The organism is Mesorhizobium sp. RSR380A (genome assembly GCF_054719385.1).
On record NZ_JBTTIB010000001.1, the window covers coordinates 2,715,860 to 2,826,574 of the forward strand.

Genomic DNA, 110,715 nt, shown 5'->3' on the forward strand with positions numbered 1-110,715 from the left:
GCCACGCGGCGACCAGCAGCGTGCCGAAATACAGCGCCCCGCCAGTGATGCGGTGAATGATCGACATCGTCATGGTGATCGGTGGGCGGTAAATCGTCAGGTGCGGCGAGAGCGGCCGTTCACGTCTGGCGGTTCGGGTGGCTGGTGATTTGCTCATGGCTGCCCCAGTTCGATGTCCGGAGCCGCGGTGGAAAGCGGCACTCACCGCCTCGATATATGACTTCAGACAGCCGGTTTCTAATGCTCTTTTTGCACCGCGTCAAAGCCGGAAAATCGTTTTGAAAACGTCATTTAGTCTGACAAAAGGCTGCTGTTTCGCTTCAATCGATTTGGCCGCCGTCGAAAGCCGGCGCACCGTTCGCTGCAGTGCGGCATTTCCTTTGCAATCGACGCCAGGCTATCGTTTGCAGGTCTGTGGTGTCGAGCCCCTCTTCATCACCAGCGCCTCGCGCGCGTCGATCACGATTGCGTCATGCGACGCGGCTTCCTGGTAGCGGCTGGACTGGTTGGCGGGTGATGCGGCAAACTCCTCGGTCGTGCCGTCGGGCCTGACAACACGCAACGCCGTGCCGAGGTTCTGGATGGTGATCATGCCGCCATTGCCGCATCTGTAAGTTGCCGTGCCGACAGCAGACCGCGGCGCGGTAAGATCGGTGACGATCTTGGCTGAAGGTGCGGCAGGTGCTGTCGGAGCCGTTGCGGAAGCCGGGGGCGCCACAGGTGCGGCGGACTGCTGAGCCGGCGCGGGCGCGACAGTGGGTGGTACGGTATTCACCGCCGTCGGCGCGCCGTTCTGCGGCACGCAGGCTGCGGCAGTCAGCAAAGGGATCGACAACAGCGTCACCCGAAACGTCCGGCGTAACGCCATATGCTGTCCTCCTGCGCGGCTAACTAGCCGCGATGTTCCACCAAGATCAAGCTCACCCGACGTCAGCGTAGTTGTGTGCGTCGCGGCCGATGGTGCGGGCAAGCATGGCCGAATGATGACGCCCGGGTTTTCCATCCCGTCGGATATTAACCATGTTTGGCGAGAGATCGCCGCCGGATGCGCCTGCCCTCTTAACAAAGGTTAAGAAAAGGTTAATTTCCGATTCGATCGGGTCCACAGCAGAGAGGACACCATGCTTTCGAATTCAGGAAGAGCGCGCCTTGCGGCGCTTGTGCTGGCGACAGCCAGTCTCGGCTTCGCCGCCCCGGCAATGGCCTGGTCGCGCCATCATGACCGCGTCTATGCCGATTCCCTGGGCAATCTCGTCATCGACAGCGCCGCCGGCTACAAGCGCATCATTGTCGGCCAAGGCAGGCTGGCCAAGAAATTGTCCGACTACACCAGCGCCGGGCAGCCGGAAGCGGAACCGGAAGTCCTTTATGAAGACGAGGCGGATCACATCTCCAGGCGTGGCTGCTACCAGCCGCCGGTGTTCGTGAAGGGCCGCTCCTATATGTACGGCCTCTCCGATGGCGAAATGCCCAACCTCAGCCCTTGCCGCTGATGATCCGGCACGGCCGAGAGGCCGTTTAAGCGAGACGCTAACCGACGCTGCCTGTATCCGGGACGAACACCGTTTCCGCCCGCTCATAGGACAATCGCACACTGTCGCGGCCGTTCTTCTTGGCCTTGTAGAGCGCTTCGTCGGCGCGCCGCATCAGCGGCTCCAGCCCTTCGTCGCCGGTGCGTGCCGCGACGCCGAAGCTCGCGGTCACCCTGGTGCCCGGCGGCAACCCGTCGACACTGCCGGCCGAATAGTGCGTGCGCACGGCTTCGGCAAACAGCCGCGCCGTGGCAAGATCGCTCAGCGACAGAAGCACGGCGAACTCCTCGCCGCCGATGCGGCCGGCAACCGCACGCGTGCCGGCGGCCGCGCGAAGCTTGGCGGCGAAGTCGGCGATCACCTGGTCGCCCGCGGCATGCCCGTATTTGTCGTTGAGCGCCTTGAAGTGATCGAGATCGGCCAGCACCAGCGCGACCGGCACCTTGGTAACAGCGCAATGCTGCAGCACCAGCAAGGCGCGCTCCTCGAAACCCCTGCGGTTGAGCAGGCCAGACAGCGGATCGGTGTGCGTCTCGGTCTTCAGCGCCTTCATCACGTCGAGCGCAGCTGCCGAGAACAGGCAGAGCGCGATCAGCAACGACAGCAGCGCGTGCGTCAAAAGCGCCGTCGTCCAGTAGGACGAGCCATAAAACCCGTCATAGCTGGTGAACGGCCCGTGCGAGATGACGACGAGCAGCGTGCGGCCGATGAAGTTCAGCCCGGACAGCAGCGACAGTACGAACAGGATTTTTTCCGTCGGGCCGTTCTTGCGCACGGCGCGCAGCTCGGCGGCGACCAGCAGGCTGAGGCCGCCAAAGCCGAAATTGATCGACAGGATGCGCCAAGTTAAGTCCGGCTGGACGAACAGGAACCAGCAGAATGCGACCATCCCGCCACCCGCCAGAATGCCGATCGCGATATAGGGCACGCGCCTGCCGTAGCGCGAGATGATCGCACCGACGAGGCAGCAGGCGGCGAGCGTGAAGCAGAGGTTGGAGACCAGCTTGGTCAGCACGATGCCGCCGGGCAGCGTGAAATACTGCAGCAGGAAGCCGGGCCCGGACACGCAATAGCTCGTGCCGAGCACAGCCAGATAGGGCCGGTGGCGCTGGTAGAACCACAGCACGAGGAACGCCGCGCCGAGCGCCAGCGCGATCGTCGGATTGAGCAGCGCTATGAACAGGCCGGTGTCCAAAGGACGGTGACTTCCCCGCTTGACGTCAGGGAAGACCTTAGAGCGCAAGCCCCAACAAGCGGTTAAGCCGGGACGAATATGCAAGTCGCCACTCATGAAGCTGCTGCACGGAACCGGGACCTGAGGCAGGCGTTTCGTGACAGCAATCAAGGAGAAGTTATTCATGGCCGACACGATCACGCTGACCGACCACGAAGCAATTCGCTCATGGGCCGCAGGGCGCGCCGGATTTCCGGCGATCGTCGATGTATCGCCCGAAACCGGAACGCAGCCGTTGCTGAGGCTCGTCTTCGGCCAGCACGCCTATCAGGACCAGGATCAACCTGAACGCCCGGTCAACGCAGGCGGCTACGAGCTGGTCGAATGGGACGAGTGGTTCAAGATCTTCGACGAGCGCGAACTGGCGCTGGTGGTCGCGGCCGACGAACCCGGCAGCCGGGAGGAATTTCATGAAATCATCCGGCGTGCCGGCTAGGGCATAATACCCCAAGGGTCTTAGAGCGGTGCGCTTTAAACAAAACCCCGAACGGTTTTGCCGTTCGGGGTAGATCAGGCTTGAACCAGTCTGCGCTATTTCCAGTCGCGGATGTCGACGAAATGGCCGGCGATCGCCGCCGCCGCCGCCATGGCTGGCGACACCAGATGGGTGCGGCCCTTGAAGCCCTGCCGGCCTTCGAAATTGCGGTTCGAGGTCGAGGCGCAGCGCTCATGCGGCTTCAGCCGGTCGTCGTTCATGGCCAGGCACATCGAGCAGCCCGGCTCGCGCCAGTCGAAACCGGCGGCAATGAAGATCTTGTCGAGACCCTCGGCCTCCGCCTGTTCCTTGACCAGACCGGAGCCCGGCACGATCATCGCATCGACATGCGCACTCACCGTCTTGCCTTCGACCACCTTGGCCACCGCACGCAGATCCTCGATGCGGCCATTGGTGCAGGAGCCGATGAAGACGCGGTCGAGCGTGATGTCGGTGATCTTCGTGCCCGGCGTCAGCCCCATATAGTCGAGCGCGCGGATCTTTGACGTCCGCTTGTTCTCGTCCGTGATCTCTTCCGGATTGGGAACGACGCCCTGCACCGAAACGACGTCCTCGGGCGAGGAACCCCAGGAGACGATCGGCGGCAGCTTGGCCGCGTCGAGCACGATCACCTTGTCGAAATGCGCGCCCTCGTCGGACTGCAGCGTCTTCCAGTATTCGAGCGCGGCGTCCCACGACGCGCCCTTCGGCGCGCGCGGCTTGCCCTTGACATAGGCGAAGGTGGTTTCGTCGGCCGCGATCAGGCCGGCGCGCGCGCCGCCCTCGATCGACATGTTGCAGATCGTCATGCGGCCTTCCATCGACAGCGCGCGGATCGCCTCACCGGCATATTCGATGACATAGCCGGTGCCGCCGGCGGTGCCGATCTCGCCGATGATGGCGAGGATAATGTCCTTGGCGGTGACGCCTTCCGGCAACTGGCCATCGACGCGCACCAGCATGTTCTTGGCCTTGCGTTGGATCAGCGTCTGCGTCGCCAGCACATGCTCGACCTCGGAGGTGCCGATGCCATGCGCCAATGCGCCGAAGGCGCCATGCGTCGAGGTGTGGCTGTCGCCGCAGACGATCGTCATGCCAGGCAGCGTGAAGCCCTGCTCCGGCCCGATGATGTGGACGATGCCCTGGCGGATATCGTTCTCGGAATAATATTCGACGCCGAAATCCCTAGCGTTCCTGGCCAGCGCCTCGACCTGGATGCGGCTTTCCTCGTTCTTGATGCCGAATTTGCGCTCCGGCGAGGTCGAGACATTATGATCGACCACGGCCAGCGTCTTTTCCGGATGCCGGACTTTTCTGCCGGTCATGCGCAGACCTTCGAAGGCCTGCGGGCTGGTCACTTCATGGACGAGATGGCGGTCGATGTAGAGCAGACAGGTGCCATCATCCTGGCGATCGACGACATGGTCGTCGAAAATCTTGTCGTAGAGGGTGCGCGGTGCGCTCATGTGCGTAAATCCGTCGATTTGCAAAAAGGGGAAGGGCAGACGCGCCGAAGCCTTCGGCCCGGCGAAAGCGGCTTAGCTAAGTCGGCTGGTGAGCGCGCCGGAAATGCGCGAAGAGAAACGCGACGGCAGGCGTTTTCGGTCCTGCAGCACGAAACCCTTATAGGCCGGATCGCCAAAAAGCTCTTCCATGGCGTGGCTCATACCAATGTTTTCGGTTTTCGGCAATTGCGGCGTGTTTTCGCTTCTCCCCTTGTGAGAGAAGGCGAAGAGGGCGGCGCTCAAAGCACCTCGAACACAAAAGTCTTTACCAACGCATCCGGCTCGGCGATCGCATAGCAGCGGAACCATGGGCTTTGCTCGACCGGCTGCCATTTCCCGGCCCGTTCCAGCCCGTCGAACACGTCCTGGAAGCCGCCGCTTTCGAAAACCTGGTCGCGCACGGTGAAGATGGCGTGGCCGCCTTTCCTGGTGATGCGGACAAGCTCGTGCAGGCCGGACGCCGGCGCATGGCCGATGGTGAACACGCCAGTCGAGAAGAAGGCGCGGAAATGCCCGTCCGGCCAGGGTAGCGGCCCGCCGAGCATGGCCTGCTTCAGATCGCCATAGGCATTGCGGCTGCCGGCGATCTTCAGCATGTCGTCGGAGAGGTCGAGGCCGGCAATGTCGTGATAACCCAGCGCCTTCAATGACGGGCCTGACAGGCCGGTGCCGCAGCCGGCGTCGAGCAGCGGGCCTTCACCCACCTTCACATGGCGCGCCACCCAGGCGGTGATCAGGAACGGCAGCAGATAGCCGAGCGAAGCGGTCTCGCCGTCATAGGTCGCGGCCCAGTCTGCATAGGCCTTGGCCAGCCCTTCCGGCGTATCGGCCGAATAGACGGTACCCAGCGCCGCATTGGCCTTGTCGATCGTCATCGCCTGCATCCTCCGGAATCCTGTCCTCCGCGATCGTAGCCGTGCCCGCGTCGGACTTCTATTCCTGCTGCGCCCGCCGCAGTCGTTGCTCCAGCCCCCGCAGCGCCAGCGACAGGCTGACGGTGAGGATGAGATAGATATAGGCGACGATCGAATAGGTCTCGAAGAAGCGGAACGAGCCGGCGGCGTAGATCTTGCCCATCTGCGTGATGTCGGCGACGCCGAGCACCGAGACCAGCGAGGAATCCTTGACCATGGCGACGAAGTCATTGCCGAGCGGCGGCAGGATGGTGCGGATCGCCTGTGGGAAGACGATCAGCCGGAAGCGCTGCGTGCGCGTCAGCCCGAGCGCCTTGGCAGCCTCGATCTGGCCTTTCTCGACTGACTGGATGCCGGCGCGGAAGACCTCGGAGATGAAGGCGGAATAACCGATGGTCAGCGCCATGATCGCACGCCACAACAGCGACACGTCGCGCACCAAAAGCTCGCCGAGATAGCCGGCGTTTTGCAGCGGCGCGGTCAGCGCATTCCACGCAGCCACGAAGGCCGGCGCGCCGGCGAAGGCGATCCAGAACAACAGCACCAGGATCGGCACGCCGCGGATGATCTCGACATAGAAACGAGCGATCTGCTTGAGCCAACGCGACCCCGACAACCCCATCAGCGCAATGCCGAGCCCGACGGCGGAAGCCAGCGCGAAGGCGACCACGGTGACAAGAATGGTGATGCCGATGCCTTTGGCGACGGTGGCAAAAACCTGGGCGTAGAGATCGCTGGCGGCAATGGAGAGCGCAGCGACGACGGCGAGCGCGATCGCGGCGGCAAGCCACCAGGGAAAATCGGGTTTTGAGGTTGAGGCGAGCATCAATGCCCAACGCTGGTGAACAGCTGCGCTCGCAAGATCTGCCGATCTCCCCCCTTGCGGGGGAGATGTCCGGCAGGACAGAGGGGGGTGCTGTCCCTCCAACCTGTCAAACGGTTACAGTGACAACCTTTGGCCTCTTTGGAAAAGCTCAAAACAAAAGGGAGGCGATCCTTCACACCCCCCTCTGCCCTGCCGGGCATCTCCCCCGCAAGGGGGGTCAGCGGCCGTCGCGCCAAGACGGCCTACTGCCCCATCTTGTAGTCGAGAAACCACTTCTTGTTCAGCGCCTCGATCGTGCCGTCGGCCTTCAGCGCCGCGATCGCCGCGTTGACCGGCTTCACCAGGTCCGAGCCCTTCGGGAAGATGAAGCCAAAATCCTCGGTGCCGAGCGGGCCGCCGATCAGCTTGAGCTTGCCGCCGGAGGCATCGACATAGCCTTTGCCGGCGGTGCCGTCGGTCAGGACGACATCGACGTCGCCGGATTTCAGTGCCTGCACCGAAGCGCCGAAGGTCTCGAACTGCTTGATGCGCGGGTTCTGCTCATTGCCGTCGAGCACGCTGTAGACGGCGGTGTAGAACGGCGTCGTTCCGGCCTGCGCGCCGATCAACCCGTCCTTGAAGGCGGCGAAGGTCTTGGCGTCGGTGAAGCGGCTTTCATCGGCGCGCACCAGCATGAACTGCTCCGAACGCATATAGGGGTCGGAGAAATCGACCTTCTCCTTTCGGTCGTCCTTGATGGTGATGCCGGTCATGCCAATGTTGTACTGGTTGTCGGAAACCGCCTGGATCATCGCGTCCCAGGAGGTGTTCTGGTACTCCACCTCGAAGTTCAGCCGCTTGGCGATTTCGTCCATCGCGTCATACTCCCAGCCGATCTGCTTGCCGGTCTTGGCGTCGATGAACTGCAGCGGCGGATAGGCGTTTTCCGTCACCACCACGACCTTCTTGCCGCCGAGATCGGGCAGCGCATCGGCCGCCCATGCAGCGACGGGCGCGAGGAAACAGGCCGCGAGGGCGGCCAGCAGCAGCTTCGATTTGGTCATGACACGCTCCAGGATGAGAAGCCCGCTTGCAGCCGGGCTCGCATGAAAATCCAGGCGCGACTTTAGCCGTCCGCAGACGGCTTGCAAGCCGGTCCGGTGCTCAGCGTCCGGTGAAAGCGGATTCCAATGCCTTCAACCAACGCGGTTTTAGAACGCCCCGTGGTCGGAATTTATTCCGTGATTGCGCCGCCGGCAAACCAGGCCCCTCCTGGACACGGGAACCCGTCAGATGACGGATCAGGATGGTGACGTAGCCTCACGCAGCTTGGCGACAAATCCGGTCAAGGTCCGGTGCAGCGACTTCAGCTCCTCGACTTCCAGCGGCATGGCGCAGGCAAGGCCTGCGGATACGTCCTTGATGCGGGCGCGCAGCGCCTGGCCCTTGGCAGTCGGTTCGACCAGCACGCGGCGCTCGTCGGCTGGATCGCGACGGCGGGTGACGAGACCAGCCGCTTCCATCCGCTTGAGCAGAGGCGTCAATGTCGCCGAATCCAGCCCCAGCGCCTCGCCGAGTTCGCCGACCGTGCTCGGCGCACGCTGCCACAGCGCCAGCATCGCCAGATATTGCGGATAGGTCAGGCCGAGCGGGTCAAGCAGCGGCCGATAGAGCTTGGTCATCAGCCCGCTCGCCGAATAGAGCGCGAAGCAGAGCTGCTGGTCGAGGCGCGGAACGGCGATCCTCCCGGCGGTGTCCGCCGGGACTTCGCTGGCCCTGGTTTCGGTCTTCGTCGTCATGCTGCCTTTGCCGGAAGCGCCACGGTCGAAAGCGCCACCTCGATATTGCCTTTGATCGCATTGGAATAGGGGCAAATCTGATGCGCTGCCGATACAAGCGCTTCCGCCGCCGCCTGATCAAGGCCTTTGGTCTCCGCGGCCAGTGCGACACCAAGTTTGAAGCCTTCACCATTGGGAAGCAGGCTGACGGTGGCGCTCACCGCCGCATCGTCCAGCGGCAGCTTCTGCTTGCGCGCGACGAAGCGGATGGCGCTTTCGAAGCAGGCGGCATAGCCGACCGCGAACAGCTGCTCGGGATTGGTGGCGCCACCCTGTCCGCCGAGCTCCTTCGGCAAAGCGAGGTCGACCTTCAGCAGGCCGTCGCTGGTCTCGCCGTGGCCGGCGCGGCCGCCGGTGACGCGAGCCTGTGTGGTGTAGAGTGCCATGTCAGTTCTCCATTTTATTTGTTACACTATCATTTAGTGTACAAGATAATTCGAGTCAACAGCCATGGCCAAACTCTCGGCCGGCAATCGTTCACAGTCTGGTGAAACGAAAAAAGGCGGCCGAAGCCGCCTTTTCAAAATCCTTGGACCAGGTTTATTCGGCCGGGGTCGCTTCCGCCGCCTTTGCAGCCTCGTCGGCGGCCTTGGCGGCTTCGTCGACGGCCTTCTTCTCGGCGGCTTCCTGCGCGGCCTTCTCGGCTGCCAGCGCCTGCACGGCGGCGACCTTCTCGGCCTCGATGCGGGCCTTCTCAGCGTTCAGCGCGTCGCGCTCCTCATCGTTCAGCTTGCGGGCGCGCACGCCGGTGTTTTCCGAAATACGGGCCGACTTGCCGCGACGGTCGCGCAAATAATAGAGCTTGGCGCGGCGCACCTTGCCGCGGCGCACGATCTCGACGCCTTCGACCATCGGCGAGTAGACCGGGAAAACGCGCTCGACGCCTTCGCCGTAGGAGATCTTGCGGACGGTGAAATTTTCCTGGAAGCCGGCGCCGGCGCGGGCGATGACGACGCCCTCATAGGCCTGGACGCGGGTGCGGGTGCCTTCGGTCACGCGGACCTGGACGCGCACGGTGTCGCCGGGCTGAAATTCGGGAAGCTTGCGCTTGGCTTCGATCTTGGCGGCCTGTTCGGCCTCGAGCTGACGGATGATATCCATCTCAATAGTCCACTTCTTGTTCTTCCGACAGTCAGAGCGTCCGACACTCGCCTTGCAGTTCCATTGACCGCTCGGCTATGCCCTTTGTCCCCGAGACATCTTGTCTTCGAAACATTGGGCAGGGGCGACTACACCGTCATTGTTGACGGGTCCGGGAGATTTTTCTCGCCAGTACGGGCGGGCACATACAGCTATTTCACTGACTTGTCACGCCTTGGCCCTGTCTTTTTTGGTCGCATGCCACCACGCAATCGTCCAGTGCAGGGTTGCGCCGGCCCTTCAAGCTTCCTAATCCGGGAGCAGCACACTTGTCCGGCGGCCTCACAATGTCTGTTTTCGACGCAGTCCTGCTCTTCCTCGCGGGTTTTCTGTCAGGCGCCGTCAACGCGGTTGCCGGCGGCGGCACCTTCATAACCTTCGGCGTCATGACGCTGGCCGGCCTGCCGCCGATCGTCGCCAACGCCACGTCCTCGGTAACGCAGTTTCCCGGTTACATCACCTCGACGCTGGCTTACTGGACCGACATCAAGCATTTCTGGCGCGGCGCGCTGCTGCTTTGCCTGATCTCGGCTTTGGGCGCGCTGGCTGGTGCGCTCATCCTGCTGGCGCTCTCAAATCCGTCGTTCCGCGCCCTCGTGCCGTGGCTGCTGCTGGCCGCAACCGCCTTGTTCGCCGCCGGGCCGTGGCTGAAACCAACGCCGAAGCCTGGGCATGAAGCCACGGTCGGCTCTCTGGCCGGTTCGCTGGCGCAGTTCGCTACCGCCATCTATGGCGGCTTCTTCGGCGCCGGCATGGGCGTCATGATGCTGGCGACGCTCGGCCTGACGCAATCCGGCGACTATCACCGGCTGAACGCGCTGAAGAACATGCTGGCCGTGGTCATCGCCGCCGTTGCCATACTGGTCTTCGTTTCCGGCGGCGTTGTTGCCTGGCCTCAGGCAATCGTCATGATCCCCGGCGGCGCGCTCGGCGGCTATGCCGGCGTCTGGATCGCCAAGCGCGTGCCGCAAAACGCAGTACGCGGCTTCGTCATCGCCGTCGGCCTGTTTCTCGCCGTCTACTATTTTGCCAAGGGCTGAGCGGCGAGCAAATCCGGCCGGCGCTCCCTGGTCAGCTTCTCGGACTCGGCGCGCCGCCACGCGGCGATCTTCTTGTGATTACCGGAGACCAGCACGTCGGGGATGGGGCGGCCTTCGAACTCCTGTGGCCGCGTGTAATGCGGGTGTTCGAGCAGGCCGTTCTCGAAACTTTCTTCCTCGCCCGACACCGCATTGCCCATGACGCCGGGCAACAGCCGCACAACGGCGTCGAGCAGTACGAGCGCCGCCGGCTCGCCGCCCGACAGGATGAAATCGCCGATGGAGACCTCTTCCAGTCCACGCGCCTCGATCAGCCGCTGGTCGACGCCCTCGAACCGGCCGCAAACGATGACGGCGCCTGGCCCGCCAGCCAGTTCGCGCACGTGCGCCTGCGTCAGCGGCTTTCCACGCGGGCTCATCAGCAAACGCGGCCGCGGATCGCCCGCCGGCGACGTGTGGTCGATCGCCTTGGCCAGCACATCGGCGCGCATCACCATGCCGGCGCCACCGCCGGCCGGCGTGTCGTCGACGGTGTGATGGCGATCGCTGGCGAAGTCGCGGATCTGGATAGCTTCCAGCGACCATGTCCCGACTTCGAGCGCCCGTCCGGCCAGCGACAGGCCTAGCCCGCCCGGAAACATCTCGGGATAGAGCGTCAGCACCGAAGCCTTGAACGTCACCGGTTGCCTCCGGCTTCGCGCGGCCCGCGCGGTCGGCCCTTCGCGTCGAAATCTTCTTCGCGCGGCGCGTCGCCATCCTCATCCTCGACAAGGCCGGCGGCTGCCGGGTCGACGCGGAGAAAACCTTCGGCGATCGAAACCTGAGGCACGGCGGCCTGGGTGAACGGGATCAGCACGCCTTTGCGCCCGCCGAGGGTAACGTCGAGAATGTCGCCGCCGCCGAAATTATGCACCGCCACCACCTTGCCGATGACCGCGCCCTTATCGTCGCGGACTTCAAGTCCGACGAGATCGGCGTGGTAGAATTCGTCCTCCTCGCCATCGTCGGGCAGCATCGAGCGGTCGACGAACAGCTCGGTTCCGGCCAGCGCCTCGGCGGCATTGCGATCGGCAATGCCCTTGAAGCGCACCACCACGACGGTGTTGGCGGGCCTGATGTCGATGATCTGGAAGGCGCGGCCGTCCTTGGCATAGAGCGGCCCATAATCGGCCAGCGCCATCGGCTCGCCAGTGAAAGTCTTCACCCGCAATTCGCCCTTGATGCCGTGGGCGGCGCCGATCACGGCCATTTGCACGGGGTTCTGGGGCTTCGACATGGCTGATATCCTTTGCCCTGCTCTAACGCCCTACCGGCGTCATTTCAATGATCGCCCGTGGCCATTTCAATGACAGGTTCTTCACCGCTTCCTAACCCGGCTGCCTGACAATGGCGGCATGCAGGAATTTCTCATCCCGGCAAAACCCGACCTCCAGGCAGCGCGCGAAAGCTGGCTGAAGATGCTGGCGCGCGAGCGCCGGCTGGCGCCGGCGACCGTCGAAGCCTATGAGCGCGACACGCGCCAGTTCCTGCATTTCCTCACAGGGCATTGCGGCGGCTCGCCTGGTCTTTCCGACATCGCCACTCTGCGCCCGGCCGATCTGCGCGGCTTTCTTGCCGCGCGGCGCAACGCCGGCGCCGGCGCCCGCACGCTCGGACGCGGCCTCGCCGGCATCCGCTCGCTGCTGCGCTTCCTCGAACGGCGCGGCCTCGCCAACGCCGCGGGTGCAGCAGCTTTGCGCGCGCCGCGCCAGCCGAAATCGCTGCCCAAGCCGCTGACCGCCAGCGATGCCAAACATGTCGTGTCGGTGGAAGGCCAGCTGGCTGAAGAGCCCTGGATCGCCGCCCGCAACGCCGCCGTGCTGACGCTGCTTTATGGATCGGGCCTGCGCATTTCCGAAGCGCTGGGCCTCAGCGCCGCCGACCTGGCATCGGAAGCCGACACCGTGCTGCGCGTCACCGGCAAGGGTGGCAAGACACGGCTGGTGCCGGTGCTGCCGGTGGCGCTCAGGGCAATCGCCGAATACCGAAAACTGTGTCCCTACCATCTCGATCCCAAGGGCCTGCTGTTTCGCGGCGCCCGCGGCGGGCCGCTCAACCCGGCCATCGTCCAGCGCGACATGGCCAGGCTGCGCTCGGCGTTGAACCTGCCCGACACCGCGACGCCGCACGCGTTGCGCCATTCCTTCGCCACCCATCTGCTCGGGCGCGGCGGCGACCTGCGCACCATCCAGGAACTGCTCGGCCACGCCAGCCTGTCGACGACGCAGGTCTATACCGGCGTCGACACGGCAAGGCTGCTCGAGATCTACGAATCTGCCCATCCCCGCGCGTGACACTGTATAAGTCCAGGACAATTTCCCCACGCCGGTTAACCGTTTCGCCGCTTTTCAGTCCTAGAACCGCACCATGAAACGCGCCCTTGCCATCGCCGACCGCGCCGCCCTTGTGTCGCTGAAGCTGCTCGTCGCGCTCAACGCCCTGTTTTTCCTGTCTTTCCTCATCGTGCTGCTGCTTGCCATGGGCAGGGCGCATGCCGAAGCCCCGGCCTGCGCCGGCGCCGATCTGCTGTCGGCCCTGCAGAAGGAAGACCCCGCCACCTATTCCAGGATCGAGACGGAAGCAGCAGCGACGCTGAACGGCAAGGGCCTGTTGTGGAAGCTGGAGAAATCAGGCGAAAAGCCATCCTTCCTGTTCGGCACCATGCACATGACCGACCCGCGCGTGACCACTCTGCCGCCGGCAGCCAGGAAAGCCTATGGCGCTGCCGGCACCATCATCATCGAGACCACCGACGTGCTCGACAAGCAGAAGATGATGGAGGCCATGCTCAAGGAACCCGAGCTGATGATGTTCACCGACAACACGACGTTGTCGTCGCTGTTGTCGCCGGAGGATGCGGCGGTGGTGAACAAAGGGCTCGATGCGCGCGGCATTCCGCCGGCGAGCGTCTCCAAGATGAAGCCGTGGCTGCTGTCGGCCATGGTCGCGCTGCCGGTCTGTGAGGTCGCCCGTCAGGCAGGCGGCGCACCGGTTCTCGACGTCAAGCTGGCGCAGGACGCCAAGGCTAATGGCAAGCCGGTGGAAGGGTTGGAGACCGCAGCCAGCCAGCTGCGCGCCATGGCCTCGCTGCCGCTTGCGTTCCACATCAAGGGGCTGGTCGAGACCCTGAAGCTCGGCGACAAGATAAACGACATCAACGAAACCATGATCGTGCTTTACCAGCGCGGCGACACCGGCACCTTCTGGCCGCTGTTGCGTTCGATCTCGCCCGACGAAGACGACGCAGGTTACGCCGAATTCGACCGGACGATGATCACCGGCCGCAACAAGGTCATGGCCGACCATGCCGCACCGATCCTGGCCAAGGGCAATGCCTTCATGGCCGTCGGCGCCATGCATCTTCCCGGCCCCGAAGGCCTGGTCGAGGATTTTCGCAAGGCCGGCTATACCGTCACCGCCGTCGACTGAGCAGCGCCCGTCTTGAATGCCGAATCACGTAAGCCCGGCTCTGTGCGGTGCGCAACTGATTCGCAAAGCGGAGGCGGTTGGCCCTATTTTTGGCGGAAAAGGCCAGCTAAGCTCGTTCTACCTCTTTCGTGATTGATTTTGCGGGGGAAATACAGGCCAACAAGCGGTTGCGAATCAGAATTTTCCTGCGTTCGTCAATTTGAAGGCCTAGTATGAACCCGTTCAACGGTTGCGCGTTGAGGGGTGTTGATTGATGCTTTTCATCCACGGAGGACACTTTTATGGCGAACCCTAACGATCCAGCGCCCAGGTCGGGTGGTGGCAGCGGCTGGCTGATTGCGCTGGTCGTCGTCATCCTTGCGATTGTCGCGTACTATGTTTTCGGCAGAAGCGGCGAACATCCTGCGCCCGCAGAGCCGCCGGCAGCCAGCACACCGGCGCCCGCACCTGCACCGGCTGAGCCGATGAAGCCCGCCGAACCGGCTCCCGCACCAGCCCCTGCGCCCGCACCGGCTCCTGCGCCAGCCCCGGCGCCCGCGCCTGCTCCGGCGCCGAGCCCGTAATCTGGCCAACTGATCTGGCATCTTGCTTCCAACCCAAGAACGGCCCGCTGAAAAGCGGGCCGTTTTGTTTGGGGCACCTATCGGCGAGCGTCGCGATTCTTCACCGCCCCTCTGTGCTGCCGGACATCTCTCCTCAAGGGGGAGATCGGCTGTCTCACGAACAGCCCAGGTTAGAAACGTGAGAAACTTGAAGGCTCGCGACGCGGCGGTGAAGTCCAATCTCCCCCGTTGAGGGGGAGATGGCCGGCAGGCCAGAGGGGGGGGTGCTGTCCCTCCAGCGTTTCCTTAAATATGGATCGGCTTGAAGAACGTCGCCAGCGCCGCTTCCTTGACCGCTTCCGACATCGTCGGATGCGCGTGGCAGGTGCGGGCGAGGTCTTCCGAGGAGCCGCCGAACTCCATCAGCACCGCCGCCTCATGGATCATCTCGCCGGCGCCGAAGCCGACAATGTGGACGCCGAGCACGCGGTCGCTGGCTTTGTCGGCGAGGATTTTCACGAAGCCGTCTGTGTGCAGCATGGCGCGCGCGCGGCCGTTGGCGGTGAACGGGAATTTGCCGGTTTTGTAGTCGATGCCGGCCTTCCTCAGCTCTTCCTCTGTCTTGCCGACCGAAGCGATTTCCGGGCTGGTGTAGACGACGCTCGGAATGACGTCGTAATTCACATGGCCGGCCTGGCCGGCAATGGTCTCGGCCACCGCCACGCCTTCATCCTCGGCCTTGTGCGCCAGCATCGGCCCGGCGATGACGTCGCCAATGGCGTAGATGCCGGCCACGTTGGTCCTGAGATGCCCGTCGGTCTTGACCCGGCCGCGCTCGTCGACCTCGACGCCGGCTTCTTTCAACCCGAGGCTGTCGGAATAGGCCCGGCGTCCGGTCGAGATCAGCACCGCGTCGGCCTCGATGGTCTCGGCCGCACCACCCTTGACCGGTTCGAACGCAACGGCGGCGCCCTTTTTGGCCTTGGTCACCCCTGTCACCTTGGCGCCGAGCTTGAACTCGAAACCCTGCTTGGAAAGCAGGCGCTGGAACTGCTTGGAGACCTCGCCGTCCATGCCGCCCAGGATGGTGTCGAGGAATTCGACCACGGTGACCTTGGCGCCGAGCCGTGCCCAGACCGAGCCGAGCTCCAGACCGATGACCCCACCGCCGACCACCACCAGATGTCCCGGCACTTTCTCCAGCGACAGCGCGCCGGTCGACGATACGATCACCTTCTCGTCGATGTCGACCTTGACGCCGGGAATGCCGGCGACATCGGAGCCCGTGGCAATAACGATGTTTTTCGTCTCGATCTCCTCGACCTTGCCGTCCTCAGCCGTCACCAACACCTTGCCGGCCGCAACCACCTTCCCGGTGCCACGGAAACTATCGATCTTGTTTTTCTTGAACAGGAAGGCGACGCCATTGACGTTGGCCGAAACGGTCGCGTCCTTGTGCGCCATCATCTTCTTCAGATTGAGTTTCGGCGCCGGTATCTCGACGCCCAGCGCATCGAAGGAATGGCCGGCCTCGGCGAACATCTCCGAGGCATAAAGCAGCGCCTTGGATGGGATGCAGCCGATGTTCAGGCAGGTGCCGCCGAAAGTGGCGTTCTTCTCGACCACCGCGACCTTGAGCCCGAGCTGTGCCGCCTTGATGGCACAGACATAGCCGCCCGGTCCCGACCCTATGATAACGACATCATAAGCCATGTTCGTTTCCCTTAGCTTGGGGCTCAGCGGCCGCCGCTTACATTCAGGATTGCGCCCGTCGTGTAGGACGCTTCATCCGACAAAAGATAGAGAACGGCATGCGCGACTTCATCCGCCGTGCCGGCTCGTTTCATCGGCAGCATGTCGCGGAACCGCTCGACCCGGTCCGGCTGGCCGCCCGAAGCGTGGATCTCGGTGTCGATGATGCCCGGCCGTATCGCGTTGACGCGCACGCCTTCGGTCGCGACTTCGCGCGCCAGGCCGAGCGTAAAAGTGTCGATCGCCGCCTTGGACGCTGCATAGTCGACATATTCGCCGGGCGAGCTGTGTAGCGACGCCGCGGACGAGATGTTGACGATGGCGCCGCCCTGGCCGCCATGCTTGCTCGACATGCGTTTGACCGCTTCGCGCGCGCACAGGAACGAGCCGATGACGTTGATGCGCATCATGCGCTCCAGCCGCGCCAGGCTCATCTCATCGACGCGCGCCTTGACGTCGACGACGCCGGCATTGTTGACCAGCGCGTCGAGCCGGCCATAGGCGCGATCGACGGCTTCGAACATGGCGACGATGTCGGCTTCGACGCCGACGTCGCCCTTGACGGCAAATGCCTCGCCACCCGCCGCCTCGATTTCGTCGACCAGCGCCTTGGCGGCAGCCTCGTTCGAGGCATAGTTGACCGCGACCCGGTAGCGCGCCTTTGCCGCAAGCCGGCAGGTGGCCGCGCCAATGCCACGACTGCCGCCGGTGACCAGAAGCACCTTCTTGGACGCGCTCATTCCTGGCAACCTTTCAGCAGAAACACGTCCCATGGCAGTTTTGAGAAACCGTTCGGGCCGAAGGCCGTCGACATCTGCAGCGACGGCCCGAGATCGGGGAAGATCAGGCTCTGCGGCGCGTCCGTGCCTTCCGCCGCCAGGAGCGCGATGTTGCCCTTGTCGTCGGCGCTGTAGATGACGCCATGCCAGACCGTGCAGGCGGCAAGCTCGTCACCGGTGACGTCGCCGGTCGGGCATTTGTACATCAGCGACCCTTGCGGTCGCGAAACACCGGATGTCCACATGACAATGCCGTCGAGAACGATGCCCTTGTCGAGCACCATCTTGAACGAGTTGGTGACGGTGACCGCATCCGTCGTCGGCCGGAAATCAATGCCGGCCTCGCTTTCGGCATCGCCATAGACAGCAAGCGCCAGCGGGCAGGCGGCATGCGCCTCGTAACCCGCTGCGAGAACAGCCAGCCCGGCCATAAATCCGATCATTGGCGAAGCGATGTTTGTCATGAATTGCTCGGGCTGCTCTCGCGGCCGTCGGCGTTTTCGAGCACCTCGAAATCGGTCATCAAGACCAGCGGCTCGCCGGCCGCATCCAGTCCCCAGAAGGAATAATAGTTCCCATCACCGAAGCCAGTGTCGAACATGGCTATATTAAGCGGATTTCCATCAACCGGATTATCCATGCGGAACTTGTCGAACGAGCATGCAACGTCAGCAAGATAGCTGTCGAGTTCCTCCTGCTCGGACATCAGCGTCAGAACCGACTTGTCCATGAACGAAGCAACATTGTCATCGACAATAAATCCAGACTTCCAGGACGATGTGCCGACGTCGCGGACGAAGGCAGCCAACTCCCACCGCACCGGCAAGCCAGTGCCAAACCGCAATACCGCTGCAGCAACACGGCCTTGCGCCTCAAGCAACGTGACTGGATAGCATCCCGGCCTGACCTTACGGCTAAACACAGGCCGTTCCAGCCCGGTAATCAGTGGATCGCAAGCGATGATTTCGCCGGTCGGTAGCTCAAGCTCACCGATCGCGGTGACGATGATCTTCCGCTCCGCCATTTCGGCTTCGGGAGCGAAGACACCGAGATTGCTGCTCGCCGGCGCCGAATCCCATTCAGTCGAGGTCGCCGGCGGAGAGATGGCGGCGGAAGCCGCCGGCCGGGAACGCCTCAATACGCTACCCGCTACTCGACCCAGCTTGAACCCAAACCGCGCCAGCCAGCCGCTCATGACGGATCAGCTCCGATCACAAATCAAGCACCAGCCGTTCGGGATCCTCCAGGCTATCCTTGACGCGGACCAGGAAGGTCACGGCTTCCTTGCCGTCGACGATACGGTGATCGTAGCTCAGCGCCAAGTACATCATCGGCCGGATCACGATCTGGCCGCCGACCACGACCGGCCGGTCCTGGATCTTGTGCATGCCCAAAATGCCGGACTGCGGCGCATTGAGGATCGGCGTCGACATCAGTGAGCCGTAAACGCCGCCATTGGAGATGGTGAACGTACCACCCTGCATGTCGGCGACCGACAGCTTGCCGTCCCGCGCGGCAATGCCCAGCCGGCCGATATCCTTTTCGATCTCGGCAATCGACATTTGGTCGGCATTGCGCACCACTGGCACGACGAGACCCTTTTCGGTGCCGACGGCAACGCCGATATGGGCATAGTTCTTGAAGATGATGTCGGTGCCGTCGATCTCGGCATTGACCGAGGGGATTTCCTTCAATGCGTGCGTAACCGCTTTGGTGAAGAAGCCCATGAAGCCGAGCTTCACGCCGTGCTTCTTCTCGAAGATGTCCTTGTACTTGGTCCTGAGCGCCATCACCGCCGACATGTCGACCTCGTTGAAGGTGGTCAGCATGGCGGCGGTCGACTGCGCTTCCTTGAGCCGGCGCGCAATGGTCTGGCGCAGCTTGGTCATGCGCACGCGCTCCTCGCGCGACGCATCGTCGCCCGAGGACGGCGCACGCACGGCGACCGGAGCCGGTGCGGCCTTCGGAATTTCGGCCGGCTGCGACGGCGCGCCCTTGGAAATCGCGTCGAGCACGTCGCCCTTCAGCACCTGGCCGCGCTTGCCCGAGCCAGAAACCTGGTCGACCGACAGATTGTTCTCGGCGATCAGCTTTGCGGCAGCTGGCGCCGGCGGCATTGTGCGCGGCTCGACCGGCCCGGCATCGCCGGCTATCTTGGCGGTCTCGGCCGCGGCCTGCTTGGTCGTATGTGCCGCGTCGGGGCTCGACGCCTGCGACACAGCTTGCGGCTTGGTCTCCTGCTTGGACGCCGGGGCGGCCGTGGCGACGCCTGCCGAGATCGAACCCAGCAACGCGCCGACGCCGACGGTCTCGCCTTCCTTGGCGGTGATCTCGCCCAGCGTGCCGGCGGCGGCGGCAGGCACCTCCACCGTCACCTTGTCGGTTTCGAGCTCGACCAGCGGCTCGTCGACGGCAATGGCATCGCCGACCTTCTTGAACCACTTGCCTATGGTCGCCTCGGTGACGGATTCGCCGAGAGTGGGAACGCGGATTTCGGTAGCCATTGTGCCTGTTCCGTTTCTTCTCTGTCTGTTCTATTCGCCGGGTTTGTTCTATTCGCCGAGCGCGTCTTCGAGCAGGGCGGCGAGCTGCGCCAAATGCTTCGACATCAAGCCGGTCGCCGGCGATGCCGCCGCAGGACGTCCGGTATAGCGCACCCGCTGGTGCTTGGCGTCGATATGCGCCAGCACCCATTCCAGATACGGATCGATGAACGACCAGGCGCCCATATTCTTGGGTTCCTCCTGGCACCACACCATCTCGGCATTGCGGAAGCGCGACAGTTCGGTGATCAGCGCCTTGGCCGGGAACGGATAGAGCTGTTCGACGCGCAAGAGATAGATGTCGTTGATGCCGCGCTTCTCGCGTTCCTCGTACAGGTCGTAATAGACCTTGCCCGAGCACAGCACGACGCGGCGGATTTTGGAATCCTTGGTGAGCTTGATCGCCTGGTTCTGCAACAGCTGGGCGTCGTCCCACAACAGCCGGTGGAACGAGCTTTCGCCCGAAATCTCCGGCAGCGTCGACACTGCCCGCTTGTGGCGCAGCAGCGACTTCGGCGTCATCAGGATCAGCGGCTTGCGGAAGTCGCGCTTCAGTTGCCGGCGCAATATGTGGAAGTAGTTTGCCGGCGTGGTGCAGTTGGCGACTTGCATATTGTCTTCGGCGCAGAGCTGCAGGAAACGCTCGAGCCGGGCCGAGGAATGTTCCGGCCCCTGGCCCTCATAGCCATGCGGCAGCAGGCAGACCAGGCCCGACATGCGCAGCCACTTGCGCTCGCCCGACGAGATAAACTGGTCGAACACCACCTGGGCGCCGTTGGCGAAATCGCCGAACTGCGCTTCCCAGAGCGTCAGCGCCTTAGGCTCGGCCAGGCTGTAGCCATACTCGAAGCCGAGCACCGCCTCTTCCGACAGCATCGAGTTGATGACTTCGTAGCCGGCCTGTGCGGCCGAGAGATTGTTGAGCGGGATGTAGCGGGTCTCGTCGCGCTGGTCGTAGAGCACGGAATGGCGCTGCGAGAAGGTGCCGCGTTCTGAATCCTGGCCGGAGAGCCGGATCGGATTGCCGTCGAGCAGGATGGCGCCGAAGGCCAGCGCCTCGGCCGTCGACCAGTCGATGCCTTCGCCGGAGTCGATCGCCTGGCGGCGGTTTTCGAGGAAGCGGATGATGGTCTTGTGCGCCTCGAAACCTTTCGGCACCTCGGTCAGTTTCTTGCCGATGTCCTTCAGCACCTTGACCGGCACGGCGGTCTTGCCGCGGCGCTGTTCGTCCTGGTTGTCGGCGGTGCGCAAACCAGACCAGGCGCCGTCCAGCCAGTCGGCCTTGTTGGGCTTGTAGTGCTGGCCGACTTCCCATTCGGACTCCAGATGGGCGCGCCAGTCGGCCTTCATCTTGTCGAGTTCGGCCTGGCTGATATGGCCCTCGGCGATCAGCCGGTCGCCATAGATCTGCACCGTCGTCTTGTGGTTGCGGATGTTGGCGTACATGATCGGCTGCGTGAAGGCCGGTTCGTCGCCCTCATTGTGGCCGAAGCGGCGATAGCAGAACATGTCCACCACCACCGGCTTGTGGAACTTCATGCGAAATTCGATCGCCACCTTGGTGGCATGCACCACCGCTTCCGGGTCGTCGCCATTGACGTGGAAGATCGGCGCCTCGATCATCTTGGCGACGTCGGACGGATAGGGCGACGAGCGCGAGAAGCGCGGATTGGTGGTGAAGCCGATCTGGTTGTTGATGATGAAATGCAGCGTGCCGGCGACGCGGTGGCCGCGCAGGCCCGACAGGCCGAGAATTTCCGCGATTACGCCCTGGCCAGCAAAGGCGGCGTCGCCATGCAGAAGCAGCGGCAGCACCTTGGCGCGCTCTTCCAGCGGCACGATCTCCTCGCGGCTGCGGCCGAACAGATAGTCCTGCTTGGCGCGCGCCTTGCCCATCACAACCGGATCGACGATTTCCAGATGCGAAGGATTGGCGGTCAGCGACAGATGCACCTTGTTGCCGTCGAATTCGCGGTCCGACGAGGCGCCGAGATGGTACTTGACGTCGCCCGAGCCCTCGACCTCGTCAGGAGCGGCCGAGCCGCCCTTGAATTCGTGGAAGATGGCGCGATGCGGTTTGGCCATCACCTGGGACAGCACGTTCAGCCGGCCGCGATGCGCCATGCCGAGCACGATCTCCTTCATGCCGAGCTGGCCGCCGCGCTTGATGATCTGCTCCAGCGCCGGGATCAGGCCTTCGCTGCCATCGAGGCCGAAGCGCTTGGTACCCTTGTACTTGACATCGATGAACTGCTCGAAGCCTTCGGCCTCGACCAGCTTCTGCAGGATCGCTTTTTTTCCCGTAGCGGTGAAGGAAATCTCCTTGTCGGCACCCTCGATGCGCGCCTGGATCCAGGCCTTCTCCTCGGGGTCGGAAATGTGCATGAACTCGACACCGAGCGTCGAGCAATAGGTGCGGGTCAGGATCTCCAGCATCTGCCGGATGGTGCCGAATTCGAGGCCGAGCACATTGTCGAGGAAGATCGGCCGGTCGTAGTCGGCTGCGGTGAAACCGTAATTCTCCGGGGACAGCTCGTTATAGTCCTCAAGCGGCTTGGCGATGCCGAGCGGGTCGAGATTGGCATGCAGATGGCCGCGCATGCGGAAGGCGCGGATCATCATGATGGCGCGCACCGAATCGCGCGTCGCCTGATGCACGTCGGCATCCGACAGCACGACGCCATTGGTGACCGCCTTGTCCTTGACCTTCTTTTCCAGATGCTTCTCGACGATGCCCCAATTGCCGTCGAGCGCCGACACCAGTTCGCCATTGGCCTGCAGCGGCCAGGAGGGCTTTGCCCAGGAAGCGCCCTTGGCGTTCTTGCGCACATCGCCGGCGTCGTCCTTCAGCCCGGCGAAAAAATCCTGCCATTCGGGGTTTACCGACTCTGGATCATCCTCATAGGACGCGTACAGCGCGTCGATATAGTCGGCATTGCCGCCATAGAGGAAAGAGGTGAGCGAAAATTGGTCGTTGGCCTGATCTTGTCTTGCCATTTTTGTCCGCGGAGCCTGGCTCCGTCTCCTTTTCAAAAGCGAATAGTGAGTAGCGAATAGCGAGTAGGGATTTTTCCCGGGTCGCGCCGTTACTCTCTTTTCCCTATTCGCTATTCACTACTCGCTACTCACTTGGCCTTGATCGCCTCGACCAGCGTCGTGCCCAGACGCGCCGGCGATGGCGATACTTTAATGCCGGCCGATTCCATCGCCGCGATCTTGTCTTCCGCGCCGCCCTTGCCGCCGGAGATGACCGCGCCCGCATGGCCCATGGTGCGACCGGCCGGCGCGGTGCGCCCGGCGATGAAGCCCGCCATCGGCTTTTTGCGGCCGCGTTTGGCCTCGTCCTTGAGGAACTGCGCGGCGTCTTCCTCGGCCGAACCGCCGATCTCGCCGATCATGATGATCGACTTGGTCTCGTCGTCGGCGAGGAACATCTCGAGCACGTCGATGAACTCGGTGCCTTTGACGGGGTCGCCGCCGATACCGACGGCGGTCGTCTGGCCGAGGCCGACATTTGTGGTCTGGAACACTGCCTCATAGGTAAGCGTTCCCGAGCGCGAAACAACGCCGACCGAGCCTTTGCGGAAGATGTTGCCGGGCATGATGCCGATCTTGCATTCGTCGGGGGTGAGCACACCAGGGCAGTTCGGGCCGATCAGCCGCGAGGTCGAGCGGTCGAGCCGCGCCTTGACCCTAACCATGTCCATCACCGGAATGCCTTCGGTGATGCAGACGATCAGCGGGATCTCGGCTTCGATGGCTTCGAGGATGGCTTCGGCGGCGCCCGCCGGCGGCACATAGACCACCGAGGCATTGGCGCCGGTCTTTTCCTTGCCCTCGGCAACGGAACCGAAGATCGGCAGGTTTTCGCCCTTGGCGCCGGTCCAGGTCTCGCCACCCTTCTTGGGATGGATGCCGCCGACCATCCTGGTGCCGTGATAGGCCAAGGCCTGCTCGGTGTGGAACGTGCCGGTCTTGCCGGTCAGGCCCTGAACCAGCACCTTGGTGTTCTTGTCGATGAGAATGGACATCGGAGCCCTTTTCTAAAAACCGTTGATCGAGGAAGGCGAAACGCGCCGGTAGACGCCGCTCACCATGTCTTGCCAGCTGTCGCTGCCGGCAGGTTTGAAATGCAGTCGCATCCGGTAGGCATCGGGAGTGTCGAAAATATACGTCACGCGCGCTGAGCCGCGCGGCGATGACCGCTCCAGAATCAGTTCTGCGCCGTTCCATGCACCTGTGGCCGGCGAGGCCGGCATAAAACCCATGGAATCGAACTGATGCATGGTGACGAGGCTGTTTGGCTGGTCGAAGCCGAACACTGAGTGCGACCCGAACGAGACCGTGCCGTCGCGGCGCTGGCGATAGCGCTGCACCACGAACAGGCCGCCGAACTGCGCCTCCGCCAGCACCTCCGACGTCGCCGTGCCGCCATCGGCCCATTGCGTTTCCGCCACCTCTTCCTCGCCGCGCCACGCGCCGACCAGCGCCTGCAGGCGCTGGTGATCGGCCGAGAGCGAGGAAAAGGAAGCCGCGTTCATGGTCAGAGCCGCTTCAGGTCGGTGACGGTGAGGTCGCTCTTGGCATTGCCGGTGTTGAGTGTCGTTGCCGGCTCGAACATCAGCACCACGGGCTCGGCGGTCAGCGACCGCGGCCGGTGCTCGACACCCCTTGGCACGACGATGAAGTCGCCCTCGCCGAGCTCGACCGGACCGTCGCGAAAATCGATGGCGATGCGTCCGCGCAGCACGAGAAAGGCCTCGTCCTCATGCTCATGTGCATGCCAGTCGAAGGTCTCGCCGAACTTGGCGACCTTCGCCTGGCTGTCATTGACGTCGCCGGCGATATGCGGATCGAAGACCTTGGTGATCGTTCGATCCGCCGCCTCGACCAGGTTTATCTTGCGCGGAGGCATTCGCCTTCAGCCCTTCACCGCCGCCACGATCTTCTTGGCTGCGTCGTCGAGATCGTCCGCCGACACCACGTTGAGGCCGCTGTCGTTGATGATCTTCTTGCCGAGTTCGGCATTGGTGCCTTCGAGGCGCACCACCAGCGGCACTTCCAGGCCGACTTCCTTGACCGCGGCAATCACGCCCTCGGCAATGATGTCGCACTTCATGATGCCGCCGAAGATGTTGATCAAGATGCCTTTGACCGCCGGATCCCGAGTGATGATCTTGAACGCCGCCGTCACCTTCTCCTTCGACGCGCCGCCGCCGACATCGAGGAAGTTGGCGGGCTCGGCGCCGTAGAGCTTGATGATGTCCATCGTCGCCATCGCGAGGCCGGCGCCATTGACCATGCAGCCGATATTGCCGTCGAGCGCGACATAGGCGAGGTCGTATTTCGACGCCTCGATCTCCTTCTCGTCCTCTTCGGTGGTGTCGCGCAATTCCATCAGTTCGGGGTGGCGAAACAGCGCGTTGTTGTCGAACGACACCTTGGCGTCCAGCACGCGCAGGCGGCCATTTTTCATCACGATCAGCGGGTTGACCTCGAGCAGGCTCATGTCCTTCTCGACAAAGGCCTTGTAGAGGATCGGGAACAGCGTGCCGGCATCCTTGGCGGCATCGCCGGTGAGGCCCAGCGCTTCCACCAATATGTCGACGTCGATGGTCGTCACGCCGGCCAGCGGATCGATGGCGCGGGTGATGATCTTGTCCGGTGTGTCGTGGGCGACGCCTTCAATGTCCATGCCGCCCTCGGTCGAGACGACGAAAGCGATGCGGCCGACCGAGCGGTCGACCAGGATCGACAGATAAAGCTCGCGCTCGATGTCGGCGCCGTCCTCGATATAAAGACGGTTGACCTGCTTGCCGGCGGGGCCGGTCTGCTTGGTCACCAGCGTGTGGCCGAGCATCTCATTGGCGTTGGCAACGACTTCGGCAACCGACTTAGCCAGCCGCACGCCGCCCTTTGCGTCGGGCGACAGTTCCTTGAACTTCCCCTTGCCGCGGCCACCGGCGTGGATCTGGCTCTTCACCACATAGAGCGGGCCGGGCAGCGCTTGTGCCGCGGCTTCCGCCTCGCTTGCCTTGAACACCGGCACGCCTTCGGCCACCGGCGCACCAAACGACTTCAGCAGCGCCTTGCCTTGATATTCATGGATGTTCATCTGGATGGTCTCCGGATCGGCTGCTTTGGGGGATTACTTCGAGGCGAGGTGCGGGGCGATCTTGACGCAAGCCTCGGTCAGGCCCTGCACTGTCGCCACCGAAGCGTCGAACATCTTCTGCTCGGCCTTGTTGAGGTCGATCTCGATGATGCGCTCGACGCCGCCGGCGCCGATGACAACGGGAACGCCGACATAGGTGCCCTTGACGCCATACTGGCCCGAGAGATGCGCAGCACAAGGCAGCACGCGCTTCTTGTCCTTGAGATAGGATTCGGCCATCGAAATTGCGGAAGCCGCCGGCGCGTAGAAGGCCGAGCCGGTCTTCAAGAGGCCAACGATCTCGGCGCCGCCGTCACGGGTGCGCTGGACGATCTGGTCGAGCTTTTCCTTCGAGGTCCAGCCCATCTTGATGAGGTCCGGCAGCGGAATGCCCGACACCGTGGAATAGCGGATCATCGGCACCATGGAATCGCCATGGCCACCGAGCACGAAGGCGGTGACGTCCTCGACCGAGACCTTGAACTCCTCGGCGAGGAAATAGCGGAAGCGCGCGCTGTCGAGCACGCCGGCCATGCCGACGACATGGGTCTTGGGCAGGCCCGAAAACTTCTGCAGCGCCCAGACCATGGCGTCGAGCGGGTTGGTGATGCAGATGACGAAGGCCTTGGGCGCGTATTTCTTCAGCCCGGCGCCGACCTGTTCCATGACCTTGAGGTTGATGCCGAGCAGATCGTCGCGGCTCATACCCGGCTTGCGCGGCACGCCGGCAGTGACGATGCAGACATCGGCGCCCTCGATCCCGGCATAATCATTGACCCCGGTCAGCCGGGAGTCAAAACCATCGACCGGCGAAGACTGCGCGATATCGAGCCCCTTGCCTTGCGGGATGCCCTCGGCAATATCGAACAGCACCACGTCGCCGAGGTCCTTGAGGCCGATCATGTGAGCGAGCGTGCCGCCGATCATGCCGGAGCCGATGAGCGCTATCTTGTTGCGTGCCATGTGAGGAAATTTTCCCTTTGTCTGTGACGACGCCCAAATCTCTGGCGATCTGGTTGACGGCGTCGAGGAAGAGGCCGGAATGCTGTGGTGTCAGCGGATTTCGCCGCATCCAGTAGCCCTGGTGGAAAATATATTCAATCGATTATTTTCGAGTGAATAATTTCAATCGGTTAGAAACATTGGGATTTACGTAAACGTCAAAATTTGTAAGCCGACTTGAGAGATTTTACACAATGAACGTGGAAATCAGAAGACTATATCCAGGCGATGACGCCCTTGTGAAGCGCATCGCCGAAGACGTGTTCGATGAACCGGTACGGGCCGACAGACTGTCCGCCTACCTCGCCTCCTCAGGTCATATGATCATTGTGGCACTGGCCGATGGCGTCGTCGTCGGCCAGTGTGCTGCCGTCATCCACCGCCACCTGGACAAGGTCAGCGAACTCTACATCGACGAGGTCGGCGTCTCACCCGCCTACCAGCGCCATGGCATCGCGCGAAAGATGCTCGACGCCATGTTCGCGCTCGGCCGCGAGCAGGGATGCGGCGAAGCCTGGGTCGGCACCGAACCGGACAATGTGCCAGCGCGCGCGCTTTATGAATCGCGCAAGGAGGTGCATGGGCCGGCGGAGTCGTTTGTGATGTATGTGTACGAGCTTTAGGCGTCGGCGGGACAGCGCCCCCCCCTCTGCCTTGCCAGGCATCTCCCCCACGAGGGGGGAGATCGGACGTCACGCGACCTTTCGCCAATCTCCAATGGCCGCATGAATGAGCGGAGCGCCGAAACCGCCAATCTCCCCCCGTGTGGGGGAGATGTCCGGCAGGACAGAGGGGGGCGCGAAGGATCACTACATAATGACCTCTTGGAACCCTCAGACCTGCGCTTCCGCGTTGTCCTTCTGCCGTTCCGCCCAGTCCTCCAGCCAGTCGCGGCTTTGCATCTCGATCAGCCGCGAGGCGGTGCGTTCGAATTCGAACACCTCGACGCCGCGCCTGGCCGTGTAAAGCTCAGGCGGGGGAGCCTCAGCGCTCACCACCAGCCGCGTGTGATGATCGTAGAGCGTGTCGATCAACAGGATGAAGCGCTTGGCCTCGTTGCGCTTGCCTTCGCCCAGCACCGGCACGTGATCGATGAAGACGGTCGAGAAGCGGCCGGCAATGGCCAGGAAATCGCGTGCGCCGAGCGGCTTTTCGCAGAGGTCGGCGAAGGAAAACCGCGCTGCATCCCCGGCGGCAGCCGGTATCCTCACTTGCCGCCCCTTGAGCGTCAGCGAGGTCTCGGCCGTCAGCGCTCCACGCGTCATCGCCTGCCAGGCCTCGTCGAGCACACGGTCGGCTTCGGCATCCGCCGGGGTGACATAAACCGGCGTGCGGGCGAGCTTTTCCAGCCTGTAGTCCTTGTCGGCATCAAGCGTCAGCACATGGGCGTGGCGCTCGAGAATGCTGATGAAGGGCAGGAAAAGCTGGCGGTTCAGCCCGTCGCGATAAAGGTCCTGCGGCGCGACATTCGAGGTGGCGACCAGAACCACGCCATTGGCGAACAGCGCCGAAAACAGCCGCGACAGGACCATCGCATCGGCAATGTCGGTGACCGAAAACTCATCGAAGCACAGCACCCAGGCCTGTTCGGCAAGCTGAAGCGCGACCGGCGGGATCGGGTCGTCCTCCTTGACGTCGCCGTTCTTGCGCGCCTGCCGGTGCTTCTGGATGCGGTCCTGCACATCGGCCATGAAGTCGTTGAAATGAACGCGGCGCTTGCGCCTGACCGGCAACAGCTCGAAGAACATATCCATCAGCATGGTCTTGCCGCGACCGACGCCGCCATGGATGTAGAGGCCCTTGACGGCCTCGCGCGTCTCGCGCTTGCGGGCAAACAGCCAACCGAGCGCGCTCGACTTGTGCGCCAGCCGCTTGACCGAGATCTCGTCGGTCAGCCGGTCGAGCGCGGCGGCGATGCGCTCCTGCGCAGGATCGCGCTCGATGGCGCCGGTTGCGACCAGATGGTCGTAGCGCTGCCTGACGGTCGCATGGGTCTGGAGGCCGTCACGCAGATGCATCGGTCACGTCGCTGTCTAGGATAGGCAGCCTATCTTGTAAGCGATATCGGCAAGCCGTTGGTAGTCTGGCCGTCGAATTTCGAACCGCCCGAGGAATAGAGCCGCGCCAGCGTGCCGCCATTCTCGTCATAGAGCGTCAGCTGCTTGCCGGCGACGTTCCACGATTTGATGCCGTCGATGGGCGGCGGGCAATGCAGCGGCCCGGCGCGGAAGCCGGCGCCGAATTTGGTCTGCGGCGTCGCCACCTTGCAGCTCTGTCCGGACACGCTGGCGTTCCAAACGCCGGCAACGCTCGCAGCGGTAAGGTCGGAGGCTCCGGCCGGCGCCGATCCGTCCGGCGGCAGCGAGGCGACCTGCGCGCCTGCCGGCGCGGTCGGGAATTGCGATGGGTCGGTGGTGCCCGGCGCTGCCGGGGGCGGCAGTTGGCTTCCGCTCACCGTGCCGGCGGGCGCGGGCTGCAGCGGGGCGGGCTGCTGGTCATCCATCGATGAAAAACGCGAGGTCGAACAGCCGCTCGCAACGAGCGCTGCCAGCGATACGGCCATCAGCCCGCTTCTCGAAAAAATCATTCCAACCTCCGTCGGATCCGGCTGGGGGGAAGCCGTCCGCACAATCTCACCCCTCACCAAAATGGAGAAGGTGGCGAAATTTCAACCCGATATGGTTAAAATAGGGTTTGCACCACGAATTGTTGTAAATTTGTCGCAAAATGGCTGGCGGACAAAAGGCATGTCTTCGCTCTAGCGCGGTTCCAACCGGTACATTGGTTGCGAAAGCGGCACCGGAGCCCGCAGCAGGTCGGCGCATCGGCGGTCGAGCGCAACTGCCGGCGCAAAACTGACTGAAGCACTTGAGGCGCAAGGCCTGGCGCGTGAGCGGTTTCGCGCCTTGCGTCCGGGCGAGCTTTGGGACGTTCCCGAGATCGAGCGCGGCTGAAGTCTGCATTTGGCCGTTTACGGCACTGCCGTTTTAGCCGATGTTCTATCGCAACAGGGGGAACAGATGAAATCAATCTTGGCAGTTTTGATCGCGCTGGTAGTTTCGACGCCGGCCGCTTTCGCGGGCGAAATCTCCGATCGCGCCGCTGAAGCCGAAAAGGCACTGCAGGCGGGTGATGGCGCCGGCGCGCTGGACAAATTCCGCAGCGCCGAGGACGCTCTGTGGCAAGCGATGCCGCTTGGCGTGCAAAATGTGAAGCATATCATGTCGGCCAGCGGCTTCGGCGCCTACGCCGAGCGCCCGAACCATGTCTACAAGCCGGGCGAAGAGATTGTGCTTTATATGGAGCCGGTCGGTTACGGCTACGGCTCGGATGGGCTCGGCAACAACCAGATCGCGCTTTACGTTGACCTTACCGTGCTTTCCCAGTCGGGCGAGAAGCTGGGAACCGTCGAAAAGCTTGGCCGGGTCCAGCTCGCCTCGCGCTCGCATAACCGAGAGATGTTCTTCAAATTAAACGTCTCCCTTGCTGGCGTTCCCCCCGGCAAATACCGCGCGGATTTCCTCATGCACGACGAGAACTCGCCAAAGACGGCGCCTTTCACGACCGACTTCGAGATTGCCGAATAGCGCGCCCAGTCGGAAAGAGCCTCGCGGCAACGGAACCAGAGCGCCGCAGATGCGTTCTTAAGCCGGCTGCAGGCCAGTCAATTTGCGAGGCATTGTCCATGATCAAATGGATCATCATTCTTCTCATCGTTGCTGCCGCCGCCAGCCTGCTCGGCATGCCGGCGCTGGCCGGTGCCGCCGCCACCGGCGCGCGCGTGCTGATCGGCATCGTTCTCGTCATCTTCCTGCTGATCGTGCTCGGCGTTTTCGCGGTAACCTAAACGCAGCCCACACTGGTAATTCCCGCCCGTTTCCGCCATATAGCGGCGAAACGTACAGGAATTACCTCAGATCATGGCAGGCACTGCCCCCTTCGCCAAGATGAACGGCATCGGCAACGAAATCATCGTCGCCGACATGCGTGGCCGTGCCGATAGGGTCACGGCGGCGTCGGCTGTCGCGCTGAACGCCGATGCGGCGACCAGGTTCGACCAGATCATGGCGATCCACGATTCGCGCACGCCGGGCACCGCCTTTTACATCGACATCTTGAATTCCGACGGCTCGGGCGCGCAGGCCTGCGGCAACGGCATGCGCTGTGTCGTCCAGGCGCTGGCCGCCGAAACCGGCCAGAAGACTTTCACCTTCGAGACCCGCGCCGGCATCCTCAACGCCGTCGAAAATGCCGACGGCACCATCTCGGTCGACATGGGCACTCCGCGCTTTGGCTGGCAGGACATTCCGCTGGCCGAGGAATTCCGCGACACCCGCATGATCGAGTTGCAGATCGGCCCCATCGACGCGCCGGTGCTGCATTCGCCTTCGGCTCTCTCGATGGGCAACCCTCACGCCATCTTCTGGGTCGACAACGATGTCTGGTCCTACGAACTCGAGCGTTTCGGCCCGCTGCTCGAAAACCATCCGATCTTCCCCGAGCGCGCCAACATCACCATCGCCCAGGTAACGTCGCCGGAGACGATGATCATCCGCACCTGGGAGCGCGGCGCCGGCCTGACCAAGGCTTGCGGCTCGGCCGCTTGCGCTTCCGTCGTCGCCGCTGCCCGCACCCGGCGCACCGGCCGCAGCGTTACGCTGATGACGCCCGGCGGCGGCTCGCTGCATGTGGAATGGCGCGACGACGACCACGTCATCCTGACCGGCGCTGCCGAATGGGAGTTTTCCGGCAATTTCGATCCGTCGACCGGCACCTGGGCCCGCGACACCGAAAGCGCGGCCTGATGTTTGCACTTGCCGATACCAAGGGCCCCAACTCCCAAGGCATAGACGTCGTCACCTTTGGCTGCCGTCTCAACACCTATGAATCCGAAGTGATGCGCCGCGAGGCCGAAAGCGCAGGTCTCGGCGCGCTCAAAGGCGGCGCCATTATCTTCAACACCTGCGCCGTCACCGCCGAAGCGGTGCGCCAGGCCAGGCAGTCGATCAGAAAGGCCCGCCGCGAAAATCCGGCGGCGCGCATCATCGTCACCGGCTGCGCCGCGCAAACCGAACCGCAGAATTTTGCCGCCATGGACGAGGTCGACCTTGTGCTTGGCAACGAAGAGAAGCTGAAGGCCAACTCCTACCGCGCGCTGCCGGATTTCGGCGTCAACGACAGCGAGAAGGCGCGCGTCAACGACATTTCCTCGGTGCGCGAGACCGCCGGCCACATGGTCGACGCCATCGAGGGCCGGGCACGTGCTTTCGTCCAGGTGCAGAACGGCTGCGACCATCGCTGCACCTTCTGCATCATCCCCTATGGCCGCGGCAACTCACGCTCGGTGCCGATGGGCGCCGTGGTCGAGCAGGTCAAGCGTCTGGCCGGCAACGGCTATGCCGAGATCGTGCTGACCGGCGTCGACATGACCAGCTTCGGCGCCGACCTGCCGGGCGCGCCGAAGCTGGGAAAGCTGGTGAAGACCATCCTGAAGCAGGTGCCCGACGTGAAGCGGCTGCGGCTGTCCTCAATCGATTCGATCGAGGCGGATGATGATCTGCTCGACGCCATCGCCACCGAACCCAGGCTGATGCCGCATCTGCATCTGTCGCTGCAATCAGGTGACGACATGATCCTGAAGCGCATGAAGCGCAGGCATTTGCGCGACCAGTCGATCCGCTTCTGCGAGGATGTGCGCAAGCTGCGCCCCGAAATCGTCTTCGGCGCCGACATCATCGCCGGCTTCCCGACCGAGACCGAGGAAATGTTTCAGAATTCGATAAAGATCGTCGAGGAATGTGGGCTGACGCACCTGCATGTCTTCCCGTTTTCGCCGCGCGAAGGCACGCCCGCCGCGCGCATGCCGCAGGTCCGCAGCGAATTGGTCAAGCAGCGCGCGGCCCAGCTGCGCGCCGCTGGTGAGGCTGCGTATCGCCGCCATCTGTCGTCGCTCCCGGGAACGCGCCAGTCGATCCTGGTCGAGCGGGACGGCCTCGGCCGCACCGAAGGGTTCACGCTTGCCGCGCTCGGCACAGGCGCGCCGGGCGAGATCGTCGAGGCAGACATCACCGGCCATGATGGGGCGCGCCTGATAGCCTCGCCCCTCACTGCCCGCGCCGCCTGAGACGATTGAAGCATGGCCGGTTTTTTCAAGAACATATTTTCGTTCGGCAAGAAGGAAGTCGTCGAGGAGCGCATCGACGAAACCGCTCCCCTGCCGCCGATCAAATGGGATGCGCTTGAGGCGCTGAAGCCGGCGGCCGAGCAGGTCGTTCCGGAGTTCTTGAAGCGCGAGGAGCCCGAGCCGCCGACGCCCCACCCTCCCCTCGATGGGGAGGGTCGCCACGAAGTGGCGGGGAGGGGTGAGAGCGCCGACGCCGGCGCCACTCACCCCCACCCCCAAGCTTCGCTTGGGACCTCCCCCATCGAGGGGGAGGTAAAGCCTGCGCCGCAGTCGGCGCCAGAAGAACCGAAGCCCGAACCCGCGCCGACCATCCCGCCCGCGCCGGAACCGGTCGTCCCATCCGAGCCGGAACCGTTGCCGGAGCCCGCGCCGGTAGAAGAACCGCAGCCTGAGCCGGAGATACCCGAGCCGCCTGCACCGGAAGAAGTTCCTGCGCCGCCAGCCGTTCCGGAGCCGGCTCCCGAGCCGCAGCCCCAAGAAGTGCCGCCGGCGCCGGCCGAGCCGGAGATCGAACCATCGCGTCCGGAACCGCAGCTGGAGCCGGCTCCCGTCGAAGTGCCGACGCCTGCCGATACTCCAGCAGAACCGGCCGCCCCGATCGAAGTGCCGCAACCGTCCGCGCCGCCCGCACAGCCTACCTCAGAGGTCAGCGCCGCCCCTCATCCGCCTGCCGGCACCTTCTCCCCGTATAGCCACGGGGAGAAGGACGAGGCGCCCCACCCTCCCCTCGATGGGGAGGGTCGACGCGAAGCGGCGGGGTGGGGTGATGGCGCCGACGCCAGCGCAAATCACCCTCACCCCCAAGCTTCGCTTGGGACCTCCCCCATCAAGGGGGAGGTAAAGCGCACGTCGGTTGAAGCTGTACCCGCGCCGGTCGAAGCCAAGACCATCGTTGCCGAGCTAGCGCCCGCGCCGGCCGCGCAACCTTCGCCACAGTCAAAACCAGCTCCCGGCAAAGTCACCGTCACCAAAAAGGTCGAGCAGAAAGCCGAGCCGCAAAAGGCGCCCGAACCGGCGCCGCGACGCTCCTGGTTCCAGCGCATGCGCGACGGGCTTGCCCGCTCCTCGAAAGAACTCACCGGCAACATTGCCGGCGTCTTCACCAAGCGAAAGCTCGACGAAGAGACGCTACAGGACCTCGAAGACGTGCTGATCCGCGCCGATCTCGGCATGGAAACAGCCTTGCGCGTCACCGATGCGCTCGCCGCCAGCCGCTATGGCAAGGATGTCTCCGACGCGGATGTCCGCACCATCATGGCGGCCGAGGTGGAGAAGGTGCTGGCCCATGTCGCCATGCCGCTGGAGCTCGACCTGTCGCACAAGCCGCATGTCATTCTGGTGGTCGGCGTCAACGGCACCGGCAAGACCACGACCATCGGCAAGCTCGCCGCCAAACTTACCGATGGTGGCCTGTCGGTGATGCTGGCCGCCGGCGATACCTTTCGCGCTGCAGCCATCGAGCAGCTGAAGATCTGGGGCGAGAGGACGAAGTCGCCGGTCATCGCCTCGAAGATAGGCGCGGATGCCGCCGGCCTCGCCTACGACGCTTTCGAACGCGCCAAGGAGGCCGGCTCCGACGTGCTGATCATCGACACCGCCGGCCGGCTGCAAAACAAGACCGAACTGATGGCGGAGCTGGAAAAGATCGTGCGCGTGCTGGGCAAGCTCGATCCGGAAGCGCCGCATACCGTGCTGCAGACGGTCGACGCCACCACCGGCCAGAATGCGCTCAATCAGGTCGAGATCTTCCGCAATGTCGCCGGCGTCAACGGCCTGGTGATGACCAAGCTGGACGGCACGGCGCGCGGCGGTATTCTGGTCGCGATCGCGGCAAAGCACAAACTGCCGGTCTACTTCATCGGCGTCGGCGAACAGGTCGACGACCTCGAACCATTCTCGGCCGGCGAATTCGCCAGGGCGATCGCCGGCGTAGCGTAACAGGCAATGATCCCGAAGAGCTGACGGCTTTTTGGACAAGATCATGCGTCAGAAGGAAGTCATGAACCCACCCATCCTCGAACGCGACCCGTCCGACCCGCGAAAGAAGAAAGAAAGCGTCAATCCGCTGCTCAAGCTGGTGCTGGAACTCGGGCCGCTGATGGTGTTCTTCTTCGCCAATGCACGCGGCGCCTGGCTGGTGCAGAAATTTCCTGTCCTGGCCGAATTCGGCGGGCCGATCTTCGTCGCCACCGGCCTTTTCATGGCGGCGACGGCGATCGCGCTGATCGCCTCCTGGCTGCTGCTGCGCACCTTGCCGATCATGCCGATGGTCTCGGGCGTCGTCGTCTTCATCTTCGGCGCGCTGACGCTCTATCTGCAGGACGACGTGTTCATCAAGATGAAGCCGACCATCGTCAACACCCTGTTCGGCGGCGTGCTGCTCGGCGGTCTGTATTTCGGCCGATCGCTGCTCGGCTATGTCTTCGATTCGGCCTTTCGCCTCGATGCCGAAGGCTGGCGCAAGCTGACTTTCCGCTGGGGCCTGTTCTTCCTGTTCCTGGCTCTTGCCAATGAAGTGGTGTGGCGGAATTTTTCCACCGACTTCTGGGTTACCTTCAAGGTCTGGGGCATCATGCCGATCACCCTGTTGTTCACCTTCAGCCAGATGCCGCTGATCCTGCACCATTCGATCGAGGATAAGGCCGAGAAGGTGGAAGAAGCCGGCAAGTAGAGCAATTCCAGGAAAAGTGTGAAGCCGTCCGGAATTGCGTCAGAATAAACGGAGACGGCCATGGAATTCGTCACCACGCGCGATGAACTGAGGACGATCTACAAGACCCCGCGGCCGACCGACACCTCGATGCGCAAGGAACTCAGGGCGCTCGACGGCCACTGCCGCTCTTTCATCGGCAAGAGCCCTTTCGTGCTGATCGGTTCTTCCGACGGCGCCGGCAATGCCGACGTGACGCCGAAAGGCGACAGACCGGGCTTTGCCCTTGTCCTCGACGACAGGACCATCGCCATTCCCGACCGGCCCGGCAACAACCGGCTGGACACGCTGGAAAACATCCTGCTCAACCCTTCGGTCGGGCTGCTTTTTCTCATCCCCGGCATGAACGAGACGCTGCGCATCAATGGCGACGCCCGCATAACCGTCGATGCCGGTTTGCGCGAGCGCCTCACCGTCGACGGCAAGCAACCGCAAAGCGTCGTCGTGGTGAGCGTCAAGGCCGCTTACATGCACTGCGCCAAGGCCTTCATGCGCTCCGAATTGTGGAAGCCGGACAGCTGGCACGACCGCGCGACGTTGCCGACGCTCGGTCAGATCCTGTCCGATCAGATGGCGCATGCCGAAACTGCCGACGATTTCGACCGCTCGCTGGACGAAGCCTACAGCAAGACCCTGTGGTAGATTTCGGGTACGATTCGCCATTGCGGTCCTTTGCCGGTTTTCCCTAGCCCTGTTTCCCCGTGATCGAACTCCTCGCCATCTCCGGCAGCCTGCGCGCCGCCTCGACCAATTCGGCGCTGCTGGCGGCGCTGTCCGCGAACGCGCCTTCGGATTGCCGCGTAACTGTCTATGACGGGCTCGGCCTGCTGCCGATCTTCAACCCGGATGACGAAGGCGAGCGCACACCGGCCGAGGCCATGCGGCTGATCGAGGCCGTCACCAGCGCCGATGGCATCATCGTCTCCTGCCCCGAATATGCCCATGGCGTGCCCGGCGGCATGAAAAACGCTCTCGACTGGCTGGTCTCGCGCGACGCCGCAGTCGGCAAGCCCGCCATGCTGGCCCACGCCTCCGCGCGCTCGCTCTATGCCCGCGCCGCGCTGGCCGAGATCATGCGCACCATGTCGTTCGCGCTTTGTGAGAATGCGGTTCTGGAGATTGCCTTGCTCGGCAAGAAACCGCCGGAGATAGAAGCGATCCTGGGAGAGGACGAGAACCTGCGGGCCATGCGCGAAGCGGTGCAGGTTTTCGCGAGTTTTATACGCGCAAACGTTGCCTCGTCATCCTAGGGCGGAGCAAGGAGCGAAGCGACGCGGCGCAGACCCTAGGATGACGAACGAAAGGGTGCGGCGCACCCCAACGTGCCGCTGTGCTACCCCTTCCGCAACGTCTCGACATCGGTCACACCGACATACCAGTCGCGCGCGTTGACCTCTTCGAACACCACCCAGACGTCGTCATTGCTAAGCCCGGTGGCGTCCATGATCGCCGCCGTGACCTTTTTGGCAATGTCGGCCTTCTTGCCAGCGGGATCAGCGGCGATCACTTCCTTGACGATGCGGATGTTGACGAATGGCATGACGTCCTCCCCTTGAATTGTGTCTGATACCGCCGCCGCTGGGCGGCTTCGAAATCCGCTCCGGCGAACCGCTTGGCGGTGGTTCCGCGGCCGCAGCGCTACAGGCGCCGCCGGCAGGCGCAGAAACGCCATCAAGGGCCGCCAGAGAAGCGTTTCCAGCAGCCTCAATACGTCTTCGCCCCGTTCACCATCAGCCGCACCATGTAGAGCGACGTGGTGCCGGCGATGTAGAGGCAGTTCAGCTTGTTGCCGCCGAACACGCAATTGGCGGTCACTTCCGGCACCTTGACCTTGCCGATCAGCGTGCCGTCGGGATCGTAGCAATGGATGCCGTCGGCGGCACTGGTCCAGATGCGGCCGGCCTCGTCGAGCCGGAAGCCGTCGAATAGACCGGCCGTGCAGTCAGCGAACACCTTCCCGCCCGAGACCTTCTTGCCGTGCTTGCCGACGTTGAAGACCCGCATATGCGCGGGGTTCTGCGCGCCATGGGTGCGGCCGGTGTCGACGACATAGAGCTGGCTTTCATCCAGTGAAAAGGCAAGCCCGTTCGGCCGGACCATGTCGGTGATGACGGCCTCGACCTCGCCCGTATCCGGATCGACCCGGTAGACATTGCAAGCGCCGATCTCGCTTTCGGCCTTGTCGCCCTCATAGTCGGTGTCGATGCCGTAGCTCGGATCGGTGAACCAGATCGAGCCGTCGGATTTCACGACCGCGTCATTGGGCGAATTCAGCCGCTTGCCTTTCCATTCGGCCGCGATGGTGGTGACGGAACCGTCATGCTCGGTGCGGCTGACGCGGCGGCCGGAATGCTCGCACGTCACCAGTCGGCCCTGGCGGTCGACGGTGTTGCCGTTGGAATTGCCGGAGGGCTGACGGAAGACGCTGACATTGCCGTCGGTCTCGTCATAGCGCAGCATGCGGTTGTTGGGGATGTCGGACCAGACGACATAGCGGCCGGCGGCGAACCAGGCCGGCCCTTCCGCCCACTGACATCCGGTAAACAGCTTTTCCACCTGGGCGTTGCCGTTGAACAGCCGCGCGAAACGCGGATCCAGAATTTCGTAATAGTCTGCGGTCGCCATGCATTTCCTCCGGGCATCACGTGACGCGCGGATCAAGCCAGCCTGCGGGCGCGATGGCAAGGTGGCGCAGGCGCAATTTGTAAGACAAAAGGTGCCCGGCCGGCATGGCCCGCCAGCCTGTCCGGCCGTTTATGGTGCTGGAGCGCTGTATTAACCCGCTATGCGCCCTGTGCAATGGTGCATTGCAACATCTTCTTTTTGCATCGCACCATTCCTATGTCATGGTGCGAACGACCAAGGGAGGAACAAATTCACCGCTGATATGCGGCACGAAAGGACCCTTGCTATGGCTTTTGACAACCTCTTCTCCCGCGCGCGCACCTCGATGGCCAAGCGCCGCCACTATAACCGCCTCGTCGCGGAAATCGAAAACCTGACGAGCCGCGATCTGGCCGACCTGCGCGCCGACCGCTCGGAAATGCTCTACCAGGTCCACAGGCAGATCTACGGCTGAGCATTTCAGACCTCAGCGGGGCACCGCCCCCTCACCCGGATTGCCAAACCGAATTGCATGAGCAATTCGGGCAATCCGACCTCTCCCCCCGGGGAGAGGAGCTAGCCTGTGCCGATGCTTCCCTCTTCTCCCCCACGGGGAGGAGGGGGCGCGTAGCGGCCCGATGAGGGGGCATGGCGCCAACGTCAGCTCGGTGCCGCGAGCGCCTTTTCAATCTGCGGCAACAGAACATCCCTCGCCGACTCCCCTGTCAGCGGCCCGACATGCTTGTAGGCAATCTTGCCGTCCTTGCCGATGACGAAGGTTTCCGGCACGCCGTAGACGCCCCAGTCGATGGCCGTGCGGCCGGCCTCGTCGACACCTATCGCCTGGAACGGATTGCCGAGATCACCAAGGAACCGGCGCGCGTTTTGCGCTTGGTCCTTGTAGTTTAGCGCGGCCATGACGAAGCGCTTGTCCTGCGACAGCTGCAAGAGCACCGGATGCTCTTCCCGGCACGGCGCGCACCACGATGCAAAGACGTTGACCAGCGTTACCTTGCCGGCGAAGGCTTTCGAATCCAGCCCGGGCAGGTTTGACCCTTCCAGCGCCGGCAGGTTGGTCTGCGGCGCCGGCAGGCCGATCAGCGCCGACGGCACTGCCGCCTCATCGCGTCCCGACAAAAGCTGCGACAGGAACAATCCGGCGAGGCCGAGAAAAACCAGCAGCGGCAACAGCACGATCAGGCGGCGGCGCGGCGACGCCGTCGTTTCGCTTTCCGTGCTCATGGCTTGCTGGCCCCAGTGCTGGCCCCAGTACCGGCTTTGTCCGAGCGACGCCGCACGCCGGCCGCTTCGAGGTCTGCCAGTTCGCGCTTGCGGGTCCGCTGGTCGAGCAGGATCCAGCCGATCAGCCCGGCCAGCACGATCACCGTGATGCCATAGGCGGCCGCGACATAGAGTGCGTGTGCACTCATGCGCTTCGCTCCCCTTCCACCGTCACTTCGTCGTGCTCGATCATGGCCTTCCCATGGCTTTGCGGCTTTCTTAGCTTTGCGGCTGGGGCTTCGCAATTGATCGTCGCGCCGCAGCGGTCATATCAATCCGTTCCATGCCGCAGCGCCAGTGCTGCCGCCACCGGACCCAGCACGGCAAGAAACAGCGTCAGCGCGGCAAGAATGAGGAAGGGCTGCAGGAACGGATCAGGGTCGGCCACCGCGCCGTAGCTCGCCGACACCCCGAAGATCAGCACCGGGATGGTCAGCGGCAGCACCAGCACCGAGATCAGCAGACCGCCACGCGGCAGCGCCACCGCCACCGCCGCCCCGACCGCGCCGATGAAAGTGATCGCCGGCGTGCCGACCAGCAGCGTGAGCGCGGTGGCGCCGATGCTGAGCGGCTCCATGTTCATGAACAGGCTCAGCAGAGGTGCCGCAACCACCAGCGGCAGAACGCTGCCCGCCCAATGCGCCAGGCACTTCACCAGCACCGTCAACGCCAGCATGTGGCGGTCATTGCCCAGCACCAGAAGATCGAGCGACCCGTCTTCGCGATCGGCCTGAAACAGCCGGTCGAGGCCGAGCAGGCAGGCGAGCAGAGCGCCGATCCAAAGGATCGCCGGACCGATGCGGGCGAGCAGCTTCAGGTCCGGTCCGACACCGAAGGGGATGGTGGCGATTACGGCGAGGAAGAAGATGACGCTGGTGAGCGCTCCGCCGCCGGCCCGGATGGAGAGGCGGATGTCGCGCAGGAAGAGGGCTAGCATTGCCAAGCCGCGCCTGCCGTTTGATCGCCATCTTGCCGAAGGTGGCGTTCCTTCACACCCCCCTCTGTCCTCCCGGACATCTCCCCCGCAAGGGGGGAGATTGGCAGCTCCGTTGCTGACGCCTCTTTTTCAATGCCGGTGATTGGCGAAAGCCGGCATGACATCTGATCTCCCCCCCTGCGGGGGAGATGCCCGGCAGGGCAGAGGGGGGTGGGCGGGAATGCCGACATCACCCTGTTGCTCCCATCCTCAATTCCTTCGCCCCATCCAATCCCAGCGGCAAGTGCGTCGCCGCGACAATAATCCCGCCCTCCGCGCAATGCCTCGTCATCAGCCCCGCAAACCGCGCCTCCGAAGCCTTGTCCAGCCCAGCCGTCGGCTCATCCAGCAGCCACAGCGGCTTATGACTGACCAGCAATTTCGCAATCGCCGCGCGCCGCCTTTGCCCGGTCGACAGATAGCCGAAAGGCAGATGGCCGATGCCGCCGAGACCAACCGTCTCCAGCGCCTCTCCGACACCCAACTGCCCATCGCCGTTGAAATCGCGCCAGAAGCGCAGATCCTCCGCCACGCTGAGCGCCGTCTTCATTGCATTGAGGTGGCCGAGATAGTGGACCGCCGAAGCGATCGTCGGAAACCTCTCGCCGCCCTCGATGCGCACATCGCCTTGCGCCTTCGGCAGCAGCCCGGCGATGACCCTGAGCAGCGTCGATTTGCCCGAGCCGTTCGGCCCGGTGACGACCAGCACCTGGCCCTTGTCGAGCGCAAAACCGATGCCGGAAAAGACCGTCTCGCCGCCGCGTTCGCCGCCCAGATTTTCGGCAATCAGCCGCATGCCTGCCCGTCCCGAAAACTTTACCGCGCGATAGCTGCCGCATCGCACAAATTTGCTCCGCAACTGTCTAGAACTATTCCAGAAAATTCTCTATATGCGGGACATCCGTGCCAGCGGTCGGCACGGGAACAGAATTTGCGCCGAACCAGCGCACGCGCCGCCTTGAACGGCTCGGGTTGGCTGGGAACGGACAGCGGAAATGGCCGTACCCGCACCTTTGCGCGTGATTGCATGCCCATCGGCGTCCGTTCCCTTTCAGGCTGAACAGACAAGGACGGACCGCACGTGTCAAAATCCCTCGACAGTTTCAATTGCCGCCGCACCCTCACCGTGGGTGGCGCGGACTATGTCTATTACAATCTGGTCGAGGCCGAGAGGAACGGCCTCACCGGCATTGCCCAGCTGCCTTATTCGATGAAGGTGCTGCTGGAAAACCTTTTGCGCAATGAAGACGGCCGCTCCGTCACCAAGGACTCTATCCAGGCTGTGGCCGGCTGGCTGACCGACAAGGGCACCGCCGGCGTCGAGATCGCCTATCGCCCGGCGCGTGTCCTGATGCAGGATTTCACCGGCGTCCCGGCGGTGGTCGACCTTGCCGCCATGCGCGACGGCCTCAAGGCGCTCGGCGGGGATCCGCAGAAGATCAATCCGCTGGTGCCGGTCGACCTCGTCATCGACCACTCCGTCATCGTCGACGAATTCGGCACGCCACTGGCCTTTGCCAGGAATGTCGAGCTCGAATATGAGCGCAACGAAGAGCGCTATAAATTCCTGAAATGGGGCCAGCAGGCGTTCCGCAATTTTCGCGTCGTGCCGCCCGGCACCGGCATCTGCCATCAGGTCAACCTCGAATATCTCGGTCAGGTCGTCTGGACCAACACGGAAGACGGCGAAACGACCGCCTATCCCGACACCTGCGTCGGCACCGATTCGCACACCACCATGATCAATGGCCTTGGCGTGCTCGGCTGGGGCGTCGGCGGTATCGAGGCCGAGGCGGCGATGCTCGGCCAGCCGGTTTCCATGCTGTTGCCCGAAGTCATCGGCTTCCGCCTTACCGGCAAACTCAGGGAAGGCATCACCGCCACTGACCTGGTGCTGACCGTCACCCAGATGCTGCGCAAGAAGGGCGTCGTCGGCAAGTTCGTCGAGTTCTTCGGCCCGGGCCTGTCCAACATGACGCTGGCCGACCGCGCCACCATCGGCAACATGGCGCCCGAATATGGCGCCACCTGCGGCTTCTTCCCGGTCGACGGCGAGACCATCCGCTACCTCACAATGTCGGGCCGCGAGGAAAGCCGCATCGCCCTGGTCGAGGCCTATTCCAAGGCGCAAGGCATGTGGCGTGACGCCGGCTCGGCCGACCCTGTCTTCACTGACCTGCTCGAACTCGAGCTCGACAGCGTCGTGCCGTCGATGGCAGGTCCCAAGCGCCCCGAAGGCCGCGTTCCGCTCGAAGGCATTCCGGCCGGCTTCGCCAAGGCGATGGAGACCGAGTACAAGAAGGCTGCCGAAATCCACAAGCGCTATGCCGTCGAAGGCACCGACCATGATCTCGGCCATGGCGATGTCGTCATTGCCGCCATCACGTCCTGCACCAACACCTCGAACCCGAGCGTGCTGATCGGCGCCGGCCTCTTGGCGCGCAACGCCAACCGGCTCGGCCTCAAGCAGAAGCCGTGGGTGAAGACCTCGCTGGCGCCGGGCAGCCAGGTGGTCGCCGAATATCTGGAAAAGTCCGGCCTGCAGAAGGAGCTCGACCAGATCGGCTTCAACCTGGTTGGTTTCGGCTGCACCACCTGCATCGGCAATTCCGGCCCGCTGCCGGCGCCGATCTCCAAGACCATCAACGATAAGGGCCTGATCGCCGCCGCAGTGCTCTCCGGCAACCGCAACTTCGAAGGCCGTGTTTCACCTGACGTGCAGGCGAACTATCTGGCGTCGCCGCCGCTGGTGGTAGCCCATGCTTTGGCCGGCACCGTCACCAAGGACCTGACCACCGAGCCACTCGGCGAAGGCCGCGACGGCAAGCCGGTCTATCTCAGGGATATCTGGCCGAGTTCGGCCGAGATCCAGGAGTTCATCGAGAAGAACGTCACACGTGAGCTGTTCGCCCGCAAATATGCCGACGTCTTCAAGGGCGACGAATACTGGCAGAACGTCAAGGCGCCGGAAGGCCAGACCTATGCCTGGGACGACAACTCGACCTATGTGCAGAACCCGCCCTATTTCGCCGGCATGACCTCCGGTTTCGGCAAGATCGGCGACATCAAGGGCGCGCGCGTGCTCGGCCTGTTCGGCGACAAGATCACCACCGATCACATCTCACCGGCGGGTTCGATCAAGGCCGCTTCCCCGGCCGGCAAATACCTCACCGACCATGGCGTCGGCGTTGCCGACTTCAACCAGTACGGCACAAGGCGCGGCAACCATGAGGTGATGATGCGCGGCACCTTCGCCAACATCCGCATCCGCAACCACATGCTGGGCGAGAACGGCCGCGAGGGCGGCTACACCATCCACTACCCGTCGAAGGAAGAGGAATCGATCTACGACGCGGCGATGAGATACAAAAAGGAAGGCGTGCCGCTGGTCATCTTCGCCGGCGTCGAATACGGCAACGGCTCCTCGCGCGACTGGGCAGCTAAAGGAACGAATCTCCTCGGTGTCCGTGCCGTCGTCGCCCAGTCCTTCGAGCGCATCCATCGCTCCAACCTGGTCGGCATGGGCGTCATCCCCTTCGTCTTCGAGGAAGGCACCTCATGGGCCTCGCTCAACCTCAAGGGTGACGAGCTGGTCGAGATCGACGGCATAAGCACCATCAAGCCACGCCAGACGATGATCGCCAAGGTGACTTATGGCGACGGCACCGTGAAGAACGTGCCGATCATCTGCCGCATCGATACGCTGGACGAACTCGATTACTTCAAGAATGGCGGCATTTTGCAATACGTGCTGCGCGATCTGGCCGCGTAGCGGCCAGGGCTTAGGCAGTAGGGATTGGGCGGTAGCGGGGAACGACATCCCTACTCCCTACTCCCTACTCCCTACTCCCTACTCCCAGTCTTTCGAAAGCATTGCCCGACCCGATCGAAGCTCCGCCCTGTACGACAGGAGTAAAAACCGGCTGGGCCCAGCAAGATCTGCCCCACGCTCATGATGCCATGCTCCCGATCGAACCGGGCGGTGAAGTGCTCCGCCTGTAGGGGCCATACCCATGGTTGCGGCAGCAAAAATTTCACCGCAACGTGACTTCCCGTTGACTGTCGCTTCTGCCACAAATCTGGGCAACCAGAACAAGGCCGGCGTCACCGGCGGGAATCGGAACGATCATGGCACCTCGACACCCTCTGCGGCTTGCGGCTTTTGCGCTGGCCTTCTCGGCGCTTGCCGGGACCGGGTTCGCCGAGGAATCGGGAACGACCCAGACCGACAAACCGCAGATTGACAGGCCCTTGGGCGTGGTCGAGCTGTTCACCAGCCAAGGCTGCAATTCCTGCCCGCCGGCGGACGCGTTCTTTGCCGAGCTGGCGGCCAAGGACAACGTCGTCGCGCTCGCCTACCACGTCAATTACTGGGACTATCTCGGCTGGCAGGACACGCTGAGCAGCAAGGACAATACCGACCGGCAATATGACTATATGCGCGCCTTCGGCACCCGCTCCGTCTACACGCCGCAAGCCGTCATCAATGGTCGCAGCCATGTCAACGGCGCCAGCCGCAAGGAGGTCGACGGCGCGCTTGCCCGCATGGAGAAATCCGGTGAAGGCATGCGGGTCAGCGTCAAGGTCAGCCGCACCAGCGATCGCGTCATGATCGATGCCGGCGACGCCGGTAGCGGCCCCAGCGACGCCCATGTCGTCATCGTCTATTTCGAACCACCGCAGACGGTGACCATCGCCAAGGGCGAGAACACCGGCCGCAGCATGACCTACTGGAACGCCGTCACCGGCATCCAGACCGCCGGCATGTGGCACGGCAAGGCGCAGCGCTACGAATTGCCGATGACGGAGATCGCCAAGAAAGGCGGCTGCGCCGTGCTGCTGCAGTCGGTCGGCAAGGACGGCCTGCCGGGCCCTATTCTGGGCGCTGCGTTTATTCACAAGCCTTAAGAGGCCCCCTCATCCGGCCGCTCTCGGCCACCTTCTCCCCGAGGGGAGAAGGGGCTGAATCAGCGCTGGCGCGAACTCCTCTCCGCTCGGGGGAGGTCGGATTGGCCCGAATTGCTGTTGCAATTCGGCTGGCAATCCGGGTGAGGGGATGCGCCCGCAAACTGGGCACCGCAGCCTCCGGCAAATTCTTCAAGCAGCCAAAAACAAAAAAACCGACGTCAGCTTGCTTCTGACGTCGGTCATTTAGGTTTTGGGATCGTCGCACCCGGTCTCTCCCTGAGGAAAGTCCGAGGTTGGTTCGATCCGACGCAGACCCGTGGGCGGGGGGCTTGGGGTTTACGAGCCGGTGCCGGACCGAACCGTCTCAGGCAACGCCGGTAAATTCGTCGGACATTGGGGCATGAGCGCGGATAAAAAAAGGCGGAAATGTGGCGAGGCATCACCAATTCAAACACCGCGTTTTATAAAAGTGACTGGACGTTGCGAAAACAGCGCAGACCCGGGATGGTTAGCCGGGCCTTGCAATTCCACGGCGAACACGCCAACTTCTGCAAGCGAGATTCATTTTCAAAGGGATCGCGGGATGACCGATCGCAGCGGTGGGACGGAGGATGGGGACGCATCCGCAATATTGATCCCGCTGCACGAGGCGCGACGCGAACGCCTCGACCAGCCGGTCCGTTTCGACCGGCGTGAACTCGACGAGATCCTGAGGCTGTACGGACGCATGGTCGCCGCCAACGAATGGCGCGACTATGCCATCGATCATCTGTCTGATCGGGCTGTGTTTTCAGTCTTCCGCCGGGCCAGCGAAGTGCCGCTGTTCCAGATCGTCAAGGATCCGAAACTGGCGCGCCGGCAAGGCGCCTTCGCCGTCATCGCCGCCGGCGGCCGAATCCTCAAGCGTGGCCAGGAACTCGGTCGCGTGCTCAACGTCTTCGATGCTAAGCTGAAGATTGTCCAGGCCTAATTGAGAATTGGGGAATTGAAGAACTGAAGAATTGAAAAAAGAGGATGTAACGGTCGAAATACCGCCGGGTTTGTTCTCAGCTATTCAAATCCTCAATTCTTCAGTTCTTCAACTCCTCAATTCCCCCTCCTCAGGCTCTCACGAAACTTCCGCTCCGGCAGCGAATGCGGATCGGGCGGAACCGTTACGCCGCCATTCAGCGACAGCTGCATGAACACCGTGTCAAGCCAGCGCCCATGCTTGTAGCCGGAGCCTTCCAGGCGACCGGAATGGCGAAAGCCGAGCTTTTCATGCAGCCGCACCGAGGCGCTGTCTGCATGGCCGTCGCCGATCACCGCGACGATCTGGCGAAAGCCCGCCATACGGCAGGCTTCAATCAGCGCCTGCATCAGCAGCAGCCCGACGCCCTGGCCCTTCGCATCAGGCGCGACATAGACGGAATCCTCTACGATGAAGCGGTAGGCCGGGCGCGGCCGGAACGCGCCGGCATAGGCGTAGCCGAGCAGCGCGCCATCTCGTTCCGCCACCAGATAGGGAAAGCCCCCCGCCGTCAGGCTGTCGAAGCGCCCACCCATCTCAGTGCGGCTGGGCGGCTCGAGCTCATAGCTCGCGGTGCCATGCGTCACGGCATCGCCGTAGATCTCGGTGATTCGGCCGAGGTCGCCTTCCAAGGCCGCGCGGATGGAAATAGTGCTCATGATTTATGCAGACGATTCATCTGCCTCCATGACAGCAAAGGCCGGCACAAAAGAAAAGGGCGGCCGTTGGCCGCCCTCTTGATATCAGCTGGTCCAGTTGCCTGATGGGAAGACCGCCTAGCGGCGATCGCCCATGAACTGCAGCAGGAACATGAACAGGTTGATGAAGTCGAGATATAGCCTCAACGCGCCCATGATCGCCTTGCGGCCGGCAACGTCGGCCTGATCGCCTTCGTAGTACATTTCCTTGATGGTCTGCGTGTCATAGGCGGTGAGCCCGGCGAAGATCAGCACGCCGATCGCCGAGATGGCGAAGCCGAGCGCCGACGACTGCAGGAAGATGTTGATCAGCATGGCGATCACCAGGCCGACCACGCCCATGACCAGGAACGAGCCGAACGCCGAAAGGTCGCGCTTGGTCGTGTAGCCGTAGAGCGACAGCGCGCCGAAGGCGGCCGCCGTGGCAAAGAAGGTCTGAGTGATCGAGGCGCCGGTGTAGACCAGGAAGATGGTCGACAGCGACAGGCCGACCAGGCCCGAATAGACCCAGAAGGTGGTTTGCGCCGCGGCCACGCTCATCGACTGGATCCTGAACGACAGGAAGAAGACGGCGGCGAGCGGAGCCAGGATGACCACCCAGCGGAAGGCGCTGGCATAGATCAGCGTGCCGAAAGCGGTCAGCTGTCCGTCGCCGGTGACGGCGAGCTGGAAAGCGCCCCAGGCGGCGACGCCGGTGATGAGGAGGCCAAGCCCCATCAAATTGTAGACCTTGAGCATGTAAGTGCGCAGGCCTTGGTCGATGTCGGCGCGCGCGCCCGGCACGGCCGAAGTCTGGTAGTTGCGAATGGGCTCAGCCATTGGAATCCTCTGTTGCTTCTGCCCCGTACGGTGTCAGGCCCTTTCGGACCTGGGCGCCGCTGGCGGGGCTCCAGCATGCCTGTGGCGAAATATGATGGTTCTTGACGTCAAGAACAAGACCGTAACGGGCTGCAACGCTTGGTGAATCTCCGGAAGCCGGTTTTCTTGGGCTTCCATGACTGCACATTACCAAGATTTAATCGGAAACGGCAGATTCGGCCAACCTTGCCGTTTTGGGCCTAGAGGTCGCGCAGCACCGGCGCCGCCTTGTGCCCGAGCACCCGCCAGGTGCCGGCAAGGCCGATGCCGACCGTGATCACCAGCGCAAACACCAAGGTCGCCACTGCCACCTCCGGCATGAAATGCGACGGCAACGTCATGATGCGGGCAACGATGTACCAGGCGGCGATGCCGCCGGCAGCCAACGCAAACACCGCGGTGGCCAGGCCGATCAGCATGTATTCCAGCGAAAACGCCGCGATCAGCGTGCGCCTCGTAGCGCCCAACGTCTTCAGCACCACGGCATCGTGGATGCGGGCGCGATTTCCCGCGGCGAGCGCGCCGGCCAGCACCAGCACCGAAGCGATCATCGCCACGCCGGCCGCGGCCCGGATCGCCGTGCCGAGCTGGCCGACCAGCCGGTTGACGACGTCGAGCGCGTCCTTGACCCGAACTGTCGTCACCGCCGGGAAGGCGCGGGTGACGGCGTTGAGCAGGCGGGCATCCTCTGCTGCCGTGGCATCCTTTTCGGTCAGCGTCGCCAGCCAGCCATGGGGCGCGCCTGCAAAAGTGTTGGGCGAGAACACCATGACGAAGTTGATGCCCATCGTCTCCCATTGCACCTCTCGGAAATTGGCGATCCTGGCCGTCACATTGCGTCCGAGCACATTGACGGTGACGGTATCGCCGAGCTTCAGGCCGAGCGCCTTGCCTTCATCGTTGGAGAACGAGACCAGCGGTTCGCCGCTGTAGTTCTCCGGCCACCAGCTGCCCTCGGTCAATGTCGCATTGGCCGGTTGTTTGGCGTCGTAGGTCAGGCCGCGATCGCCGCGCAGCACCCAGGCGCCTTCCGATGGCACATCGGCCTTGTCGACACTAACGCCGTTCAGCGCCATCACCCGGCCGCGCAGCATCGGCACCTTGACCAGCGTTCCCTTCGGCGCCTCATTGCCGATCAATGTCGAGAAGGCATCGACCTCGCTATTCTGGATGTCGACGAAGAAGAAATTCGGCGCCCGTTCCGGCAGACTGCCGGAGATCTGCTGCCTGAGATTGCCGTCGATCAGCGCCAGCGTCACCAAAAGCGTCAGCCCGAGGCCCAGCGACAGCACGACGGACGGCGTCAGCGCGCCGGGCCGGTGGATGTTGCCGATGGCGAGCCTGAGCGCGACCGAGCGCACACGCGGGCTTTTGCGCGCCACCCACTGCACCAGCGCACCGACCAGGCGCAACACCAGAAAGGCAAAGACCGTCGCGCCGACGAAGATCAAGGCGATGCGCCGGTCGCCGGAAAACAGGATGGCGAGCGCCGCCAAAGCGACCGCGATGCCGACCGCCGTGGCAAGATAGGGCAGGCGTGGAAAGCCGCGGCCCTCAAAACCCATTTCGCGAAACAGCGCGGTCGCCGGCACATCGCGGGCGCGGCCGAGCGGCAACAGCGCGAAGGCAAGCGTCACCAGCAGCCCGAACAGCGCGGCAAGAGCCAGCGCACCGGGATAGAAGCCGCCTTTAGCCGGCACCGGAATGACCGACTGGAGCGCAGCGCTGGCAGCAAACGGCACGGCGGCGCCGAGGATGAGGCCAAGCGCGATGCCGAGGCCGGCGATCATCAGGATCTGCACGAGATAGACGGTGAAGACGAAGCCGCCCGAGGCGCCAAGGCTCTTGAAGGTGGCGATGACGCCGCGCTTGCCGTCGAGATAGGCGCGCACCGCATTGGCAACGCCGACGCCACCGACGACCAGCGCCGTCAGCCCGACCAGCGTGAGGAATTGCGAGAAGCGCTCGATGTTGGCCGACAGCGCCGGCGCCGCATTGGAACGCGTGCGGATCGACCAGCCGGCTTCAGGGAAATCGCTCGCCGCCCGATCTTGGATGGTCTTGAGATCGGCCTCGCTGGCGCCGGCCGGCAGCCGAACCTTGTAGGCATTCTCGACCAGGCTGCCTGGCTGGATCAGGCCGGACGCGGCAAGCCCCGCGGTCGAGACCATCAGCCGCGGCGCGAAGCCGAAACCGTCCGACACCGCATCCGGTTCGCTCACCAGCCTGGCCCGCAATTCGAATGTCGCGCTGCCGACCTTCAGCCGGTCACCGATCTTCACATTCAGCCGGTCGAACAACAGGTCGGGCGCGGCGGCGCCAAAGACGCCTGATTTCTCGCCGAACAAATCCTTTCTGCCAAGCTGCGGCGCGGTCTCGATCGCGCCATAGAGCGGATAGACGTCGTCGACGGCCTTGGCCTCGACCAGCGCCTGGTCGGAGCCGTCTTCCAGCCGCGCCATCGAGCGCATATTGGCGCTGTGCGACACAGTGCCGAGGCGGTCGAGGAAGGTGCTTTCGGCTGGCGTCGCATCGCGCTGGTTGAGCTGGAAGCGCAAGTCGCCGCCAAGCAGCGTCTGGCCCTGGTCGGCAACGCCTGCGGTGATCGCCTGCGCCACCGAATTGACCCCGCCGATTGCAGCGACGCCGAGCGCGATGCAGGCAAGGAAGATCATGAAGCCGGACAGTCCGCCGCGCATCTCGCGCAGCGAGAAGCGGAACGCGAGCTTCAGCGTCTGCGACAGTGGCATCAGGCCGGCACCTTGACCTGCGCTACCGGCGCATCCTCGATGCGGCCCGAGCGCATCGACACCTGGCGCGAGCAGCGCGCCGCAAGGGCCGGATCGTGCGTGACCAGCACCAGGGTCATGCCGCGCTCGGCCGCCTTGGCGAACAAAAGGTCGGCAACCTGCCGCCCCGTCGCCTGGTCGAGATTGCCGGTCGGCTCGTCGGCGATGAGAATGCGCGGCGACGGCGCCAGCGCGCGGGCGATCGCCACGCGCTGCTGTTCGCCGCCGGACAGCTCGCCCGGATAGTGGGTGACGCGGTCGCTCAAGCCCACCGCTGCCAGCTCGCGCGCCGCGACACCGAACGGATCGGCATGGCCGGCCAGTTCCAGCGGCACCGCGACATTTTCGAGCGCCGTCATGTTGGGAATGAGATGGAACGACTGGAAGACGATGCCGATGTTTCGGCCCCGAAACGATGCGACCTCGTCCTCGCTTTTGCCGTTCAGCAATTCGCCGGCAATGCGCACCGTGCCCGAATCGACCCGCTCCAGCCCGGCCAGCACCATCAGCAAGGTCGACTTGCCGGAACCCGAAGGGCCGACAACGCCGGTCGCCTCGCCGCGCGTCACGTCAAGGCTGACGCCTTTCAGCACATGCACAGACGAAGCCCCTTGGCCCAGGGTCAGGGATATGTCTTTAAGCGCGATGACGGCTTCTGTCACAATTAAAGCGTCCTATATCAGGATGAAGGCTCTGCTGCCGGAAGCCGTCGCCGGAAGAATTCCTCGGGTATATGGGGGCTGCCACATGTCTTTCAAACGCTTGAATGCCGCAGGGCTCGTCCTTTTCGTCACCCTTTGCGGCGCCATTTCGTCTGTGCGAGCCGAGACGTTCACCATCGTCGGCTTCGGCGACAGCCTGATGGCCGGTTTCGGCCTCGGGCCTGGCGATGGCTTTACCGACAAATTGCAAGCTGCGCTGCGCGCCAAAGGCCATGACGTCACCGTCGCCAACGCCGGCGTTTCAGGCGACACCTCGAGCGGCGGCTTGGCGCGGCTTGACTGGTCGGTACCGGATGGGACAAGGCTGGTTATCCTCGAACTCGGCGCCAACGACATGCTGCGCGGCGTCTCGCCCAGCATCACGGAAAAGAACCTGGACGACATGCTGGCGAAGCTGAAAGCGCGCAAGATCGCGGTGCTTTTGGCCGGCATGCGCGCCGCTCCCAATCTCGGCGCCGACTATCAGAACGCCTTCGATGCGATCTATCCAAAGCTTGCCGCGAAATACGATGTGCCGCTCTATCCGTTTTTTCTCGATGGCGTCGCCGGGCAGTCCGGCCTGCAGTTGGAGGATGGCCTGCATCCCAATCCGAAGGGCGTCGCAGCGATGGTCGAGCGCATCCTGCCCGCCGTGGAGAAGGCGATTGCGGCAGTTCAGGGTGGCGGTTGAACGCCGGCGTGACGAGAATAACACGCGGCGATCATTTTGACCGGTGTGGCCAAAAAGGACATATAGCCTCCAAAAGGAGGGTCATATGGCCATTATCATCAAGAGAGAGGACGCTGTTCGCCTCGCGCGAACTTTGAAACAAAAGACCGGGCTGCAGAGGGCCCGGGTCGCCTGTTCGTAAAAATGCCTGCAACCAACAAACCACTTGCCCCGTTTGACTATCGATGATTCGCTAGGGGCACAGTTCGATTCGAGGAAGGGAGGCTCACCATGCCGCGTCTTTTCACCGCCCTCGAAATACCCCGTGACGCCGCTCTTTCGCTGTCCCTGCTCAGGGGCGGCCTGCCCGGAGCCCGCTGGATCGATGTCGAAAACTACCATCTGACGCTGCGCTTCATCGGCGACGTCGAAGGCCATATCGCCGACGAAATCGCCAACGCGCTCGACCGGGTGCACCGCCCATCCTTCTCGCTCACCCTGTCCGGAGTTGGCGCTTTCGGCCAGAAGAAGCCGCACGCCGTCTGGGCCGGCGTCTTCGCCTCGCCCGACCTTTCGGCGCTGCAGAGCGAAATCGACCGCATCTGCCAGCGGCTCGGCCTGCCCGCCGACCCGCGCAAGTTCACCCCGCATGTTACGCTGGCACGCTTGCGCAATTCGAGCCCGCTCGACGTCGCCCAGTACCTGTCGGCGCGCGGCAATTTTGCGACGCTACCGTTTCGCGTCGGCCGCTTCGTGCTGATGTCGTCGCGCGATTCGGTCGGCGGCGGTCCCTACATTGTCGAGGAGGCGTGGCCGCTCTCCGGCGTCGACGCCCGCGCCACCAATCTCGTCGCCAGCGCCTCCGACGCTTCGCGGATCATGCGGTAGACCGAAGCGAACGCTTCGGCCCCGTCATAATAGGGATCCGGCACGTCGCGGGTTTTGCCCTGCGCAAACTCTGCCAAGAGATGAATACGTTCCCGCGCACCGGCCGGCGCCAACGCCTTGAGGTCGCGGACATTTTGCCGATCCATGCCGAGGATCAGGTCGAAGCGCGAAAAATCCTCCGGCCTGACCTTGCGTGCCCGCTGCCCTGATATGTCGAGGCCGTGGCGGGCCGCAATCGCGATCGAGCGCGGGTCGGGCGCTTCGCCGAGGTTCCAGCCGCCGGTCGCCGCAGAGTCCAGCACGATGTCGTCCAGCACCATGTCGCGGCCGCGTTCCGCCAGCACGGCGCGAAACACGCCTTCGGCCAGGGGTGAGCGGCAGATGTTGCCGAGGCAGACGAAGAGTATGGAATTTATCGGCTTTACGCTCATTCGATATGCGCCGTTCGTGCATTTGGAAGCCCAAAACGCAAAGGACTTTTGGGCGACTTGCATTATGGTGAGGGTCGATATCTGGGATAGCACGGGAAATCATCATGACGAGAGAGAAACTCAGCAAGGACGCCATCGCCGGCGCACTGGCCGAACTGGCCGGCTGGTCGCAGGCAGCCGATGGCGCCTCCATCAAGCGCAGCTTCGACTTCAAGAATTTTTCCGAAGCCTTCGCCTTCATGACCCGCGTCGCGCTGGCCGCCGAGAAGATGGACCATCATCCCGACTGGTCGAACGTCTACAAGACTGTCGACGTGACGCTCAACACCCATGATGCCGGTGGTATCACTGCGCTCGACATCGCGCTGGCCAAGAAGATGAATGGGTATGCTGGCGGCTGAACGCTGGGGCGGCAACGCCAAATCGGCGCCATCCTCTTGCAGTGGACCGGGACTTTCACCACATTTTCCGTGGCGGCCGCGCGCAACGCGTAGCGCGACGGCCGGCAAGGAGAGGATTGATGGCGCAGCAGCCCGGTTTTGATTTCTTCGGCTTCGGCAGCAAGCTCGGCGACGAGAGTGAAGTGCGCGCCAAATTCTGGCGCAAGGCCAAGAAGGCCGCCCGGCAGATTCCGTTCATGGAAGAGGTCGTCGCCGGCTATTATTGCGCGCTCGACAGGAAGACGCCTTTGCGTGCCAAGGGCATATTGCTGGCAGCGCTTGGCTATTTCGTGCTGCCGGTCGACGTCATACCCGATTTCGTCTTCGGCCTCGGCTTCACCGACGACATCGCCGTGCTGACCGCCGCGATCTCCACGGTAAGCGCCCATATCACCCCTGCGCACCGCAAGGCCGCCAAGGAGGCGATCGCCGACAAGAGCTGAATCGGCGTCGCGTTGGCAACTGGGTTCAGAAGAAATCCTCCGCTCAAACAGGACGATAGCGGCTTGGCTTCGGGTTCCGCTGCGGCCGTTGGAAAAGTCAAACTCTTGCCGCTTTCGTGGCCTCCAAGTCGCCGCAGGGACATTGCGAAAGCCGTTTTTTCAAGAGGCGGCGCGGAAATGGCGGTGGTTTCCATGGGTGAATGTCCTTTTCCGAGGGAAATTCACCGTTTGGTAACCCAGATTAAATCAAAATGAAGCGACGGGCAGGACGCCAAGCCGGCCTGCCCCGCACCATTTGGAATACGGGAAAAGCGATGCGCGGATTGATTGCACTAGTCTCGAGCCTGGTCCTGGTGGCTTTTGCCGCGCCGGCGCTGGCGCAGCAGGCGACCAAGATCGGCCAGCACAATGCCTGGGGCACCTACAGCTACCAGGCGCAGGGCGGCAAGGTCTGCTATGTGCTCACCGTGCCGACCGACAAGCAGCCGCCGACGCTCGATCACGGCGACATGTTCTTCTTCGTCAGCCAGCGGCCGGGCCAGCAAGTGTCCTACGAGCCGCAATTCATCGCCGGCTACACATTCCAGGAAGGCTCCAAGGCCACCGTCACCATCGACAAGAAGACGTTCTCGATGTTCACCCGCGGCAAGTCGGCCTGGGTCGAGAACGCCGCCGAAGAGCCGGTGCTGATCGCCGCCATGAAGACCGGCACCGACATGAAGGTCTCGGCGAAGTCTGGCCGCGGCAATCCGACGACCTATGTGTTTTCGCTGAAAGGCATCTCGGCCGCGCTGACGTCGATCGCCAAGTGCAAGTAGGCTAGCGCGGTTCCCGCCGCATGACTCTCGCCGCAACCTGTGCTATGCGCCGCGCTTCTTTTCGGCACGATGGATGAAATCGGCCGCAATTCGCTTATATTGGCGCTGATATGACCCTTTCCTTCGATCTCACCACTGAGGGCGCACGCGACGCGTTGCGCGCTCGCGCCACGCCCGAGAAGCCGTCGCTGATCGGCCTGACCCGGGCCGAGCTCGGTGAAGCCCTTGTCAGTGCCGGCATCGTGCCCGAGCGCCAGGCGAAAATGCGCGCCCAGCAGCTCTGGCACTGGATGTATGTGCGCGGCGTCTCCGATTTTGCCGGCATGTTCAACATCTCCAAGGATCTGCGCGCCGAACTCGACAAGCATTTTACCGTCGCCCGGCCCGAAATCGTCGAGGAGCAGATTTCCTCCGACGGCACGCGCAAGTGGCTGTTCCGCTTTCCGCCGCGCGGTGCCGGCCGTCCCGTCGAGATCGAGACCGTCTACATCCCCGAAGAAGGCCGCGGCACGCTCTGCATCTCCTCGCAGGTCGGCTGCACGCTGACCTGTTCGTTCTGCCACACCGGCACGCAGAAGCTGGTGCGCAATTTGACGGCGGAAGAGATCCTGGCGCAATTGCTCACCGCCCGCGACCGGCTCGGCGATTTCCCCGACCGCGACACACCCGACGGCGCCATCGTCCCTGCCGAGGGCAGAAAAGTCTCCAACGTCGTCATGATGGGCATGGGCGAGCCGCTCTACAATTTCGAGGCGGTGAAGAAGGCGCTGCTGATTGCCTCCGACGGCGACGGACTGTCGCTGTCGAAGCGCCGCATTACGCTCTCGACCTCCGGCGTGGTGCCCGAGATCTTCCGCACCGGCGAGGAGATAGGGGTCATGCTGGCGATCTCGCTGCACGCCACCAATGACGATCTGCGCGACCTGCTTGTGCCGATCAACAAGAAGTATCCGCTGAAGGAACTGATCGAGGCCTGCCGCGCCTATCCCGGCCTGTCCAACGCCAAGCGCATCACCTTCGAATATGTGATGCTGAAGGACGTCAACGATTCCATCGAGGACGCCAAGGGGCTGATCAAGCTGCTCAAAGGCATTCCAGCCAAGATCAATCTGATCCCGTTCAACCCGTGGCCGGGCACCAACTATCAGTGCTCGGACTGGGAGACGATCGAGAAATTTGCCGACTACATCAACAATGCCGGCTATGCCTCGCCTATCCGCACGCCGCGCGGCCGCGACATCCTGGCCGCCTGCGGGCAGCTCAAATCCGACTCCGAACGCATGCGCAAGGTCGACCGCCTGGCGCTGGAAGCCATGATGATTGCGGGGCATGGCGAGGCGTGAGCCGCCTCTTCGCCTATATCCTCCGTTTCGCTGTCATCCTGTTCGGCTATGTCGTCGCCTCATTGGCGGCGAGCGCCTTTCTCAACGTGCTGTTCCTGGCTTCCGTCGGTTATATGCCGGACGATGCGCACCCAGCGGCGGCCGCGGCGCTGTATTTTTCGATCCCGTTCGTGGCGCTGTTTGTCGCCTATTTCGCTTTCATACCGGCGGTGGTCGCAATCCTGATCTCCGAGGTCCTCAGCCGCCGCGACTGGCTGTTCTATGCACTCGCGGGCGGCTTGGTGGCCGCGGCCTTCCTTGGCTTCGTCCACCAGAACGTGGATTTCGACGTCACCGAACCGCGCGCCATCGCCGCGGTGATCGGCTGCGGCATGGTCGGCGGCATCTTCTACTGGCTAAGCGCCGGCCGCTGGGCCGGAAGCTGGTGGCAGGCCGCTACTTCGCCTGAGCGGTCAGGATCTTGAGCGCGAAGGCCGAAAACACACCGGCAAAGAGATAGTCTACCACCCGCGTCACCCGCGGGCTGGCCTTCATCGCCGCCGAAAACCTTTCCGCAGCAAACACCATCGGCGCTGTCACCGGGACCGACAGCACGATGAACATGAGGCCGAGGAAGAACAGTTTTCCCGGCGCGTTCGGATCGTGAGCGGAGACGAACTGCGGCAGAAACGTCATGAAGAACAGGATGATCTTCGGGTTGAGCAGATTGACGCCAAGCCCGGCAGCCCAGCTGCGGAACAGCGAAATCTGCGGCCCGTTCTTCTTCTGCGGTGAAAACGCCGAGCCCTTGGTGATTGCCTGCCAGGCCAGGAACACCAGATAGGCGGCGCCGAACGTTTTCAGCACGAGGAAGGCCATTGGCGAGGCGACGATCAGCGCCGAGATGCCGACCGCCACCAAAGTTGTGTGGATCAGCGTTCCGAACAGAGCACCCGCCAGCGAGGCAAAGCCGGCGGCGCGGCCCTGGCTCAGTGTGCGCGAGACGAACAGCGTCATATCCGGCCCCGGCGTGATCGCCAGGATCATGGTGGCGATGGCGAACTGGATCAGCGTGGTGGTGTCGGGAATGAAGGACATCGGTGGGCCCTGGCGAATGATCGTCGGTCTATAACGCAGCCTCCCGGCTCACGCCAGCAACTGACTGGCGTGGCATCTGGTCCAGCGGCTGCGGCGGTCGGAGCCCGTTCATCCCTTGCGCTGGCCGGAAATGCCGTGATACCTCGCCCGCGAAACTCATCGCGGAACCGCCAAAATGTCCCCAGCAATGCCCAAGACAAAAGACGTCAAGAAGGTCGTGCTCGCCTATTCCGGCGGTCTCGACACCTCCATCATCCTGAAATGGCTGCAGACCGAGCTCGGCGCCGAAGTCGTCACCTTCACCGCCGATCTCGGCCAGGGTGGCGAGTTGGAGCCGGCGCGCAAGAAGGCCGAGATGATGGGCATCAAGGATATCCGCGTCGTCGATGTGCGCGAGGAATTCGTCGCCGACTTCGTCTTCCCGATGTTTCGCGCCAATGCCGTCTATGAAGGCACCTACCTGCTCGGCACCTCGATCGCCCGGCCGCTGATCTCCAAACACCTGGTCGAGATCGCCCAGGAGGTCGGCGCCGATGCTATTGCGCATGGCGCCACCGGCAAGGGCAACGACCAGGTCCGTTTCGAGCTTTCCGCCTATGCGCTGAACCCCGACATCAAGGTCATCGCGCCGTGGCGGGACTGGTCGTTCAAGTCGCGCACCGACCTGATCAACTTCGCCGAGCAGCACCAGATCCCGGTGGCCAAGGACAAGCGCGGCGAAGCACCCTTCTCGGTCGACGCCAACCTCCTGCACTCGTCCTCCGAGGGCAAGGTTCTGGAAGACCCGTGGAGCGAGCCACCGGAATTCGTCCATCAGCGCACCGTCTCGCCGATGGACGCGCCGGACAAGGTCACCGAGATCGAGATCGAATTCTTGAAGGGCGACCCGATCGCGCTGAACGGCAAGAAACTGTTGCCGGCCGCCATGCTGACGGCGCTTAACGATCTTGGCCGCGACAATGGCATCGGCCGGCTCGATCTGGTCGAGAACCGCTTCGTCGGCATGAAATCGCGCGGCGTCTACGAGACCCCCGGCGGCACCATCCTGATCGTCGCCCACCGCGCCATCGAATCGATCACGCTCGACCGCGGCGCCGGCCACCTCAAGGACGAGTTCATGCCGCGCTACGCCGAGCTGATCTACAACGGCTTCTGGTTCTCGCCCGAGCGGCTGATGCTGCAGGCGATGATCGACAAGAGCCAGGAAGACGTCGAAGGCACGGTGCGCCTGAAACTCTACAAGGGCAATGTCATGGTCACCGGCCGCAAATCCAAGAAGACGCTCTATTCCGACGCGCTGGTCACCTTCGAGGATGACCGCGGCGCCTACGACCAGAAGGACGCCGCCGGCTTCATCCGCCTCAATGCGCTGCGGCTGAGGACGCTGGCGGCAAGGAGCCGCAAGGGTGAACCAAACTAGTGTTCCAGGAAAACCCGGCGGTCACGCAGGGTTTTTATTTGGTACCTCTAATATAAGAGGCCAAGCTGGCTGACATGGTTTCCGTTTGACCTTTTAAAAGCCTCATCTAAATTCCTTCGCGGGGCGAGGGATTCTGATCGTGAAAAACGCCATTTTTCTCATGCTTGCGGCGGCCATCGTCTTTACCGGATGCCAGTCCTCGCAGGCGGCCGCGAAACGCGAGCAGGACGGGTGCATCTCCGCAGTCCATTTGTGGAGCATCACGTTCAAGCACGAAATCGCCTCTTTCATGGGCGTCTCGCAGGAGCGCATGCCGGCCCTGTTCTGCCAGCGCCTTGGCGAAGGGGTCCGCAGCGGGCGGATCAGCTACTCCGATTTGAACAGAGTGCAGCTAGACCTGCCCACCGAGATATGGCTGGTCATCAAGGGCAAGTCAAAGGCGGCTGCCAGGGCCGCGCCAGCGCCGCGGAACTCCAACTTCCGTACCTGCAACGGTATTACCGGTACCTACCAGATTCCCGCTTCCCGCAAATGCCCAGTGAGCGGCTACGCTCAGCTCGACCAACCGACCAAAATCGATATAGAGGGCAGGCCAAAGGCGGTTCCGCCAATGCGGAGGAACTCCAAGTTCCGTACCTGCTCAAATGTTTACAGCGGCTCCTTCGAGGTTCCCGCTTCCGAGAAATGCCCGTCGGGCGGCGGCTACGTGGGCAATTGAGGAACCCAGGCGCTCGCCGCTCTTGCCTCACGCACCAACAAAAAGCCCGGCGCATGGCCGGGCTTTCCGTTCTTCGATCTGGATATTTCTATCAGCCCCCGTCGATCGCGTCGGCGATCTGGGCGATGGCCTGCTGGTAGACGCTGGCGGAATTCCAGCCGGCGATGGCGCCCATATTCGCACTCGCGCTCGCACCCGCCCGCCAGCCATGAGCCTTGAGGAAGTTGGCCGTCGAAGCCAAGGCCGTCGCCTTGTCGCGCAGATTTCCGTTGCCGACGCCATACTTAAGGACATTGCCGGGCAGGAATTGCGTATGGCCGATCTCGCCATGCGCAGCGCCGACCGACGAGGCGCTGAGCGCACCGCGATCGACCAGCTTCAGCGCCGCAATGGCATGCGGGTAAAAGAAGCCCGGGCGGCGGCAATCATAGGCAAGCGTCAGAATGGCGGAGACCGTGTTCTGGTTGCCCAGGGAGGCTCCGAAGCCGGTTTCCATGCCCCAGATGGCCAGCAACACGCCCGGCGACACCCCGTAATTGCTCTCGATCCTGTCGAACATCGCTGCATTCGACTTCTTCAGCGCACGGCCCCTGGAAATGATCGCAGCTCCGCCACGACGCTTCATGAAGGCGTCCACCGAACCGCTGAACGCCTTGTGGATGGCGCGGTCGACGGAGATTGTCTTTGTCGCGTAGCTGGCACCGGCCAGAGCAGCCAGACCCTTCCCGCCGACACCTTCGGACCTGGCCTGCGCGGCAAAGTCCTGCTTCCACGCCTCGAAGCCCGCGCCGGTCTTGCCGCAGCTGGCCGCCGCCTGCGCGCCCGTCGCCAGCGCAAGTACCGCGACCACCGCGGCAGCAATAATCTTTCCCTTGGCAAGCAATGCCATGCTTTTTCTCCTGATTGCCTGAATCACGTCCCGGTTGCGAACTTGCCAGCGAAACGCGCCATTGTCACCGTACCCCCGGCGCTACGCTGGCCAATGCAGCGGAATTTGCTTACGATCAAGTGCTTATTGTGGCCGAAACGCCCGGGCGCCGGGCAGGCGAATTCGCTGCTCGGGTAAAAAGAGGTGACGGGGGCATGGAACGGCGGCCCGTGGCGGGCGTTTGGGCGAGGCGCCGCTCCGCACCATATTCCTCCTCTGACGCCATACGCCAACGCCTGACGCATCGAGATCGACATGAAACTGTTCGACTGCCCGCATTGCGGCCACCGCCTCTACTTCGAGAATGCGCAGTGCCTGAATTGCGGGAGTCTCGTGCTTTACGATCCTGAGCATGCGCGCTTTGCCTTGTCTGACGTCGACGGCATCTTCCACTGCACCAATGCGGATGAATGCGCCTGCAACTGGATGGCCGAACCGGGTCATACCTACTGCCGCGCCTGCGTGCTGAACCAGCTGATCCCCGACCTCTCCGTCGACGGCAACCGCCGCCGCTGGATTCGCGTCGAGGCGGCCAAGAAGCGCGCCGTCTATTCGCTGCTCGCCTTCGGCCTTCCGGTCGCGCCCAAGCACAAGCACGGCGACGAAATCGGCCTCGCCTTCGACTTCATTGCCGATCCGATCGGCGGCGGTCCCGGCGGCGAACGCATCCTTACCGGCCACGACAACGGCCTGATCACGCTCAACGTCGCCGAGGCGGACTCGGCCGAGCGCGAGCGGCGTCGCGTCGAGATGGGCGAAAATTACCGCACGCTGCTCGGTCATTTCCGTCATGAGCTTGGCCATTACTACTGGGACCGGCTGATCCGCGACGAGCCGCAACGGCTCGATGCCTTCCGGGCGCTGTTCGGCGACGAACGCCCCGACTACGAGCAGGCGCTGAAGGCCTATTACGCCAATGGCGCTGCGCCCGACTGGCAGCAGAACCACATCTCCGCCTATGCGACGTCGCATCCATGGGAAGACTGGGCCGAGACCTGGGCGCACCATCTCCACATCACCGACACGCTGGAGATGGTGCACGCGCTGAATTTTCCACTCGGCCAGCTTGAGACGATGGAGACCAATGTGCTGCCGCAAGGCGACACCGGCGGCCGGTTGCAGGCGGCGCCCGCGGAACCTGACGCCGTGCCCGAGCCCTTCGAAAAGATTCTCGCCCGCTGGCTGGTACTCTCGGAAGCCTCCAACTCGATCAACCGCTGCATGGGCCTGCCCGACCTTTATCCCTTCGTCATTTCGGACGTGACGGCGCAGAAACTCAGCTTCGTGCATGAGCTTTTGACCGGTTTGCCGAAAGAAACCGGAACAAATCGTGAGCTGGCGTCGGTATTTTAGCCGGAACGCATGCGTTCTGGTTTCGTTTGGTGTCGCGAGGGACCATGAAAGGGAGAGAAACCATGAGACGCATATTGTTTCCGGCCGTCGCCGGGGCGCTTGTCGCGATGTCGGGTGCGGCACTCGCCGATACCGCCGTCTCGGCCGTCACCGATCTTAATGTGCGCGCCGGCCCCGGCCCGCAATATCCTGTGATCGGCGTGCTCGCCGCCGGCCAGTCGGCGACGCTCAATGGCTGCATCGAAAACAGCAAATGGTGCACCATTGCCGAAGCCGGAGGCCAGGGCTGGGTCTATTCCGACTATGTCACGGCCGATTTCGGCGGCAACCGGGTCGTTCTGACACGCCGCCCCGCCGACGCCGCCATCACCGTGGTTACACCGCCGCAGGATGATTATCCCGATACCTATACCGGTGCGATTCTGTCCGACGACGGCCCCGTCGACGCCATCGACAGGCCACCGGCGGAAGTCGGCACCTATGTCAGCACGCACCGGCTCGATCCTGTCTATCTCGAGGGCGAGGTGGTGACCGGTGCCACCTTGCCCGACACGGTCGAACTGCGCGAAATCCCCGACTACCGCTACCGCTACGTCTATGTGAATGGCCAGCAGGCGCTGGTCGACCCGCAGACACGGCGCATCATGTACGTCGTGCGCTGATTTTGCCTGGAAAGAATGACAAGTGAACTCGTGCCGCCCTCCTGCCGAGGCTGAGGGCGGCAAAAGGGTCGCTGAACAGCAGCAATTGCGCGAGAGCCGACGATCCCCTAGATCATGCGACCCGATGCGTTCGGCAGAGGAACTCGCGTGATATCAGATCCAGCCGCCTTCGAGCGCTATAGCAACACGGCCACCGAAAAGACGAACCTGCCGCGGCTGATAATCGGAACGGCGGTCGTCGTCCTGTTCTGGGTGGCGATCACCCTGGTTGTGGTGCTTGGCGGCACCTATGTCGCGATCGTCTGGCATGTATTGCCGGACGATCCGCGCGGGCCGCTTCAGGGCTTTCTGGCCTCGCCCATCGGCATACTCGCCGCACTCACCTCGTTTACCGGCATCTGGCTCGGCCTCTGGCTTGCCATGCGTTTCGTCCATGGCGAGCCGCTCTCGGCGCTTTTCGGCGCCAGTCGCCGCGTGTCCTTGTCGGGCTTCCTCAAGGGCCTGGTCGCGGTGCTGATCACATCGGCGCTTTCCGAAATCCTGCTCTACTGGCTACAGCCCGAAATCGCCCGCGGCACGATCAACCTGTCGACCTGGCTGCTGTTCCTGCTCCCGATCGTGGCGCTGACCCTGCTGCAGACCTCGTCCGAGGAGATGCTGTTTCGCGGCTATCTGCTGCGCGGCCTGGCCAGGCGCTTCGAGAGCCCTTACGTGTGGGCGCTATTGCCCGCTTTGCTGTTCACCTCCTTGCATTGGAGCCCGGGCTCGACCCCCGCCATCAACGCCTGCGTGCTGGCCTCGATCGCCGCCTTCGCCTTGCTGTTGACGCTGGTGGTTTATGTCACCGGCAATCTCGGCGCCGCCTTCGGCGCCCATCTCGGCAACAATCTCACCGGCTTCCTGCTGATCTCGCATCAGGAGAACTACAATTCCTTCGCCCTGTTCAACGCCAAGCCGCTGGAAGGTCCGGACTGGACGACGACGGATGCCGTCATCATCGCCGCCATCGGTATCGTCTGCACCTTGCTGACGATCCTGCTGCTTCTGCACCCGCGCTCGCCGCTGAAGGTTACGGCCGACCCTCGGGATGCAGGGTGAACTAAACAGGGACCGATCCAGAGACCGGCAAGCCGCCCTTGTCTTGACTCTTCGGCCGATTTCCTGTCTACAGCCCCGAAATCCGCGACGAGTATCCCTCCGAGCAAGCCGACCAGGACGCCAAAACCTTTTGAGGTGGGTGCTGTAAACAGATCCTGGAGGCCAACACCCGGCAGCGCTGAGCGCCCCCGGGTGCTTTTTGGTTTTGAGCTTTGCTTGGATGAGCGGCGCGAACGCACTACCTCTCGGGCACCATCGGGGTGCCTGAGAAAAAGGAAACGGAATGTTTGAATCGCCGCAGGAGCGCACAAGAGGCGTGGAGGGCCATCGGCCCGACAGGGATCACCATGAATCCAAGGCGCTCTCGCGCGGCGGGTTGACCAATGTTTGAATCACTTCAGGAGCGCCTTGGCTCCATCCTGAACGGCCTGACAGGCCGCGGCGCGCTGTCGGAGGCTGATGTCTCGGCGGCGTTGCGCGAGGTGCGCCGTGCGCTGCTCGAAGCCGACGTTGCGCTGGAAGTGGTGCGTTCCTTCACCGACAAGGTGCGCGAGAAGGCCGTCGGCGCCGCCGTCGTCAAGTCGATCAAGCCTGGACAGATGGTCGTCAAGATCGTCCATGACGAGTTGGTCGACATGCTCGGCGCCGAGGGCGTCGCCATCGACCTCAATGCGCCGGCGCCGGTCGTCATCATGATGGTCGGCCTGCAGGGCTCCGGCAAGACGACGACCTCCGCCAAGATCGCCAAGCGCCTGACCGAGCGCCAGAACAAGAAGGTTCTGATGGCCTCGCTCGACACGCGGCGGCCCGCGGCGCAAGAGCAGCTGCGCCAGCTCGGCGAGCAGGTCAAAGTCGCGACCCTGCCTGTCATTGCGGGCCAGAACCCGGTCGACATCGCCAGGCGCGCCGTCCAGGCAGCCAAGCTCGGCGGTCATGACGTCGTCATCCTCGACACCGCCGGCCGCACCCATATCGATGAGCCGCTGATGGTGGAGATGGCCGACATCAAGAAGATGTCGAGCCCGCACGAAATCCTGCTGGTTGCGGATTCGCTGACCGGCCAGGACGCCGTCAACCTTGCCAAAAGCTTCGACGAGCGCGTCGGCATCACCGGCCTGGTGCTGACCCGCATGGACGGCGATGGCCGTGGCGGTGCCGCGCTTTCGATGCGCGCCGTCACCGGCAAGCCGATCAAGCTGATCGGCACCGGCGAAAAGATGGACGGGCTGGAAGAATTCCACCCCAAGCGTATTGCAGACCGCATCCTCGGCATGGGCGACATCGTCTCGCTGGTCGAAAAGGCCGCCGAAAACATCGACGCCGAGCAGGCGGCGGCGATGGCCAAAAAGATGCAGTCGGGCAAGTTCGACCTGAACGACCTTGCCGGCCAGCTTCAGCAAATGTCGAAAATGGGCGGCATGGGCGGCATCATGGGCATGATGCCCGGCATGGGCAAAATGAAGGACCAGATGGCGGCCGCCGGCCTCGACGACAAGATGTTCGGCCGCCAACTCGCCATCATCTCGTCGATGACCAAGGCCGAGCGCGCCAATCCGGACATGCTGAAACATTCGCGCAAGAAGCGCATCGCCGCCGGCTCCGGCACCGATGCGGCCGAGATCAACAAGCTCTTGAAGATGCATCGCGGCATGGCCGACATGATGAAGGCGATGGGCGGCAAGGGCAAAGGCGGCGGCCTGATGCGCGGCATGATGGGCGGCCTTGCCTCCAAGATGGGCCTCGGCGGCATGATGCCGGGCGGCCCCGGGGGCATGATGGGCGGCGGCATGCCCGACCTCTCCAAGATGGATCCCAAGCAGCTCGAAGCCTTGCAGAAGCAGATGCCCGGTCTTGGCGGCATGAAGGGCCTGCCCACCCCGAGCGGCGGTGGCCTGCCCGGTCTGCCCGGCGGCATGAAGCTTCCCGGCCTTGGCGGCGGTGGTCTGCCCGGGCTCGGAAAGAAGAAGTGAGGACGCTATGAACGAAGAAAAAAACATGGCCCACGCACGCACCATCCTGGCCGGCTATCGCGCCTCGATCGACAACATCGACGCCGCCCTCATCCATATGCTGGCCGAGCGCTTCCGCTGCACCAAGGCGGTCGGCGTGCTCAAGGCCGAGCATGGCCTGCCGCCCGCCGACCCGGCGCGCGAGCAGGAGCAGATCACCCGCCTTCGCCAGTTGGCGAAGGACGCCCATCTCGACCCCGATTTCGCGGAAAAATTCCTCAACTTCGTCGTCCGCGAAGTGATCCGCCATCACGAGCAGATCGCCGCGTCCAACGGCGCAAGCAAAACCGGCTAACAAAGTGCATGTCGCCCAAAAGTGCGCAGCGGTTTTGGGACAACGACCTGCACAGACAAAGCCATTAACCCAACACTGACATCAGAAATTTTAGGAGAAACGAAATGCCCTTGAAGATCAGACTGGCCCGTGCGGGCTCGAAGAAGCGCCCTTACTACCACGTCGTCATCGCCGACGCCCGTTCGCCGCGTGACGGCCGGTTCATCGAGTCGATCGGCTCGTGGAACCCGCTGCTGCCCAAGGACGGCGAGCGCGTCAAGGTCGACGCCGACCGCGTCAAGCATTGGCTGTCGCACGGCGCCCAGCCGACCGACCGCGTGCTGCGCTTCCTCGATGAGGCCGGCCTCCTCAAGCGCGAAGCCCGCTCCAACCCGAAGAAGGCCGAGCCCGGCAAGAAGGCGCAGGAACGCGCCTCTCTGCTGAAGAAGGCCCAGGAAGACGCCGCCGCCGCCGTTGCCGCCGCTGCTGCAGCCCCGGCCGAAGCGGAAGCCGCCACCGCCGAATAAGCAACCGCGTCATCGCATCGACAAAACGGCGGGCCTGTGCCCGCCGTTTTGCTATTGTGCGGCGATGCCATATGCGTTCGAACGAAAGATGACTGAGCGGACCGTCACGGAAGAGACCCTTTTCGGCGGCGTAGCCGGAACGCTGTTGCGATGCGCCGGCGCCACGACAGGCGTCGTCGTGCTCAGCGGATCGAGCGGCCGCATCGACGTCACCCGGGCCCGGCTCTTTGCCAAGGAAGGAGCATCCGCTCTCGCGCTGCAATGGTTTGGCGGCGAAGGTCAGGTGCCCGGCATTTGCGAGATCCCGCTCGAAACGTTTTTCGCGGCGACCGACTATCTTGTCCAGATGGGATGCCGGCGCATCGTCTATGTCGGGACCTCGAAAGGCGCCGAGGCCTCCCTGCTTGCGGCGGCTCACGATCCACGCATCGGCCTCGTGGTTGCGATCAGCCCGACATCGGTGGTCTGGGGCAATATCGGGCCGGGCCGCGACGGCGTCAGCTGGCCGGAACGATCGTCGTGGACGCTCGAGGGGATTCCTTTGCCGTTTGTCCCAAGCAATCCCGCTTGGAACGCTGAGTATGTCGATGGTCTGGTGTCCTACCGGGGGCTCTTCCTACGTGCCTTGCAAACCTTCAAGGACGCAGCGGCCAAGGCTGCCATTCCCGTCGAAGCTATTTCAGCCGACATTGTTCTGGTTGCAGGCGGCGACGACGCGCTATGGCCATCGCTGGATTTTGCCCAGTCGATCGTTCGGCGTCGCCAGGACACCGCAATGACCACCTGCCTCGTCTCAGTGCCCGACGCCGGCCACCGCATTCTGCTGCCGGGCGAAATCACGCCGCGCTCGAGGCTGCATGCCCATGGCGGCAATGACGACGCCGACACGCGCCTGGGCCGCCTGGCTTGGGAGCATATCCGGGGATTGCTGTAGCGCAGCCAGCCATGGTCCAGCTGCCTTGGGCAACAGCGAAACCGGCGATCTATAGCCGCCGGTTTCCGATGTTGGACCTGGCTGTGTTCAATAACCGTCGGGGCAGCTGGCGATATAGGTGCGCCCGTTGCGGCCGCGGTAGCGACATTGACCGCTTTCGCTGGCACGGCCGATCAGCGCGCCGGCTACGGCGCCGACGGCGCCGCCGACGACGGCGCCCTGAACCGGATCATTTGCCACAGCTGCGCCAACCGCCGCGCCGCCGAGACCGCCGACCGCGGCACCCTTTTCGGTTTGCGAGCACGCACCCAGTGCGGTCGCCAGTACCAGAATGATCATCGCTTTTTTCATTGTCGTTCCTCTCTCACGCGGATCGCCGTCCTCGCCGCCACGGCTCTAACTCCCAGACAGCTGATTTGATCCCGAAGACGTGAGAGATCCCGGTGCGCCCGCCTGTCACATTCGTAACGACCGCCGCCGAGCTTGTTGAAATGCAGGACGTTTTACCTTTCAGTGGCCTTCTTCAGATTGGCGAGGCCAGCCTCGAAATCCTTGCCGATCAGCGTATCGAAATTCATGAAGAGGCCCAAAAGCTTGGCAATGAAGGGCCGGCTGCCGCGCATTGCCCAGGTGACTGCGGTGGTGTCGCCCGAGGGCTTCAGGGTGAAGTCGACGCTGTTGTTGGCCCGGAACGGCTTCTCGAAGTCGAGCTTCAGCGACACCAGCGAGGATGGCACGGAATTGACGATCTCCATGCGTCCCTTGCCGGCCTTGGCATTGCCTTCCCAGGCGTAGGCGGCGCCCTTGCCGGCATCAGCGCCCGACAGCGTGCGCTTCATCTCGGGGTCGAGCTTTTCGTAGGGTGACCACTCCGGCCAGTGCTTGAAATTGTTGATCAGCGGAAAGATCGCTTCCGGCGCGGCCTTGATGCTGGCGGTGCGGGCGGTGACGAAATCATTCGACCTCGTCGCCGCATAGATGAGCACGGCGGCGATGATGACGACCAGGATGATGAGAATGGTGCTGAGCATGTTTTTCTCCTCGCTTAACGGCTGAACGGGATCAGGGCGCGCACGTTTGGGTCGCGCAGATAGAGACCGCCCCACAGGATGATGCCGAGATAGACGCTAAACAGCGTGTGCGAAAACAACGGGCTGCCGACGCGCATGTTTGTGGCGATGGCGCCGCCGAGATAGCCGGTGAGCAGGATGGCGCCGGGCACCGAGGTGCGGGGCAGCGCATAGAGCGCGGTCGAGATCAGCCCGATAATGCCGAGCGTGCGCGCGACATTGACATCGGCCGGCCAGCCGAGCGGCACCATGGTCTGGGTGACGACATCGAGCGGCGGCAGCTTGATGACGCCGTCGAAGATCATGAACAGGATGATGAGGCCGCTGAGCACGCGGCCGGTCCACAGGGCGCCCGATGAGACGGGCATGGTTTGAGAAATACTCACGGGTGTTCCCTCCTAAGCGGCTCGAGCCGTTTGCTGGCTTCGGACCAAGGACGAGCGATGGGGCGGCGATCCTACAGGGTGCGGATTCTTTTTGGGTAGCAGCAAGCAAAAGCCGCTGCGTGGCGATCCTTCACACCCCCCTCTGGCCCGCCGGCCATCTCCCCGCAAGGGGGGAGATTACACGCTCGACCGCTTCGGCAATGTTCCATGAATGAGCGGAGCATCGAAACCGCCGATCTCCCTCCTTGCGGGGGAGATGCCCGGCAGGGCAGAGGGGGGTGCTGTCCATTGACGGACTATCGACATCCACCAGTCACGGCTATTGATAGGGCTGGGAGAGAGACGAGCGAATGGCCGGCGAGACTGATCTGAAAAAGCTGCTGGCGGCGATGACGCCGGAACTGCTGCCGGACGTCTACGTGTTCGCTACGCTCACACCTGGAATCAGCCGGCAGGCAGGCCTCGATCCCGTGATGGTCTTTCGCGAGCGCGAGGGTGTGACACTGATCGTGACCGAGGACGCGGCACGGGCGGCCGGGCTGACCGCTTCGTTCCGCTGCCGCATGATCACCCTGAACGTCCACTCCTCGCTGGAAGCCGTCGGCTTCCTCGCCGCCATCACCGCCCGGCTGGCCGCCGCCGGCATGGGCGTCAATCCGGTCTCTGCTTTCTATCATGACCATCTGTTCGTGCCCGCTGAGCGGGCCGAGGAAGCGATGGAGTTATTGCGCCAACTGGCCAAGGATAACGCCGGCTGAATATCAAGCTCGACGCACGTAGAGAATATCCGGCAGGCCTTCTTCGTTGGTGGTGCCCGCGCCGAACGCCTCGGGGCGAAAGCCATGGCGCTCGTAGAAGCGACGCGCGCCGGTGTTGGCCTGGAAGCAATGCAGTTTAACGATCCGTAGCGCGGCGGTCGCTTGCACCAGCAGCCGGCTGCCGATGCCTTGCCCCGTCCAGGCGGGGTCGAGATAGAGCTGTTCCACCCAATCGCCGCTGAGGGCAATGAAGCCGACAATGCCGGTGCCGGCCTCGGCGACCGTCACCTGCTGCCGGGACAGCACGATCTCGCGGATGAAGGCAAGATCCTCATCCGGCGTGTGGATGACCGGCATCCAGGAGAACGAGCCAAGTGCGGCCCGCATGACAATGGCGATGGTCGCGGCATCCAAAGCCGTGGCGGGGCGCAGCACGATTTTGGTGGGATCGTTCAAAGGCGTTTCTCAACAGAGGTCAGCGCTGCCCTCATCCCCCTGCCGGGACCTTCTCCCCGTGAACGGGGAGAAGGAAGGCTTCGGCCGAAGGCCGAGCCCGCGACTACGGGCCGCCGGCTTTCCGGCGCCCCGCGGAGGGCCAGCCGCGGCAGCGGCGATACGGCCCGTGAGCGATAAACGGAATCGGCCGAAGGCCGAACCCCGTGAGCGAAAACAAACCAGCCGTCAGGCCGCCTTCTTCTTCGGCTGGATCAGGCCGCGCTCGACCAGAAGCTCGGCGATCTGCACCGCGTTCAGCGCCGCGCCCTTGCGCAGATTATCGGAGACGATCCACATCGACAGGCCGTTGTCGATGGTCGAGTCCTCGCGGATGCGCGAGATGAAGGTGGCGTCCTCGCCGGCCGATTCCAGCGGCGTGATATAGCCGCCATCCTCGCGCTTGTCCAAGACCTGGCAGCCCGGCGCCTCGCGCAGGACGTCGCGTGCCTCGTCGGCGGTGATCGGCTTTTCGAACTCGATGTTGACCGCTTCCGAATGGCCGATGAACACCGGCACGCGCACGCAGGTCGCCGTCAGCTTGATCTTGGGGTCGAGCATCTTCTTGGTCTCGGCGACCATCTTCCACTCTTCCTTGGTCGAGCCGTCGTCGAGGAAGACGTCGATATGCGGAATGACGTTGAAGGCGATGCGCTTGGTGAACTTCTTGACCTCGACGCCATCGGCGACGAACACCGCGCGGGTCTGGGTGAAGAGTTCGTCCATGCCCTCCTTGCCGGCGCCGGACACCGACTGATAGGTGGCGACGACGACGCGCTTGATGGTGGCGACATCGTGCAGCGGCTTCAGCGCCACGACCAGCTGCGCCGTCGAGCAATTCGGATTGGCGATGATGTTCTTGCGGGTGAACAGCGAGATCGCATCCGGGTTCACTTCCGGCACGATCAGCGGCACGTCCTGGTCGTAGCGGAAGGCCGACGAGTTATCGATGACGACGCAGCCCTGCTTGCCGATCTTCGGCGACCACTCCTTCGAGACGTTGCCGCCGGCCGACATGATGCAGATGTCGGTGTCGGAAAAATCATACTGGTCGAGCGTCTTGACCTTCAGCGAACGGTCGCCGAACGACACTTCGGTGCCCTGGCTGCGCCGCGAGGCCAGCGCCACGACTTCGCTTACTGGAAAGCCGCGCTCTTCCAGTATGTTGAGCATTTCGCGACCCACATTGCCCGTGGCGCCGACTACCGCAACCTTGAAACTCATCAGAAATCTCCTGTCCCTCTCCGCTTGGTTTTTGGAGAAACCCGCCGGCCAATGCGGGTTCCGTCCCCCGGGCCGGACCCGGGAGAGGGTGGTTAGGCCAAGGGAATCACACCGTGGTGGTGGTTTTTTTGGCCATGGTTTTGCTGGAACGGTAAGACGCGCCGACGCGCCCGGCCCCATGATTGTGGCCGGGGAAGTCGAAGGCAAGAAGAGCCATCAGAAGGCCGCGCATCGAAAATGATCCCGTTCGATGCCGGCTTTTACGCGGTTTGCGTCAGGAGTCAATTGCGGCCAGGCACACGCCTGCCCTGTACAATAGCGGCCGCAAGAAGTACGAACGCCCAAATAGTGTTTGGCTGGCGTGCGTCAGCCCCGGCATGTGCTCCATGATGAGCCCAGACCCTGAATTCCGAAAGAGTGAGATGTCCAATTTCGAAGCTATTGTTCCTGCGCTGGCAGAAGCGCTGGAAAAACGCGGCTATACCGAGCTGACGCCAGTGCAGAAGGCCGTGCTGGAGCTCGGCGAGTCCGACGCTCTGGTGTCGGCGCAGACCGGCTCAGGCAAGACCGTCGCCTTCGGCCTCGCTTTGGCGCCGACCCTTCTTGGAAGCGCCGAACGTTTTGACCAGGCTAGCGCACCGCTGGCGCTGGCCGTGGCGCCGACGCGCGAGCTCGCTCTGCAGGTGATGCGCGAATTGCAATGGCTCTACGCGCCGACCGGCGCCACCGTCGCGTCCTGCGTCGGCGGCATGGACATGCGCTCCGAACGGCGCGTGCTGGAGCGCGGCGCCCACATCGTCGTCGGCACGCCCGGCCGCCTGCGCGACCACATCACCCGCAACTCCCTCGACATGTCGGCGCTGAAAGCCGTGGTGCTGGACGAGGCCGACGAGATGCTCGACCTCGGCTTTCGCGAGGACCTCGAATTCATCCTCGATGCCGCACCGGCTCAGCGCCGCACGCTGATGTTTTCGGCCACCGTGCCGCGCTCGATCGCCACGCTGGCGCAAGGCTATCAGCGCGACGCCGTACGCATCTCGGCCGGCGGCGAGGAAAAGCAGCATCTCGATATCGAATACCGGGCGCTGAATGTCGCCTATCCCGACCGCGAGAACGCCATCATCAACGTGCTGCGCTTTTACGAGGCGAAGAACGCGCTGGTGTTCTGCAACACCCGCGCCGCCGTCAATCATCTGACGGCACGCTTCAACAACCGCAATTTTTCCGTCGTCGCACTGTCGGGCGAGCTCAGCCAGAACGAACGCACCCACGCGCTGCAGGCGATGCGCGACGGACGCGCCAAAGTCTGCATCGCCACGGATGTCGCCGCGCGCGGCATCGACCTGCCCAATCTCGAACTGGTCATCCATGCCGATCTGCCGACCAATCCCGAAACGCTGCTGCATCGCAGCGGCCGTACCGGCCGCGCCGGCCGCAAGGGTGTCAGCGCGCTGATCGTGCCCAACGGCGCCCGCAAGCGCACCGAGCGCCTGCTGCAGAATGCAGGGCTGAAGGCGACATGGGCGAGCCCGCCCTCGGCCGACGACGTGATCAAGCGCGACGACGAGCGCATCCTTGCCGATCCAGCCTTCGACGAGCCGGTGGCCGAGGACGAGCGCGGCTTCATCGACGCGCTTCTGGCCAGGCATGGCGCCGAACAGATTGCGGCCGCCTTCGTGCGCCAATGCCGCGCCAGCCGCTCGGCGCCCGAGGAGCTTACGGATGTCGCACCGTTCACGCCTTCGCGTGACAAACCGGCGGGCGAAAAATTCGAGCGCCGCGATGAAGCGCCAGGCCGGCGCGACGATTTCGGCGACAGTGTCTGGTTCTCGCTGTCGATCGGGCGCAAGCAGAATGCCGAGCCGCGCTGGCTGATCCCGATGCTGTGCCGCACCGGCAACATCTCCAAGCGCGAGATCGGCTCCATCAAGATGCAGCAGGATGAGACCTACGTGCAGATCGCGGCCGACTGGGCCGATCGCTTCCTCGCCGCCGTCGGCCCCGACAAGAAATTGCAGGGCAACATTGCGGTGAAGCGCCTGGACGGCACGCCCGACCTGTCGCGGGCCGGCTACCAGGCGCCGAAGCCCGACAAGAAGCCGCATCGCGGCAAGCGCCCGTTCGAGGCGCCGCAAAGCGCACACAAGCCGAAATTCGAGAAGCGGGAACGGCCCCCCGGCGATGCAAAGCCTTGGGCCGGGAAACCGAAATTCGACAAGGCTGGACCGCCGAAGAACAAGAAACCGAAGAAGCGGCCGGTTTGAGGCTCTTATCGGCCAATTACAGATGCAGGCGCTGCCCCTCATTGCCCTGCCGGGCGTTTCTCCCCGTATAGTGACGGGGAGAAAGGGCTGACCGCAGCCTTGGCGCTCTCTTGCAACGTTGGCGATTGGCGGAATCGTCGATAACAGCGACCCCTCTCCCCGCCACTATACGGGGAGAGGATGCCGGTGTCCGAACCGGATAGATAGGTAACAGAATGGACCGATAGCATGGGTGACAGTTTTCTTGTCCGCCGGAGGACCGGCGATGGTTTGGCGAGAGACTGGCATCATGGACGAGCGGCTACGGTTTGTTGTGGAGTGTCTTTCTGGGGATGAGACGATGGTTGCGCTTTGTGCGGCCTACGGGATCTCACGCAAGAACGGCTACAAATGGCTAGGACGCTATCGGACGTTTGGGCCTGAGGGTTTGCACGACCTGCCGCGAGCCCCGCTCAATCATGGCCGGGCGACAGCTCAGGATCTGGTTGAGCGGATTGTGGCGGCCAAGGAGCTGCATCCGCTTTGGGGTCCAAAGAAGATCGTGGCACGGCTCAGGCGCACGGCTCCCGAGTTCATGTGGCCTTCAGCCTCGACGGTCGGCGCGATCCTTGCGCGGCATGGGCTTGTCCGCGCCCGCAAGCGACCCCGCCTGCGGGCCTGCGGCAATGGACCCTGGCCACAGCCGCAAGAACCGAACGCGGTGTGGACTGGCGATCACAAGGGCTGGTTCCGGACCCGCGACGGCTGGCGTTGCGAACCCTTGACGGTGATGGATGCGTCGAGCCGCTATCTTCTGGCGCTCGAAGCGACGGGGTCGACGGCCGATAGCGAAGCCTGGCCGGTGTTCGAACGGCTGTTTGAAGAGCATGGCCTGCCGGATCGCTTCAGAAGCGACAATGGCCCGCCCTTCGCATCGGCCGGCGTCACCGGGCTGACGCCGCTTGTCGTGCGCTTCATCAAGCTCGGCATCACCTTGGAGCGGATCGCACCCGGCAGGCCACAGCAGAACGGACGTCACGAGCGCTTTCACCTGACCATGCTGCCGATGGCCGAGGCACCGGAAGCCGACCGAACGGCACAGGGCCAGGCCTTCGAGACCTTCCGCCACAGCTACAATGAGGAACGTCCCCATGAGGCGCTGGGCATGGATACGCCCGCCCAGCACTACCGGTCCTCACAGCGCGCCATGCCCAGGACACCACCCGAGCCCGTCTATCCGGCCGAGGCCTCGGTCCGCCGCGTGCGCCACAATGGCGAGATCCGATGGAATGGCGGCTTCATATATGTCTCGCAAGCGCTGGCGGGCGAACCGGTCGCTGCGTTGGAGACCGAAGACGGACAATGGACACTCTCATTCCATGCCCACCCGCTCGGCTTCATCGACACACGGCACATGAAGCTTGTCCGCCGCAGCGCCGCGCCAACCAATCCGCTTGGCGCTGCGGCGGACGCATAGGGGGAGAGAAGTGTCACCTATGTATCCGGTTCAAAGTGTTACCCATCTATCGGCTGGACACCGGCAGGCAGGTGAGGGGCAGCGCCAACGCACCGGAAAATAAAGCAACTCATGCCTGAACCGTTCGCCCTCCATTTCGTCCACCCCCTTGCAGTCCGCCGCAACTTTGAACAGTCTGTGCCTGCACGGGGGCGAGGCTAAATGCGCGGCGAAGTTCTTCACTATGACGAGGCCCAGGGTTTCGGCTTCATCACCGGGGCGGACGGCAACCGCTACACCTTCGCGCGCGAGGATCTGCGCCGTGATACCGTGATCGCGAACGGCGCTGTGGTCGAGTTTCTGCCGGCAAGCGGTCAGGCGCGCGACGTTTTTTCAATCCGCGCCCAGCCCGCCAGTCCCGCCACCGCTGCGCCAGCGGCAAGCGCCGCGCCGCCCAAGGCGGCTGCCGGTTCAGCCGCCCCACAGCATTTCGGCCGCCTGGCGGAAGACGGCGCGGTTCGCGATAGCGGACTGCCGGGTTATTTCTGGCGAGGCGTGACGCGCAACTACATCAACTTCGCCGAACGCGCCCGCCGCAAGGAATTCTGGGGCTACTGCCTGTTCTGGACCGTCAGCTTCATCCTGGTCGGAATTGCCGGCGCCCTCGCCGACCAGGCCGTCGGCAATTTCGATGCCGGCAACTGGCCGATTGTGATGATCGGCGTCTGGGGGCTGTTTTGGCTAGCGACGTTCCTGCCCTGGGTCGGGCTCGTCGTGCGCCGCTTGCACGACATCGGCCTGACCGGCTGGCTGGCAATACCTTACTTCGCAATCACCTTCATGTTCGCTCCGGCTACGCTGATCCTCGCGCTGATACTCGGATTGATCCCGACCCAGGCCCACGAAAACCAGTGGGGGCCGGTGCCTGGAGGAGGCGGAGCCTAGACCCGCACCAAGAAATGAGCAGCCGGCTGTTTGCGGACAGCCGTGCTATAACAATGGCTTAGGTCGCAGCCGGGAAGGCAGCTGCTGTTTTGACCGAACGAACGAAATATTTCTCTTGCCATTTAGTCTGTGCATAGATAATCTGTGCAATCATCAAATCGACGATCGAAAACGGATGATGGAGCCAAGACAAATGTGGACCAACGAGTACACCGCAATTTCCCCCCTTTCGGCGCAGGCCATCTGGAACGCGCTCAAGGCGCTGCACGAAGGCCGCCTCACCTACGAAGGGTCCGATACCTTCGTGCTGCACGGCCCGTTCGCCAAGGGCACCCGCGTCTCTGTAACGCCCGTCGGGCAGGACACCTTCGAATCGACGATCGTCGACCTCGTCGACGCTGTAACCTATGCCGACGAGACCTCGTTCGGCGACACGAAACTGCTGTTCAGGCATACGCTGACGCCGGTCGAGGGTGGCACTCAAGTGACTCATCGCCTCGAGATTTCCGGCCCATCGGCCGCCGAGGTCGGACCAGAGCTCGGGCCGCAGATCAGCGGCGATTTCGACACTTCGATGGCCAAACTGTTCGAGCAGGCAATGGTGTTGGCGAACGGTGGCTGATCAAGGGGATCTGAACACGCGCTTCAGCGGACCATCCGAGAGCCCCGGCTTGCTGCTCTGGCGAACCACCATGCGCTGGCAGCGCGTCATGACGGCGGCGCTGGCCCCGCTTGACCTTACCCATGTCCAGTTCGTGCTGCTGGCTTCGGCGATGTGGCTCGGCCGCTATGGCGAGCCGCCCAACCAGGTGCAGCTCGCCGCCCAGGCCGGCACCGAGGTGAAGATGACATCGGACGTCGTCGCCCGGCTCGAGGCAAAGGGACTGATTGTGCGGGACACCAACCCGCGGGATTCCCGCGCCAAGGTGATCCGCGTCTCCACGACGGGGACGGCCGCAGTCCAGCGCGCTATCGTCGCCGTCGAAGCCGCCGACGCTGCTTTTTTCTCAGCCGTGGATGAGGCGCAACTCGTCGGCCTGCTGAAACGGCTGGCCGGCGAGATCCGCTGAGTCGGCCGCTAAGCCAGGAACTTGGCGATGATGGCATCGCCCATTGCGACAGTGCCGACTTCGGTCATGCCCTCGGACATAATATCCTTCGTCCGCAGCCCGTCGTCGAGCACGGCGGCTATGGCGCCTTCGAGCTTGTCGGCCTCATCGACCATGCCGAAGGAGTAGCGCAGGCACATGGCAAACGACGCGATCATGGCGATCGGGTTGGCGATGCCCTGTCCCGCAATGTCGGGCGCCGAGCCATGCACCGGCTCGTACAGCGCCTTGCGCTTCCTGGTCTTCACATCGGGCGCGCCGAGCGAGGCCGACGGCAGCATGCCGATCGATCCGGTCAGCATGGCGGCGATGTCGGACAGCATGTCGCCGAACAGATTGTCGGTGACGATGACGTCGAACTGCTTTGGCCAGCGCACCAGCTGCATGCCGCCGGCATCGGCCAGCATGTGGTCGAGCTTGACGTCAGCATATCTGGCTGCGTGGGTCTGGGTGACGACCTCGTTCCACAGCACCCCGGATTTCATCACGTTGCGCTTTTCCATCGATGTCACGTGGTTCTTGCGCGTGCGCGCCAGCTCAAAAGCGACGCCGGAAATGCGCTCGATCTCGAACGTGTCGTAGACCTGCGTGTCGATGCCGCGCTTCTGGCCGTTGCCGAGATCGATGATCTGCTTCGGCTCGCCGAAATAGACTCCGCCGGTAAGCTCGCGCACGATCAATATGTCGAGGCCCTCGACGACTTCCTGCTTCAGCGAGGACGACGCGGCCAGCGCCGGATAGCAGATGGCGGGCCGGAGATTGGCGAACAGCTCCATATCCTTGCGCAGCCGTAGCAACCCGGCCTCGGGACGCACCTCGTAAGGCACCTTGTCCCATTTCGGCCCGCCGACGGCGCCGAACAGCACGGCGTCCGCAGCCATCGCCTTTGCCATGTCGCCATCCGAAATCGCCGCGCCATGCGCGTCGTAGGCACAGCCGCCGACCAAGCCTTCATCAGTGGCAAAACCGCTGCCGAGCTTTGCGTTCATGGCCGCGATCAGCTTCTTCACCTCGGCCATCGCCTCGGGGCCGATGCCGTCGCCGGCGAGCAGGAGAAGATTTTTCGAAGCCATGGAGAACCGTCCGATGCTGTTTGGAGAAACCGCGGCCTTGCTAAACGCCAAGAGCTTGCGGCGCAAGGGGATGAAGAACGCTACGACGGCGCCCGCCTCTCAAGACCTGGGTTCCTCGCCGTGGCCAGAGGCGGGGGAGAGGAACAAATCACTTGTGCGACAAAATATTCACCAACCGGCCGAACGGATCGCGCACATAAAACCGCCGTACGCCCCACGGCTCGTCGGCCGGACCGTATTCGACGGCAAAGCCGGCGGCCCTCATGCCTTGCAGCGCCGCATCGACATCGTCGACCTCGATGGAGAGGTCCGGCACCGGCGTGCCGGAGCCGCCCTGGGCCATGAAGCTGATCTGCACCTGCATCCGTTCGTCGGACCCGTAGGTGACGATCCAGCCCTGATCCATCAGCACATCGAGGCCAAGCACGTCCTGATAGAAGCGTTTCGCCGCCGCCGCGTCCTGCGTCCCGATATTGGCTACGATGCGCCGGACCGTCATGGCTTTGGCCTCCTCAAGCCGTGCGCCGCAGCGCCGTGACTTCGATCTCGATCTTCATTTCCGGCTTGTTGAGCTGGCACACGATCATCGTCGCCGCCGGCCTGATCTCGCCGAAAGCCTCGCCGAGGATGGGGAAGACGACGTCCACGATGGCCCGGTCTGTGATGTAGTAATGCGCCCGCACCACATCGGCCATGTCGAAGCCGCCATCCCTCAGCGCCTCCGCGATGGTCGCCAGGCAATTGCGCGTCTGCGCCTCCACCGTTTCCGGCATGGTCATCGTCGCATAGTCGTAGCCGGTCGTTCCCGACACGAAGCACCAGTCGCCCTGCACCACCGCGCGCGAATAGCCGGCGGTTTTTTCGAAGGGCGAACCGGTGGAGATGAGTGTGCGCATGGAGCCTCGCTGTGGTTTCGGACACTTTGCAGGAAAGGACCGGCCAGGCCATGGGCCAAGTCAGGTGCAAATCTTGGTCGTCGGCGGGACAGCACCCCCCTCTGGCCTGCCGGCCATCTCCCCCTCAAGGGGGGAGATTAGCAGTTCGGACGCCTTTCTCGCTTTCCACATTTGCGATTGGCGAAAGCCAGAGTGACGTCTGATCTCCCCCCTTGAGCGGGAGATGCCCGGCAGGGCAGAGGGGGGTGTGACGGATCGCGACGGAACAAGCATGAACACCGATTGTTCGCCGCGCTGCCGCGAACTCTAGTTCCCCGACTCCTGCGCCTTGTCCATTGCTTCCTTCACATCCGCAGGCCAGGTCTTCACGTCAGGCCACGCCTGCGGCTCGCCATTGTCGCCGCGCCGGGCGAAGTAGAGCGTGTGCTTGGCCGGGTCGACCGCCATGAAACCGTCATTGCTGCCGCATGCGTGCGGCACGCAGCCGGTGGCGTAGAAGGCGCCCGACGCCGTCTTTTCGGTGCCGCCGCCGACCAGCAGGCTGGTCGCCATGTCGGGCATGGTGTCGCCGAGTAGCGTCTGCGCCGCCTTGTAGACGGCCTCATTGTGGAAGGCGTCGATGATGTTCTGGTATTTGGCCGGATCGACGTCCTTCCAGTCCGTACCCGGCTCCGGCGCGTAGGTCAGGTCGCCCGAGATCGTCAGCCCGTCGCTGGGCGACCATTGCAGCGCTTGCTTCGTATCGCCCGGCAACAGATACGGCACGAAAAAGATGGCGTTGTCGGCCACCGCCGCCGGCGGCGCGCCGCATTCGTCCTGTTCGACCTTGAGGCTTTGTATCTCGCCGCCTTCCGGCTTCCAGACGATGACCTTGGCCGGGCCGCACTGGTTGCCGCCGTCGCCGACATCGACCAGCGCCACGTCGACGCCGCCGACCTTGACTGTTCTGTCGAAGAACACGTCGTAATTGCTGGCCAGCTGCTTGCCGTCATAGGCCAGCACCTTTTCGCCATCCTGCTCCGGCTGGGTGATGGTCAGCTGCCCGCCCTCGAACGGGACCGGCCCCTGGCTGTCATCGTCCGCCAGGGCCGCATTGCTCGACGCGCCCGGATCGGCGGCGGACGGATCTTCTGCCGGCACGAGGACCGTGTCGGTCTGTGCTTGCGCGCCGGCCACCGGCATCAGCATCCACGCCAGCGCGCAGGCGCCGGCAAGAAGAAAACGTGTCATGACTGTCCCCTCCGTTCAGCCGCCACGAACCCGGCTTTGTGGCGGCCGGGCCATCTCGTACCACTCAGGCCCAAGGACGCTCGGCAGCGTTCTTCTTCTCGAACGAGGCGATGGCGCCGGCCTTCTCCATGGTCAGGCCGATATCGTCGAGACCGTTCAGCAGGCAGTGGCGCTTGAAGTCGTCGAGGTCGAAGGTGACCACGCCGCCGTCGGGGCCGCGGATTTCCTTGGCCTCGAGGTCGACCGACACCGTCGCATTGGAGCCGCGCGAGGCGTCGTCCATCAGCTTCTCCAGGTCTTCGGGGCTGACGGTGATCGGCAGGATGCCGTTCTTGAAGCAGTTGTTGTAGAAAATGTCGGCGAACGACGTCGAGATGACGCAGCGAATGCCGAAATCGAGCAGCGCCCACGGCGCGTGTTCGCGGCTCGAACCGCAGCCGAAATTGTCGCCGGCGACCAGGATCTGCGCCTTGCGGTAGGCTGGCTTGTTGAGCACGAAGTCGGGGTTTTCCGAGCCATCGTCCTTGTAGCGCATTTCGGCGAACAGGCCGCTGCCGAGCCCGGTGCGCTTGATCGTCTTGAGATAATCCTTGGGGATAATCATGTCGGTGTCGACATTGACGATCGGCATCGGTGCGGCGACGCCGGTGAGCTTGGTGAATTTTTCCATGGCTTTTGCCCGTTCTTGATCGATAATTCGTTGCGTCAGGGTTTGCTGGCGCCCGGTTTACACAAAGCCGCCGGCAAATAAAAGGCAACTGTTGGTGCGCGGCCCCGATCGAAAGATCGGCGCGGCACTGTCTTTAAAACCAGCTGCCGTTGGTGCACCTTACGCCCATGACCGCACAATCGAAGATTATCTATGCCCGGGAGCCTGAGCTCGACGTCGCCGAATTCCGCCGCGTGCTGGTCGAATCCACGCTCGGCGAAACACGCCCCGTCGATGACGACGCCCGGCTGCAGGCGATGCTTTCGGCCGCGAACCTGGTGCTGACGGCGCGGCTCGACATCGAAGGCAGGCCGCTGATAGGCGTTATCAGGGCCATCACCGACTTTTCCTGGGTGTGCTATGTCTCAGAGCTCGCCGTATCCCAATCTGCGCAAGGCCTCGGCATCGGCAAGGGCCTGATGGACGCGGCCCGCCGGCAGCTTGGGCCTTCGGTCGCCATCAGCCTGATCTCGATGCCCGACGCCGTCGGCTTCTATGAGCGTATCGGCATGACGCGAATGGCCGACGCGTTCTGGTTCTCCCGCGAGGGCTGACGAGCGTCGAGCGCAATTGCCGATCGGGTTGGGCAGTCAAGGCGGGCAAGGTTCTCGGCAATGCGGAACGGTGTTCAGGACACCGCGGAGCAACGCCTCCTTTGTCGCCCTTGACCCGCGCTTCATCCGGTCCAAATCCGCAGGATGGGAAATCGCCGATCTCTGATAGGCACCGCCGGCTGGGGAATTCCGTCTCGATACAAGGCTGACTTTCCGCAATCCGGTTCGCATCTCGAACGTTACGGAAAACGCTTTCCGGCCGTCGAGATCGACACCACGTTCTACAAGCCGCACCGCCGCGAGACCTATGAGCGCTGGGCGCACGCCGTGCCGGAGCACTTCCGCTTCGCGGTCAAGGCACCGAAGAACATGACCCATGATCATCGCCTCGCCGATTGCGAGGGGCTGACGGAGGACTTTCTCGGGCAGGTCGAAGGTCTCGGCGAAAAGCTGAGCGTGCTTCTGGTGCAGCTGCCGCCGAGCTTGCCCTTCGAGCCGGAGGTCGCCGGCGGCTTCTTCGACATGTTGGGCAGGCGTATCCGGGCAAGGCTGGCATGCGAGCCGCGCCATCCCACCTGGTTCAGTGCCGAGGCGGACGCACTGCTGGCCGGTCACCAGGTCGCACGGGTCGCCGCCGACCCGGCTTCGGTTCCGGAGGCAGCAGGGCCAGGTGGCTGGCCCGGCCTTGCCTATTTCCGCTGGCACGGCGCGCCGCGGATCTACTATTCGGGTTACGATGCCGAAACGCTCGACCGGTTTGCGCGGCAAGTGGAAGCAGCAGCAGATTCCGGCGCCGAGGTGTGGGGGATTTTTGACAATACGGCCAACGGGCATGCGCTGGGCAACGCGATGGCTGTCAGTGCGATGGTTGCTTAGACTCTCGCGGGACAGCACCCCCCTCTGGCCTGCCGGCCATCTCCCCCGCAAGGGGGGAGATCAGATGCCGCGACCGTTTTCGCCAATCTCCGACGTTGCAAGAATGGCGCCTTCGCCGAAGCTGCCATCTCCCCCCTTGCGGGGGAGATGCCCGGCAGGGCAGAGGGGGGTGGGCGGGAACTCGACAGAGCGATCCTATTCCGCCCGCCTCAAATCACGTTCAATTCCCGAAACGCCCGACCTTCGGCCACCCGTTCGTACCCAAACGCCGAGCAATCCACCGTCCGATACCCGCCATGCACCAACAACTCCGCCAGCGCCTTGCCGACGGCCGGCGCCTGCTGCAGGCCGTGGCCGGAAAAACCGTTGGCGAAGATGAAATTCTCGACCTCGGGATGCGGTCCGATGACCGCGTTCTGGTCGAGCGTGTTGTAGTCGTAATGGCCGGCCCAGGCGCGGGTCGGCTTGATTGCTTCGAAAGCCGGAATGCGGGTTGCCAGCACCGGCCAGATCACCTCTTCGAACAGCGGCCAGTCGACGCCGAAATCCCGGGGGTCGGCGGGGCCATCGCCCTCCTCCGGCTCGGCGCCGCCGGTGAGATAGACCGAGCCTTCCGGCCGGACATAGATGCCGGATGGGTCGACCAGCAGCGGCATGTCGGCGTATTTTTCCCGCGCCTCGAAGACGAAAACGTTGCGCTTGCGCGGCTCGACGGGCAGCACGAGTCCCGCCATGCCGGCCACCCTGCCGGCATTCGGCCCGGCGGCATTGACGACGATGCCGGCTTGCAGTCTTTCACCATTGTCGAGGTCCACGCCGGTGACGCGGTTGCCCTGCCTCTCGATGCCGGTGACGTCGGCGGCGATGAAATCGATTTGTCTGTCGCGCAGCGCCTTGCGGAACAGCGTCAGCATCGCATGAGCGTCGAACCAGCCCTCGCCGCTGCGGCCGAAGGCGCCGGCGCTGATGCCTTCCGTCGACAGCCACGAAAAGCGCTTTGCCAGCTGGTCGGCATCCTCGAGCAGAATGTTGGCGCCCTCGGCGACCTGCGCCTCGTGGTTGGCTTTCAGGATCGGCAACCCGGCCTCGCCGGCCAGGATGAGATAGCCGCCCTCGCGAAAGCCGATATCGGCATCGGCGCCGAAGGTCTCCTTCAGCCGCCGGAACAGGTTTAGCGTGAACTGCGACAGCCGGATGTTTTCCGGGATCGAGAATTGCTGACGGATCGAGGCCATGGACAGCGTCGTTGCCGCATGGGCGAATTGCGGATCGCGTTCGATCAGCGCAATCGAGCCGGTAAAGCCTTCCTCGCGCAGATAATAGGCGACAGAGGAGCCGACGATGGCCCCGCCGATGATGACAATGTCGTAGCGCACGTTTTCTCCGATCCGGCCGCCGGTATGCTTCACGCCGCCGGCACAATGATCTCGAAGCGCGTGCCGCGTCCGGAGTCAACCAGCGCGATCGTGCCATCATGCGCTTTCAGGAGGGCCAGCACGATGCCGAGGCCCATGCCGGTGCCGCCGGACTCACGGCGCGTGGTGAAGAACGGCTCGAAAATGCGGGCCCTGTTGCTCGGCGAAATACCGGCGCCGTCATCGCTGACCGCAACGGTCGCCTTGCCGTCGGCGGTGGCCGCAGAGAGAAGAACCTGGGTGGCTCCGTGCCTGGCCGAATTGTCGATCAGATTGGCAAGCACGATCGCCGCATTCTCGGCTGATATCCGCAGGCCGATTTCGCCACCCGCCTCAATGTTGACCGCCAGCCGGCCATCGACCGGAAGCAGCGCCAGCGCTGCATCGAGCGATGTGCTTTCGCCGCTCGGCGCCAGATTTTCGGCGCGCGCCAGGTCGAGCAGGCGACGCACCAGCAGATTGAGCCGGCCGGCGTCATTGACGATGTTGCCGGAGAACCGCTTGCGCTCGGCGGCATCCATCGCCTCGCCGGAATCGCGCAGCAGCTCGGCCGCGCCCTGGATCGCCGTCAGCGGCGATTTGAGCTCGTGCGAGACATGGGTGGCAAAAGTCTGGATGCTGTCGGAGCGCGCTTGCAGCTTTTCGGCCATGTCGAGAAAGGCGGCGGACAGCTCCGCCATTTCGCGCGTGCCGTGATGGTCGAGCGGCCGGATCGCGTCGCGGTCGCCGGCGGCGATGCGCCTGGTGCGCTCCATCAGCGCGTAGATCGGCCGGCTGACGGTGCGCAGGAAGACCAGCGCGATCAGCAGCGTGCCGAACAGCATGGCAATGGCCGCCAGCGTCACCTTGCCGCGTTCGCCATAGAGATGTTTGACGATGTTGTTCGGCGTCCGGGAGAGATAGATCACGCCGGCGACGTGGCCAGCGACCGCAATCGGCATGGCGACGAAGACACGAACTTTCGTGCCGCGGCTGACCGAATAGAGCGGCGGCGGCGGCTGATCGGGGATTCGTTGCCTCAATGCGCTGGCATAGCGGCCGGCAAGGGCCTCGCGCACCTCCTCGACATTGGCCAGGGATAGTCCGACCTCGTCGCGCCCGGCAATGACGACGCCCTTGGGATCGAGCAGCCGGAAGCCGGCCAGCGTGGTTTTTTGCGTCGTGTCGAGAATGCCGGACAGTCGCGCGCCGATGGCCGTGAAGGCTGGATCGGTGGCGGCGGCAATGCCGGCGGGCCGGGTCGGCAGCAAATAGTCGGAGGCGAGATCGAGGGTAGGCTCGATCGGCTGGTAAGGCGTGTCGTCGCCGCGGCTGGCTTCGCCGCTGTCAGCCTGCATCGGCACCCCAAGCTTCTCCGGGGCAATGGCGGCGTCACTGATATTCTGCGCATAGATGGCGGCGATGACGGCGCCTTGCGCGATCAGCTCGCCCTCGGTCTGGCGGATCAGCTGGTTTTCGTAGAGCCGGAAGAAGAACAAGCCGACCAGCGGCAGCGCCAGCACCATGATGAGGATGGCGAGAACCACCGTGGCCAGCCTTGGCCGCCATTTGGTGCCGATCCATTTGGCGTCGCTCAGGCGCCGCATCGGCCGAGCCGGAAACCGACGCCATGCACGGTCTCGATGGCGTCGAGACAGCCCGCCGCCGCCAGCTTGGCGCGGATGTTGCGGATGTGGCTGTCGACGGTACGGTCGGCGACATGGATGTTGGCGGCATAGGCGCTGGCGACCACCAGGTCGCGCCCCAGCACATGCGCCGGCCGCGCCAGAAATCCCTTCAGGATCGAGAATTCGATCGCCGTCAGCGCCAGCGCCTTGCCGTCGAAACTGGCGCCGTGGCTGGCCGGCACCAGGCTGAGCTTGCCATGCGCAAAGGCCCTGTCATCGGCCGGATCCGGCGCCAGCGGGCGGGCGCGACGCAGGATGACATTGACGCGCGCCACCAGTTCACGCGGGCTGAACGGTTTCGTCACATAGTCGTCGCCGCCCATCTCCAGTCCAAGGATACGGTCGATTTCTTCGTCACGCGCCGACAGGAACAACACCGGCACATCGGAGCGTTGTCTGAGCCGCCGGCAGACCTCCAGCCCGTCCATCTCCGGCATGCCTATGTCGAGCACGACGAGGTCGGGCTCGCGGCGCTCGATCGCCTGCAAGGCGGCCGCGCCGTCGGCCACCGCTTGCGTCTTCATCCCGGCCTTTTCCAGCGCAAAGCAGATGACCTCGCGTATGTGCGGATCGTCGTCGGCGACCAGGATCTGATGCGGCATGGATCTAACGGTCCGGCACTGAAGGTTGCGAGGGCTGGGTAGGGGGAGGAAGCACGAGCGGACCTCTCTTGTCGAGAACCTGCACGAGCCTCCAGCCGCGAAAGCTCCAGGCGCGCCACTGCTTCTGCTCGGCGATAGTGTCGTCGATCATCATTTGCTCGGCCAGATAGGTGGTTTGGTTTCCGAATTGGTGCATGTAGAGGCGGTCCAGCGCCGGCATGGCGGCAGCGCCGAGCGAGCGCAGATATTCGGTATCGATAGGCGTGCCGTCACCGGTCATTTCAAGGGAATGGTCGACATTGAAATTGGCGATCGTTGCGGCGAAGTTGATGAAGCAGCAGACATAAAGCGTCGCCGATAGCGTCGCAAGATTGGCGGAGAGCAGCCATTCGTTGGATTTTCCAACCGCGATGCGGGCAATGATCAGTGCAAGCCCTGACGCCACCAACCCCATCCAGACGAAGGCGGCGATGCGCCAGTAGGTCAGTGCATAGACGCCGATATAGAGATCGAGCCTGAGAATCGACGAGATGACCAGCACGATGTTCTGCGCCACCCAGGCATAGACCAGCCGGCGGATCAGCGGATCGCCTGAGGTTTCGCTGCCCGGCCGCAGCGCCGCCATCACGAAGCCGGCGGCCAGCAGCGCGGTGGCGATCAGTGGATAGGCGCCGCGATGCGCATAGGCGGCATAGCTCAACCCGTCCGGCAGGGCGACCCCACCCCAGAGATAGGCTGCGTCGAGCCCGGTCTGCAGCGCAAACAAGGCGTTGAAGACGATCAGCGCGCGCAGGATCGCGGCCTTGCCGAAGACGACGGCCTCGATCGTTGTCGCTGGTTTAGTCGCGGCCGGTGCGGCCACGGCTGCAGGCGGCGTCAAAGGTGGAAGGCGGCGCGGGAAACGCGGCAGGCGAGGCCGCAGGAAAGCCCAGACGCCGGCGATCACGAACAGCCAGAAGACGATCCGCGCCAGCTGGAGGAGATCGAGCAGCTTCATCAGGTCGATCAGCGACAGCCAGTATTCGATGACCGGATTGGCGGCGCCGAACAAGAACAGGAACACCGCGCCCAGCGTCACCGGCATGACCCAGACGATGATGGACGCCAGGCGGATGCGGCGGCCGCCAAGCCGGCGCACCGTGCGGCGCCATTGGAAAAAGTCACGGATAAGGCGCAGCGGCGCCGCCAGCAGGAACAGCGCCACCTGGCCGGCAATGCGGGCGATGCCGTGCCGTAGCCGCCCGGACAGGGACAGCGCAAACACCACCAGCGCCACGACAGCTATCGCCACCGACAGCGGGCTGACGTTCTCGGCCAGCGGCAGCAGCGCGACGAACAAAGCGGCCGGCTTGAGCCAGGGTCGGGTGGAATTCAGCGCGGCAGGATGCACAGCGACCACCGCGCCGGCGATCAGGATGGCAAACAGCAGCACCGTGATCCCGGCGGGCTGGCCGTAAAAGAAAAAATCCGCCAGCGCCACGAGCAGGACGGCGATGCCGAAGCGGCTGGAAAAGCTTGCAAACGATGTCATGCGCGGATTTTCCTGATGGGCTGGGTCCGCTCGGCCGGTGGGCGGATAAAAGGGAGCAGGCTCGCTTCCAGGTAAGGGCGGGCCGCCGCCCGGGGCGGATCGACCAACCACCAGCTTTCGCTGCGCAGGCGATAGGGCAAGGACCAAAGGTGAGCGTTTCGCTGTTGCATGCCGCTGTTGTCGCGGGCTCGCATGGAAACGGCGGGGCGGAGCGGAGGAGGTTTTCCGCAGGGATGTGCAGTTTTCGTGCAGGACCTGTGCTTACGGCCGGGGCGCTCCCCCCCATCTTTCCGGACGTTGGCGCTGTCCCAGCCAGGCTCCTTTCCTCTCCCTCCGGAGGGGGGAGAGGTGGCTCGGCGAAGCCGAGACGGAGTGGGGGAACCACCTGGCAATCGCCGCGAACGGACATCGGAAGGGCACTGAGCGCATGGGTCGACCCCCACTCCGTCGAGCTTCGCTCGACACCTCTCCCCCGATCGACGGGGGAGAGGAAAGGCCCCCTTCCGCAACTGCTGCGGGACGGGCGGGGCAGCGCAAGCTTTCGCAGTTGGCTCGTCATCAGGTACCGGTCGGACGCTTGCCTCACCCGCCCCCACGCGGCATAGATCGGCCATGACAAGCGAACCTTACCGCCCGCGCCGCTCGGTGCTTTACGTCCCCGCCTCCAACAACAAGGCGCTGGCCAAGATCGCGACGCTGGCCTGCGATGCCGTGATCATCGACCTCGAAGACGCCGTTGCGCCCGCCGACAAGGTCGCCGCGCGGGACAAATTGGCCGGCATTTTCGCCAGCCGACCGAAACGCCGCTGCGAGATGATCGTGCGCGTCAACGCGCTGTCCAGCGAATGGGGCAACGATGACCTGCTTGCCGCGGCAAAATTCGAGCCCGACGGCATCTTGTTGTCCAAGGTCGCCACGCCGCGTGACATCCTCGAAGTCGGCGACGTGCTCGACGATAATTTTGCCCCCGACGGCGTCAAGCTCTGGGCGATGATCGAGACGCCGAAAGCCATGCTCAATATCGGCGCCATTGCCGAACTCGGCCGCGATCGCGCTTCGCGGCTAAATTGTTTCGTTGCCGGAACGAACGATCTGGTCAAGGAAACCGGCATTCTGGCGACGCCTGATCGGCGCTACCTCGTGCCTTGGCTGATGCAGATGGTGCTGGCGGCACGGGCCGGCGGCATCGACATGCTCGACGGCGTCTCCAACGATTTTCGCGACCTCGACGCGTTTGCGCGTGAATGCACCGAAGCCGCCGCCATGGGCTTCGACGGCAAGACGCTGATTCATCCGGCCCAGATCGAAGCCGCCAACCGCGCCTTTGCACCTACACCCGAAGCGCTGGTCGAGGCGCGCGCGGTGAAGGACGCCTTCGCCTTGCCCGAAAATGCCGGCAAGGGCGTGATTGCTCTGAACGGCAGGATGGTCGAGCGGCTGCATCTGGCGCAGGCCGAGAAATTGCTGGCGAAGGCCGCCGCCATCGGCGCATGATCCGCCCCGAAAAGACGAACTCACGACAGGATCTGACCCATGAGACTTTACCGCTTTTTGTCCGCCCCCGACGATTCAACCTTCTGCCACAAGGTGACCGCGGCGCTGAACAAGGGCTGGCACCTGTACGGCTCGCCGACCTACGCCTACGACAAGAAGACCAAATCGATGCGCTGCGGCCAGGCGGTGGTGAAGGATATCGACGGCCAGGAATACGGGCCGGATACGAAGCTGAGTGATTGGTAGGGAAGGCGTCAACCTCCGCGTCTTCGTCATCCTAGGGCGAAGCAAGGAGCGAAGCGACGCGACGCAGACCCTAGGATCCATGCCGTGCCGTTTGCCCTAGAGTGCAGCGGATCAGATGACGCTTGTGCCGGCGCTCGTTACTGCGGATCTGTGCTGTTCGCAGAACCGCTTGCTTTCCTGCACCGCGGCACCTGCACCGCCGTCACGGCATGGATCCCAGGGTCTTCGCGACGGAGCTTCGCTCCTGCTTCGCCCTGGGATGACAAAGGCGGGGGCTATTCCGCCGCCTCTTCGAGCTTTTCCATATCATCGTCCGACAGGCCGAAATGGTGACCGATCTCGTGGATCAGCACATGGGTGACGATGTCGCCCAGCGTCTCTTCGTTCTCGGCCCAGTAGTCGAGGATGGCGCGGCGGTAGAGGGTGATGCGGTTCGGGCCCTCGCCGGTCTGCGGGTTCCAGCGCTCGGCGATGCCGCGGCCCTCGAACAGGCCAAGCAGGTCGAACGGCGTCTCCAGCGACAGATCGTCCATGATCTCGTCGGTCGGGAATTCGGCGATCATGATGACGATCTCGCCGGTCAGCTTGCGGAAATCGTCGGGCAGATGCGCGTAAGCCTCCAGCGCCAGAAACTCCATCTCCTCGATCGAGGGCGAGAGTTCGTCGTGCCAGGTGCGGGTCTTGTAGATGCGGGCCATGCTTTGTCCTTTGATCCCGGCATATAGGCTTTCCCTCCGGACTCGGCAAATGGACGGGTCCCTGGCCAATGACTGTTTCTTTGCACCGAATGACTGCGACCAAAGCCTAAGGTTGGCTCGCTACCTTTGATCAAGGAATAAATTCCTTCTGACTCCGCTTGACTCTTTCGGCACCCTCTGGAATCTATAGGAACATAACAGGAACAATTATGAGAGAAATTGACCGTCATGGCGACATCAGCCGTGGCGCGGGAGACTGTTTTTGCCCTGCGCCGCCAGATCGCGAAGATCGAGGGAACGCTGCCCGAGCGCCTGGCCGTGCCGGCCGGCGAGCGACCTCGTGCGTGCCCTGACAGCGCTATCGGCGGTGCGCCCGAACCTAATGCCGATGTCACCATCATCCGCCGCGGGCTTGCCGTGGCTTCGCCGGATGCTTTCCTGGCCACCGGCGTCGAGCGCCTCGATGCGGCGCTGAGCGGCGGCCTGCCGAAAGCCGCCTTGAACGAAATCCATGGCCTTGAGACCCGCAATGCCGGGGCCGTCGCCGGCTTTGTGCTGTCGCTGGTCAGCCTGATCCTCAGGGGCCAGCCCTTGCCCGTGCTGTGGATCGGCACATCGGAGATTTTTCGCGAGGCCGGCTTTCCCTATGCCAGGGGATTGCAGGGCATGTTCGGTATCGCACCGGAGCAGTTGCTGTTTTCCGAGGCGCCGAAACTCACCGATGCGCTGTGGGTAGCCGAGGAGGCCGCCAAGATGACGGCGCTCGCCGCAATCATTCTCGAGATCCGTGGCAGCCCGCAGCGGCTCGACCTCACCGCGACGCGCCGGCTGCACGCGCGCGCCCAAAACGCCGGCCGGCCGGTGTTCCTGCTGCGCCAGGCCGGCGAAGCCGAGCCGACCGCCGCCCCGGTGCGCCTCATCGTGTCGGCTGCACCAGCGGCGAGCCGCCGGACGATCGCCGGGCCGCTCGCCGGCTCGATCGGCCGGCCTGCCTTCACCGTCAGCATCGGCAAGAGCCGCACCGCTCTGCCTGGACAATTCACACTGGAGTGGAACCCCGATGAACACGCATTCGAAGAAAGAAAGCCCCGCGAAAAACGGGCAGAGAATTCTGTCGCTGTGGTTCCCGCATCTGGCGGCAGAACGGATCCTGCGCCAGCGCCTGGGACGGTCGTGGCGTTCCCGGCCTTCGGATCATCTGCCGCCATCTCACCCACCGCTCGTGATCAGCCATCGCGACCGCAACGCCCAGCGCATATCGGCCCTCGACGAGCGGGCTGAGGCGCTGCATCTGAAGCCTGGCATGGGCATTGCCGATGCGCGCGCCATGCATCCCTCGATCGACATCGTCGAGGCCGATCCGGACGCCGATCGCCGGCTGCTCGAAGGCCTCGCCGACTGGTGCGATCGCTATACGCCGCTGGTGGCGCTCGACGGTACTGATGGCCTTTATCTCGACGTCACCGGCTGCACGCATCTGTTCGGCGGCGAGCGCGCCATGCTGGACGACATCCTTGCGCGGTTTTTCCAGCAGGGTTTCGATGTCCGCGCCGGGTTGGCCGCGACGCCGGGTGCAGCCTGGGCGGCGGCGCGCTTCTGCGGCAACCGCATCGTTGTCTCCGGCGAGGAGGAAGCGCTGCTCGCCCCCTTGCCGCTGGCGGCACTGCGCATCGAGGCCGATATCCGCGCCAGCTTGGAAAGCGTTGGCCTGCGGACCGCCGGCGCGGTCATGGCAGCGCCGCGCGCGCCGCTCGCCCGTCGCTTCGGCGCGACCTTGCTGTTGCGTCTTGACCAGGCGCTCGGCCGCCTCGACGAGGCGGTATCGCCGCGCCTGCCGGTGGCGCCCCTTTCAGTCGAACGCCACCTGGCCGAGCCGGTCGTGCTGACCGCCGAGATCGAACGGCTGGTGCTCTTGCTGGCGGTGACGCTGAAGGCCGATCTCGAACGCCGCGGCGAAGGCGCAAGGATGCTGGCGCTGCTGTTGTTTCGCGTCGACGGCGCCGTCAGCCGCATCGCTGTCGGCACCTCGCGTCCGCTGCGCGAACCCAAGCTGATCCAGCGCCTGTTCCATGAGCGGCTGGCCGCGCTCGAACAGGACATCGATGCCGGCTACGGCTTCGACCTGGTGCGGCTTTCGGTGCTGGCGGCCGCCGGCTTCGACATGCAGCAGGCCGATTTGACCGGCGAGACCGAGGATGATGGCGCCGACATGGCACTCTTTGCCGACCGCATCCGCGCCAGGCTCGGCGATGCTGCTGTGCTGAAGCCGATTGCCGTCGAGAGCCATCTGCCGGAGCGCGCGGTCGCCACCATCCCGTTCTCCGAAGCGCCACAACGCAAAGCACCGCCCAGGAAGCCGGGCTCGAAAGACGCGCCGCGCGCAACCATCTTCCCGCCGGAACGGCCGATCCGGCTGTTCCGTTCGCCCGAGCCGATCGAGGTGCCGGCCACCGAAATGCCTGAGGGTCCGCCGATGAATTTCCGCTGGCGCCGCGCGCTCTACCGGGTCGCGCGCGCCGAGGGGCCGGAACGCATCGCGCCGGAATGGTGGCGTGAAACGTCAAGCGATCCGCTCACATCGACGCGTGACTATTTCCGGATCGAGGATGCCGACGGCCGCCGCTACTGGCTCTACCGGCAAGGCCTCTATGGCAACCCGCAGGTGCCGCCGCGCTGGTTCATGCATGGAGTCTTCGCATGAACGCGCTGACCGTCATCCCCTATGCGGAATTCGGCATCCAGTCGAACTTCTCCTTCCTGCGCGGCGCCTCCAAGCCGGAGGAGCTGGTGGTGGCGGCCAAATTCCTCGGCTTTTCCTCGATCGGACTGGCAGACCGCAACACGGTGGCCGGCGTCGTGCGCGCCTGGCAGCAGGCGAAGGTCGAGAAGCTCGCCTATCACCCCGGCTGCCGCCTGGTGTTCGGCGACGGCACGCCGGACATTCTCGCCTATCCGCAGAACCGCAAGGGCTGGGGCCATCTCTGCCGCATGCTGACGCAAGCCAATTTGCGCGATGAAAACGAGAAGGGCGCGACCCTTCTCCAGCGCAGCGACCTGCTCGAATGGGGCGACCTGCTGTCGCTGGCGGTGCTGCCGGATCTCTCGGCGAATGCCGACGATCCCCTGGCATTGGTCCGTCAACTGAAAGACCGTTTCGGCGCTAATTTGCGGCTAGGCATGGCGCCGGATCATCGCGGCAATGACCGTTTCCGCATCGAGCAGGCGGCGGGCATGGCGGACATCGCCGGCGTGCCGCTGATGGCGACCAACGACGTGCTTTATCACAGCGCCGAGCGCCGCTCGCTGCAAGATGTGCTCACCGCCATCCGCCTCAATTTGCCGGTCGCCGAGGTCGGGCTGGAGCTGACGGCCAACGCCGAGCGCCATCTGAAGCCGCCGCTGGAAATGGCCCGTCTCTTCCGCCGCCATCCACGGGCGCTGGCCGAGACGCTGCGCTTTGCCGGCGAACTGACCTTCTCGCTCAGCGACCTCCAGTACAATTATCCCGACGAGCCGACGCAATCAGGGCTTGGGCCGCAGGCCGAGCTAGAGCGTCTGGCCAGGGAGGGGGCCGCCACGCGCTATCCGGCGGGCGTCCCCGCTTCCGTCTTGCAGCGCATCAGTGAGGAGCTCGCTCTGATCGAGCGTCTGAATTATGCGCGCTATTTCCTGACCGTTTACGACATCGTCCAGTTCGCCCGCAATGAGGGCATTCTGTGCCAGGGCAGAGGCTCGGCCGCCAACTCGATCGTCTGCTACTGCATTGGCATCACCGAGGTCGGCCCCGAGCGCATCGACACGTTGTTCGAGCGCTTCATTTCCGAGGAGCGCAACGAGCCGCCCGACATCGACGTCGATTTCGAGCATGAGCGGCGTGAGGAGGTGATCCAGTACATCTACTCCAAATACAGCGCCAAGCGCACCGCGCTGGCTGCCGCCGTCATCAGCTATCGCGGCCGCTCGGCGCTGCGCGAGGTGGCCAAGGCCATGGGCCTGTCGGACGATGTCCGCATTGCGCTCTCCAGTTCGATCTGGGGCTGGTCGACCTCGGAGCTCGGCGAGAAGGAGGCGCATGCCGGCGGCCTCGACCGCAACGAGACCTCGACCCGTCACGTGATCGCCCACGCCAACGAGATCATGGGCTTTCCCCGGCATCTGTCGCAGCATGTCGGCGGCTTCGTCATTACCCGCGACCGGCTCGACGAGATCGTCCCCATCGTCAAGACGGCGATGGAGGCGCGCAAGATGGTCGAGTGGGATAAGGACGATCTCGACGCGGTGAAGATCCTGAAGGTGGATATTCTAGCGCTTGGCATGCTGACCTGCCTGAAGCGCGCCTTCACCTTGCTCACCGACCATTATCCGAAGGCCCGGGATGATTACGGCCGACCCTATGTGCTGGCCACCCTGCCGCCGGAAGAGAACGACGTGTACGACATGATCTGCCGCGCCGACACGCTCGGCGTCTTCCAGATCGAATCGCGCGCGCAGATGTCGATGCTGCCGCGTCTAAGCCCGCGCGAATTCTACGACCTGGTCATCGAGGTGGCGATCGTGCGGCCCGGCCCGATCCAGGGCGACATGGTGCACCCCTATCTGCGCCGTCGGCAGGGCAAGGAAGCGGCTGAATATCAAAAGCCAGAGCTGGAGGCTATTCTCAAGAAGACACTCGGCGTGCCGCTGTTTCAGGAACAGGCGATGAATATTGCAATCGTCGCCGGTGGTTTCAAACCCGGCGAAGCCGACGAACTACGCCGCGCCATGGCCACCTTCAAGCGCACCGGCACCATCGGCAATTACCGCCAGCGCATGATCGACGGCATGGTCGGCAAGGGATACACCAAGGACTTCGCCGAGCGCTGCTTCAAGCAGATCGAAGGCTTCGGCGAATACGGCTTTCCCGAAAGCCACGCCGCCTCCTTCGCTTTGCTCGTCTATGCCTCCTGCTGGTTCAAGACCTTTTATCCCGACGTGTTCTGCGCCGCGATCCTGAATTCGCAGCCGATGGGGTTTTACCAGCCGGCCCAGCTGGTGCGCGACGCGCGCGACCATGGCGTCGACATCCGCGACGTCGACGTCAATTTTTCCGACTGGGACTGCACCCTGGAGAAAGCCCAATTCGATCCGGGCCGCATCCTGGCGCGCCATGGCGAAATGCGCGGTGTCATCAAGACCCGGTACGCCGTCCGGCTTGGCTTCCGTCAGATCAAGGGCTTGGCCGAGAAGCGTATGGAAGCTTTCACCGCGCGGCGCGGCGCCGGCTATACAAGCGTCAGGGATGTCTGGCTGCGCTCGGGCCTCGATGTCGGCGAAATCGAAAGACTGGCGCAGGCTGACGCCTTCCGCTCACTCGGCCTCGATCGTCGTGAAGCCTTGTGGGCGGTGCGCGCGCTGGATGGCAAGAGCGCCGCCGAACGGCTGCCGCTGTTCGACCAGCCGGCGATCCGGCTGCGCGAACTCGAGCCCGAGACAAAACTGCCGACAATGCCGCTCGGCGAGCACGTCATCCACGACTACCGCGCGCTCGGCCTGTCGCTGAAGGCGCATCCGGTCGCCTTTCTGCGCGAGCGGCTCGACCGCGCCGGCGTCATTCCCAATGCCAATCTCGGCTCGGTGCGCGACGGCAGGCGGGTCTCGGTCGCCGGCCTGGTGCTGGTGCGGCAGCGGCCCGGCAAGGGCAATGCGATCTTCCTGACGCTAGAAGACGACAAGGCCGTCGCCAACGTCATTTTCTGGGAGCGGACCTTTACCCGTTTCCGGCCCATCGTCATGGGCGCGCGCTTCGTCAAGGTCACCGGCAAGCTGCAGTCGGAATCCGACGTCATCCACATCGTCGCCGAAAAGATCGAGGATTTGACACCGTGGTTGACGGTGCTGCTGGAAGAGATGACGCCGGCTGCCCGGCCCGACATTGCCACCCTCTCGGACAAAGCTGAAAGGGTCATGCCCAAGGGGCGGAATTTTCAGTAGGGCAAGTGCAGGGCGGTCGGGAGCCCATGACATTAATGCCGGCAAGGGCAGAGGGGGGCGCGAAGGATCGCCAACAGAATGGCTTCTTAGGCTGAGGTCCGTTTGAACCACCCCTGGTCCCTCAGCCCGGCCCACCCAATCGCGGCGGCGACAGCACGTCTTCCGCCGAAATCGTCCGCGCCTCCGAGGGCAGCATGATCGGGATGCCGTCGCGCACGGGATAAGCGAGCTTGGCGATCCGCGAGATCAACTCGCCGCGCACCGGGTCCCAGGCCAGCGGCCCCTTGGTCAGCGGGCAGGCCAGCAGCTCCAGCAATTTTGGATCGACATTGACCGACTTGCCGTCACGCCCATCCGCAGCCATTGGATCCCCCTTCAGCCATCGGCTCAGCCCTTATTGCAGGCTGGAGCCAAAGTCCTCATTCTCGCGCGCCAGCGCCATTTCGGTGATGGCGATCAGCGTCTCCGCGCGGGCTTTCAGGTCGGGCGCCTCCAGCAGCGCCTGTTTCTCGGCCGGTCCGTAGGGCGCCATCATCGACAGCGCATTGACCAGCATGGTGTTCTCGGCGCGGCTGACGCTTTCCCAATCGGCTTCGAGATCGTTGGCCTGCAGATAAGCGCGAAACGCTTTCAACAGCGCCGGCCGGTCGACCTCGCTTGCCGCCTGGTCTTCGGCAAGATCGGTGAGGAACGGCGCCAGCTTGCATTGCCGGAAAGGCGTCTTCACCGGCAATTCGCTGGTGATGCGGAAACGGCAGACGCCCTGCAGCGAAACCAGATAGCGGCCGTCGCCGCTCTCGGCCATCGAGATGATGCGCCCGGCGCAGCCGACATTGCACAGTTCCGGCTCCCCGTCGGCGCGCAACGCGCCATTGAGGCTGGGCTGGACGATGCCGATCAGCCGCGCGCCGGCGATCGCCTCATCCACCATCTGCAGGTAGCGCGGCTCGAAGATGTTGAGCGGCATGCGCCCGCCCGGCAGCAGCAGCGCGCCGGCAAGCGGAAACACCGGAATGGTTGCCGGCAGATCCTTGCCGACCCGGTAAAATGCGTTTCCGACCTGCACCTTCACTCCTCCGACCCGCTTCGGGCGCGATGTTATCGGCCTAATCTGGCGCGGCGGCCGCCGACCGCAAGGCCCGACAGCCACGCCCCGGCAATTTGGCCGGCAAACGGCTCAGGAAAACAGCAGCGACGACAATTTGCGCCGTGCCGCCAGCGTCGCCTCGTCGGTCATGCCCCAGGCCTCGAACAGTTTCAGCAGCTGCGCCCTGGCGCCGTCCTCGTTCCACGTCCGGTCGGCTTTTATAATCGCCAGAAGATTGTCGGCCGCCGCATGGCGCTCGCCCCTGGCGTTCTGGATCATGGCGAGGTCGAAACGCGCCTGGTGGTCGCCGGGATTGGCGGCCAGTCGCTGCTCGAATTCAGCTGGATTGCCAAGTGCTGCCGCTTCCGCAGCCAGCGTCATCTTGGCACGCAGCGCGGCAAGTGCCGGCGCATTTTTCTTGGCCTCCGGCGCCGTTGCCAGCAGCGCCTCGGCGCCGTCGCTGTCGCCAGCCTCGAACAGAAGCTCGCCCAGCCCGGCAATCGCCTCGATCGTCTCCGGCGCTTGCGCCAGGATGGCGTCGTAAATGTCGGCTGCGGTCTGCGCATCGCCCGCCGCATGCGCTTCCGCCGCCGCGGCCAGTGCTTCGGCCACCGGCGGCGCGCCATTGCCCTTGCCGCCGACCTTGGTGATGAACTCGGCGATCTGGCTCTCGGGGATGGCGCCCATGAAGCCGTCGACAGGCTGGCCGTCCTTGAAGGCGATGACCGCCGGGATCGACTGGATGCCGAGCTGGCCGGCGATCGAGGGATGATCGTCAATGTTCATTTTGACCAGCTTGACCTTGCCGCCGGCGGCCTTGACCGCCTTTTCCAGAAGCGGCGTGAGCTGCTTGCAGGGCCCGCACCACGGCGCCCAGAAATCGACCAGTACCGGCTGTTTGCGCGATTCCTGGATGACGTCGGCGGCGAAAGTGGCGGTCGTGGTGTCCTTGATCAGCTCGCCAGCGGCAGGTGCTGCGCCGGGTGTCGGGCCAAGTGCCGACTTGGCCGGCTCGGCGCCGCCATATTGCACGGACGTGGTGTACTGGCCAGAATTGCCGCCGAATTGGCCGCCAAACGGATTGTTGTTGTCGCTCATGTCGTCGCCCTTCCGATCGCGCCCAGCGGAGCAGCGCGACGTCCTTAACTAGAGGTCAGTTTTCGCCATCCATGTGGCGATCAAGCCGAGACTTTCAAGATAGCAGCATCATGTCCGGTTGCCTCGACGAATCTGATGAGGTCGGCGGACGCGATCGACGTCGTCGCCTCATTGGTCAGCGGATGCGCGTTGACTGTCGCATGTGCTATCAAATCCTGGTCGAGCACCACCTTGACCCGTCTTTCGGTGTCGTTGATCAGCCCGAACACGGTGACCGCGCCCGGAATGACACCGAGCAGCTCCATCAGCATCTCCGGCTTGCCGAACGACACCCGGCCGGCGGCGCCGATCATCGTGTGGATCTGCTTCAGGTCGACGACCGCCTCCTCGCCGACGCTGACCAGGAAGAAATTGTCCTTCTTGTCCTTGAGAAACAGATTTTTCGTGTGCCCGCCCGGTATCTCGCCGCGCAGCGACTGCGAATCGGCCACCGTATAGAGCGGCGGATGGCGCACGGTCGACACTGATATGCCGAGATCGGCAAGAAAGGCGAAAAGCTCGGCTTCGGTCTTCGGCATTGGTGGTCTTCCCCTGTATCGGCGCGCGGCAAAGCCGTTTACGGCCAATGATGCCGCCGAGACAAGACCGTCATGCGGGAAGTCGATGAACCACCCGCGTGGCCGACAAGGTTCCGCCAAGCGATTTGGCGCGACCAAAAAGCCCGTCATTTCCCTGTTGCAATCGCCGCGCTCTTCAGCCATATAGGCCCGGCTTGCGGCCAAAGGGCCGTGTGAGCGGGTGTAGCTCAGGGGTAGAGCACAACCTTGCCAAGGTTGGGGTCGAGCGTTCGAATCGCTTCACCCGCTCCAGTTTCCTCTAGGGGAATCAAGCGATGAAGAGGCGCCTTTCGGGGCGCCTTTTGCTTTTTCCAGACCGGCGATGTAAGCGCGTTGCGGGACACTTGTTCTCCCTCAGAACCAGGCGCAGGTAAGACGGCGTGGCGCACAATCCCTCGGGTTCAATTTCGGCGAAAGGCGGCACCGCATCTGAAGCGCTTGCTTGGCTGGCGTTGCGGAACGCCGCGTCCGAATGCGGCTCAGGCTCGCGCTTGATCGACCCGCAGCCCCTGCGCGCACTCCCGGCGGGACGCAAGTGGGCGCATGAGATTGCCAAGGTAATCTTCGATGGCCTCATGGCAGGAAGCCTGTCGGTGCCGGCGCAATTGGCTGCCGGATGGGCGAGGTTCGGCAGCGCAACCACCGCGTTGATCATCGAACTCGGCAAGATCTGGGACAATCCCGCAGCGGCTCGCCGCGTCCAGTACCAGCTTGAGCAAATGCTTCTCGAACCCGACGATCTTGCCACGCCGCGCAGGCTGGCGCGAACGCTCGGAATTCGCGTCGACGCTCGCAATCCGACCGCGACCGAACTGCCGGAAGGCATCGATCAGATCTATGCCCATCTGATGCTGGATGGCCGGATCGAGGCTCTCGTGCAGTTCGGTGCACTCGGGACGGTGACGAGCGATCATTGGATTGAATTGATCCTGGATGTAGTGCCTGCTGAGCGGCTTGCGGGAGGATCGCCTGCACCGCAAAAGGGCGCCGGCGCGACCACGTCAAACACGCCTGCAGCCGAGGTATCGTTTGCCATGGCGGGAAGCGAGCCCGATCAGGACAGCCACTTCGGCAAACTCGCGCAATTGGCCGCACAGGCGCATGACCTGGTTCGGTCGAGCGCTGAACCGTCAGAGCCTGTTACGCCGCGCCGCGCACGGGTCGCGGACAAGCACGACAAGGATCGCACGGCGTTCTGGAACAGCTATTTCGCGACCGAGGATCCCTGGAACTACAGCTCGCTCTATGAGCAGGAAAAATATGAGCGGCAGATCGAGATCCTGCCTGCCGGTCCCATCGGCCGGGCGCTTGAGCTGGCCTGTGCGGAGGGCCATTTCACGCGGCAGCTGGCGCCGCGCGTGGGCCATCTGACCGCAACCGACATCTCCGCCATAGCCATCGAGCGAGCCCGCGCCCGATGCAACAATCAGGCGAATGTCGAGTTCGGCGTACTCGATTTCGCTGCCGACACGCTGCCGGGTGAGATGGATCTGATCTTCTGTTCGGAGGTGCTCTACTATCTGGACGATCTCGCCGAGTTGCGGCGCATCGCCAAGAAATTTGCCGAGGCGTTGGCGCCTGGCGGTAGTTTCATCAGCGCACACGCATTCGTGCTGCGTGACAATGTCGAAAAGACGGGCTTCGACTGGAACACATTCGGTGCCCAGGCGATCTCCGAGACGCTGGCAGCGACCGAAGGCCTGGTGCTCGAGCAATCGATCCAGACCGAGCTCTACCGCATAGACCGCTTCCGCCGCCTATCGCCGGGCGATGTGGCGACGGACCCGGTGATCGATCATGTGCCGATCCGCGCGCCCATCGAAATCGGCGTCGCGCGAAATATCGTCTGGGGTGGGGCGCGAGCCTTGCGCCGCGACGTCGCACGTAACGAGCAGCGCCAGCATATCCCTGTCCTCATGTATCACGGCGTTGCCGATGAAGGTCCGGCCGCGCTCGCTCGCTTTCGGCTCACGCCCGCCGCATTCGCCAGCCAGATGGGATGGCTGCGCGCCAATGGCTTTCACGCCATTGGCTCCGAGCAGCTGGAAGCATCCATCGCCAACCGTCAGCCTTTCGTCGGCCGCCCGGTGCTCATCACTTTCGATGACGGCTTCCAGAACTTCGCCGACCATGCCTGGCCGATCTTGCGCGCCAACGACCTGAACGCGGAAGTGTTCCTGGTGACGGACCTGGTGGGCGAAAGTGCAAAGTGGGACACCGACATCGGTCCGCCGACGCCGCTTATGGGCGCCGGGACGGTGCGACGCCTCGCTGCCGAAGGCGCCTTCTTCGGCAGCCACATGGCGACGCATCGCGCCATAGATGGTCTGTCGAGCGCTGACCTGGCCGCCGAGCTCCTGCGCTCTCGTCTGTTCATCGAACGCTGGACCGGCCGGCCAACCAGGGCGTTCGCGGCCCCCTTCTCCGTCACCGACCGACGGCTTGGCCGGCTGGCTAGGGAGTGCGGCTATCGAGTAGGCTTCGGCCGCAGGCACGGGCCGGCGGACCTCCATAGCGATCTCATCGACCTTCCGCGCATCGAGATTCGCGGCGACCGCTCGCTCGATGACTTTGTCGCCACTGTCGAGGCCGTGCTCGGATAAACGGTGAACTTGTCAGTTCATTATTGGGCGACTTGCGACACGGCTGACATCAGCTCCTTCGGGTTTGGGGCGCCAAACATGTATCGCCCACCCTCCGGGACCTCCGTGAAGCTCCAGCGGACGATCCCCTGCCGGTCCAGCAGGAACTGACCAACCAGTTGTCCGTGTCCCGTGGCCATCATCTGCTCGTCGGCTTCGGTCAGTTCGTAGTGGTCCTTCTTGTCGAGGATTGCGGCGGCTGTCATCGGATCCATGGGACCGGGCAATTCGCCAGGTATGTCGACCCGCATGTCCTGTGCCGCTGCCATCGCGACCTTGTACGGCCAGTTCGTCTCGTTCTCGGTGAATTCGAGATTGGGCAGTCCAAAAGCACGATGTGAAGCGCGTTCCGGGTCCGACGCCGCAAGCAGGTTCGGCATTGGATGGTAGCGGAAATAGAGCCGCGCCCGTTCGATCGGCGTGTTGACCACCGTCAGGCTCTCCACGCCCTTTTCGCGCAGCTCCGGATCGAGACGCGCCTGAGCGGCGATGTGGCGCCGGCAAAACGCACAATGCAGACCTCGAAACAGGCCGACCAGCACCGGTTTTTGCCCGCGAAAGTCGTCAAGCGCAATCTTGCCTTCCTGGGTAATGGCGTCGAGTATCAGGTTCGGCGCCCGGTCGCCCGGTTGAAGCGGTATCAATCCACTAGGCGCGGACATGTCCAACCCCCTATCCCGGCTAGTCGAGAAAAGGCAGCACCACAAGCGCTTCCGGGTCGAGCCCGTGCTGGGCGCATATACCCTGCGCCAGGGAAAAGTAGCGTTCGGCCTCGGCCAGATTGTCGAGGTCGAGATTAAGCGTTGCGAGTCCATCATAGCACGGAAACAGCAGTTGGGGCTCGCCCGTTTCGCGGGCTACCTCCAGTGCTTCGTGGAACAAGCCGATCGCCAGTTCCGGATGGCCGTTGCACTGGTGGATCTGCCCAAGCACGATCAACGGCACTGGCAGGTGCTCGCGCTGGTCGAGCGCCCGGTCAATCTCGATGGCCTTCTCGGCAGCAGGCACGCCCTCCGTTGGACAGCGATCCGTGAAAGTACAACAAGCTACCGCCAGATTGGCGAGGAGGCGCGCCTGGAAACCCAAATCGCCAATACGGCGCGCCACTTCAAGACCGCGCCGACAGACCTCCATCGCCTTCGCCGGATCGATGGTCGTGTAGAGCACCCCGAGATTGGTGTAGCCGCGGCAGGCCGCGCCCAGCAGACCGGCGGCTTCGGCCAATTCAATGCTGCGCTCAACCTCACGCACGGCTTCATGGTTTCGCCCAAGGCGAGCCAGCGCAACAGCCTTGGTATTAAGTGCCTCGGCGGTCACGAGGGTGGCATCATCGGAGACATGTTCCGTTGTCAGAGAGCGTACGCAATCCAGCGCCGCGTCTGCCCATTTTGCCGCGAGAGTGTGATCTCCGCTGCGGAACGCCTGTCGGCCACGTTCTTGCCAGAGATGCGCCTGCTCGATCGGGGCATCCGCTCCATCGAGGAGCGCTGCCGCTTCAGCGTAGCGCGATTCCGCGTCGTCCCGCTTGCCCACGTCCCAAAACAGCCGACCGATCTTGCGCAAAACGCGCGCCGCCGCGACACGATCGGCTGACTCGCGATAGGCCTGCAGCACCGCCTCGTAGTGGCGGTGTGCAATCTCGCGGCGGCCTGCCGGGCCGCTCAAATCGGCAATGCGCTCTGCAATTGCCAGTTTGAGCGGTGTTTGCCCGATCGCGCCCAACGCAGTCAGTGCTCGCTCGTAGAAACGAAGGGCGTCGTCATTGGCGTATATCATGCGAGCGCGATCTCCCGCCGCCTGCAGGTAATGCGCGCCCCTCTCCCGCTCGGCGCTCTGAGCGAAATGATGACCGAGCACGGCCAGATCCTCGAACCGTTCCGGCTTGTCGCCGCACAGTTGCTCCAGGGCGGCACCTACCCGGCGGTGGATGTCGGTCCGGCGTTGCAGGAGCAGATTCTGGTAGATCACGTCCTGCAGCAATGTTTGCGTAAAGCGGTAGCTTTGCGACGAGACCGAGCCTGATCCGGCAACTTCCTCGATGATTTCCGCATCGCAAAGCAGTTCGCAGCCCGCTTCCAGTCGGCCGGGGTCGGCTGCCACGGCTTTCAGAAGCGTGGCATCGAAGCGCGGGCCGATTACCGCGGCTTCCTGGGCCAACCGGCGCACCTCTTGCGGCAGCCGGTCGACGCGAGCAAGCAACATTGCCTGGATCGTGGCGGGGATGCCGGTTGCGACTTCGCCTGCCACGGTCCGCCATTGCTGGCCATCGCGCACCAATACACCGCGATCGATAAGGCCGCGAACGATCTCCTCCAAGAAAAGCGGGTTGCCGCCCGCGCGCTCGAGGATCTGGTCGAGAAGCCCTCCTGCGGCGTTTACCCAGCTCTCGCCGAAAAGCGCCGCCACCAGGCGGCGTCCGTCATCGCTGTCGAGCGGCGAAAGCCTGAGCGCTGTGTGGCTGACCCGACTTGAGTCGAGTTGGTCGTTGTCCGACGCCGGACGATTCGTGACCAGCAACATCAGCCGCGTGCGTTCCAGTCTGTCCATCACGAAACGCAGTGCCTCGAGCGAGACGGAGTCGGCCCAGTGCAGGTCTTCGACGACAATCAACAGCGGCGACAACGCAAGCCGCCATTCCATGATTGTGCGGACCGCGTAGAGAATTTGCCGCCGCAGCTGCTCGGGCTCGACATGCTGCAAGGTGGCATCGGGGTCGCCGAGGCCAAGCACATGGTAGAGCAAAGGCATCAGCCGCTTCGCCTCCTCGCCCTGCAGGCCGAGATCGGCAAGCAAGGCTGCGAGCTTGCCCCGCATTTCGTCCCCATTGTCGTTTTGCATCATCCCGGCAGCGCTGCGCACCACTGCACCCAGGGCGCCAAATGATTGTTCACCCAGCGGTGAGCACGTGGCCTGCCGCACGGCGACGTTGCGAAAACGATCCTCGTCGCCGACGCGGGCGACGAACTCCTTCACCAACCGCGACTTCCCGATACCGGCTTCGCCGACGATGCGGACAAGCTGGGCCGAGCCGCCGCACGCCAAGTCAAGGCTCGCCAGCATTCTGTTGAGCTCCGCATCACGACCTATTATGGGCGCACTGAGGCCGAGCGCCTCGAGCCCGCGCGCTGCACGCGGCGCCGCAAGCGGTGCATCCAGTCGGTGGACGAGCACACTGCCAGCCTTGCCGCGAAACACGACATCGCCCAGCGACTCGTACGAGAAGGCATGCCGGGTCAGCCTGTGCGTGAGTTCGCCCACCAGCACCTCACCCGGTGCAGCCAGCGATTGCAGGCGTTGCGCCGTATTCACCGTGTCGCCGGTCACCGAATAAGATTTGGCGGTGCCGATGCCCAATCCGCCAGTAACGACCGGACCCGTGTTTATGCCTATGTGGAGCAGCAGCGGCGAGCCGGAGTGGCGGGTGCTTTCACCGAGCCGCGCCGTCCGGGCGATCATGTCGAGAGCGGCTCGAAGCGCACGTTCCGGATCGTCCTCATGCGCGACCGGCGCACCGAACAAGGCGAGCAGAGCGTCGCCGATGAATTTGTCGACGAAACCACCAAAGCCTTGCACGGCCGCCGTCAATTCCTTGAACAGTTCGTTCTGCAGCGCCTGCATGACCTCGGGGTCGAGCTGCTCGCTGAGTGTCGTGAAGCCGCAGAGATCGGCGAACAGCACCGTTACCGTTCGTCGATCGGCGTCGGAGACGGAATGCGGCCCCTCTTCGCTTTCGATGTTCGGCGACGGAGCTCGAGAGGGCTGCGCAATGGTGCGGCTTGGTGTCGGAGCAGGCCGTTCGGCAGCTTTTGCGGACGCACCGACGCTTGCCCCACATTTAGGACAGAACTCGAAATCAGGTGCGCAGGCGTAGCCGCAACTGGCGCATGGCACGGGCTGGCGGCGGCCACACTTCGGACAGAAGGCGTAACCGCCCTCGATCTCGAAACCGCAGCCCGAGCAGTTCATGGACACCTCACCAGAGCATGATGCCGAAGAGTGTGAAGCGGTTTTCGGACGACATCATGCTCTATCTCTTTGACCTTGGGCCATGACCCGTGATCTCGCCACGCTCGTCACGGCCGGGGTATTCACAAGGATGAACCGATAGTCGTCAACCGGCAAGCGGCAGCACAAATGGGCATCGGTCTGGGTTGGCGGTGGAGCACTGCCGATACGGGCGGCTGCGTGGCCGTGATTTGCGAAAATTCCCTCGTCCCGCCGTCTTCCTGCTATGATGGAGATGAGGAGGCGACCCATGAGCGAGAACCGTAAGCTGGCCGCAATCCTGGCTGCAGATGTGGTCGGATACAGCCGGCTCGCGAGCGCGGACGAAGATCGTACCTTGGCGCGGTTGCGGGCACTGCGCAGCGACCTGATCGATCCGATCATTGCAGTGCACCACGGGCGGGTTATCAAGCGTACCGGAGATGGGGCGCTGGTTGAGTTTCGCAGTGTGGTCGATGCCGTGCGCTGCGCCGTTGAGATTCAAAACGGTATGGTTGAGCGCAATGCCGGCGTACCGCAGGAGCGCCGCATCGAGTTCAGGATAGGCATCCATCTGGGCGACGTGGTCGAAGAGAGCGATGGCGACCTGATGGGTGACGGCGTCAACATCGCCTCGCGTCTGGAGGGCGTTGCGGCGCCCGGCGCCATCTGCCTGTCCGAGGATGCCTATCGCCAGGTCAAGGCCAGGCTTGACCTCTCGGTCAGCGATCTCGGCAGCACACAGCTCAAGAACATCGCCGAGCCGATCCGGGTGTATTCGCTGCAAGTCGGCGCCGGGGCCAAGGTGGCCGCGACCTCGCAAACCCCGACGAGCCCTCCGGCTGCGGCAGCGCCGCCGAAACTGTCGATCGCCGTGCTGCCGTTCGCCAATATGAGCGGTGATGCCGAACAGGACTACTTCGCCGACGGCATCTCCGAAGACATCATCACGGCGCTGTCCAAACTGTCACAGCTCTTCGTCATCGCTCGCAATTCGTCCTTCATCTTCAAGGGCCAGAACGTCCATGTGCAGGATGTCGGCACGAAGCTCGGCGTGCGCTATGTCCTTGAAGGCAGCGTACGCAAGTCGGGGAACAAGGTACGCATCACCGCGCAGCTCATCGATGCAATTTCAGGCGGCCATCTTTGGGCGGAGCGGTTCGATCGCGATCTGACCGACATATTCGCCGTGCAGGATGACGTGACGCAGCACATCGTCGGTGCGCTGGCGCTCAATCTGACCGACGATGACCGTCTGCGGCTGGCGCCCGAACACCAGCGCAATCCGGAGGCGTATGACTGTTTCCTGCGGGGCCGGGAGCTGTGGCACCGGCTGACGAAGGACACGAACGTCGCGGCCCGCGAGCTCTTGCAGCGGGCCATCGAACTGGACCCGAAATTTGCCTCTGCCCACGCTTTCCTAGCCCTCACGCACGGGCTCGATTACCTCAACAGGTGGGGTGCGTCGGACTCGATGGCGCAAGCGGAAGAGGCAGCAACGCGAGCGGTAACGCTGGATGACAGCGATCCCTGGGCGCACTGGGCGCTGGCATCGGCCAAGCTTTACACACGGCGGCACGATGAAGCCATCGGCGAGGTCGAGCGCGCGATAGCTCTCAATCCGAACTTCGCCGAAGCGCACGTCGCCCGCGGCGAGGCGCTGTATTATTCGGGTAGATCCGCGGAGGCGCTAGAGAGTTTCGCCCGGGGAAAGACCTTGAATCCATACTTCCCGGATGTGCTTCTGCACTTCCAGGCTTTGGCATCGTTTCAACTGGGAAGGTACGAAGAGGCCGTCGACCTCTTGCTGCAACGGCTGGCTCGCAACGCTGTCACCGACCTCTCGCGTGCGCTTCTGGCCGCCACCTACGGCCATCTGGGCCGTTTGGAGCAGGCCCATGCGGCATGGCAGGACCTGCTTCGCGTTAATCCCGCCTATTCGCTGGAACATCGTCGCAAGGTCTTGCCTTACAAGAACCCTGCCGATTTCGAACTGATGGTCGAGGGGCTCCGCAAGGCCGGCGTGGTGCAATGACAGGCTAAAGCCCGGCCGGATCAGAGGCCTGAGGCCCGGCCGATCTTGCGCCATCGGGCGTTTTCGCGAACCGGTTTCAGGTCGTCGGTCGTCTCGGCAAATGTCCGCAACCGGTATTGCCGCAGCAGGTCCGGGAAGAGCGCCCCTTCCGGCAGGCCGGCAAGCTGCTCGCGGACCGAGATCTTTTCATCGATGACCCGCATGCCCCAGGCATTTTCCCGAACCTGCAACTCGGCGGCCAGATCGCGCTCTTCTGGCGCGTTTTCATCCAGCGCAGCCAGCAGGATCGAGTGGAAAAGCGCGACATAGCCAATCTGTCTCAGGCCGCCCACGACCCGCACGCGCGGCAATATGGCAAGGGCGAGGAACATCAGGAACAAGTCCGGCAAAAGCATGCCGTCCAGCAGTGCCTGCTGAAGATGCGGCCGCTCGAACGGGATGGAAAGACCATGCGGCCTGTCAGGCTCGATCAGCCGCCCGTTCTCGAGGACGAGCTTGCGCACGCGCTGCTCGCGGATGCCCCAGAAATAGGCCGTGGCATTGGGCAGGAACCTGCCAAATAGGCCCGATGCGGCTTCTTGCAAGGCATGGTCGAGACGCCGGCGCCTTGCGGGCTCGAGGAGCAGCCTGGAAAGAAGGCTGCCTTCATCTTCCAGATGCCGCGAAACGACAGTCGCGGCCAGCCTATCATCGACGAAAACCGGCCGAGCCATGCCGGAACGATCCCAATCGGCGACCAGATGCTCGTTGAGTTCTGTCAGCGCATCGGCGGCTGTTGCAAATACCTTGTCCTGGCTGGCAAGCAGCGTGCCCAGCCAGCTTCTGGCATCCGTCTCATTGCCCACCGTTTCGAGCGCGCGCCCGTTGAGGGCGACGGGACCGGCCGCGCAGGCGCTTTTGCGGCACAGTTTGTGGCGGCCCATGCCAAACAAATTGACCTTGTCGTCGCCGACATCCAGCCATCCCGGCCCCTCCCGGCCGGTTGTCTCCATGGTCATGGTCGTTCCCATGAAGCCGAAAAAAGCCGACAGCCCGTTTTCGACCGCGCCGAGCCAGGCAAGCAGCAGGGCATCGAAGGTGATGCGATCCATCAGAAGCAGGCAGTGCAGGCCGGACTGGATAACCGGTCTGTGGTCGAATTCGTCGAGGGCCTTGTCGATCGCTTCGGGCTGCATGATCGCACCGAGGCGCTGCTGCAGGACGTCGCGCAGGATCGAGCGGGCAGCGATCGACAGGGCCGATGCAGGCCTTGCCACCGGCCGCCACAGATGGCGGGCATAATCGGAAACCGGCGCATTCCAGTTCTGCTCGATGTCACGCACGACCTCCGGGCAGAGCAGCGACAGCACAGCCAAAATGTCCACCGGAGGGGCAAGGGCAGGGACGGTGGTCATCAGAACCGCAGCCGGGCCATGCTCAGGAGGTCGTGGTACTGCCCGTCGGTAAAACCGGCCTTCACATGCCGTCCCTCGACCTCGAAGCCGTGGCTTGTGTAGAGACGGATGGCCGGTTCGTTGTCGGCATAGACAGTCAACTCGACCCGCTTCAGGGCGCGCCAGTTGTCGGCCACGTCAAGCAGCGCGCCAAGGATGGCAGAGCCGATGCCTCTGCCGACAAAGCCATCGTCAAGGCCGATATTGATCTCGCCGATATGCGAGCGGCGCGGCGAACCCTGCGCGACCAGGCTGCCATGGCCGACAACCTTGCCGTCCAGCTCCGCAACGATCCAGGTGGTTTCCGGGCCGGACTTGGCGATGCGCCGCTCCACCTGCTCCACCATCTCGAACGGCATCCTGAGCGTGCCCCAGCGGAACCCCGGCATATTGAAGATAGCGCACAGCGCCTCGGCATCGCTTGGCCGGACGGCCCGGAGCTGCGGCTGGATTTTCTCGGATAAGGAGGTCGTGCTGGTCATGGCTTTCCCGCCTAACGCAATTTCAGGAAAAGTGTGAGCGGTTTTCCGTCCGGAATTGCGTCAGAACAAAGCGACAGAGGCAATATGCCCGGCACGATGCACCGGACGTCACCTGAAAATCCAGCCGTCTCTGCGACCTATGCCGATTGCGCGGCAAAATGCCGGGGGGCGGCGCAGAGTTTGAGGATACCGCTGATGCCGATCCAGCCGAAAAGGGCGAGCCAGCACAATGTCCCGGCCGCCGTCCAGTCGATCCGGTGCACGGCAGCGTCGGTGATGAAGAGGCCAAGAACAGCAAGTAGGCCAACCAGAAACTGCGCCAGGCCGAGCACCAGCAATTCCTCACGCGGTGCACTTCTCCAGACGAGATAGGTGCCGCCGGCGCCGGCGAGGAAGATGGCGCTGTAGACCTGGGCGTGAAAAGCATCGATCGGCCATGGCCAGAAGCCACCGAATGTCAGGGGAAACAGCAACAGGCCGACGCCGTAGAGCCCCAGGACTGCCATTTCCGCCGGTAGGTAGGCGCGCCATGCGGGGTTCAAGATCACGCCTTTTGCAGAAGGGCGGGCCCTTGCCCGCCACAGGAACAGCGCGGATACAGCGGCCGACGCAAGATAGACCAGAAACCATAGCCAGGGGGCTTTGCGCTCGAAGTTGAAATAACCGAGATTGATGAACGAAGCCGCCGACACGATGACGGTGAAGATGAAGGCCATGACCAGCACGAGCCTGCCGGGCGACCAGCGATTCCAGACCAGCAGCGCCGCCATCACTGCCATTTCGGCGGTGTAGAAGCCGCCGAGGAAGCGGGCATTGAACGGCGTGACGGCCCAGGGCCAGCGCGGCTTGACCAGCGCAGGCGCGAAAAACAGGCCGGCCCCGACGATCAGGACGATGATGACCCCCGCCGAGAAAAGGCGCAGGGCCGCCGGAAATGGCGGGTTGTCGCGTGTCGGCATGGAGAAACCCCAGAGATGAATGCCCCATGGGCTATCATAGTTTGGAATTCAACAAATGGAAATTGACCTGTCACCAGGCTTGTCCATTCGAATGGCCGTACGGTTCATTTCGCAGTATGATGGAGCGTTCGGGTCGAAGATCGGTCCGGCCAACACGCCTAGAGCCGGATGATTTCAGGTCTGTCCGACCTGAAATCTGAATCCGCCTCTAAATCAGGAAATAGAGGATGATGTCGTCCGAAAACCGCTTCACACTTTTC

The 110,715-nt window shown here is 63.6% G+C and carries 112 protein-coding genes and 1 tRNA gene (1 of these 113 running past the window's edge); 50 read left to right on the top strand and 63 right to left on the bottom strand.

Annotated features, from left to right (window positions below):
- Nucleotides 1-157, bottom strand: partial view of a succinate dehydrogenase, cytochrome b556 subunit gene (sdhC, locus tag ACYG9Z_RS13115; protein WP_023683884.1) — the start only. It extends 263 nt beyond the left edge of the window; the window shows 157 of its 420 coding nt (coding positions 1-157); the start codon lies at nt 155-157; the stop codon falls past the left edge of the window.
- A 240-nt stretch (nt 158-397) separates the two neighbouring features.
- On the bottom strand, nt 398-868 hold the full coding sequence (locus ACYG9Z_RS13120; protein WP_023687710.1) for a hypothetical protein: 471 nt from the start codon (nt 866-868) through the stop codon (nt 398-400).
- Between the two features lie 253 nt (nt 869-1,121).
- On the opposite strand from ACYG9Z_RS13120, the gene ACYG9Z_RS13125 reads away from it, so the two are divergent.
- Nucleotides 1,122-1,493 (top strand): hypothetical protein, encoded by a 372-nt coding sequence (locus ACYG9Z_RS13125; RefSeq protein WP_023687709.1) that lies wholly within the window; start codon nt 1,122-1,124, stop codon nt 1,491-1,493.
- Nucleotides 1,494-1,530: 37 nt separating this feature from the next.
- Here the strand turns inward: ACYG9Z_RS13125 and ACYG9Z_RS13130 are convergent, their stop codons facing one another.
- Nucleotides 1,531-2,727, bottom strand: a complete 1,197-nt coding sequence (locus ACYG9Z_RS13130; protein WP_023752702.1) for a GGDEF domain-containing protein — start codon at nt 2,725-2,727, stop codon at nt 1,531-1,533.
- A 163-nt stretch (nt 2,728-2,890) separates the two neighbouring features.
- Here ACYG9Z_RS13130 and ACYG9Z_RS13135 point away from each other — a divergent pair, with 163 nt between their 5' ends.
- On the top strand, nt 2,891-3,202 hold the full coding sequence (locus ACYG9Z_RS13135) for a hypothetical protein (protein WP_023670517.1): 312 nt from the start codon (nt 2,891-2,893) through the stop codon (nt 3,200-3,202).
- 95 nt (nt 3,203-3,297) lie between these two features.
- Here ACYG9Z_RS13135 and leuC read toward each other — a convergent pair whose 3' ends face one another.
- From leuC to rplS, 7 genes are all read right to left on the bottom strand, one after another.
- On the bottom strand, nt 3,298-4,707 hold the full coding sequence (gene leuC / locus ACYG9Z_RS13140) for a 3-isopropylmalate dehydratase large subunit (RefSeq protein ID WP_023752703.1): 1,410 nt from the start codon (nt 4,705-4,707) through the stop codon (nt 3,298-3,300).
- A gap of 278 nt (nt 4,708-4,985) precedes the next feature.
- Entirely contained in the window at nt 4,986-5,621 is a 636-nt protein-coding gene (locus ACYG9Z_RS13145; protein ID WP_023710215.1) for a class I SAM-dependent DNA methyltransferase, read from the bottom strand.
- Between the two features lie 58 nt (nt 5,622-5,679).
- Complete coding sequence (locus ACYG9Z_RS13150; protein WP_023683878.1) at nt 5,680-6,486, bottom strand: amino acid ABC transporter permease; 807 nt, start codon at nt 6,484-6,486, stop codon at nt 5,680-5,682.
- Nucleotides 6,487-6,728: 242 nt separating this feature from the next.
- Nucleotides 6,729-7,529 (bottom strand): transporter substrate-binding domain-containing protein, encoded by an 801-nt coding sequence (locus tag ACYG9Z_RS13155; protein WP_023726051.1) that lies wholly within the window; start codon nt 7,527-7,529, stop codon nt 6,729-6,731.
- Nucleotides 7,530-7,766: 237 nt separating this feature from the next.
- Entirely contained in the window at nt 7,767-8,264 is a 498-nt protein-coding gene (locus ACYG9Z_RS13160) for a MarR family winged helix-turn-helix transcriptional regulator (protein WP_023726050.1), read from the bottom strand.
- Entirely contained in the window at nt 8,261-8,689 is a 429-nt protein-coding gene (locus ACYG9Z_RS13165) for an organic hydroperoxide resistance protein (RefSeq protein ID WP_023694503.1), read from the bottom strand. The genes ACYG9Z_RS13160 and ACYG9Z_RS13165 overlap by 4 nt, the downstream gene beginning before the upstream one ends.
- Nucleotides 8,690-8,843: 154 nt before the next feature.
- Complete coding sequence (rplS, locus tag ACYG9Z_RS13170) at nt 8,844-9,404, bottom strand: 50S ribosomal protein L19 (protein WP_023726049.1); 561 nt, start codon at nt 9,402-9,404, stop codon at nt 8,844-8,846.
- Between the two features lie 326 nt (nt 9,405-9,730).
- Between rplS and ACYG9Z_RS13175 the strand changes: the two genes are divergently transcribed.
- Entirely contained in the window at nt 9,731-10,483 is a 753-nt protein-coding gene (locus ACYG9Z_RS13175) for a sulfite exporter TauE/SafE family protein (protein ID WP_023752706.1), read from the top strand.
- On the opposite strand, the gene trmD is transcribed toward ACYG9Z_RS13175, so the two are convergent.
- Entirely contained in the window at nt 10,465-11,163 is a 699-nt protein-coding gene (gene trmD, locus ACYG9Z_RS13180; RefSeq protein ID WP_023726048.1) for a tRNA (guanosine(37)-N1)-methyltransferase TrmD, read from the bottom strand. The two genes, ACYG9Z_RS13175 and trmD, sit on opposite strands and share 19 nt — an antisense overlap.
- A complete protein-coding gene (gene rimM, locus ACYG9Z_RS13185) occupies nt 11,160-11,759 on the bottom strand; it encodes a ribosome maturation factor RimM (protein WP_023715860.1) in 600 nt (199 codons plus the stop codon). The genes trmD and rimM overlap by 4 nt, the downstream gene beginning before the upstream one ends.
- Nucleotides 11,760-11,877: 118 nt before the next feature.
- On the opposite strand from rimM, the gene ACYG9Z_RS13190 reads away from it, so the two are divergent.
- Together ACYG9Z_RS13190 and ACYG9Z_RS13195 are read left to right on the top strand one after the other, a co-directional pair.
- Nucleotides 11,878-12,816 (top strand): tyrosine recombinase XerC, encoded by a 939-nt coding sequence (locus ACYG9Z_RS13190; protein ID WP_023747380.1) that lies wholly within the window; start codon nt 11,878-11,880, stop codon nt 12,814-12,816.
- Nucleotides 12,817-12,889: 73 nt separating this feature from the next.
- Nucleotides 12,890-13,951 carry a TraB/GumN family protein gene (locus ACYG9Z_RS13195; RefSeq protein WP_023752708.1) on the top strand — a complete coding sequence of 354 codons (1,062 nt, stop codon included), beginning with the start codon at nt 12,890-12,892 and terminating at the stop codon, nt 13,949-13,951.
- Nucleotides 13,952-14,799: 848 nt separating this feature from the next.
- Here the strand turns inward: ACYG9Z_RS13195 and lpdA are convergent.
- The 11 genes from lpdA to mdh all read right to left on the bottom strand — a co-directional run bounded on the left by lpdA (nt 14,800) and on the right by mdh (nt 26,684).
- Entirely contained in the window at nt 14,800-16,206 is a 1,407-nt protein-coding gene (gene lpdA / locus ACYG9Z_RS13200) for a dihydrolipoyl dehydrogenase (protein ID WP_023683872.1), read from the bottom strand.
- Nucleotides 16,207-16,229: 23 nt separating this feature from the next.
- A complete protein-coding gene (locus tag ACYG9Z_RS13205) occupies nt 16,230-16,985 on the bottom strand; it encodes an SDR family oxidoreductase (protein WP_023683871.1) in 756 nt (251 codons plus the stop codon).
- On the bottom strand, nt 16,982-17,488 hold the full coding sequence (locus ACYG9Z_RS13210; protein WP_023736766.1) for a hypothetical protein: 507 nt from the start codon (nt 17,486-17,488) through the stop codon (nt 16,982-16,984). The genes ACYG9Z_RS13205 and ACYG9Z_RS13210 overlap by 4 nt, the downstream gene beginning before the upstream one ends.
- Nucleotides 17,485-18,219 (bottom strand): DUF4241 domain-containing protein, encoded by a 735-nt coding sequence (locus tag ACYG9Z_RS13215; protein ID WP_031244199.1) that lies wholly within the window; start codon nt 18,217-18,219, stop codon nt 17,485-17,487. The genes ACYG9Z_RS13210 and ACYG9Z_RS13215 overlap by 4 nt, the downstream gene beginning before the upstream one ends.
- Nucleotides 18,220-18,235: 16 nt before the next feature.
- Nucleotides 18,236-19,528, bottom strand: coding sequence for a 2-oxoglutarate dehydrogenase complex dihydrolipoyllysine-residue succinyltransferase (gene odhB / locus ACYG9Z_RS13220; protein WP_023683869.1), 1,293 nt, complete (start codon nt 19,526-19,528; stop codon nt 18,236-18,238).
- A 48-nt stretch (nt 19,529-19,576) separates the two neighbouring features.
- A complete protein-coding gene (locus tag ACYG9Z_RS13225) occupies nt 19,577-22,564 on the bottom strand; it encodes a 2-oxoglutarate dehydrogenase E1 component (RefSeq protein WP_023670536.1) in 2,988 nt (995 codons plus the stop codon).
- 128 nt (nt 22,565-22,692) lie between these two features.
- The gene (gene sucD / locus ACYG9Z_RS13230; RefSeq protein ID WP_023752710.1) at nt 22,693-23,598 is read right to left on the bottom strand and encodes a succinate--CoA ligase subunit alpha; all 906 of its coding nucleotides are present in this window, start codon (nt 23,596-23,598) and stop codon (nt 22,693-22,695) included.
- Nucleotides 23,599-23,610: 12 nt separating this feature from the next.
- Nucleotides 23,611-24,108 (bottom strand): DUF1579 family protein, encoded by a 498-nt coding sequence (locus tag ACYG9Z_RS13235; protein ID WP_023752711.1) that lies wholly within the window; start codon nt 24,106-24,108, stop codon nt 23,611-23,613.
- Between the two features lie 2 nt (nt 24,109-24,110).
- On the bottom strand, nt 24,111-24,482 hold the full coding sequence (locus tag ACYG9Z_RS13240; protein WP_023670539.1) for a cupin domain-containing protein: 372 nt from the start codon (nt 24,480-24,482) through the stop codon (nt 24,111-24,113).
- 6 nt (nt 24,483-24,488) lie between these two features.
- Complete coding sequence (gene sucC, locus ACYG9Z_RS13245; RefSeq protein WP_023752712.1) at nt 24,489-25,682, bottom strand: ADP-forming succinate--CoA ligase subunit beta; 1,194 nt, start codon at nt 25,680-25,682, stop codon at nt 24,489-24,491.
- A gap of 33 nt (nt 25,683-25,715) precedes the next feature.
- Nucleotides 25,716-26,684 (bottom strand): malate dehydrogenase, encoded by a 969-nt coding sequence (mdh, locus tag ACYG9Z_RS13250; protein WP_023670541.1) that lies wholly within the window; start codon nt 26,682-26,684, stop codon nt 25,716-25,718.
- A gap of 233 nt (nt 26,685-26,917) precedes the next feature.
- Here mdh and ACYG9Z_RS13255 point away from each other — a divergent pair, with 233 nt between their 5' ends.
- Nucleotides 26,918-27,346 (top strand): GNAT family N-acetyltransferase, encoded by a 429-nt coding sequence (locus ACYG9Z_RS13255; RefSeq protein WP_023752713.1) that lies wholly within the window; start codon nt 26,918-26,920, stop codon nt 27,344-27,346.
- Nucleotides 27,347-27,556: 210 nt separating this feature from the next.
- Here the strand turns inward: ACYG9Z_RS13255 and zapE are convergent, their stop codons facing one another.
- On the bottom strand, nt 27,557-28,741 hold the full coding sequence (zapE, locus tag ACYG9Z_RS13260; RefSeq protein ID WP_023752714.1) for a cell division protein ZapE: 1,185 nt from the start codon (nt 28,739-28,741) through the stop codon (nt 27,557-27,559).
- Nucleotides 28,742-28,770: 29 nt separating this feature from the next.
- Nucleotides 28,771-29,310: a protease inhibitor Inh/omp19 family protein gene (locus ACYG9Z_RS13265; RefSeq protein ID WP_023687689.1), complete on the bottom strand. Its 540-nt coding sequence runs from the start codon at nt 29,308-29,310 to the stop codon at nt 28,771-28,773.
- 376 nt (nt 29,311-29,686) lie between these two features.
- On the opposite strand from ACYG9Z_RS13265, the gene ACYG9Z_RS13270 reads away from it, so the two are divergent.
- The 8 genes from ACYG9Z_RS13270 to ACYG9Z_RS13305 all read left to right on the top strand — a co-directional run bounded on the left by ACYG9Z_RS13270 (nt 29,687) and on the right by ACYG9Z_RS13305 (nt 36,867).
- Nucleotides 29,687-30,310 carry a hypothetical protein gene (locus tag ACYG9Z_RS13270; protein ID WP_245259956.1) on the top strand — a complete coding sequence of 208 codons (624 nt, stop codon included), beginning with the start codon at nt 29,687-29,689 and terminating at the stop codon, nt 30,308-30,310.
- A gap of 98 nt (nt 30,311-30,408) precedes the next feature.
- Nucleotides 30,409-30,570: a DUF1328 family protein gene (locus ACYG9Z_RS13275; RefSeq protein ID WP_023683859.1), complete on the top strand. Its 162-nt coding sequence runs from the start codon at nt 30,409-30,411 to the stop codon at nt 30,568-30,570.
- A gap of 73 nt (nt 30,571-30,643) precedes the next feature.
- A complete protein-coding gene (dapF, locus tag ACYG9Z_RS13280; RefSeq protein ID WP_023752716.1) occupies nt 30,644-31,528 on the top strand; it encodes a diaminopimelate epimerase in 885 nt (294 codons plus the stop codon).
- Nucleotides 31,528-32,847: a tRNA (N(6)-L-threonylcarbamoyladenosine(37)-C(2))-methylthiotransferase MtaB gene (gene mtaB / locus ACYG9Z_RS13285; protein ID WP_023752717.1), complete on the top strand. Its 1,320-nt coding sequence runs from the start codon at nt 31,528-31,530 to the stop codon at nt 32,845-32,847. Before dapF ends, mtaB begins: the two co-directional genes overlap by 1 nt.
- A gap of 12 nt (nt 32,848-32,859) precedes the next feature.
- Entirely contained in the window at nt 32,860-34,845 is a 1,986-nt protein-coding gene (ftsY, locus tag ACYG9Z_RS13290; protein WP_460222825.1) for a signal recognition particle-docking protein FtsY, read from the top strand.
- A 61-nt stretch (nt 34,846-34,906) separates the two neighbouring features.
- Nucleotides 34,907-35,578: a septation protein A gene (locus ACYG9Z_RS13295; RefSeq protein WP_023687683.1), complete on the top strand. Its 672-nt coding sequence runs from the start codon at nt 34,907-34,909 to the stop codon at nt 35,576-35,578.
- 60 nt (nt 35,579-35,638) lie between these two features.
- Nucleotides 35,639-36,259 (top strand): pyridoxamine 5'-phosphate oxidase family protein, encoded by a 621-nt coding sequence (locus ACYG9Z_RS13300; RefSeq protein ID WP_023683854.1) that lies wholly within the window; start codon nt 35,639-35,641, stop codon nt 36,257-36,259.
- Nucleotides 36,260-36,318: 59 nt separating this feature from the next.
- A complete protein-coding gene (locus ACYG9Z_RS13305; RefSeq protein ID WP_023683853.1) occupies nt 36,319-36,867 on the top strand; it encodes an NADPH-dependent FMN reductase in 549 nt (182 codons plus the stop codon).
- Nucleotides 36,868-36,950: 83 nt separating this feature from the next.
- On the opposite strand, the gene ACYG9Z_RS13310 is transcribed toward ACYG9Z_RS13305, so the two are convergent.
- Both ACYG9Z_RS13310 and ACYG9Z_RS13315 read right to left on the bottom strand, forming a co-directional pair.
- Nucleotides 36,951-37,157, bottom strand: coding sequence for a tautomerase family protein (locus ACYG9Z_RS13310; RefSeq protein WP_023683852.1), 207 nt, complete (start codon nt 37,155-37,157; stop codon nt 36,951-36,953).
- A gap of 164 nt (nt 37,158-37,321) precedes the next feature.
- A complete protein-coding gene (locus tag ACYG9Z_RS13315; RefSeq protein ID WP_023671738.1) occupies nt 37,322-38,242 on the bottom strand; it encodes an SMP-30/gluconolactonase/LRE family protein in 921 nt (306 codons plus the stop codon).
- Nucleotides 38,243-38,528: 286 nt separating this feature from the next.
- Here ACYG9Z_RS13315 and ACYG9Z_RS13320 point away from each other — a divergent pair, with 286 nt between their 5' ends.
- Nucleotides 38,529-38,696 (top strand): hypothetical protein, encoded by a 168-nt coding sequence (locus tag ACYG9Z_RS13320; RefSeq protein ID WP_023671737.1) that lies wholly within the window; start codon nt 38,529-38,531, stop codon nt 38,694-38,696.
- Nucleotides 38,697-38,881: 185 nt separating this feature from the next.
- On the opposite strand, the gene ACYG9Z_RS13325 is transcribed toward ACYG9Z_RS13320, so the two are convergent.
- The 4 genes from ACYG9Z_RS13325 to ccmA all read right to left on the bottom strand — a co-directional run bounded on the left by ACYG9Z_RS13325 (nt 38,882) and on the right by ccmA (nt 41,274).
- Entirely contained in the window at nt 38,882-39,463 is a 582-nt protein-coding gene (locus tag ACYG9Z_RS13325; protein ID WP_023671736.1) for a DsbE family thiol:disulfide interchange protein, read from the bottom strand.
- Complete coding sequence (gene ccmD, locus ACYG9Z_RS13330) at nt 39,460-39,651, bottom strand: heme exporter protein CcmD (RefSeq protein ID WP_023671735.1); 192 nt, start codon at nt 39,649-39,651, stop codon at nt 39,460-39,462. Before ccmD ends, ACYG9Z_RS13325 begins: the two co-directional genes overlap by 4 nt.
- A 122-nt stretch (nt 39,652-39,773) precedes the next feature.
- Entirely contained in the window at nt 39,774-40,439 is a 666-nt protein-coding gene (gene ccmB, locus ACYG9Z_RS13335) for a heme exporter protein CcmB (protein WP_023698868.1), read from the bottom strand.
- A 229-nt stretch (nt 40,440-40,668) separates the two neighbouring features.
- Entirely contained in the window at nt 40,669-41,274 is a 606-nt protein-coding gene (gene ccmA / locus ACYG9Z_RS13340; RefSeq protein WP_023671732.1) for a heme ABC exporter ATP-binding protein CcmA, read from the bottom strand.
- Between the two features lie 285 nt (nt 41,275-41,559).
- Between ccmA and acnA the strand changes: the two genes are divergently transcribed.
- The 3 genes from acnA (at nt 41,560) to ACYG9Z_RS13355 (ending at nt 46,356) form a co-directional block, all read left to right on the top strand.
- Nucleotides 41,560-44,250, top strand: a complete 2,691-nt coding sequence (gene acnA / locus ACYG9Z_RS13345; protein WP_031244201.1) for an aconitate hydratase AcnA — start codon at nt 41,560-41,562, stop codon at nt 44,248-44,250.
- Nucleotides 44,251-44,606: 356 nt separating this feature from the next.
- The gene (locus ACYG9Z_RS13350; RefSeq protein ID WP_023683845.1) at nt 44,607-45,386 is read left to right on the top strand and encodes a DUF1223 domain-containing protein; all 780 of its coding nucleotides are present in this window, start codon (nt 44,607-44,609) and stop codon (nt 45,384-45,386) included.
- A 583-nt stretch (nt 45,387-45,969) separates the two neighbouring features.
- Nucleotides 45,970-46,356 carry a DUF2794 domain-containing protein gene (locus ACYG9Z_RS13355; protein ID WP_023683844.1) on the top strand — a complete coding sequence of 129 codons (387 nt, stop codon included), beginning with the start codon at nt 45,970-45,972 and terminating at the stop codon, nt 46,354-46,356.
- A 116-nt stretch (nt 46,357-46,472) separates the two neighbouring features.
- Here the strand turns inward: ACYG9Z_RS13355 and ACYG9Z_RS13360 are convergent, their stop codons facing one another.
- The 4 genes from ACYG9Z_RS13360 to ACYG9Z_RS13375 all read right to left on the bottom strand — a co-directional run bounded on the left by ACYG9Z_RS13360 (nt 46,473) and on the right by ACYG9Z_RS13375 (nt 51,402).
- Complete coding sequence (locus ACYG9Z_RS13360; RefSeq protein WP_023683843.1) at nt 46,473-47,054, bottom strand: GNAT family N-acetyltransferase; 582 nt, start codon at nt 47,052-47,054, stop codon at nt 46,473-46,475.
- A gap of 117 nt (nt 47,055-47,171) precedes the next feature.
- Nucleotides 47,172-47,912, bottom strand: a complete 741-nt coding sequence (locus ACYG9Z_RS13365; protein WP_023671726.1) for a Bax inhibitor-1/YccA family protein — start codon at nt 47,910-47,912, stop codon at nt 47,172-47,174.
- Between the two features lie 239 nt (nt 47,913-48,151).
- Nucleotides 48,152-50,701 (bottom strand): ABC transporter permease, encoded by a 2,550-nt coding sequence (locus ACYG9Z_RS13370; RefSeq protein ID WP_023752723.1) that lies wholly within the window; start codon nt 50,699-50,701, stop codon nt 48,152-48,154.
- Nucleotides 50,701-51,402 (bottom strand): ABC transporter ATP-binding protein, encoded by a 702-nt coding sequence (locus ACYG9Z_RS13375; RefSeq protein WP_031244202.1) that lies wholly within the window; start codon nt 51,400-51,402, stop codon nt 50,701-50,703. Before ACYG9Z_RS13375 ends, ACYG9Z_RS13370 begins: the two co-directional genes overlap by 1 nt.
- An 85-nt stretch (nt 51,403-51,487) precedes the next feature.
- Between ACYG9Z_RS13375 and ACYG9Z_RS13380 the strand changes: the two genes are divergently transcribed.
- Together ACYG9Z_RS13380 and thpR are read left to right on the top strand one after the other, a co-directional pair.
- Entirely contained in the window at nt 51,488-52,132 is a 645-nt protein-coding gene (locus ACYG9Z_RS13380) for an arylesterase (RefSeq protein WP_023745434.1), read from the top strand.
- A 270-nt stretch (nt 52,133-52,402) separates the two neighbouring features.
- Nucleotides 52,403-52,999 (top strand): RNA 2',3'-cyclic phosphodiesterase, encoded by a 597-nt coding sequence (gene thpR, locus ACYG9Z_RS13385; protein ID WP_023671722.1) that lies wholly within the window; start codon nt 52,403-52,405, stop codon nt 52,997-52,999.
- On the opposite strand, the gene ACYG9Z_RS13390 is transcribed toward thpR, so the two are convergent.
- Complete coding sequence (locus tag ACYG9Z_RS13390; protein WP_023702599.1) at nt 52,903-53,430, bottom strand: low molecular weight protein-tyrosine-phosphatase; 528 nt, start codon at nt 53,428-53,430, stop codon at nt 52,903-52,905. The genes thpR and ACYG9Z_RS13390 overlap by 97 nt on opposite strands.
- Nucleotides 53,431-53,534: 104 nt before the next feature.
- Here ACYG9Z_RS13390 and ACYG9Z_RS13395 point away from each other — a divergent pair, with 104 nt between their 5' ends.
- The 5 genes from ACYG9Z_RS13395 (at nt 53,535) to ACYG9Z_RS13415 (ending at nt 56,938) form a co-directional block, all read left to right on the top strand.
- On the top strand, nt 53,535-53,831 hold the full coding sequence (locus tag ACYG9Z_RS13395; protein ID WP_023752725.1) for a 4a-hydroxytetrahydrobiopterin dehydratase: 297 nt from the start codon (nt 53,535-53,537) through the stop codon (nt 53,829-53,831).
- Nucleotides 53,832-53,950: 119 nt separating this feature from the next.
- Nucleotides 53,951-54,313: a YkvA family protein gene (locus ACYG9Z_RS13400; RefSeq protein ID WP_023752726.1), complete on the top strand. Its 363-nt coding sequence runs from the start codon at nt 53,951-53,953 to the stop codon at nt 54,311-54,313.
- Nucleotides 54,314-54,627: 314 nt separating this feature from the next.
- Nucleotides 54,628-55,131, top strand: a complete 504-nt coding sequence (locus tag ACYG9Z_RS13405; RefSeq protein WP_023671718.1) for an invasion associated locus B family protein — start codon at nt 54,628-54,630, stop codon at nt 55,129-55,131.
- Between the two features lie 110 nt (nt 55,132-55,241).
- The gene (gene rlmN, locus ACYG9Z_RS13410) at nt 55,242-56,474 is read left to right on the top strand and encodes a dual-specificity RNA methyltransferase RlmN (protein ID WP_023710246.1); all 1,233 of its coding nucleotides are present in this window, start codon (nt 55,242-55,244) and stop codon (nt 56,472-56,474) included.
- Nucleotides 56,471-56,938 (top strand): hypothetical protein, encoded by a 468-nt coding sequence (locus ACYG9Z_RS13415; RefSeq protein WP_023694539.1) that lies wholly within the window; start codon nt 56,471-56,473, stop codon nt 56,936-56,938. Before rlmN ends, ACYG9Z_RS13415 begins: the two co-directional genes overlap by 4 nt.
- Here ACYG9Z_RS13415 and ACYG9Z_RS13420 read toward each other — a convergent pair.
- Nucleotides 56,910-57,551: a LysE family translocator gene (locus ACYG9Z_RS13420; protein ID WP_023694540.1), complete on the bottom strand. Its 642-nt coding sequence runs from the start codon at nt 57,549-57,551 to the stop codon at nt 56,910-56,912. The genes ACYG9Z_RS13415 and ACYG9Z_RS13420 overlap by 29 nt on opposite strands.
- Nucleotides 57,552-57,738: 187 nt before the next feature.
- Between ACYG9Z_RS13420 and ACYG9Z_RS13425 the strand changes: the two genes are divergently transcribed.
- Entirely contained in the window at nt 57,739-58,971 is a 1,233-nt protein-coding gene (locus ACYG9Z_RS13425) for an argininosuccinate synthase (RefSeq protein ID WP_023752727.1), read from the top strand.
- Between the two features lie 139 nt (nt 58,972-59,110).
- Entirely contained in the window at nt 59,111-59,689 is a 579-nt protein-coding gene (locus ACYG9Z_RS13430) for a hypothetical protein (RefSeq protein ID WP_023698860.1), read from the top strand.
- Nucleotides 59,690-59,780: 91 nt separating this feature from the next.
- Here the strand turns inward: ACYG9Z_RS13430 and ACYG9Z_RS13435 are convergent, their stop codons facing one another.
- A complete protein-coding gene (locus tag ACYG9Z_RS13435; protein WP_023671711.1) occupies nt 59,781-60,578 on the bottom strand; it encodes a lytic murein transglycosylase in 798 nt (265 codons plus the stop codon).
- Nucleotides 60,579-60,872: 294 nt separating this feature from the next.
- Here ACYG9Z_RS13435 and ACYG9Z_RS13440 point away from each other — a divergent pair, with 294 nt between their 5' ends.
- The 7 genes from ACYG9Z_RS13440 (at nt 60,873) to ACYG9Z_RS13470 (ending at nt 67,474) form a co-directional block, all read left to right on the top strand.
- The gene (locus ACYG9Z_RS13440) at nt 60,873-61,970 is read left to right on the top strand and encodes a zinc-binding metallopeptidase family protein (RefSeq protein WP_023730269.1); all 1,098 of its coding nucleotides are present in this window, start codon (nt 60,873-60,875) and stop codon (nt 61,968-61,970) included.
- A gap of 62 nt (nt 61,971-62,032) precedes the next feature.
- Nucleotides 62,033-62,632: a DUF1236 domain-containing protein gene (locus ACYG9Z_RS13445; protein ID WP_023683834.1), complete on the top strand. Its 600-nt coding sequence runs from the start codon at nt 62,033-62,035 to the stop codon at nt 62,630-62,632.
- A gap of 147 nt (nt 62,633-62,779) precedes the next feature.
- On the top strand, nt 62,780-63,730 hold the full coding sequence (locus ACYG9Z_RS13450; protein WP_023732868.1) for a CPBP family intramembrane glutamic endopeptidase: 951 nt from the start codon (nt 62,780-62,782) through the stop codon (nt 63,728-63,730).
- A gap of 383 nt (nt 63,731-64,113) precedes the next feature.
- The gene (gene ffh / locus ACYG9Z_RS13455; RefSeq protein WP_023752729.1) at nt 64,114-65,700 is read left to right on the top strand and encodes a signal recognition particle protein; all 1,587 of its coding nucleotides are present in this window, start codon (nt 64,114-64,116) and stop codon (nt 65,698-65,700) included.
- A gap of 7 nt (nt 65,701-65,707) precedes the next feature.
- A complete protein-coding gene (locus tag ACYG9Z_RS13460; RefSeq protein WP_023752730.1) occupies nt 65,708-66,034 on the top strand; it encodes a chorismate mutase in 327 nt (108 codons plus the stop codon).
- A 104-nt stretch (nt 66,035-66,138) separates the two neighbouring features.
- Nucleotides 66,139-66,540: a 30S ribosomal protein S16 gene (rpsP, locus tag ACYG9Z_RS13465; protein WP_023671705.1), complete on the top strand. Its 402-nt coding sequence runs from the start codon at nt 66,139-66,141 to the stop codon at nt 66,538-66,540.
- Nucleotides 66,541-66,628: 88 nt separating this feature from the next.
- A complete protein-coding gene (locus ACYG9Z_RS13470; protein WP_023687658.1) occupies nt 66,629-67,474 on the top strand; it encodes an acyl-CoA thioester hydrolase/BAAT C-terminal domain-containing protein in 846 nt (281 codons plus the stop codon).
- Nucleotides 67,475-67,561: 87 nt separating this feature from the next.
- On the opposite strand, the gene ACYG9Z_RS13475 is transcribed toward ACYG9Z_RS13470, so the two are convergent.
- The 3 genes from ACYG9Z_RS13475 to ACYG9Z_RS13485 form a co-directional block, all read right to left on the bottom strand.
- Nucleotides 67,562-67,825 carry a YMGG-like glycine zipper-containing protein gene (locus ACYG9Z_RS13475; protein ID WP_023683830.1) on the bottom strand — a complete coding sequence of 88 codons (264 nt, stop codon included), beginning with the start codon at nt 67,823-67,825 and terminating at the stop codon, nt 67,562-67,564.
- Between the two features lie 152 nt (nt 67,826-67,977).
- Nucleotides 67,978-68,505, bottom strand: coding sequence for an SRPBCC family protein (locus ACYG9Z_RS13480; protein WP_023752732.1), 528 nt, complete (start codon nt 68,503-68,505; stop codon nt 67,978-67,980).
- A 14-nt stretch (nt 68,506-68,519) separates the two neighbouring features.
- Entirely contained in the window at nt 68,520-68,930 is a 411-nt protein-coding gene (locus ACYG9Z_RS13485; RefSeq protein ID WP_031244203.1) for a DoxX family protein, read from the bottom strand.
- Nucleotides 68,931-69,280: 350 nt separating this feature from the next.
- On the opposite strand from ACYG9Z_RS13485, the gene ACYG9Z_RS13490 reads away from it, so the two are divergent.
- A complete protein-coding gene (locus ACYG9Z_RS13490; RefSeq protein WP_023671700.1) occupies nt 69,281-69,688 on the top strand; it encodes an ACT domain-containing protein in 408 nt (135 codons plus the stop codon).
- A 3-nt stretch (nt 69,689-69,691) separates the two neighbouring features.
- On the opposite strand, the gene ACYG9Z_RS13495 is transcribed toward ACYG9Z_RS13490, so the two are convergent.
- The 3 genes from ACYG9Z_RS13495 to ACYG9Z_RS13505 form a co-directional block, all read right to left on the bottom strand.
- Nucleotides 69,692-70,144, bottom strand: a complete 453-nt coding sequence (locus ACYG9Z_RS13495; protein WP_023671699.1) for a GNAT family N-acetyltransferase — start codon at nt 70,142-70,144, stop codon at nt 69,692-69,694.
- Nucleotides 70,145-70,369: 225 nt separating this feature from the next.
- On the bottom strand, nt 70,370-71,404 hold the full coding sequence (locus ACYG9Z_RS13500) for an aspartate-semialdehyde dehydrogenase (RefSeq protein WP_023752734.1): 1,035 nt from the start codon (nt 71,402-71,404) through the stop codon (nt 70,370-70,372).
- Nucleotides 71,405-71,510: 106 nt separating this feature from the next.
- Complete coding sequence (locus ACYG9Z_RS13505; RefSeq protein WP_023671697.1) at nt 71,511-71,636, bottom strand: hypothetical protein; 126 nt, start codon at nt 71,634-71,636, stop codon at nt 71,511-71,513.
- Between the two features lie 190 nt (nt 71,637-71,826).
- Here ACYG9Z_RS13505 and ACYG9Z_RS13510 point away from each other — a divergent pair, with 190 nt between their 5' ends.
- The 5 genes from ACYG9Z_RS13510 (at nt 71,827) to ACYG9Z_RS13530 (ending at nt 77,118) form a co-directional block, all read left to right on the top strand.
- Nucleotides 71,827-73,668, top strand: coding sequence for a DEAD/DEAH box helicase (locus tag ACYG9Z_RS13510; protein ID WP_023752735.1), 1,842 nt, complete (start codon nt 71,827-71,829; stop codon nt 73,666-73,668).
- 265 nt (nt 73,669-73,933) lie between these two features.
- On the top strand, nt 73,934-75,124 hold the full coding sequence (locus ACYG9Z_RS13515) for an integrase core domain-containing protein (protein WP_460222826.1): 1,191 nt from the start codon (nt 73,934-73,936) through the stop codon (nt 75,122-75,124).
- 201 nt (nt 75,125-75,325) lie between these two features.
- Nucleotides 75,326-76,048, top strand: a complete 723-nt coding sequence (locus ACYG9Z_RS13520; protein ID WP_023740120.1) for a DUF805 domain-containing protein — start codon at nt 75,326-75,328, stop codon at nt 76,046-76,048.
- Nucleotides 76,049-76,241: 193 nt separating this feature from the next.
- The gene (locus tag ACYG9Z_RS13525; RefSeq protein ID WP_023708789.1) at nt 76,242-76,670 is read left to right on the top strand and encodes an SRPBCC family protein; all 429 of its coding nucleotides are present in this window, start codon (nt 76,242-76,244) and stop codon (nt 76,668-76,670) included.
- 49 nt (nt 76,671-76,719) lie between these two features.
- Entirely contained in the window at nt 76,720-77,118 is a 399-nt protein-coding gene (locus tag ACYG9Z_RS13530; RefSeq protein ID WP_245259985.1) for a MarR family winged helix-turn-helix transcriptional regulator, read from the top strand.
- A gap of 8 nt (nt 77,119-77,126) precedes the next feature.
- Here ACYG9Z_RS13530 and leuB read toward each other — a convergent pair whose 3' ends face one another.
- The 5 genes from leuB to leuD form a co-directional block, all read right to left on the bottom strand.
- Nucleotides 77,127-78,230, bottom strand: coding sequence for a 3-isopropylmalate dehydrogenase (gene leuB / locus ACYG9Z_RS13535; RefSeq protein ID WP_023706813.1), 1,104 nt, complete (start codon nt 78,228-78,230; stop codon nt 77,127-77,129).
- A gap of 148 nt (nt 78,231-78,378) precedes the next feature.
- Entirely contained in the window at nt 78,379-78,729 is a 351-nt protein-coding gene (locus ACYG9Z_RS13540; RefSeq protein WP_023740123.1) for a VOC family protein, read from the bottom strand.
- Nucleotides 78,730-78,742: 13 nt separating this feature from the next.
- Nucleotides 78,743-79,126, bottom strand: a complete 384-nt coding sequence (locus ACYG9Z_RS13545; protein WP_023683820.1) for a RidA family protein — start codon at nt 79,124-79,126, stop codon at nt 78,743-78,745.
- A 306-nt stretch (nt 79,127-79,432) separates the two neighbouring features.
- The gene (locus ACYG9Z_RS13550; RefSeq protein ID WP_023694555.1) at nt 79,433-80,356 is read right to left on the bottom strand and encodes a hypothetical protein; all 924 of its coding nucleotides are present in this window, start codon (nt 80,354-80,356) and stop codon (nt 79,433-79,435) included.
- Between the two features lie 64 nt (nt 80,357-80,420).
- Nucleotides 80,421-81,026, bottom strand: a complete 606-nt coding sequence (leuD, locus tag ACYG9Z_RS13555) for a 3-isopropylmalate dehydratase small subunit (protein WP_023694556.1) — start codon at nt 81,024-81,026, stop codon at nt 80,421-80,423.
- Between the two features lie 167 nt (nt 81,027-81,193).
- On the opposite strand from leuD, the gene ACYG9Z_RS13560 reads away from it, so the two are divergent.
- Nucleotides 81,194-81,619: a GNAT family N-acetyltransferase gene (locus tag ACYG9Z_RS13560; protein ID WP_023687647.1), complete on the top strand. Its 426-nt coding sequence runs from the start codon at nt 81,194-81,196 to the stop codon at nt 81,617-81,619.
- Between the two features lie 144 nt (nt 81,620-81,763).
- Nucleotides 81,764-82,495 (top strand): DUF72 domain-containing protein, encoded by a 732-nt coding sequence (locus ACYG9Z_RS13565; RefSeq protein ID WP_023687646.1) that lies wholly within the window; start codon nt 81,764-81,766, stop codon nt 82,493-82,495.
- A 209-nt stretch (nt 82,496-82,704) separates the two neighbouring features.
- On the opposite strand, the gene ACYG9Z_RS13570 is transcribed toward ACYG9Z_RS13565, so the two are convergent.
- From ACYG9Z_RS13570 to ACYG9Z_RS13585, 4 genes are read right to left on the bottom strand one after another with little or no spacing between them, the layout of a single operon-like run.
- Nucleotides 82,705-83,871, bottom strand: coding sequence for an NAD(P)/FAD-dependent oxidoreductase (locus ACYG9Z_RS13570; RefSeq protein ID WP_023706810.1), 1,167 nt, complete (start codon nt 83,869-83,871; stop codon nt 82,705-82,707).
- 29 nt (nt 83,872-83,900) lie between these two features.
- The gene (locus tag ACYG9Z_RS13575; protein WP_023683814.1) at nt 83,901-85,496 is read right to left on the bottom strand and encodes a sensor histidine kinase; all 1,596 of its coding nucleotides are present in this window, start codon (nt 85,494-85,496) and stop codon (nt 83,901-83,903) included.
- The gene (locus ACYG9Z_RS13580) at nt 85,484-86,179 is read right to left on the bottom strand and encodes a response regulator transcription factor (protein ID WP_023683813.1); all 696 of its coding nucleotides are present in this window, start codon (nt 86,177-86,179) and stop codon (nt 85,484-85,486) included. Before ACYG9Z_RS13580 ends, ACYG9Z_RS13575 begins: the two co-directional genes overlap by 13 nt.
- A 4-nt stretch (nt 86,180-86,183) precedes the next feature.
- Nucleotides 86,184-87,710, bottom strand: a complete 1,527-nt coding sequence (locus ACYG9Z_RS13585; protein ID WP_023753179.1) for a DUF4153 domain-containing protein — start codon at nt 87,708-87,710, stop codon at nt 86,184-86,186.
- Nucleotides 87,711-88,322: 612 nt separating this feature from the next.
- Here ACYG9Z_RS13585 and ACYG9Z_RS13590 point away from each other — a divergent pair.
- Together ACYG9Z_RS13590 and ACYG9Z_RS13595 are read left to right on the top strand one after the other, a co-directional pair.
- Nucleotides 88,323-89,204, top strand: a complete 882-nt coding sequence (locus ACYG9Z_RS13590) for an HpcH/HpaI aldolase/citrate lyase family protein (protein ID WP_023753218.1) — start codon at nt 88,323-88,325, stop codon at nt 89,202-89,204.
- A 39-nt stretch (nt 89,205-89,243) separates the two neighbouring features.
- On the top strand, nt 89,244-89,450 hold the full coding sequence (locus tag ACYG9Z_RS13595; RefSeq protein ID WP_023673921.1) for a DUF1737 domain-containing protein: 207 nt from the start codon (nt 89,244-89,246) through the stop codon (nt 89,448-89,450).
- 275 nt (nt 89,451-89,725) lie between these two features.
- Here ACYG9Z_RS13595 and ACYG9Z_RS13600 read toward each other — a convergent pair whose 3' ends face one another.
- On the bottom strand, nt 89,726-90,148 hold the full coding sequence (locus tag ACYG9Z_RS13600) for a metallopeptidase family protein (RefSeq protein ID WP_023699282.1): 423 nt from the start codon (nt 90,146-90,148) through the stop codon (nt 89,726-89,728).
- Nucleotides 90,149-90,376: 228 nt separating this feature from the next.
- Here ACYG9Z_RS13600 and ACYG9Z_RS13605 point away from each other — a divergent pair, with 228 nt between their 5' ends.
- Genes ACYG9Z_RS13605 through ACYG9Z_RS13615 form a run of 3 tightly spaced genes read left to right on the top strand, consistent with a single transcriptional unit; the run spans nt 90,377 to nt 96,118 of the window.
- On the top strand, nt 90,377-91,429 hold the full coding sequence (locus ACYG9Z_RS13605; RefSeq protein ID WP_460222827.1) for an ImuA family protein: 1,053 nt from the start codon (nt 90,377-90,379) through the stop codon (nt 91,427-91,429).
- Complete coding sequence (locus ACYG9Z_RS13610) at nt 91,371-92,849, top strand: DUF6504 family protein (RefSeq protein ID WP_023752853.1); 1,479 nt, start codon at nt 91,371-91,373, stop codon at nt 92,847-92,849. The genes ACYG9Z_RS13605 and ACYG9Z_RS13610 overlap by 59 nt, the downstream gene beginning before the upstream one ends.
- Complete coding sequence (locus ACYG9Z_RS13615) at nt 92,846-96,118, top strand: error-prone DNA polymerase (RefSeq protein ID WP_023752852.1); 3,273 nt, start codon at nt 92,846-92,848, stop codon at nt 96,116-96,118. The genes ACYG9Z_RS13610 and ACYG9Z_RS13615 overlap by 4 nt, the downstream gene beginning before the upstream one ends.
- A 121-nt stretch (nt 96,119-96,239) precedes the next feature.
- On the opposite strand, the gene ACYG9Z_RS13620 is transcribed toward ACYG9Z_RS13615, so the two are convergent.
- The 4 genes from ACYG9Z_RS13620 to ACYG9Z_RS13635 form a co-directional block, all read right to left on the bottom strand.
- Nucleotides 96,240-96,482 carry a Trm112 family protein gene (locus tag ACYG9Z_RS13620; protein WP_023687636.1) on the bottom strand — a complete coding sequence of 81 codons (243 nt, stop codon included), beginning with the start codon at nt 96,480-96,482 and terminating at the stop codon, nt 96,240-96,242.
- Nucleotides 96,483-96,512: 30 nt separating this feature from the next.
- The gene (locus tag ACYG9Z_RS13625; protein WP_023685086.1) at nt 96,513-97,184 is read right to left on the bottom strand and encodes an LON peptidase substrate-binding domain-containing protein; all 672 of its coding nucleotides are present in this window, start codon (nt 97,182-97,184) and stop codon (nt 96,513-96,515) included.
- A gap of 111 nt (nt 97,185-97,295) precedes the next feature.
- A complete protein-coding gene (gene trxA, locus ACYG9Z_RS13630; protein WP_023736734.1) occupies nt 97,296-98,303 on the bottom strand; it encodes a thioredoxin in 1,008 nt (335 codons plus the stop codon).
- A gap of 80 nt (nt 98,304-98,383) precedes the next feature.
- Nucleotides 98,384-98,881, bottom strand: coding sequence for a prolyl-tRNA synthetase associated domain-containing protein (locus tag ACYG9Z_RS13635; protein WP_023672125.1), 498 nt, complete (start codon nt 98,879-98,881; stop codon nt 98,384-98,386).
- Between the two features lie 216 nt (nt 98,882-99,097).
- Between ACYG9Z_RS13635 and ACYG9Z_RS13640 the strand changes: the two genes are divergently transcribed.
- Together ACYG9Z_RS13640 and ACYG9Z_RS13645 are read left to right on the top strand one after the other, a co-directional pair.
- Nucleotides 99,098-99,172, top strand: a tRNA-Gly gene (locus tag ACYG9Z_RS13640).
- A 323-nt stretch (nt 99,173-99,495) separates the two neighbouring features.
- Nucleotides 99,496-101,523, top strand: coding sequence for an SAM-dependent methyltransferase (locus ACYG9Z_RS13645; RefSeq protein WP_245259965.1), 2,028 nt, complete (start codon nt 99,496-99,498; stop codon nt 101,521-101,523).
- 20 nt (nt 101,524-101,543) lie between these two features.
- Here ACYG9Z_RS13645 and ACYG9Z_RS13650 read toward each other — a convergent pair whose 3' ends face one another.
- Nucleotides 101,544-102,224: a redoxin domain-containing protein gene (locus tag ACYG9Z_RS13650; protein WP_023672127.1), complete on the bottom strand. Its 681-nt coding sequence runs from the start codon at nt 102,222-102,224 to the stop codon at nt 101,544-101,546.
- Nucleotides 102,225-102,243: 19 nt separating this feature from the next.
- On the bottom strand, nt 102,244-105,528 hold the full coding sequence (locus tag ACYG9Z_RS13655) for an adenylate/guanylate cyclase domain-containing protein (RefSeq protein ID WP_023685083.1): 3,285 nt from the start codon (nt 105,526-105,528) through the stop codon (nt 102,244-102,246).
- A 289-nt stretch (nt 105,529-105,817) separates the two neighbouring features.
- Between ACYG9Z_RS13655 and ACYG9Z_RS13660 the strand changes: the two genes are divergently transcribed.
- Entirely contained in the window at nt 105,818-107,581 is a 1,764-nt protein-coding gene (locus ACYG9Z_RS13660) for an adenylate/guanylate cyclase domain-containing protein (RefSeq protein WP_023752850.1), read from the top strand.
- A gap of 20 nt (nt 107,582-107,601) precedes the next feature.
- On the opposite strand, the gene ACYG9Z_RS13665 is transcribed toward ACYG9Z_RS13660, so the two are convergent.
- The 3 genes from ACYG9Z_RS13665 to ACYG9Z_RS13675 all read right to left on the bottom strand — a co-directional run bounded on the left by ACYG9Z_RS13665 (nt 107,602) and on the right by ACYG9Z_RS13675 (nt 110,455).
- Entirely contained in the window at nt 107,602-108,975 is a 1,374-nt protein-coding gene (locus ACYG9Z_RS13665; RefSeq protein ID WP_031244223.1) for a hypothetical protein, read from the bottom strand.
- Nucleotides 108,975-109,496: a GNAT family N-acetyltransferase gene (locus tag ACYG9Z_RS13670; protein WP_023685080.1), complete on the bottom strand. Its 522-nt coding sequence runs from the start codon at nt 109,494-109,496 to the stop codon at nt 108,975-108,977. The genes ACYG9Z_RS13665 and ACYG9Z_RS13670 overlap by 1 nt, the downstream gene beginning before the upstream one ends.
- 137 nt (nt 109,497-109,633) lie before the next feature.
- The gene (locus tag ACYG9Z_RS13675) at nt 109,634-110,455 is read right to left on the bottom strand and encodes a hypothetical protein (RefSeq protein ID WP_023752848.1); all 822 of its coding nucleotides are present in this window, start codon (nt 110,453-110,455) and stop codon (nt 109,634-109,636) included.
- Nucleotides 110,456-110,715: the final 260 nt, after the last annotated feature.

Coding starts and splice junctions, on each gene's coding strand:
- ACYG9Z_RS13120 (WP_023687710.1), bottom strand. CDS start 868: ATGGCGTTACGCCGGACGTTTCGGGTGACGCTGTTGTCGATCCCTTTG.
- ACYG9Z_RS13125 (WP_023687709.1), top strand. CDS start 1,122: ATGCTTTCGAATTCAGGAAGAGCGCGCCTTGCGGCGCTTGTGCTGGCG.
- ACYG9Z_RS13135 (WP_023670517.1), top strand. CDS start 2,891: ATGGCCGACACGATCACGCTGACCGACCACGAAGCAATTCGCTCATGG.
- leuC (WP_023752703.1), bottom strand. CDS start 4,707: ATGAGCGCACCGCGCACCCTCTACGACAAGATTTTCGACGACCATGTC.
- ACYG9Z_RS13145 (WP_023710215.1), bottom strand. CDS start 5,621: ATGACGATCGACAAGGCCAATGCGGCGCTGGGTACCGTCTATTCGGCC.
- ACYG9Z_RS13150 (WP_023683878.1), bottom strand. CDS start 6,486: ATGCTCGCCTCAACCTCAAAACCCGATTTTCCCTGGTGGCTTGCCGCC.
- ACYG9Z_RS13155 (WP_023726051.1), bottom strand. CDS start 7,529: ATGACCAAATCGAAGCTGCTGCTGGCCGCCCTCGCGGCCTGTTTCCTC.
- ACYG9Z_RS13160 (WP_023726050.1), bottom strand. CDS start 8,264: ATGACGACGAAGACCGAAACCAGGGCCAGCGAAGTCCCGGCGGACACC.
- ACYG9Z_RS13165 (WP_023694503.1), bottom strand. CDS start 8,689: ATGGCACTCTACACCACACAGGCTCGCGTCACCGGCGGCCGCGCCGGC.
- rplS (WP_023726049.1), bottom strand. CDS start 9,404: ATGGATATCATCCGTCAGCTCGAGGCCGAACAGGCCGCCAAGATCGAA.
- ACYG9Z_RS13175 (WP_023752706.1), top strand. CDS start 9,731: ATGTCTGTTTTCGACGCAGTCCTGCTCTTCCTCGCGGGTTTTCTGTCA.
- rimM (WP_023715860.1), bottom strand. CDS start 11,759: ATGTCGAAGCCCCAGAACCCCGTGCAAATGGCCGTGATCGGCGCCGCC.
- ACYG9Z_RS13190 (WP_023747380.1), top strand. CDS start 11,878: ATGCAGGAATTTCTCATCCCGGCAAAACCCGACCTCCAGGCAGCGCGC.
- ACYG9Z_RS13195 (WP_023752708.1), top strand. CDS start 12,890: ATGAAACGCGCCCTTGCCATCGCCGACCGCGCCGCCCTTGTGTCGCTG.
- lpdA (WP_023683872.1), bottom strand. CDS start 16,206: ATGGCTTATGATGTCGTTATCATAGGGTCGGGACCGGGCGGCTATGTC.
- ACYG9Z_RS13205 (WP_023683871.1), bottom strand. CDS start 16,985: ATGAGCGCGTCCAAGAAGGTGCTTCTGGTCACCGGCGGCAGTCGTGGC.
- ACYG9Z_RS13210 (WP_023736766.1), bottom strand. CDS start 17,488: ATGACAAACATCGCTTCGCCAATGATCGGATTTATGGCCGGGCTGGCT.
- ACYG9Z_RS13215 (WP_031244199.1), bottom strand. CDS start 18,219: ATGAGCGGCTGGCTGGCGCGGTTTGGGTTCAAGCTGGGTCGAGTAGCG.
- odhB (WP_023683869.1), bottom strand. CDS start 19,528: ATGGCTACCGAAATCCGCGTTCCCACTCTCGGCGAATCCGTCACCGAG.
- ACYG9Z_RS13225 (WP_023670536.1), bottom strand. CDS start 22,564: ATGGCAAGACAAGATCAGGCCAACGACCAATTTTCGCTCACCTCTTTC.
- sucD (WP_023752710.1), bottom strand. CDS start 23,598: ATGTCCATTCTCATCGACAAGAACACCAAGGTGCTGGTTCAGGGCCTG.
- ACYG9Z_RS13235 (WP_023752711.1), bottom strand. CDS start 24,108: ATGAACGCGGCTTCCTTTTCCTCGCTCTCGGCCGATCACCAGCGCCTG.
- ACYG9Z_RS13240 (WP_023670539.1), bottom strand. CDS start 24,482: ATGCCTCCGCGCAAGATAAACCTGGTCGAGGCGGCGGATCGAACGATC.
- sucC (WP_023752712.1), bottom strand. CDS start 25,682: ATGAACATCCATGAATATCAAGGCAAGGCGCTGCTGAAGTCGTTTGGT.
- mdh (WP_023670541.1), bottom strand. CDS start 26,684: ATGGCACGCAACAAGATAGCGCTCATCGGCTCCGGCATGATCGGCGGC.
- ACYG9Z_RS13255 (WP_023752713.1), top strand. CDS start 26,918: ATGAACGTGGAAATCAGAAGACTATATCCAGGCGATGACGCCCTTGTG.
- zapE (WP_023752714.1), bottom strand. CDS start 28,741: ATGCATCTGCGTGACGGCCTCCAGACCCATGCGACCGTCAGGCAGCGC.
- ACYG9Z_RS13265 (WP_023687689.1), bottom strand. CDS start 29,310: ATGATTTTTTCGAGAAGCGGGCTGATGGCCGTATCGCTGGCAGCGCTC.
- ACYG9Z_RS13275 (WP_023683859.1), top strand. CDS start 30,409: ATGATCAAATGGATCATCATTCTTCTCATCGTTGCTGCCGCCGCCAGC.
- dapF (WP_023752716.1), top strand. CDS start 30,644: ATGGCAGGCACTGCCCCCTTCGCCAAGATGAACGGCATCGGCAACGAA.
- mtaB (WP_023752717.1), top strand. CDS start 31,528: ATGTTTGCACTTGCCGATACCAAGGGCCCCAACTCCCAAGGCATAGAC.
- ftsY (WP_460222825.1), top strand. CDS start 32,860: ATGGCCGGTTTTTTCAAGAACATATTTTCGTTCGGCAAGAAGGAAGTC.
- ACYG9Z_RS13295 (WP_023687683.1), top strand. CDS start 34,907: ATGAACCCACCCATCCTCGAACGCGACCCGTCCGACCCGCGAAAGAAG.
- ACYG9Z_RS13300 (WP_023683854.1), top strand. CDS start 35,639: ATGGAATTCGTCACCACGCGCGATGAACTGAGGACGATCTACAAGACC.
- ACYG9Z_RS13310 (WP_023683852.1), bottom strand. CDS start 37,157: ATGCCATTCGTCAACATCCGCATCGTCAAGGAAGTGATCGCCGCTGAT.
- ACYG9Z_RS13315 (WP_023671738.1), bottom strand. CDS start 38,242: ATGGCGACCGCAGACTATTACGAAATTCTGGATCCGCGTTTCGCGCGG.
- ACYG9Z_RS13320 (WP_023671737.1), top strand. CDS start 38,529: ATGGCTTTTGACAACCTCTTCTCCCGCGCGCGCACCTCGATGGCCAAG.
- ACYG9Z_RS13325 (WP_023671736.1), bottom strand. CDS start 39,463: ATGAGCACGGAAAGCGAAACGACGGCGTCGCCGCGCCGCCGCCTGATC.
- ccmD (WP_023671735.1), bottom strand. CDS start 39,651: ATGAGTGCACACGCACTCTATGTCGCGGCCGCCTATGGCATCACGGTG.
- ccmB (WP_023698868.1), bottom strand. CDS start 40,439: ATGCTAGCCCTCTTCCTGCGCGACATCCGCCTCTCCATCCGGGCCGGC.
- ccmA (WP_023671732.1), bottom strand. CDS start 41,274: ATGCGGCTGATTGCCGAAAATCTGGGCGGCGAACGCGGCGGCGAGACG.
- ACYG9Z_RS13350 (WP_023683845.1), top strand. CDS start 44,607: ATGGCACCTCGACACCCTCTGCGGCTTGCGGCTTTTGCGCTGGCCTTC.
- ACYG9Z_RS13355 (WP_023683844.1), top strand. CDS start 45,970: ATGACCGATCGCAGCGGTGGGACGGAGGATGGGGACGCATCCGCAATA.
- ACYG9Z_RS13360 (WP_023683843.1), bottom strand. CDS start 47,054: ATGAGCACTATTTCCATCCGCGCGGCCTTGGAAGGCGACCTCGGCCGA.
- ACYG9Z_RS13365 (WP_023671726.1), bottom strand. CDS start 47,912: ATGGCTGAGCCCATTCGCAACTACCAGACTTCGGCCGTGCCGGGCGCG.
- ACYG9Z_RS13370 (WP_023752723.1), bottom strand. CDS start 50,701: ATGCCACTGTCGCAGACGCTGAAGCTCGCGTTCCGCTTCTCGCTGCGC.
- ACYG9Z_RS13380 (WP_023745434.1), top strand. CDS start 51,488: ATGTCTTTCAAACGCTTGAATGCCGCAGGGCTCGTCCTTTTCGTCACC.
- thpR (WP_023671722.1), top strand. CDS start 52,403: ATGCCGCGTCTTTTCACCGCCCTCGAAATACCCCGTGACGCCGCTCTT.
- ACYG9Z_RS13390 (WP_023702599.1), bottom strand. CDS start 53,430: ATGAGCGTAAAGCCGATAAATTCCATACTCTTCGTCTGCCTCGGCAAC.
- ACYG9Z_RS13395 (WP_023752725.1), top strand. CDS start 53,535: ATGACGAGAGAGAAACTCAGCAAGGACGCCATCGCCGGCGCACTGGCC.
- ACYG9Z_RS13400 (WP_023752726.1), top strand. CDS start 53,951: ATGGCGCAGCAGCCCGGTTTTGATTTCTTCGGCTTCGGCAGCAAGCTC.
- ACYG9Z_RS13405 (WP_023671718.1), top strand. CDS start 54,628: ATGCGCGGATTGATTGCACTAGTCTCGAGCCTGGTCCTGGTGGCTTTT.
- rlmN (WP_023710246.1), top strand. CDS start 55,242: ATGACCCTTTCCTTCGATCTCACCACTGAGGGCGCACGCGACGCGTTG.
- ACYG9Z_RS13420 (WP_023694540.1), bottom strand. CDS start 57,551: ATGTCCTTCATTCCCGACACCACCACGCTGATCCAGTTCGCCATCGCC.
- ACYG9Z_RS13425 (WP_023752727.1), top strand. CDS start 57,739: ATGCCCAAGACAAAAGACGTCAAGAAGGTCGTGCTCGCCTATTCCGGC.
- ACYG9Z_RS13435 (WP_023671711.1), bottom strand. CDS start 60,578: ATGGCATTGCTTGCCAAGGGAAAGATTATTGCTGCCGCGGTGGTCGCG.
- ACYG9Z_RS13440 (WP_023730269.1), top strand. CDS start 60,873: ATGAAACTGTTCGACTGCCCGCATTGCGGCCACCGCCTCTACTTCGAG.
- ACYG9Z_RS13445 (WP_023683834.1), top strand. CDS start 62,033: ATGAGACGCATATTGTTTCCGGCCGTCGCCGGGGCGCTTGTCGCGATG.
- ffh (WP_023752729.1), top strand. CDS start 64,114: ATGTTTGAATCACTTCAGGAGCGCCTTGGCTCCATCCTGAACGGCCTG.
- ACYG9Z_RS13460 (WP_023752730.1), top strand. CDS start 65,708: ATGAACGAAGAAAAAAACATGGCCCACGCACGCACCATCCTGGCCGGC.
- rpsP (WP_023671705.1), top strand. CDS start 66,139: ATGCCCTTGAAGATCAGACTGGCCCGTGCGGGCTCGAAGAAGCGCCCT.
- ACYG9Z_RS13470 (WP_023687658.1), top strand. CDS start 66,629: ATGACTGAGCGGACCGTCACGGAAGAGACCCTTTTCGGCGGCGTAGCC.
- ACYG9Z_RS13475 (WP_023683830.1), bottom strand. CDS start 67,825: ATGAAAAAAGCGATGATCATTCTGGTACTGGCGACCGCACTGGGTGCG.
- ACYG9Z_RS13480 (WP_023752732.1), bottom strand. CDS start 68,505: ATGCTCAGCACCATTCTCATCATCCTGGTCGTCATCATCGCCGCCGTG.
- ACYG9Z_RS13490 (WP_023671700.1), top strand. CDS start 69,281: ATGGCCGGCGAGACTGATCTGAAAAAGCTGCTGGCGGCGATGACGCCG.
- ACYG9Z_RS13500 (WP_023752734.1), bottom strand. CDS start 71,404: ATGAGTTTCAAGGTTGCGGTAGTCGGCGCCACGGGCAATGTGGGTCGC.
- ACYG9Z_RS13505 (WP_023671697.1), bottom strand. CDS start 71,636: ATGCGCGGCCTTCTGATGGCTCTTCTTGCCTTCGACTTCCCCGGCCAC.
- ACYG9Z_RS13510 (WP_023752735.1), top strand. CDS start 71,827: ATGTCCAATTTCGAAGCTATTGTTCCTGCGCTGGCAGAAGCGCTGGAA.
- ACYG9Z_RS13515 (WP_460222826.1), top strand. CDS start 73,934: ATGGTTTGGCGAGAGACTGGCATCATGGACGAGCGGCTACGGTTTGTT.
- ACYG9Z_RS13520 (WP_023740120.1), top strand. CDS start 75,326: ATGCGCGGCGAAGTTCTTCACTATGACGAGGCCCAGGGTTTCGGCTTC.
- ACYG9Z_RS13525 (WP_023708789.1), top strand. CDS start 76,242: ATGTGGACCAACGAGTACACCGCAATTTCCCCCCTTTCGGCGCAGGCC.
- leuB (WP_023706813.1), bottom strand. CDS start 78,230: ATGGCTTCGAAAAATCTTCTCCTGCTCGCCGGCGACGGCATCGGCCCC.
- ACYG9Z_RS13540 (WP_023740123.1), bottom strand. CDS start 78,729: ATGACGGTCCGGCGCATCGTAGCCAATATCGGGACGCAGGACGCGGCG.
- ACYG9Z_RS13545 (WP_023683820.1), bottom strand. CDS start 79,126: ATGCGCACACTCATCTCCACCGGTTCGCCCTTCGAAAAAACCGCCGGC.
- ACYG9Z_RS13550 (WP_023694555.1), bottom strand. CDS start 80,356: ATGACACGTTTTCTTCTTGCCGGCGCCTGCGCGCTGGCGTGGATGCTG.
- leuD (WP_023694556.1), bottom strand. CDS start 81,026: ATGGAAAAATTCACCAAGCTCACCGGCGTCGCCGCACCGATGCCGATC.
- ACYG9Z_RS13560 (WP_023687647.1), top strand. CDS start 81,194: ATGACCGCACAATCGAAGATTATCTATGCCCGGGAGCCTGAGCTCGAC.
- ACYG9Z_RS13565 (WP_023687646.1), top strand. CDS start 81,764: ATGGGAAATCGCCGATCTCTGATAGGCACCGCCGGCTGGGGAATTCCG.
- ACYG9Z_RS13575 (WP_023683814.1), bottom strand. CDS start 85,496: ATGCGGCGCCTGAGCGACGCCAAATGGATCGGCACCAAATGGCGGCCA.
- ACYG9Z_RS13580 (WP_023683813.1), bottom strand. CDS start 86,179: ATGCCGCATCAGATCCTGGTCGCCGACGACGATCCGCACATACGCGAG.
- ACYG9Z_RS13585 (WP_023753179.1), bottom strand. CDS start 87,710: ATGACATCGTTTGCAAGCTTTTCCAGCCGCTTCGGCATCGCCGTCCTG.
- ACYG9Z_RS13590 (WP_023753218.1), top strand. CDS start 88,323: ATGACAAGCGAACCTTACCGCCCGCGCCGCTCGGTGCTTTACGTCCCC.
- ACYG9Z_RS13595 (WP_023673921.1), top strand. CDS start 89,244: ATGAGACTTTACCGCTTTTTGTCCGCCCCCGACGATTCAACCTTCTGC.
- ACYG9Z_RS13600 (WP_023699282.1), bottom strand. CDS start 90,148: ATGGCCCGCATCTACAAGACCCGCACCTGGCACGACGAACTCTCGCCC.
- ACYG9Z_RS13605 (WP_460222827.1), top strand. CDS start 90,377: ATGGCGACATCAGCCGTGGCGCGGGAGACTGTTTTTGCCCTGCGCCGC.
- ACYG9Z_RS13615 (WP_023752852.1), top strand. CDS start 92,846: ATGAACGCGCTGACCGTCATCCCCTATGCGGAATTCGGCATCCAGTCG.
- ACYG9Z_RS13620 (WP_023687636.1), bottom strand. CDS start 96,482: ATGGCTGCGGATGGGCGTGACGGCAAGTCGGTCAATGTCGATCCAAAA.
- trxA (WP_023736734.1), bottom strand. CDS start 98,303: ATGAGCGACAACAACAATCCGTTTGGCGGCCAATTCGGCGGCAATTCT.
- ACYG9Z_RS13635 (WP_023672125.1), bottom strand. CDS start 98,881: ATGCCGAAGACCGAAGCCGAGCTTTTCGCCTTTCTTGCCGATCTCGGC.
- ACYG9Z_RS13645 (WP_245259965.1), top strand. CDS start 99,496: ATGGCAGGAAGCCTGTCGGTGCCGGCGCAATTGGCTGCCGGATGGGCG.
- ACYG9Z_RS13650 (WP_023672127.1), bottom strand. CDS start 102,224: ATGTCCGCGCCTAGTGGATTGATACCGCTTCAACCGGGCGACCGGGCG.
- ACYG9Z_RS13655 (WP_023685083.1), bottom strand. CDS start 105,528: ATGAACTGCTCGGGCTGCGGTTTCGAGATCGAGGGCGGTTACGCCTTC.
- ACYG9Z_RS13660 (WP_023752850.1), top strand. CDS start 105,818: ATGAGCGAGAACCGTAAGCTGGCCGCAATCCTGGCTGCAGATGTGGTC.
- ACYG9Z_RS13665 (WP_031244223.1), bottom strand. CDS start 108,975: ATGACCACCGTCCCTGCCCTTGCCCCTCCGGTGGACATTTTGGCTGTG.
- ACYG9Z_RS13670 (WP_023685080.1), bottom strand. CDS start 109,496: ATGACCAGCACGACCTCCTTATCCGAGAAAATCCAGCCGCAGCTCCGG.
- ACYG9Z_RS13675 (WP_023752848.1), bottom strand. CDS start 110,455: ATGCCGACACGCGACAACCCGCCATTTCCGGCGGCCCTGCGCCTTTTC.